Raw genomic sequence first — 108,373 nt, 5'->3', positions numbered from 1 at the left:
AGGATCGGCATGGTACGCTCAAAACCCTCGCCCCGGCAGAGGCCGGAAACCGAGGGATGTTTCACCGGTTGTCGGGAAAAAAGCGGCCACGACCGGCCGGAGGCCGGCCGCGACCAGGACTACATCACATATGAATCAGTCTTTGGCATGACACTTGTTGCACAGGACCCGCTGGAACGGGGCGAAATTGGTGGGAGGTCTTCCATAATACGCCTGCTGCGTTTCGGCAACGGTCCGTCCCTGGGCCTGGGCCGCGTTGGTGACCGGGTCGGGCCATACCGGGTTGCCTGCCGCATCGGCAACGGTCATGAACTCGTTGCCGAGACCGTACCGCATCATGCTGTCGAAGCCGGACGCGTGGGCCCGGTGACAGGAAAGGCACATGACCCGGTCCGTGGAGATGGGGCCGGCAGTGGACGTGGTCTGGGTCTTGAGCGCGTTCAGGTCGTGGGTGTTGTCGCTCTGGAACGGAACCAGCGAGCTGAACGACGCGGCCACGGAGCCCGACAGGTCGCCCGACTTCTTGTACGAGTTGTAGATCTGGGTCACGTAGGGGCCCAGGTTCTGGTCGGCCGGGTGGACCAGGGTGCCGAAGGTGGTGTGCATCTGGCCGTGGCAGTTGGCGCACCAGAGGGACATGCTCCGGCCGTAGGCGACCCGCGTGTCGCTGGTGGCTTCCGAACGGTTGTAGCTGTTGGGGGCCACGGCATAGGGTGCCGCGAACGCGAAGGCATCGCCGCTGGAGAGGGACTTGGGCTTGTACCCGGCCCCGCCCAGGAGACGATAGACGCCAACGGCAGTGGTTGCGTCCGGAACGGCGCCGTAGGAGCCGGAGCTCTTGATCGGCTTGCCGGTCTTGGCCTGAACACCCAGGGAGGTGATCCGGTAGGTGCCGTGGGGGTCATGGCAACTGATGCAACTGAACTGGTTGGCCGGATAGGGGGTGTTCATGCTCCCCGGCGCCGCGGTGATGGTGCTGTCGGCCACGTAATTGTAATCGGCGGCCACGATGTTGTGCCCCTTGCGCTCGCCGTGGCTCCACTCCGTGGCGGCGCCGGCGCGCGGCACCCAACTGTAGGTCTTCTTGAGCCAGCCGAAATCGCCGCCCGGAGTGAGCTGGAGCGGCGGGGAACCGGCGGGCATGTCGGATTCTGCGGTACTGATGTGGTAGCTGCTGGGCCCCGTGTCACCGGCATGCTGGTGACAGTTGAGGCACGACGAGCTCTGGTCCGTTCCCTGGAGCAGATAGGGGCCGGTGGTGAACTGGGCCGTGGCGGCGTTCATCTGCTGGCCGCCCAGGGAGTTGTGCATGGTGTGGCACCCCTCGCACTCTGCCACGCCACCTGAGTGGAAAGCCCATCCCGTGCCGGTTGCGCCGAGAACCAGAAGCGCTGCTGCGGTGACGGGAAGAGTCTTGAAGCGTTTCATACAATACCTCCTGGCGATCTCTGTCGGACTCCGGTTGGCGGTAAGGAGGTGCCGGGGCCCCCTTTCAGGCGGACCCCGGCGGAATCACACAACAACAGATGGTGACAAGATTAGTCCTTGGCGTGGCACTTGTTGCAGAGCGCGCGCTGGTAAGGAGCAAACTTGTCGGCAGTGCGGCCATAGTAGGCAGCAGTCATCTCGTTGACCGTCCGGCCCTGGAGGGACGAAGAAGCGCTCGGGTCGCCCGTGCCGTACACCGAGTTGCCGGAGGCATCGGCGATGGTGGTGAACTCGTAGGCCAGGTTGAAGCGGGTCATGCTGTCGAAGCCCGAAGCGTGAGCGCGGTGGCAGGAGAGGCAGTTCACGTTGCTGGTGGCGTCGGCGCCGGTCAGCACGCTGTCGTTGATCTGAGCGTGGGCCTTGAGCACGGTGTAGTCAGCAGTGCCTTCCTCGAACGGAGCGAGGGACAGGTACGCGGAAGCCTGGGTACCGGTCAGGTCGCCGGACTTCTTGTAGGAGTTGTACAGACCGGCGATGGTGGCGCCGAACTTGGCCCCGTTGCCGGCCGGGTGGCGCAGGTTGGTCGGGTAGCTGCTATTGTGGATGTCGGTGTGGCAGTTGGCGCACCACTCGGACATGCCCTGGCCGTAGGCAACGCGGGTCTGGTTGGTAGCTTCCGTCCGGTTGTAGGTGGACGGAGCAACAGCGGCCGGAACCTGGTTGGCAAAGGCATAGGAGCCGCTCAGGGACTTGGGCTGGTAGCCGGTGCCGCCCAGGATGCGGTATGCGCCAACGGCGCCCCAGGCAGTGGGGTCGGCGCTGCTGTTGTAGGAACCGCTGTTCTTGATGGGGAGGCCGGTGGTGGCAATGCTGCCGTCAACAAAACGGCGGTACTTGCCGTGGGGATCGTGGCAGCTCGAGCAGTGGAGCTGGTTGGCCGGATAGGTGCCGCCCGGGGCCGTGGTCAGGGTGGCGTCGGCAACATAGTTGTAGTCGCCGGCCACGACGTTGTGACCCTTGCGCTCGCCTTCGCTCGTGTTGAGGCCACGAACGTTCCAGGTGTAGGTCTTCTTGAGCCAGCCAAAGTCGCCGCCCGGGGTCATCTGGAGCGGAGCGGTACCGGCGGGCATGTCGCTCTCAGCGGTGGAGATGTGGTAGCTGGAAGGACCCGTGTCACCGGCTTTCTGGTGGCAGTTCAGACAGGACGAGCTCTGGGTGGCGCCCTGGAGCAGCATGGGGCCGGTGGTGAACTGGGCAGTGGCGCCGTTCATCACTTGGCCGCCCAGCGAGTTGTGCATGGTGTGGCACCCTTCGCACTCGGCAACGCCGCCGGAGTGGAACGCGAACGCCGCGGGGGCGCTCATGAGAAGAGCTGCTGCTGCCACGGAAAGACTTACTTTCATCCCCTTTTTCATCATTTCCTCCATTTGGTTGGTTTCTCCGGCAACCCGGCCGTCCCGCTCCTGCGGCACCCGTCGGCTTTGTGTCCCCACCTTGCGATGGGTTTACTCTTTTCGGAGGAAATTTGGTTTCGCCTTTCGGCTCGTGTGTGTTGTGCCTGCAATGCAATACAAAATGGTCTTCAGTGCATCCCCAGCGTTGTGTGGTCCCTCCACCTCCCTTCCAAGGCGGGATGCCGGCCTGAGTTACGACTCCCGTTCAGTCGCGTGTCACCTTGAATACACTTACTCCGCGCTTGCCGAGCTGACCCACGTACAGCTTCCCCTCGGCATCGATTGCCAGGTCGTCGGGGCCCACCAGACTGCCGGGGGCATCGCCGCGACCGCCGAACTCGTAGATGAACTTGAACTGCCGGTCAAACACCAGGATCGCGCACCTGAGCTTGTCGGAGATGTAGTAGTTGCCCAGGCCGTCCGCCGTAATCCCCGTGGGGACACCGAACTTGCCCGGCGCGCTGCCCCGCTTGCCAAAGGAGTCCACTTTGCCGTCCGCCGCGACCCTGAACACCTTGCCGGTGACCGGCGAGGTGAAGAGCACGCTGCCGTCCGAATCAAAAGCCACTGCGCCGATGCCCGTGTTGAGGCGGTCTTCCTCGGTTACGCCCGCTGCTTCGGCCAGGTCCATGTGCTTGACGTAGTTCCCTTCCGGATCGAGCATCACGACCATCATGGAACCCAGGCTCACCAGGCAGATCGTGCCGTCCTTCAGGATGAGCCGGTTCGGCTTGAACGCGGCCAGCTTCTCGGGCAGTCCCTTGAACTCGATGGGCTTGATGGGTTCCGCCCGGTAGTTGCAGAGGGTCAGGCCGGGCGTGCCGTTGTTGTAGGCCAGGACCAGGATCCGCCCCTGCTCGTCGATGGCGGCGTCGTACACGATCCCGGACTCCATGGTGTTGGTGAACCGGTAGACTTCCATGCCGCTGTTGTTGAACACCTTGACCGTTTCGCCCGAGATCACATAGGTCTCGCGGGCCGTTGCGTCCAGGGCGATCTTGGCCAGGCTGTACGGAATCGTGCCCGTGAAGTCCGACAGGTTGTACAGATACGTAACCTTGAATTCACCCGTGCTCGCATTGGTGGGTCCACCCATGAGAACGGCGGCGAGAATGACCAGAAGTGCCACGTGCCGGTTGCCGGTCCGTTTCATTTGGGTTTCAATATGTTTGCATAGATGATTAATCAAGTTTTGCCTCTAGCGACTGCCAGCAAAATGTGTTTGTTTTCTAGTGAGTTAGCACAGCGCATGCCTAAGCGGTTTTTAATTATGGTAACAAAATCGTATCTAGCGATAATTGTTCGTTTTTTAAAAAAATTAAGATATTTTTTTTAAATCAACCGGGCACATCGTGGTCATTTGGCGAAAACGCACTGCGATTTCACCGTAACGCCGGTGCCGGATCGGTTCATGCCGCACAACCCCTTGTTCTGACTGGATTCCGACGGGTCCGCCCCGGTGGCCGGAGGTATCCGTGAAGTCACCGGCAGGGATGGGCCAGGCGTAAAACCGGGCCGGGACACTTACGCATGCAGGGAAGAGAACGCGGGATCGGCCCGCGGCCAGGGATCGGCCCGCAGCCAGGGATCGGGGACCGCCGCAGGGGCGGGCGGCGGGGAAACGGAGTGCGGACGGTGCTTCGGGGGGAGAAGGGTAATCCTGAAAACGGCAATGGGAATAACACAGAGCAGCAGAGCAGCAGATAAATCACTACGTTAACCCGATATCTCGCCTACCCCGCCGGGGTGTTGCCGAATGGATGTAAAATAATGTCCCGCTCAGCTTCGATCTTCCGCCAGAGCACGTTACCCTTTGAAAATGGGGAGTTAGAGGGATTTGCCTTTGAGCTTTCGCGACGAAATCCCCCCTGCCCCCCGTTCTCAACGGGGGGGTGACATCCAAGCGGAAGATCAGCGCTAATCAGGAAGAATCTTCTTCTCAGATGCTACTGCCGTTGCTCCGTTGCCCTGTGTTTCAAGTGCGTTTTCAGGATAAGGGGGGGTTCGTTAGGGAATGTTACACGTTTCAGAGGTGTTTCCGCGGGATGTGATGACAGGGTGCAGGGAGTGCCGCATCCATATATCAGAATATGAATGTTTGGATTTTAATATGTTAGTGCATTCCTGATCATAAATTAAATTTCGCTTATCGCTATTTCACTTATGGCTTTCGACCGACCGGCCGCTGGAAAAGTGTATCATGTAACACAGGTGTTAAGAAACATATGTGTTACATGATACACCCTAAACAGCTACTCGTCGTGAACAATATTTAATTCATTGAGTTTACGGTACAACGTGATGCGGCTGATGCCGAGCAGACGCGCGGCCTTTGCCTTGTTGCCCCCGGACTTTTCCAGGGCTTTCCGGATCGCCTGCAGGGTGGTCTCCCGCTCGGTGGCCGGTTCATGGCCGTGGATCTCATGGTGTTCCATGAAGTCAGAAGGCAGGTGTTCCTGGGTGACCAGGCCGGAGGTGCAGACGATGCACGCGTGTTCGAGCACGTGCTCCAGTTCGCGGACATTGCCCGGCCAGGGATAGGACATGAACACCTTCATGACCTCGTCGGACACCGCGCTGACGTCCTTTTTGAACTTGCCGCGGAACTTGGCCAGGAAGTGTTCCACAAGCAGGGGGATATCCTCGCGCCGTTCCCGCAGCGGCGGGATGTGAATCCGGACGACCTTCAGGCGGTAGAAGAGGTCTTCCCGGAACTGGCCGAGCCGCACCTTTTCCGCCAGATCGACGTTGGTGGCGGCGATGACCCGCACATCCACCTTGAGGGGGGTGGAGTCCCCCACCCGCTCGAATTCCCTCTCCTGCAGGACCCGCAGCAACCGCACCTGCATCCCCGGCGAGATGTCGCCGATCTCGTCCAGGAAGATCGTGCCGCCGTCCGCCTTCTGGAAACGGCCCATCTTGTCCTTGATGGCGCCGGTGAAGGCCCCTTTCACGTGGCCGAACAGCTCGCTCTCCAGCAGCGGTTCCGCCAGGGCGGAACAGTTGACCTTGACAAAGGGCTTGGTGCTCCGGCCCCCCTTGTAGTGCAGGGCCGCCGCCACGAGTTCCTTGCCGGTGCCGCTCTCGCCGGTGACCAGCACGGTGGTGGGGACATCGGCCAGGGACTCGACAAAGGCGTAAATCTCCTTCATGCGGGGGCTGCTCCCCACCAGGTTGTGGAACGTCTCCCGCCCCTCGAAGCTCTTTTCCAGGTCATCCAGGCGCGTTTCGTCGCGCACCACCATGACGGCCCCGGAAAAGGTGCCGGTCCGGTCCACCAGGGGGGAGGTCTTGAGGCTCACCACGCGCTTTTCGCTCCCCCCGACCACGCATTCGGTCCGCTGAGTCTCCACCGGCCGCTTGGTCTTGAGGGTTTCCGTGAGCGCATGGAGGAACGCGCCGTTCCCCTCCCCCGGCACGTAGCGCCTGCCGATGGATTCGGCGGCGAGGCTGAAAAAGTATTTCCCGGCCTCGTTGTAGGCCACCACGTTCATGTCCAGGTCCACGGTGAGGATGGCATCGTCCACGCTCTGGAAAATGGCCTCCAGGTTGGTCCGGTACTTCTCCCGCTCCTCCATGAGATCCTTGTGGTCAAGGGCCATGCGGGCCACCCGCAACAGGGCGTCGCGCTTGACCGGCTTGGGGAGATAGTCGAAGGCCCCGAGCCGGACGGCGTCGGATGCCGTCTCCACGTTGGGATAGCCGGTGATCATCACCACGGGGGTGGCTGGCTGGCGCTCCTTGACCTCGCGCAGGACATCGATGCCGTTATCGTTGCCCAGGATGATGTCGGTGAAGACAAGGTCATAGTCGGCGGATTCGACCTTGCCGATCGCCTCCGCGAAATCGGCCGCCGTATCGACGGCATAGCCCTCGGCCGCGAGAAAGTGCTCGAACGTGAACCGCAGCGTGTCCTCATCCTCTACTATCAGAACCCTTCTGGCCATACTCGTCCTCCCAGGTCATTACGGGCAGATCAATCATTACACGGGTGAACTCTCCCTCGACGCTTTCAACCTTCAGTCGCCCTCCATGGTCCGAGATCAGGCCGTGGCTGATGCTCAGCCCCAGGCCCGTGCCTTCAGCGGCCGGCTTGGTCGTGAAAAAGGGGTCGATGACCCTGCCGATCACGTCGCGCGGGATGCCGATGCCGTTGTCCCTGAATTCGATCCGCACAAAGACGCCGTCATCGCCGATGATTTTTTCCCCTTTGATATCGAGACGTTTGCCCCCGCCTCCGCTCGCGGGGAATTTTTTGTCCAGGGCATAGCGCGCATTGCTGATGAGGTTGAGGAACACCTGCTCGATCTGGTGCGGGTGAACCAGCAGCGCCGGCAGGTCCGGCGGCAGGTTCACGTGGAGCTGAACCCCGTCCCGCTTCAACTGGACCTTGGTCAGTTCAAGGGTATCGCTGAGGATGTCGGGCACATAGGCGGGGACCCGCTCCCTCCCCTCGTAGCGGGCAAAGGAGAGCAGGCTCCGGACGATCACGGCCACCCGTTCCCCCTCCTTGATGATCCGGTTCGCCACCCCCCGTTCCGGCTCGCTGAGGCACGGCTCCGCCGCCAGGATCTGGGCGCAGTTGATGATCCCGTTGATGGGGTTGTTGATTTCGTGGGCCACGCCGGCCGCCACCTCGCCCAGGGATGCCAGGTGCCAGGTCTGCATGGCGTCCTTCTGGATCGTCTCCTTCTCGATCTCCTTGATCCGCAGCCGCTCCAGCAGGCCATTGATCGCCTCCGCGGTTTCGCGGATCTCGTCGTTGGAGTCGACCAGCACCATGGGCAGATCGCCGTTGGACGCTCCCAACTGCCTGATCTGGCGGGTGAGGGAGAGCAGCGGGGAGATGAGGTGGCTCATGGTCATCCACATGAGCAGGGCCGCAAAGACGCCACCGCAGCCCATGATCCACCAGGAGAGCCGAACCAGGCGCTGCACGGGCGCGTAGGCCTCCTCCACCGGATAGGAGGCCGCCAGGACCCAGTCGATGCTGCCCAGCTTCTTCATGGTGGAGAGGGTCCGGCTGCCGTCCCGCAGTTCGAGCTCGCCCTGGACATTGGCGCCGGTTCTCGCCCGGGCGATGCGCTGGCTCATATGCTCGGCCTGTTTGTCCGCGGGGCTGAAGATCCGCTCCCGGACCGGATGCATGATGACCACCCCCTCGTGGTCATAGAGGCTGAAGTACCCCAGAGACCCGATCCGGGAGGTGGAGAGATCGCCCAGGAGGTTCTCCTTGTAGAGATCCGTGCTGCCGGCCAGGATGGCGATCAGCCTGCCCCCGGCGCCGAACACCGGCGCAGTGAACATCACCACGGGATGGTGCAGGGTCCGGGGGACATAGGGGGCGGAAATGACCGGCTTGCCAGTGGAGATGGTGGCCTGGAAATACTCCCGGAACGAATAGTCGCGGCCGATGCGGCTCGGCTTCCAGGCGGTCTCGGCGATCAGGTGCCCCTTGGGGTCCAGCAGGAAGGTGCCGCTGTCGAAATACATCCTGAGGAACGACCGTTCGTAGAGGAAGCGCTCCGCGGCCCGCGGATCGCGGATGACCGGCTCGGGAATGCTCAGGGCCACGGATACCAGCATCCTCTGGGCGGAGGATATCTTGAAATCCAGTTCCGACGCGGTCCGGCTCACCAGGATGATCTGCTGATTCTGAATCGACTCCTGCAACCGGTCCTTGAAATAACCGATGACGAAATAGGAGGTGGCCGGTGCAACGCCGAAAAAGACCAGCAGCACGATCGTGACGATTTTCGTTTTCAGGCTGATTTTGCGCATGGACAAAGCGGGACTCGAAATAACATTACATTTAAATACAATATATGCAAATTATAACAATACAGTTATGTGTGCCACACCCCAATGATGATAATTCACTGACAATCAGTTGCGCCGTGCAGACCCCCGTGGGTGACAAACAATATCCATGCCAGCCAACAACAAATTAACCCCGGCTAACGGCGGAAACCGTCGTTCCGAGCCACCGCTGAAATGGCACTCAACTTGAAAGCCGTGGGCAACTGCCCAGCTCCGCACACACGAGGTCACACCACCATGGACACTTCCCGCTCCCCTGCCGCGGGCGCTCACCCCCTGCTTCCACCCCTCATCCTGGCGGCGGTTGCCCTGGGGGTCTATCTCATTACCCTGGCCAACGGTTTCGTCTGGGACGACGGCTACATCATCGTGGAAAACCCGGCCACCCGCAGTTTCACCAGCCTGCGCGACATCCTCCTGTCGCCCGATATCGTGAAACCCTACTACCGGCCCCTCAACCGGGCCTCCTACCTGCTTGACTTCCAGTTGTTCGGCATGAATCCGGCGGGATTCCACGCAGTTAACATGGTGCTCCATGCGCTGAACGTCCTGCTCGTCTACCTGCTGGGGAGGCGCCTGTTCAGCGCCGGGCCGGCCGCGCTGGTGGCCGCCCTGCTCTTTGCGGTGCACCCCATCAACGTGGAGACGGTTACTTTTATCTCGGCGCGCAACAACCTGTTCGCCCTCTTCTTCGCCCTGTCCTGCTTCCTGGCGTTCCTGCGGGGGCGGGACACCGGCGGCTGGCCGTGGCACCTGGCCGGCGCGCTGCTGCTGTTCCTGGGACTCATGTGCAAGGAAACGGCTCTGATGGTGATCGTTCCCGTCTTCCTCTACGCGATCCGGCCATTTCACGGTACCGGCGACAGGGAAAGCGACCTTTTCCGGCCGGGGCTGTCGCTGCTCCCCTATATTGCCGCCATTGCCATCTACCTTCTGATGCGGTCTGCGGCCCTGGAAGGGGTGCTCGGCACCGGCATGGCAGCGGCGGAGCTTCCCCAGCGCCTGGTCCGCAATCTCTATGTCATTCCGCGCTACCTGGCCCTGTTCCTTTTCCCGGCCGGGCTCACCATCTTTCATGCGGTGCCGCCGGACTGGGCGTCGGCCCCCTGGCTCGTGCCGGCATGGCTCGCCATCGCGGCCGGCCTGTGGCTGCTCCTGCGCCGGGGCGGCCCGGCCGCCCGCTTCGGACTGCTCTGGCTGGGGGTCAACTTCCTGCCGGTCGCCAACATCGTCCCCATCCCCAGCTACCCCATGGCCGAGCGGTTCATGTATCTGCCCGCCGCCGGGTTCTGCCTGGTTGCGGGGGCCGTGCTGGGGGGGCCGCTGTTCGACCGGTGGGGGGCCCGGGCGGGCTGGGGTGTGGTGGGAAGCATCACGGTTCTCCTGGCCCTGGCGACCCTCGAGCGGAACCGCGACTGGCGCGACGACGTCAGCCTGTTCGCCAGCGTGGTCAAGACCGACCCCCGTTCTGCCGAGGGGTATTTCAATCTGGGCTCGGCCCTGATCGAACGGGGGGACACGGCAGGCGCCCGCGCGGCATGGGAGCGCGCCGTCGGGATCGACCCGCGCCACTCCGGCGCCCTGGCCCAGTTGGGGACCCTGGCGGCGCGGCAGGGGGACCTGGCCGGCGCCACGGTCCGCTACCTGGCCGCGGTCGAGGCCAATCCCGCCAATGTCATGGCCCGCTACAACCTGGGCCGGATCTATGAAATCCAGGGAAAGCCGACCCGGGCCGCGGAACAGTACGAGCTCTTCCTGCGTTACGTGCCGGTGGAGTACGGCGAGTACGTGCCCGAGGTGCAAGCGCGGCTCGCGAAGCTCCGCGCCACGGCCCCCGCCGGGGCTACGGCGGGGGCTGCCCCTGCCCCCTGACCGGAACGCCGCATTCCCCGACACCCCAACCTTCCGTCTCCGGCCGTTGCCGGCGCGGAAGCGGCACGACCGGCCATTTCGCTGCCGGCGGCCCCGACCCGGTGCCTACATGCTCAATTCACGCAGGATAGTTGTCGTGCTTCCGGCCTACAACGCCGAGAAGACGCTGGAAATGACCTACGCCGAGATTCCCTTCGAGCACGTTGACCACGTGCTGCTGGTGGACGACGCCAGCCGCGACCGGACCGCCCAGGTGGCCGAGCGGCTCGGGATCAGGACCATCGTCCACGACCGGAACAAGGGATACGGCGCCAACCAGAAGACCTGTTACCGGGCCGCCCTGGATCTGGGCGCGGACATCGTGATCATGGTCCACCCGGATTACCAGTACACCCCGAAGCTGATCACCGCCATGGCCGCCATGATCGCCTACGGCGAATTCGACGCGGTCCTCGGCTCGAGAATCCTGGGCATCGGCGCCCTGAAGGGGGGCATGCCCCTCTACAAGTACGTGGCCAACCGGGTGCTGACCCTGGTGGAGAACCTGCTGCTGAGCCACAAGCTGTCCGAGTACCATACCGGCTACCGGGCCTTTTCCCGCCAGGTGCTGGAGCAGCTCCCCCTGGACGCCAACGGCGACGATTTCGTCTTTGACAACCAGATGCTGGCCCAGATCATCTGGCACGGCTACCGGATCGGCGAGCTGAGCTGTCCGACCAAGTACTTCGAGGATGCCTCGTCCATCAATTTCCGGCGGAGCGTCATCTACGGCCTCGGGGTCCTGGGCACGGCCCTGGAGTTCAGGCTGGCGCGGATGGGCCTGATCAGGTCCGAGCGATTCACCCCCCGCAACGATCAGGCGGCGGCGCAATGACCCGCCTTTCTGCGTGCCGGGCCTGCGGCGGGCCGCTGGCCCCCTGGCTGGACAAGGTTGCCGACCCCCAGACCGGCGAACGGTTTCACCTCACCAGGTGCGGCCGGTGCGGCCTGGGGCATACGGAGCCGCAACCCGCCGACATGGCACCCTACTACGGGGCAGCCTATCACGGGGGCCGGCACGGCGTGACCGCCGCCTGGTGCGCCCGACGCCGCATCCGGTGGGTGACCGTTGCCTGCGGGGGCGATGGCGCGGGCAGGCGCCTTCTGGACGTGGGGTGCGGGGACGGGACGTTTCTCCTGGAGGCGAGACAGCGGGGCTGGCGGACGGTGGGGACCGAGCTGAACCCGGCCGCGGCCCGGGAGGCGGGGCTCGATGTGCGCCACAGCGTGGATGCCGCCGACGACGGCATCCCCTACGACTGCATCACCCTCTGGCACAGCCTGGAGCACATGACTGACCCTCGGAGGCTCCTGGCGCGGCTCGCCGCCATGCTCGGCCCCGGCGGGGTGCTGGTGGTGGCCGTGCCGGATGCCGGCGGGCTTCAATGCTGGCTTTTCGGCCGACACTGGCTGCACCTGGACGTGCCGAGACACCTCTACCACTTCAACCGCGCGGCCCTGGGGCGGCTCCTGGCCGCTGACGGATGTGCGGTTGTCCGCACCATGCACCACGAGTTCGAGTACGACCTGATGGGGTGGCTCCAGAGCGCCCTCAACGCGCTGCTGCCGGTGCCCAACATCCTCTTTGCCGCCCTGACCGGCCGGCGGCGCGGCGGGCACGACGCTCTCACCCTGATCAGCCTCCTGCTGGCGGTGCTCTTCGCGCCGGCAGCGACGCTGCTGGTGATCGGGGAAACGCTCCTGGGACGGGGCGGTACCCTGGTGATGGTTGCACAAAAAACGCCGCGCACGTGAGGGTGCGCGGCGCGGTGTCCGATCATCGCAGCGGGCGGGAGCAGCAACACCCTGGATCTCCTCGCCCGGCTCATCCCCCGGCACGTGCCGTGGGACGGCCCTTGACAACCCTCCTCTTGACAGGCAATCGGTCCTCACTATACTTCATGAGATGTATTTTATCAAACGGAGGTACGCCATGATTCCAAAAACTATCAGTGCCCAGCGCCGCCGCCTGCAACGGGCCACCGTCCTCGTGGCAGTGATGTCCGCCCTTGCCGCAACCGGCTGTTCGAAGCAGGAGGCACCCCAGGCTCCCGCACCGTCCGCCGGTGGTCCGGCCGCCATGCCCGAGGGGATGAACGACCAGCAACAGACCGCCATGGGACGGGCCATCTTCAACAAGCGGTGCGCCAGTTGCCACGGCACGGACGGCAACGGCACGGGGACCAGCAGCGGACCGGCCCTCGACCAGGCCCAGTTCAAGTACGGCAGGACCCCCGAGGCTATCAAGGAAAGCATTGTCAAGGGGCGTCCCAACGGCATGCCCGCCTTCGGGTCAGCCTTCCAGGAAATCGAAATCGACACCCTGGTCGGCTTCGTGCAGAGCCTCCACAAACAGTAGCCCCGCCACCGAAAAGGGCCACCGACTCCGGTGGCCCTTTTTCCGCCCAATCCTTCCGTTCCGCATCCGGTTACCGTGCCGTCGGCAGCCCCGCCTCCTTCCACTCGACGAACAGCGACTGGAATATTGAGGGATAGGCGAGGCCGATCAGCTTCTTGTAGGCCATGTAGCTGCGGCTGCCCGTATTGCAGTAAACGATGATCTTCTTTTCCTTGGGCAGTTGGTCGGACCGGGCCGCAAGCTGCTCGGCCGGGATATTGATGGCCGTGGGGATGTGCCCCTCCTCGAACTCCATCTCGTCCCTCACGTCGATCAGGATATAGTCCTGGCTGCCGGAGCGGATCATCCGGTCCAGCTCGGCGGCCGGAACCTTGGTCGTATCGATCTTCCTGCCGTAGCCCGCCCCCGTGACGATGGGGAGGCCCCGCTCTTCCCAGACCGGCATCCCTTCGTTATAGACGGCAATGGCGGTGTACCCCAGGGGTTCCACCTTTTTGGCCACCCGCTTGCTTTTGCCGCACTTGACGCCGTTGCAGTAGAGAACGATGAGCTTCGCCTTGTCGGCGGGGAGTTGCGCCGAAGCGCTGTCGAAGGCCTTCTCCGGCACGTTGACCGCTCCGACGATGTGCGCTTCCGCGTACTCCTCGGGGGTCCTGGCATCGATCAGCAGGAAATCCTGCTTCTCGTCGATCATGGCCTTCAGGTGGTCCGTGGTCACAACCGGGTAATCCCCGGCGGCCCGGACGGGACTGCCGGCCAGGACGCCCAGGGCCACGGCAGCGCATACCAGTGCAAACAGCGCGATTCGCCTCATCTACCTTCCTCCTTTGGGTAACCGGCCCGGATCAGCGGGCGCGGGCATCATGCCCCGCATTGGGGCTCACATACAGTTCGGTCCGTTCGCCGGGAGGCAGCCGGAAAAACGGCGTCGCTCAACGATGCAGCCGTTTCCACTCCTCCATCCCGCCCTCGTAATTGCGGGCCGGGCCCAGGCCGGCCAGTTCGTGCACCATCAGGGCGTACGCCGACCGGATTCCCCCGGCGCAGTAGTAGACAACGGGCCGGTCCGCATCGACCCCGTTCCTGGCCAGGAGCCTGCGCACCTCGGCCGGTGCCAGGGGCCGGCGTTCCTTGCCCGTGAAGAACTTGTCCCAGGGGATGTGCACCGAGCCGGGGATGCGGCCGGCGAGCCGCTCGAAAAAAGAGCGGGTATCGATGATAGCGACCGTGCCGAGCGAACGCTCCAGCTCGGCGGTGGTAATATCTTCCTCGGGCCGGACGGCAGAGCGGTACGTCAGGGTGCCACCGCTGTACCGTTCATGGCCCCGCGTGAGGGGAAGCCCCGCGGCGGTCCAGGCCTGGATGCCGCCGTCGAGCATCCGCACGGGGCCCTTGTGCCCAAGCCAGGCCAGGACCCAGGCGGCCCAGCCCTCCCCTCCCCAGCTTTTGTCCGCATCCCCGTAAACCACCACGGGAGTCCGCTCGTCGATCCCCATGGCTCCCAGGGCCCGGGCGAGGTCGCGGGGCGGCCAGAGCTTGTAGGGGACCCCCCTGTCGTCTGTCCTGGTGTAGTTCTCCCACGAAAAGGACCGGGCGCCGGGGATGTGACCCGCCTGCCAGTCGGAGCGCGGCCGGCCGTCGAGCACCACCCAGGTTCCGGCGGCGCGCGCCAGGGACTGGGGCTCCATCAGCCCGAAATCGCGGGCTGATGCGCCGGAAGCGGCAAGCACCACCACAACGGCTGCGACCAGAACGGTCAACAGAACGAAACGCCCGCGGCATCTTTCCATCAGGGAAATCCTCCTCATTTCGACATCATCCCGTGCGCTCCGCGTCGAACCCGGCCTGACCGCGCCCGGACCGGCGCAGCACACCGGCCTTCCCTGCGATCATCTGAAAACGCTCCCCCCCGGCATGCCGCTGCCAAGGATGAACAGTGCGACGGCGCAGGCGACCGCCAGCACCAGGAGGACGAGCGCGGCGCGGCTCCTGCCGGCGGGTCTGCGGGTGCCATCGGCATCGCCGCGAAAGGTCCGCTCCCGCGACGAGGCAACCGGGAGGGTGCGGCGCAACCGCCTCTTAAGCAGGAGACGGTTCAGGTAGGTCAGGGGCCCGCTGGCCACCTTGACCCTGCCCGCCAGGGCGGCCTCCGGCTCGAAGAGGAGATCCGCCACGTGGCTGGTGGGCGTGTGCGGGCCGAGAAACGAGGCGCAGCCGGCACAGTAGGTGATCGTCGTGCTGCCGCCGGCCTCTGCCGCGCGCAGGGAGGTCCACGCGCCGGCCAGGCGGGGCGCGGTGCAGCGGACCGCTCCCCCCTCGCCGCAACAGAGGGTCCGGGCGCCGTGGTGGGGCATTTCCCGAACCCTGAGCCCGGCTGCGCCCAGCAGTGTTCTCACGGCCGCGTGCACCCCGGCGTTATCGCGCGAGACGCAGGGATCGTGCACGGTCACCTCTCCGCCGGCGGCACGGGCGACGCCGATGTCCGCCCGGGCCAGCACCTCGTAAACGGTGACCACCTCCAGTTCAGGAGCATAGCGGGAGAACACCCCGTGGCAGTTGGGGCAGGCCACCAGGACGGTTTTCACCCCCTGCGCCAGGAGGTAGGCCTTCATTTCGCCGAACATGGCCGCAAAGTGCCCGGACCGCCCCAGGTCGTGGGACGGCTTGGTGCAACAGTCGAGAACCATGCCGAGGGAAGGGTCGTTGCCGCGCAGCAGGTCGAAGAGCTTCAGCGTTGTCCGGGGGCGGGTCCCCGGCAGCGCGCAGCCGGGAAAGAAGATCGTGCGGCACCCGTCGGGAAGCCCGTACCAGGTGAAAAGTCTCGATGTCCCGGCCCGTTCGTAGGACAGGAGCCCCCGGTAGGGAGACAGTTGCAGCGTGCCGGCATCGGCGGTGGCGCGCCGCATGGCAAGGAACAGGGCGGCAGGATCGACCCCTTCGGGGCAGACCGCGCGGCAGAGGCCGCACAGGCTGCACCCGAAGGGGAGATGGGACTGGTCCTGTCGCCGGGGATCAAAGGACGCTGCCAGCGCCTGTGGCGTGCCGTGCTCCCGCAGGAAGGCGCATTCGGCTACGCAGATGCCGCAGGCGGTGCAACGCGTTGCCACGTCACCGGCGGACCAGGGGGGACGGCTCATGAGCCCGATTCGCAGAGCTGGGGATGGGGCCACCCCTCCATTCCCTTTTCAAGGATGAAGAGCCGCTTCTCGTCCACACCGCGGGACTTCAGGTAGTCATAGCTGTTCTTTGCCCCGCCGCCGCCCCGGGGGCAGACGATCACCACCTCGTCGGCGGTGGCGTTGATCCGTTCGAGGGTCGCGTCGAGCCGTTTCTTGTCCTCGTCGCTCTTGACGGGATAGGCGTTGGTTTCGAGGGAGCCCTTGAAATGCCGCTTCTGGAACGACTCGGGGGTCTGGATGTCGACGATGACCATGGACTTGCCCCCTTCGACCCACTGCTTGAACGTGTCCTGATTCACGTACCGGTAATCGGCCGCCAGCGCCGCCACCGCCAAGGCCACCACCATCATTGCTGCCAGGACTACTACTCTTCTCATGCGATTCTCCTTTTTTCCGGGACCGCCCTAGGCGGTCCTCTTCATTGAACGGTGGACGATTTCGAGGAATGCCTCGACCCGGACCTTCAGCTGGCCCGTGTCCGACTCCGAATAGTCGGTTTCGATCTGGAGGAACGGCAGACCGGTCCGCTGCTGCAGATGCTTCTTCAGGACCGATGATTCAACGGCATAGGTATGGCACCCGAGCCAGGTCAGGTCCACGACTCCGTCCGCGCGGAATTCGCGCGTCAGGCGCTCCACCAGCTCCAATCGGCCGGCATTGGGCGACATGCATGAGCAGGGTACCTTCAGGTACCGTTCGGCGATGGCCCGAAGCGGGTCGCCGTCTTCCCGCACCTGCTCCACCTTCTTGTAAGCCCCGCAGCTCTCCAGGCAGACCACCGAGGCGCCGCTCTCCTCGATGATCCGGATCAGCTTTTCCGAACCGATCCCCACGGGCACGCCGGTGATCAGAATCCGCGGCGTGGATTCGGTGAAGGGCGAGATGCCCGCTGCGGCCATCTGCCGCAACTCGGCCGCGAATCGATCCACCAGCCCGATGGCTGCCCGCCGGTCCACGGAAAAGCCGCGGTTGTGAAGGACGGTCAGCAGGTCGAGCCCGCTGATGGGGGACGGGATGGCCTTGCAGACGTCCTGGAGCGCCTGGAGGGACCGGCGCTCTTCGTTCATGAGCCGGATGGCTTCGGTCAGGGCCTTGCCGGTGATCTGCACGCCAAACTCGTTCTCAAGTCGCTCCTTGAGCCGTCGGACCTCAAGGAGCCAGTATTCCAGGGCAGCCTCGTCCTGGATCTGGGGAAGCTGCATTACATGGACCGGCTTGAGCTCCCCCAGAAGCTCATACATCTTTTTCTTGCCGTCGCAGGTGGTCTCTGCCAGGAGGAAGTCGGCAAAGTGAAAATAGGGGCAGGTGTCCGTGACGGCAAACCCGTAGCTCGACTTGATGAGCGGGCAGAGATTGCGGGGCAGCACCTTCTCGGCCGCGGGGATCGGCTTCTGGCTCGTCCCGCAGAGCGACACGGGAATGGCGCCGGCCGCCAGGATCAGTTCCGTCGGCGAAAAGAGACAGTAGGTGCCCACCGCATGCCGGCCGGCTTCCCTGGCCTCCTTGAGGGCAATGAGATTGCGCTCCTTGAGGGTGGCTATCTCGACAAAGGTTTCTGAATGTATCATGGCGACAGGATGGCCTCTTTCCGGACCGGGATACTACGCATTGCAGCCGATGAGGGCGGCGCCGAGGGCGCCCACGGTCTGGGGGTCTTCCGGCACGTGCAGGGACAGCCCCAGCCGCCGGGCGATGACGCCGCTGATGGAGCCGTTGGTGGCGAGCCCCCCGGTGAAGGTAATCCCCTCGTGGGCCTCCAGCCGCCCCACCAGCCCTTCCATCCGGCGGGCGATGGCGTCGATGATGCCGGCCGCAATGGCGCCCTTGGGGGTTCCCTGGGCGAGGAGGCCGATGATTTCCGATTCGGCGAAGACCGTGCACATGCTGGTGAGCGGCACCGGTTCGCTGGACGCGGCCAGGGAGCCGAGCTCGTCGAGGGTGAGGTCGAGGATGCCCGCCATGACCTGGAGAAAACGGCCGGTGCCCGCGGCGCACTTGTCGTTCATGATGAAGTCGGACACCGATCCGTCATCGCTTACCAGGATGACCTTGCTGTCCTGGCCGCCGATATCGATGACCGCGCGGGTGTCGGGATTCAGGTACCAGGCCCCGCGCGCGTGACAGGAAATCTCCGTGACCCGTTGATCGCTGAACGGCAGGGACACCCGGCCGTAACCGGTGCCCACCACGCGGGAGACGCTCTCTTCCCGGAGCCCGGCGGACGAAAGAGCTTCGCGAAAGGCCCGAAGGCCCGCCTCGCGCGGCTCCCAGCCGGTTGGTACCACTGCCCGGCCGCGAACCATGCCGTCGAACACGACGGCCTTGGTGGCGGTGGAGCCGATGTCGATCCCGACACTCACCATATCTGCCTCCCGCCGCAGCCGCGCCGCGGCATCACACAATCAGCACCCATTACAGGCGAATGACGGAACCGGCCGTGAGCATCGCCTCGGCCGTGGTGAACATATTGGTTACCGTTCCGGCCGCGAGCTTCTCCTTGCAGTGGAAGAAGTCGAGGCAGACGCCGCAGGAAAGGACCTCCACCCCCCGGTTGCCCAGGTGCTCCAGCGCCTGAAGCACCTCCGACCCTTCGGTGGTGAGGAGCACGCCCGAGTTGAGGAACATCATCCGGTCCGGGAGACTCTCCTGGTCCAGGAGCGTGATGATGAAGTTCTTCATCAGGAGCCGGCCCAGTTCCTCGGGGCCGTCGCCCAGGCGGTCCGAGGTGATGAGCATGACCGTCCGGCCCTGCCGCGCGGGGTTCTCCGCCGGGGCTGAAGGGGCGCCCTCCCCGCTGCCGATGGTGATGGCAAAGCCGCCGTCCGCCTCCTCGACGGCCACCCGGAACCCCCGGTTGGCGGCGAAGCGGGCCACGTTCTCGCGGGGCGCCCCCCCATCGACGAGCACCCGCACGGTCTCTCCGCCCGCCTCCTCCAGCGCCCGCTTGGTGGACACCACCGGCGCCGGGCACGCCATGTTCCTGCAATCGATCGTTTTCATAGAAGCTGTAACCTTCCTACATCCAGAGGACCCAGGAGTCCTGGATGTTCTTCATGAGCCAGTCGCCGGCAGCCTTTTCCACGAAATCGAACTTGTCGCCCCCCACGGCGCCGGCATATTCGGCACACGGCGGGCAGGCGCCGAACCAGGCCCCCTTGTCCTTGAGCTTTTTCATGATGCTCTCGGCATTGCCGAACTTCTTGAAGATGGGGGATTCGATCCGCCCGGCCTTGTTGCTGTTGGCCAGATCGGCTCCTTCCAGGGTCATCCAGACGTGGACCTTGCCCCAGCCCTTGTCGGCAACCACCTGGGCCATGAGCAGGGCAAAGATGGCGCGGTTCGGATCATTGCCGCCATGGGTGATGACGATGACGTATTTGCCTTTCCCCTCCGGGTCACCCGCAAAGGCCTGGCCACCCATGAGCCCGGCAAGGCCTGCCGCGCCGAGCCCCATGCCGATGGTCCTGAGGAAGTCGCCCCTGCTAACCGCATCCGCTGCCGAAGACTCCGGGCACTCCGTTTCTTCCCTTTTCATGAGAATCCCTCCGTGATACATTCATAGGATAAAACCGTGCAAATTATCGACTAATTGACAGAATCAGGTCAAATTGATATTTTTCATATATGAAATAACTTCAATCGGGAAAGACGATATCACGCCATGAACCTCAAGCAGCTCGAAGTATTTCTGGCAGTCGCCGAGAGCGGCAGTTTCTCCCGCGGCGCGGAAGCCACCTTCCTTACCCAATCCACCGTGAGCCAGCACATTGCCGCCCTAGAGAGCGAGGTGGGCGTGCGGCTCCTGGACCGGACGAGCCGAGGGGCGCTCCTCACCGAGGGGGGGAAAATCCTGCTGGAGCACGCCCGGAAAGTTGTGGCCGGCAGCCGCGAAATCAGCAAAGTCATGCGGCGGTTCCGGGGACTTGAGGAGGCGGAGCTGCGCATCGGCGGCAGCACCATCCCGGCCGATTACCTGATTCCCGCCATGCTCGCCTCGTTCCTGGGGCGGCACCCCGGCGTCCAGGTGACGCTGCTCCAGGGGGACAGCCGCGACATCCTGGACCGGATCGAGCGGGAGGACGCGGAGGTGGGCATCATCGGCAGCCGTTTCGACGAGGAGGGGTTCACCTTCACCCCCCTCGGCCGGGACGAGATACGGCTCATCGCCGCCCCGGGCCACCCCCTGGCGGGCACCGGAGCCGTTCCCCTCGCCGAACTGGCGAACCACGGCTTCGTCTTCCGGGAGCGGGGGTCGGGCACGGCCAAGAGCGTTGCCGAGGCACTGGCGGAGGCGGGCCTGCCCGCCGAGAGGCTCCACGTCCGCGCCTGCCTGGGCAGCAACGAGGCGGTCAAGCAGGCAGTGGCAACCGGTCTGGGGCTGTCGTTCGTGTCGGAGCTGTCGGTGCGCAAGGAGCTCGCCCGGGGCGAGCTGGTCGAACTGCCGGTGGAGGGGCTGACCATCGCCCGGACCTTTTATCTCGTCGCCCGCACCGGCCGGGAACTCTCCCCACCGGCCCTCGCCTTCATCGGCGAGCTGACCGGGACCCGGCTCGGCACCCGGTCCGCCTGACCCGCAGCTCGACGCTCCCCCGTCATTACACACCATGGAAAAGATTCTCATCATAGACGACGAGGCGTTCATCCGCGAAAACGTGGAGCGGATCCTCACCGAAGACGGCTACCAGGCCCTCTGCGCCGCCTCCGGCACCGAGGCGCGCGAGATCGTTGCCGACGAGGACGTGGACCTGGTCCTGCTGGACCTGAACCTGGGCACCGAGGACGGCATCGAGGTGCTCAAGGAGCTGAAGATCCTGGACCCGGAGCTCCTCGTCATCATCATCACCGGCTTCGGCTCGGTGGAAAGCGCCGTGGACGCCCTGAAGCTGGGCGCCTTCCACTACATGAAAAAGCCCTTCAAGGCGGACGCCCTGCGGGTCATCGTGAAGCTGGCGCTCCAGACCCAGACCCTGCGGCGCGAGGTCCGCAATCTCCGCAAAGGGGACCTGACCCTGTTCGAAAACGTCCCCCTGGTGGGGGCCGGCGAGGGGTTGAAGGAGATCATCCGCCAGGTCAAGGAGGTGGCCCGCTTCCCCCTCTCAACGGTCCTCATCACCGGCGAGTCGGGCACCGGCAAGGAACTGGTGGCGCGCACCATCCACCACCTCTCGGACCGGCGCGAGGCCCCCTTCGTCGCCATCAACTGCGCGTCCATGCCGGTTTCACTGCTGGAAAGCGAGCTCTTCGGCCACGAGAAGGGGGCGTTCACCGATGCCAGCCAGCGCAAGCCCGGCCTCTTCGAGGAAGCCCAGAAGGGGACCATCTTTCTGGACGAGATCGGCGAGATGGACGTCTCCATCCAGGCCAAGCTGCTGCGGGTGCTGGAGGACCGGAAAATAAGGCGGGTCGGCGGGACGCGGAACATCGACATCGACGTGCGGGTGATCGCGGCCACCAACCGCAACCTGCGCGACGCCATCCGCGAGGGGAACTTCAGGGAAGACCTCTACTACCGTCTCAACGTTTTTCCCATCCACATCCCGCCGCTGCGGGAGCGGAAAGAGGATATCCCGGTCCTGGCGAAATTCTACCTGGACCGCTACGGCCGCACCTTCAACCGCAGTTTCCAGACCATCTCGGCCAAGGCTCTGCGGCTGCTGGAAACGCACCCCTGGCCCGGCAACATCCGCGAGATGAAAAACGTCATCGAGCGGATCTGCATCATGCATGACGGCCCGGAACTGACCCCGAACCACCTGCCGCCCGAGATCAAGCAGACCGAGGGGGCCGCTGCCCCGCCGGCCACGGATGTGACCGCGGACCTGGCCCTGGGGCTCGAAGCGGCCACCGACCGCTACGAGAAGCAGCTCATCGCTGCGGCCCTGGACATGACCGGCAACAACGTGCTGCAGGCGGCCCAGATTCTCAAGATTCCACGGGGAACGCTGCGCTACAAGATGGCGCGGCATGGATTGCACGGGGGCGGAAGCGACGGGGGATAGGAAACGGCAGGTACCGCGGGGTCAGAATTCCGCGACGATCAGTTCTGACAGGGGCTTGCGGTCCGAGTGGTGGGGAACCCCGGACGGCCGTCCCACGGCGATCACCGCCATGAGCTCCAGGTTCGGCGGGAGCCCCAGCAGGTCGCGCACCTGGCCGGCGCTCTTCAGGATCTCGCCCAGCCACACGGCCCCGAGCCCCAGGGCGTGGGCCGCCAGCAGCATGTTCTGGAGGCAGGCCCCCATGGCCTGATGGTCCTTGGTCTCGTGGTACATGGCGTCCCGGTCGCAGAACACCGCAATGCTGACCGGCGCCCCTTCCACGATGTGGCGGTAGCGGGTGAGCCCCGCCAGGTCCCGGAGCTTTTCCCGGTCGCGGACAACGGCGAACCGCCACGGCTGGTTGTTGAGTCCGGACGGTGCCCATGCCCCGGCCCGGATGATCTCCTTCACCTCCGCGGGGTTCACCGGCTCATCGGTGAACTGCCGCACGCTGCGGCGCGAAAAAATCCCTTCGAGCAGTTCCATCAGCGCATCAACCGCCACAGGTAGATGAACGATCCCCCCACCGTCATGGCCGAGACGAGGCTCATGGCCTGGTGGACCGACATGGAGAAGGCTATCCGGCCCGGAAAGTCGGCCGCATTGGAAGCCCCGCCCAGGAACTCGATCAGGTCAACCCACTCCGGGTCCCACTGGTAGACCTGGAGGTAGAGGGCCGACCCCTTCCAGAGGAACAGGCAGACAAAGGCAACGCCGAAGGCGATGAATCCGCCGGAGATGGGGGAGTCCTTGATCTGGCGGTAAATCTTCAGAATCATGTCGAAGTTGACGATGGAAAGAAAGACCCAGTTGGCGTTGTCGATCATCCTGATCTGGCGCAGGACGTAATCGGACGGCGGCGGGTTGGTGTAAATGAACAGAGCCGACAGTGCGATGGCTCCCACGGTCAGGGTGGCGACGGTGCGCTTGCTGCCGGTTATTTCGAGGGTCCGGGTGAAGAGGTAGTACTCCCGGAACCCGAATGTCAGGACAATGATGGCGATGGTGCTGATCACGTAGTGGACCGCCGCCAGATGGTGGTACATGGAAAAGGGGTTGAGCGCGTACGCCTGGCTGAAGAAAATGAGGCAGAAGCCGATGGCGATGCTAGTCCAGAGGCGGGCATTGCCGATGCTGAAATAGATGCTGATGATGGCGGCGATCAGCCAGAAGAAGACCTCAACGATAGTCACTATGGTGACATTATGGAGAAACTCCACGTCAACCTCCCGTCAATTGGCTTACACCGGCACCAGGGCCCTCTCCGCGAAACGGAAGTTTCTCCGGAGAGTTGCGGCCATTGCAGATCCTTCGCACTACCCCGTCCTGTATAATACAACTCGTTAGGTAATGCAAATTTACAATTAACATGCCAACCCGTCCCTCCGGCACGTGGCAGCGGTCAGCGTTCGAGACGCACGGCCGCCACGAGCTCTTCCAGTTCGAGCCCGCTCCCGACCAGGACACCCAGGCTGCCGTCATCTTCGCGGCGATAGAGGTCGAAGAGGGGGCGGCGTTGTCCGTCCTCTCCCTTGACGCTCTTGGCGGTGACGATCCCCACCCGGGCAAGCTGGGGCTGGGAGCAGGAGTTGGGGCAGCCGGATATGGACCACCGGAGCGCCGCGGCGTCGTCGTTCATGGCGCCGATGACGGCCCGGGCCACGTCCCTGGTCGGCGCGAGCCCCATGGCGCATTCGTGGCTGCCGGGGCAGATGCGGAAGGCTACCCGCTGTTCGGGGCGGTCCGCAGCGAACCCGGCGGCGGCCATGGCGTCGAGGGCGTCCTGACGGCGCGCGGCCTCGGGCAGGAGGAAGCGCACGTTCTGATCGCCGGTGAGCACCATGAAGCCGCCGGCAACGTCACGGGCCACGGCGGCCAAGGACCGCAGGCCGCCCGTTGTCAGTTCGCCGGCAAAGACCGGTGCCTCCACGCAGACGTTGCCGGCGGCGACGGACGGGAACAGCTCGCCGCTGAAGAAGTCGGCCAGGGGCAGGGGCTGGTCTCCCCGGCGCTCCGCCACCAGGGCGAGGAATTCCTCGCGGCCCAGGTCGCGGACCAGATGCTTGAGACGCTTTCCCTTGGGCGCACGCTCCTTGTAGACCCGGACAATGGCCTCCACCAGGGGGATGATCCGATCCTCGGCCACCGCCTCCTCCACCAGGAATGCCGGCAAGGGTTCCCGGCCGAGGCCGCCGGCCGCCCAGACGTCGTAGCGCGGAGCATCGGCCTCGTTCTCCCGGTGCACGAGCGACAGATCCTGGATCAGGTGGCGCCCTTCGTTGTCGCCGGTGAACACGCCGATCTTGAATTTTTTAGGCAGTGCCTCGAAATGGGGATTGCGGGTAAAGTGCAGATGGAGCTTGTGGGCCAGCGACTGGACCAGGGGCCAGGCCGCGGCGGTGACCGAGCCGCAGACCACCCCGCGTACCGCCCCGCCGCAGGCGCCGCGGGTGGTGAGGCCCACGGCGGCAAGGCCGCGCCAGACCGATGGGAGGTGATCCTCGGTGAGGCCGTGCAGCTCGATGCTTCCCCTGGTGGTAAGATGGAGCAGGCCGCCGGCGAACCGGTCCGCGATGCCGGCCACCGCCTCGGCCTGCTCCGCTGAAAGAATGCCCGCCGGCACCTTTATCCGGAGCATGAAGGTTCCGGGGTGCCGCTGGGCATACACGCCGTCAATTCTGAGCTGTTGCGGATCGAATCGCATTGTTTACCTCTTTGGTAAATAATTTTACCAAAGAGTACCACACAAATATCGTACTTAAAACAATAAAATATCCCCAGTAATATACCGTACTATTCTCGATCATTTTTGTCGTACTTTTTTCGACCCTTTCCCTGCCCCTCGTCTCGTCGCTCACGGGCCGGACGCTGGAGTTCGGGCTCGCGGGCCTGTTCCGGGTGGGGCGCGGGACGCTCCGAGATTTCCCGTCCCTGGCTGCCGGCACTGCCGGGGGACGCCGGCATTACCTGCGGTGCCTGCTTCCCAGGGGCGGGGGCCTGCTTTTTCCTCTCCGGCACCTGCTTCATCGTGTCGGGGGCAGGCGTCTTCACCTGGGGCGACCGTTGCTGGACGCGGGGCTGGCGCGCCGCGTCATCCGGGCGTGGCCGGGGGGACGGCTCCTTACCGGGAACGGCGCGCGGGGGCGGGGGCGGGGACGCGTTGCGTCCCTTCCCTTCTGGTAACCGTTCGCGACCGGTGGGGAGCCCGGCACCTTTTCCGCCCTGCCGATTGCCGGACAGTGCCGGCGCCGTCTCCTGGCGGCGCGGCGTTTCGCGGTGCTTCACCCGCATTTCGCCGGCCTGGCGGCCGGGGCCGAAGACCGATCCCGCATCGCCGGGAACCGGGCGGCGGTCGCGCCGTACCTCCTCCGGCTTCAGCTTCCTGATGCGCTCCGGCGGCTGCCGTTCGGGGGCTATCCGCTTGTCGATGGGGCGCCGGGTTTCCCGGGCGGGCCTGATGGCCGGGGGACCCACCTCGACCCTGGCGGAGATGAACGGGTTCTCCCGCGCAATCGAACGCCCTCTCCTCCCCGTGATGAAGGTGTCCCGGTCGATGATGGTGACGGCGTTGCGGACGTGGATGTGGCGGTATGTGCGGACCACTACCGGATTCACCGCCACGTTCGTGATATCGACGCTGAAGGGGCCGTAAAAGCCGATGCCGTAGTAGACCTCGCCCGGCGCCAGCGGGACCCAGGCCACGGTGTCCGAGCTGTACACCCACCCCACGTACCCCGGCCCCCAGTAGGCGGCGCCGCGGGAGGGAGGCACCCAGCACCAGCCGACCCGGGACACGAATACCCACCGCCCGTAGTGGTAGGGCGCCCACCCCCAGGGCTCATAGGATATCCAGACGTAGGAGCCGCGCACCCACGTCCACCGCCCCAGCCGATAGGGGGCCCAATCCACGACGGCTGAGACCCGGGGCGACCAGACGTAGCCGTACTCCCCCGCGTAGAGCCACCGGCCGTTGGCGTCCAGGTCGGCCGCGTAGTCGTCCAGCTCGTCGGGCACGTAGCGGAGGCTTTCGGCCGCATCGGCCAGCACCCGGTTCCGCTTCCGGTTCCAGGTTTCCCACTCGTCGGGCGAGCCGATCGGGGCGATCTCCGCCTGCTCGTCGACCGTCAGCCGCAGCTCGCTGCCGGCGGAGACGCGCGTCGTGCCCTGGCGGGTCTCCACCACGGCATAGCCCTTGATCACGGCCACGACCGCGGCGCCTCCGCTCGTGGCGTCAACCATGACGATGGAGTTGTCGTAGATGCCGGTCGAGGCGTAGGGGGTGTCGACCCGGATGCGGTCGACCCCGCCCTTGCGATTGGTGAGATAGGCCCGTCCTTCGGCCAGGCTGAGCTGGAACGATTCCCGGCCCAGGTCGACGATGTCGAGGGCGGTCCGGGCATCGACCCGCACCTGGACTCCTCCCCGCACCTGGATCTCCGCCCGGCTCCCCTCCGGCGACCAGAGCCGGTCTCCTTCGGCCAGCGGCGTGTTGACCGCCGCCGCTACCCACTCATTGGTGTCCTCGGTGAGCATCTGCACGTCTCCCGCCACCAGCGAAAGCCGGGCCGTGCCCAACTGGGCCGCGGCGGCAGCCGACGCGGCCCAGAGGATCACAACGGCGCACAACGCTGCTGCGCGACTCGCGATTCCCATGATCAACCTCCCCTCCGGCGTCCCGCGCGGGACACCGGGCTGTTTCACAATTGTAGCGGCGGATGAACGGGCCGCAACGCACCCTCCATCCGTCTGGCAAAGACCGCTCCTTTTCGCTATACTGTCGGACAATTCGCGTCCCGGAGGTCCCATGGCCCGCCCCCCCCTCGACCAGGTCCGCACCATCGGCATCATCTCCCACATTGACGCCGGCAAGACCACGGTGTCCGAACGCATCCTCTTCTACACCGGCGAAACCCACAAGATGGGCGAAGTCCACGACGGCGACGCGGTCATGGACTGGATGCCCCAGGAGCAGGAGCGGGGGATCACCATCACCTCCACCGCCACCGTCTGCACCTGGCGCAACCACCGACTCAACCTGGTGGACACGCCGGGGCACATCGATTTCACCATCGAAGTGGAGCGGAGCCTCAGGGCCCTCGACGGCGCAGTGGCCATATTCAGCGCCGTGGAGGGGGTCCAGCCCCAGAGCGAATCGGTCTGGCGCCAGGCCGACCGCTACCGGGTCCCCCGCATCTGCTTCATCAACAAGATGGACCGGGTCGGCGCCGACCTGCGGGGCACCCTGCGCCAGATGGAGGAGAAGCTCAAGGCCCGGCCGGTGCTCCTCCAACTCCCCGTGGGCGAGGAAACCGGCTTCCGCGGGGTGATCGACCTCCTTGCCGCGGAGCTGGTTGCCTTTGCCGAGGGGGACCAGGGGCGGACCGTCAGCCGGGGTCCCGTGCCGGCGGACCTGCTGGACGCGGCGCGCGAGGCCCGGGATGCCGTTGCCGAGGCGGCCGCCGATTTCGACGACGCCATCCTCGCCGATCTCCTGGAGGACAAGGATATCTCCGCCGACCGGCTGCGGGGCGCGCTCAGGCGCGGGGTCCTGGCCTGCCGCATCTTCCCGGTGCTCCTGGGCTCGGCCCTCCGGAACAAGGGGATCCAGCCGCTGCTGGATGCCGTGGTCGACTTTCTCCCCTCTCCCCTTGACGTCCCCCCTGCCAAAGGCCAACGCCCCGGCAGCGAAACCGTTGACGAACTCCCCTGCGACCCGCGCGGCCCCTTCTGCGCCCTGGCCTTCAAGGTACAGTCGGAAGAGGGGCGCAAGCTCACCTACCTCCGGGTCTATTCGGGCACCATCAAGGCGGGCGGCGCGGTCTGGAACAGCTCCCGGGGGTGCTTCGAGAAGCTCGCCCGGCTCTTCCGGATGCATGCCCACAAGCGGGAACAGATCGAGGAGGCGGCCGCCGGCGACATCGTGGCGGCGGCAGGGCTCAAGGAGGTGCTGACCGGCGACACCCTCTGCGACCCGGCCCACCGGATCGTGCTGGAGGGACTGGCCGTGCCGGAGCCGGTGGTGTCGCTGGCGGTGGAGGCCCGCGGGGTGGACGACCGGGACAAGCTCCTGCCGGCCCTGGAGAAGCTCCAGTGGGAAGACCCCACCTTCCGGGTCCACGAGGACGAGGAAACGGGCCAGACCATTCTCACCGGCATGGGTGAGCTCCACCTGGAAGTGGTTGTGGACCGGTTGCAGAGGGAATTCGGCGTGGGGGTGAAGACCGGGCGGCCCCAGGTGGTCTATCGGGAAACCATCACCCGGCCGGTGGAGCGGCGGGAGGTCTTCCGGGCCGAGCACGAGGGGAAGGTCCAGGGGGGAGAGGTCCTGCTGCAGCTTTCGCCCCTGCCGCGGGGGGCCGGGGTGCGGGTGAGCGTGCCGGACGCCGCGGAACCGGGCATCGGCAAGGAGTTGCGGGACGCGGCAGCCGACAGCATCGGCCGGGCCTGCTCTGCCGGGTCCCGCACCGGCTATCCCCTCACTGATCTGGAGGTGCGGGTGGCGGCGGTTCCGGTGGAGCCGGGAGTGACCACCGAGGCGGGAGTGCGTGCGGCGGCAGGCAGGGGGCTCATGCTGGCGGCCCGGGACGCGGGGCTCACGCTCCTGGAGCCGGTCATGAACCTGGAGATCGTCATCCCGGCCGACTATGCCGGCAAGGTCCTCGGTTCGGTCCAGCAGAAGCGGGGACGGATCGAGGGGATCAGCAGCCAGGGCGACACGGAAACCATCCGGGCCCTGGTCCCCCTGGCGGAACTGTTCGGCTACATGACCGAACTGCGCAGCGCCACCAAGGGGCGCGGCACCTATACCATGGAATTCTCCCACCACGACCGGGCACCGGCCGAGGTGCTGCGGCGCTTCGGCCTGGAGGCGTGAACCGGACGGCTACTTCTTTTCCTTTGTGCGCAGCACCGTCCGCAGCCCCTTGGCCATGCGGCGCTCCCCCTTTTTGCGCTCCCGCCGCCCCTCGGCATCGGCCAGGGTAGCCATGGTTTCTTCTTCCAGCCGAAGCTTAAGATAGCTGCCGTAGCGGCCCGGATCCAGCCCGCCGCCGGCCAGGGCGGTGCGGACGGCGCAACCGGGCTCGTGCCGGTGGGAACAGTCGTGGAAACGGCAGCCGGCAGCCAGCTTCGCGATCTCGGGAAACGCCGCGTCGATCCCCTCGTCCACCTGCCAGAGGCCGAACTCCCGCATCCCCGGCGTGTCGATGACGATCCCCCCGCCCGGCAGGAGGATGAGCTGGCGATGGGTGGTGGTATGGCGCCCCTTGGCGTCCCGCTCGCGCACGGCTCCGGTGGCCATGACCGGATCCCCTGCCAGGCGGTTGACCAGGCTCGACTTGCCCACGCCGGACGGCCCGATGAAGCAGGCGGTCACGCCGGGGGCGAGAAGGGCCCCGACTTCGTCGACCCCGGCGCCGTCCAGGGAGCTGACGGTCATGACCCGGATGCCGGGAGCGACCGTTGCGGCCTCCTCCGCCGGTGCGGCCGGATCGCCGGACAGATCGCTCTTGGTGAGCAGCACCACCGGTTCGGCGCCGCTCTCGCGGGCCGCGGCCAGGAACCGCTCGAGCCGGCGGAGGTTGAGGGCGCCGTCCAGTCCGGCCACGATGAAGACGATGTCCACGTTGGCGGCCACCGGCTGGACCTCGGCCGCACGGCCCGACTCGCGGCGGGCCAGGATGGTGCGGCGGGGCAGAACGGCCCGCACCAGGACGGTGCTGTCGCCGGCAACGGGCTCCACGATCACCCAGTCGCCCACCACCGGCCGTTCGAGCCGGTCGCCGGCCGTCTCCCGCATGGCCCGCCCGGTAAGGATGGCCGCCACCTCGCCGTCTGCCGTGCGCACCCGGTATTCGCCGCGCTGCTCGGCAACGACCCGCCCCGGCCGGCCGGCGTCGGAGGACGCCCCGGCATGGGCGGCGAACCAGTCATCCCATCCCATTTTTTCAAGCAGTTCCATCTGGCTCCCTCGTGGGTGGCTTCATGCGCGGACATTCCGTTGAGGGTCCTGCGTCTACTGTGTCACATTTTCTCTGAACGTCCCGCAAGGGGGCCGGGGGCTCTCCCGGAGAAAAAAGTCCCGCAAAACAGCAGGATGCCGGTGCGACAGGAAATCGGCTCCATGGCTGGCAAGGCGAATCGGGGGACAAGGGCGTCGCTTGGAGTTTTTTCGGAGGGAGAGGTCCAGGCCGGTGTTCCCTGACCTCTCCCGGGGCGAAGCGGTGGGGCTGCCGGCTGCCGCTGCGGGCGGCCGGAAAGGGGCAGACGGGGCCCCGTCACTCCCCCAGGTAGGTGTACCCCAGGAGCGTCCGGTCCAGCAGTTCCAGGAAATGGCTGCTCTCCTCGATGGTAACCTTGCGCAGGGCCACGTCCTTCTCCAGGGTGTCGCGGACGTGCTTCAGGATCTCCGGCCCCTTGTACTGGACGTACTTGAGGCTCTCCCAGGTGGCGTCGCCATGGATGACCGTGTCGATCTTGTAGCCGGTCTTCTTGTTGAAGGTGACGTGCACGGCATTGGTGTCGCCGAACAGGTTGTGCATGTCCCCCAGGATCTCCTGATAGGCGCCGATCAGGAAAAAGCCCACGAAATAGGCCTCATCCTTGCGCATCTTGTGGAGCGGCAGAAACTTGGTCCGGCCGTTCTCTCCCACGAAGCTGGTGATCTCCCCGTCCGAATCGCAGGTGATGTCGGCGATGGTGGCCATCACGTCGGGCTTCTGGTTGAGCCGCTGGATCGGCACGATGGGGAAGAGCTGGTCAATGGCCCAGGAGTCGGGAATCGACTGGAACAGCGAGAAGTTGGCGAAATGGGTCTGCCGCAGGCTCAGTTGGAAATTCTGGAGTTCCTCGGGGATCGGCTTGATCTTTTCCACGATGCTGTTGATCTTGCGCAGGATCTTGCCGTGGAGCCACTCGGCCATGGCCCGCTCGTTGAGGGTCAGGTAGCCCAGGTTGAAGAGGCTCACCGCCTCCTGGATGAGCTGGACCGTGTCATGGTAGTCCTCCCGCAGCGAGTAGCGGTCGATGCTCTTGTAGATGTCCACCAGCTTCTTGACCGTGGGAGCCAGTTTCTCCGCCCCCTTGAGGGTTTCCTCGAAGTCGGGCATGGCATTGGACGTGTTGGTGTTGAGGAGGTTGGTCACGAGCACCGAGTAGTGGGCCGCCGTGGCCCGCCCCGATTCGGAGATGATGTTGGGGCATTCGACGCCGGCATCTTCGCAGATGTTCTTGATCTGGTAGATGACGTCGTTGGCGTACTCCTCGATGGAGTAGTTGACGCTGGAGAAGTAGCTGGACTTGGACCCGTCGTAGTCGACCCCCAGGCCGCCGCCGATGTCCACGTAGCGGATGCCGACCCCCAGCTTGCGCATCTCGGCGTAGATGCGGGTCCCCTCGATCAGGGCGCTCTTGATCTTGTCGATCTTGGTGATCTGGCTGCCGATGTGGAAGTGGAGGAGATTCACCCGGTCCAGGAGGTCGTTCTGCTCCAAAAGCCCGATGGCGGCGATGATCTCGGACATCCGGAGGCCGAACTTGGCGTCCTCCCCGCCGGAGGTGGCCCACTTGCCGGTCCCCTTGGAGGAAAGCTTCACCCGGATACCGAGCTTGGGCTTGATGCCGGTCTTTTTGGACAGGGCAATGATCTTCTCCAGCTCGAACATCTTCTCCACCACGATGGTGATGTCGTAGCCGATCTTGGTGGCGTAGAGGACCGTCTCGATATACTCGGTGTCCTTGTAGCCGTTGCAGATGATGGGGATGCCGTTGCCGGTGGCAAAGGAGATGCCGATCACCAGCTCCGGCTTGGAGCCCACCTCAAGGCCGATGTTGTAGCGCTTGCCGAACTTGGCGATGGCCTCCACCACCTGCCGCTGCTGGTTCACCTTGATGGGGTAGAAGGTCTGGTAGGTGGCCGGGTAGTCGTTCTCGTCGATGGCGTTCTTGAACACCCGGTTGATGGATGCGATCCGCCCCTGGAGCACGTCCATGAACCGGAGCAGGATAGGGGGCTTGATCTTGCGCTTGATCAGATCGTCCACCAGGGCACGCAGGTCGATGGAATGCTTGGACGTGGGTGACGGGTGCACGCAGACGTTCCCCTTCTTGTTGATGGAGAAGAGGTCGGCGCCCCAGTTGGGGAGGTTGTAGATCTTCGCAGATTCGTTAATCGACCAACGTTCCATATGCTCTCCTGGCGACGCCATATTCGCGCACTAACGCCGCTGTTAGGTAATCGTTTTCAGTTTACGGTTTTCCCAAGGGGCGAGAGATTTCGGCCAGATCGGTGCCGGCCCGCAGAAACCGTGCCGAGGCGTAGCAGCGCTACGTTGAGGCAGGGTTTCGAGGACGCGGCGTCGAGATGGTCGGAAGATATCGCCCCTCCTTAAGACAATCTGCTCTTGAAATCCTCGTATCCGAACGTCCTCACCACCCGCAACTCCCCGGTCTCCGGCTCGAAGGTGCAGATGGCCGGATGCTGGATGCCGTTGAACGTGGTGGTCTTCACCATGGTGTAGTGGGACATGTCCTCGAAAGAGAGCCGGTCGCCCGGCTTCAGGGGCTTTTCAAAGGACCAGTCGCCGATGACGTCCCCGGCCAGGCACGACGGCCCGCCGAGGCGGTAGGTGTGGGCCTTCTCGCCGGGGTCGAAGCCGCCGGTAATGCCGGGACGGTAGGGCATCTCCAGCACGTCGGGCATGTGGCAGGTGGCGGAGACGTCGAGGATGGCGATGTCCATCTCGTTGTGCACCACGTCCAGCACCTCCCCCACCAGGATGCCGGTGCCGATGGCAATGGCCTCCCCCGGCTCCAGGTAGACCTCCACGCCGTACTTTCCCTTGAAGTACGTGATGAGCTCCACCAGGGCGTCGATGTCGTACCCCTCACGGGTGATGTGGTGGCCGCCCCCCAGATTCAGCCACTTCATGCCGTGGAGAAACGGGCCGAACTTTTCCTCGAATACCGTGGCGGTCCGCGCCAGGGGCTCGAAGAGCTGCTCGCAGAGGGTATGGAAGTGGAGCCCCTCCACCCCCTGGAGGGATCTGCCGTCGAACTCCCGCCGGGGAATGCCGAGCCGCGACGCGGGCGCGCACGGATCGTAGATGGGGGTATGCCCCTCGGAATGCTCCGGGTTCACCCGCAGCCCCACCGAGACCCGTCCCCGCTCCTTCTCCCACAGGGGCCGGAACCGCTCCAACTGGTTGAAGGAGTTGAAAACCAGGTGGTTGGAGGTGGCAAGCAGCTCCACCACGTCGCTCTCCTTGAAGGCGGCCGCGAAGCTGTGGACCTCCCGGCCGAACTCCTCGCGCCCCAGCCGGGCCTCCCACGGCGAACTGGCGCAGACCCCGTGGAGCGTCTCCCGGATGATCGGGAAGACGCTCCACATGGCGAAGGCCTTCAACGCCATGAGTATCTTGGCGCCGCTGCGCCGCTGCACCTGGTCCAGGATGGCCAGGTTGTGGCGCAGCCGCCCCAGGTCCACCACGTAGGCGGGAGACGGGGCAAGCTTCAGGATTTTTTCGATGTCGATACCAGTCAAAGTCCAGAACCTTATTTACCGCGGACGGCGCTGCAGAGAGACAGTGATCAAACGTCTTAACCGCCGGAGCGCAAGATTTCGGCCAGATCCTCGCACCCGCAGGGATGCCGGCGGAGGCGTAGCAGCGCTACGCCGCACAACGGGCATTCCGAGAACGGCGGGGAGATGGTCGGAAGAGTGCGCTCCTCCTACAGCTCCGGCCATTCGCCGCCGTCCACCACCACCGTCGGCAGCCCCATGGGCCCAAGCTCCGCCAGGAACGGCTCGGGATCGAACTGCTCCATGTTCCAGACGCCCGGGGCGTGCCATTTACCGGTCAGCATCATGATCCCGCCCACCACCGCCGGTACGCCGGTGGTGTAGCTGATGGCCTGGGAGCCGACCTCTTTGTAGCAGGCCTCGTGGTCGCAGATGTTGTAGATGTAGACCTGTTTCCGCTTGCCGTCCTTGAGGCCGCGGGCGATGACGCCGATGCAGGTCTTCCCCTTGGTGAGGGGGCCGAGGGAACCGGGGTCAGGGAGGAGCGCCTTCAGGAACTGGATCGGCACGATCTTCTGCCCCTGGAACTCCACCTCGTCGATGCGCGTCATGCCCACGTTCTGGAGCACCTCCAGGTGCTTCAGGTAGTTGTCGGAGAAGGTCATCCAGAACTGGGCCTTCTTGATGGTCGGGATATGCTTGACAATGGACTCCATCTCCTCGTGATAGAGGCGATAGATGTTCATGGGGCCGATACCCTCGGGAAAGTCGAAGACCCGCTTGGTGGAGAGGGGGGGCGTCTCGACGAACTCGCCGTTCTCCCAGTGGCGGCACGGGGCGGTCACCTCGCGGATGTTGATCTCGGGGTTGAAGTTGGTGGCAAAGGGCTGGCCGTGGCTCCCGGCGTTGGCATCGATGATGTCGATCTCCTGCACCTCGTCCAGGTACTTCTTGGCGGCCAGGGCGGTGTAGACGTTGGTCACGCCGGGGTCGAAGCCGGAACCGAGCAGCGCCATGATCCCCGCGCTCTTGAAGCGGTCCTGGTAGGCCCACTGCCAGGAGTACTCGAACTTGGCGGTGTCCAGGGGCTCGTAGTTGGCGGTGTCGAGATAGTCGACCCCGGTCTCCAGGCAGGCGTCCATGATGGTCAGGTCCTGGTACGGCAGGGCCACGTTGATGACGAGCTTCGGCTGCTCTTTCCTGATGAGCGCCACCAACTCGGGGACATTGTCCGCGTCCACTTGGGCAGTGGCGATGCTGTTGTTCAACTGGGCGGCGATGGCGTCGCACTTGGCCTTGGTCCGGGAGGCCAGGGTGATCCCGCTGAAGATGTCCCTGCGCTGGGCGCACTTGTGGGCAACGACCTGGCCGACGCCGCCGGCTCCGATTATCAGTACCTTGCTCATGATTCCTCCTGGGCGCCGCCATATTCGCGCGCTAACGACGTCTGCTCGTCGACGTAGCGCTGCTACGCCTGCGGGCCCCTCTCCTCTCATCCGCCGTTATCATCACGAATCTGACGCCGCTTGAACTAATGATATGGGCTGAAATCCGTGTAACAATTCTTGAGAACGCGATATTTCGGAAAGAGCGCGTTCGTTAATAATCAAAGGTCGGCGGGGTCACGACCCAGAGTATCTTCGCCGGCCCCTTGCCGATGTTCTTCACCGTATGCCGCTTGTCCGAGGTGAAGTAGAAGCACTCGTCCTTTTTCACCGTGTAGATCTTGTCGTCCAGCCGGAGCTGGATCCGGCCCAGAAGGACGAAGCCGAACTCCTCCCCCTCGTGGAAGTTCTGCTCGTCCATCTCCTCGCCCGGGGACAGGGTCACCAGGGCCGGGTCCATCTCCCGGTTCTGGGCGCCGGGGACGAGGAGTTCCACCGTCACGGCCGCATCGTCGGCCGAGGTCTGAACCCGGGCATCCTTGCCGTAGACCACGTCCTCGCCGATGGGGTCGCTGAAGAACTCCTGCATGCTGACGCCGAAGACGTCGAGGATGTCCTTCAGGGTGGCGATGGACGGGGAGGTGGCGTCGTTCTCAAGCTGGGAGATGTATCCCTTGGTCAGGTCGGCCCGATTGGCCAGTTCCTCCTGGGTGAGGGAGTTGATCATCCTGAGCCGCTTCAACCGCTCGCCGATCTTCACGTGGTTTCTCCTGGTTCAGAAATACTAAACTCTTTGTTTACACACGCTGTTTAGCATTTCTAAACTTTCTGTCAAGCAGCCGGTTTAGCATTTCTAAACTTTTCGTTTAAACCAATCGACACGAGGGGAGGTATATAATACAAAGAAAACAGGGTGTCAACGATTTTTTGACCCGGCCAAACATATTCAGAACCCCGCACCATTCCGTCACGTTCGGCCGATCACCGGCTTGACATTTTTCAACGTATGCCGTAGGAGAAAGTATACTATTTTCGAGGAGGAACGAAGATGCTGAAGGGAAGCACTCTCGGCTTCATCGGCGGCGGGAACATGGCTGAGGCGATCATCAAAGGGCTGCTGGCCGGCGGGGTCGCGGCGGCGGACGTGATGGTGGCTGAACCGGTGGCCGCGCGGCGGGAATACCTGCACGGCACCTACGGCATCGACGTCTGCGCCGACAACGGCCGGGTGGTTGCCGCTGCCGGCGCCCTGGTCATGGCCGTGAAGCCCCAGGTGTTCCGGGGCATGGCTGCGGCCCTGGGGCCGGCAGGGCTCGACGGCAAGCTGCTCATCTCCATCATGGCGGGGATCACCACCGCGGACATGGAAGAGGTCTGCGGCAGCGCGGCCCGGGTGATCCGGGTGATGCCGAACACCCCGGCCCTGGTGCTGGAAGGGGCATCCGCCCTCTGCCGCGGCAGGAATGCCACTGATGACGATCTGTTCTTTGCCGCGGGAATCTTCGACCTGGTGGGGACCACCTGCGTGGTGGAGGAAAAGCTCATGGACGCCGTCACCGGCGTCTCCGGCTGCGGCCCGGCCTACGTCTTCCTCTTCATGGAGGCCCTGTCCGACGCGGGCGTGAAAAACGGCCTGCCCCGGGACGTGGCCACCCGGCTGGCGGCCCAGACGGTGCTGGGAGCCGCGAGGCTCCTTCTGGAGACCGGCGATCACCCGGGCATCCTCAAGGAAAAGGTCACCTCCCCCGGCGGCAGCACCATCGCCGGCATCGCCTCCCTGGAGCGGGATGCCTTCCGCGGCGCGGTCATGGCCGCCGTGGACGCCGCAACCGCCCGCTCGGCGGAGCTGGGGAAAAAATAACGCTTCTTCGCCGCAGAGGAGAACTCTCAACGTGCAACGGCGGCTGCCACGAATCCCGTATCGATCAGGGTGGAGACGGCGGAAATCCGGTGCTACTCTGTGTCCTCTGTGGCCGCAGCCTTTCGGTTCATCTTCTCAAAGAGCTCGATCTGCTCCGCCAGGGAGAGCTTTTTGCCCTTTGCGCACCCCCGCAGGCAGAGGGAACAGCGGTCATCACCGCACCACTGGCAGAACCGGCAGTCGGGGCAGGGATGCTTTTTCGGCGGATCAGTAGACGACATTTCTCTTGGGGCCGCTCCCGGCCAGGATCTGGGCGAAAACCTTCCCCTGGTCGGCGTTGATCATGAGATAACGGGGCAGCTTCATGACGCTCTCGGCCGGGGTCACGTGGCGGCGGTCGATGGTGAAGGTGGCCCGGTACCCCAGCACCCCGGCCCGGCGGATCAGGTCGTCGTCATAGATGCCGAAGGGCCAGGCGAGCATGTCCACCGTCACCCCCAGCTCCTTCTCGATCTTTTCCCTCGATTTTTTCAACTGCGACTCCACCAGCCGGTCGAACTCCGCCGGGGGGAGCTTCTTCCGCTCCTTCTTGAAGTTGGGATGCCAGTAGGTATGGGACTGGAAATCGAAGAGCCCCGTTTTTTTCAGCTCCCGGAGCTGGTCCCAGGTCATGGCATACTTCGCGTTCGAGACGGCCGAGGGGTAGATGAAGACCGTCACCGGCACCCGGTACTTCTTCACCAGCGGCAGCATGTCGGTGTAGACCGACTTGTGGGCGTCGTCCTCCACGATCACCACCGACTTGGGGGGCGGCGCCGGTCCCTTTTTCAGATAGAAGTCCACCACCTGCCGCAGGGGGATCACCCGGTAGCCGTTGTCCCTCAGGTACTTCAGGTGCTCCTCGAAGACCGGGGTCTTGATGGTCATGCCGTCGGCAACGGTGGGGCCGAAGCGGTGGTAGAGGAGGATGGGGACCGAGAAATCCGCGGCCGAAACCGGCCGGGGCACGGCCCGGGCGGTGGACGGGAAGGACGCCAGGAACATAACCGCGACAATCAGGCGGAACAGCATGGGCGCTACAACCTCCACAAAGGGAATGACTACGGGAATTGCGGCCCAAAGGCCGCCACGGGGATAGTGACGGGAGAGCTGGTCAGGGGCGGTACACCCGCTCGCCGAACAGGGCCGTTCCGATGCGGACCAGCGTGGCTCCCTCCTCCACGGCGGCTTCGTAGTCGCCGGACATCCCCATGGAGAGTTCCGCCATGGACACGCCGGGGATCTTCTCGGCAGCCACTGCGTCGGCCAGGCGCCTGAGCTCCCGGAAGTAGGGACGGGCCTCCTCGGGGTCGTCGAAGAAGGGAGGCATGGTCATGAGACCCCGGACCCGCACGTGGGGCAGGGTCGCCATGGCCGCCACCAGGTCCGTGAGTTCGGCCGCGGAGGTGCCGCTCTTGGTCTCCTCGCCGGCTATGTTCACCTGCACGAGGATGTCGCAGACCGCGTCGAGCTTTGCCCACTGGCGGTCGATCTCCTCGGCCAGGGACAGGCGGTCAACCGAGTGGATGCAGGTCACGAGCCCGGCCAGGTACTTGACCTTGTTGGACTGGAGATGGCCGATGAAATGCCACTCCACCGGCTCGCGCACCTCACGGGCCTTGGCCGTGAATTCCTGCACGTAGTTCTCGCCGAAGAGCCGCTGCCCTGCCCGGGCCGCTTCCTCAACCGCCTCGGCCGGCATGGTCTTGGAGACCGCCACGAGGCGCACCGGCGCCGGATCACGCCCGGCCCGCCGGGCCGCGTCCGCGATCTTTGCCAGGATATGGGTCAGATTGTCGGCGATTGCCATGGCCGGAACTCACAGGGCGCCGATGCGGCGCAGATCCTCCACCACTTCGCAGAGCGGCAGGCCAACCACATTGGTATAGGAGCCGTCGATCCGCTCAACCATATAGGCAGCGCCCCCCTGGATGGCATAGGCTCCGGCCTTGTCCATGGGGCAGCCGGTGGCCACGTAGGCGCTGATTTCCTCGTCCCGCAAGGGCTTGAACACGACCCTGGTCACCACCGCCTTGCAGAGCAGACCGTCGCGCTCCCGGTCGTAAACGGCATAGCCGGTGATCACCTCGTGGGAAACGCCGGACAGTTTCCTGAGCATCCGCACGGCATCGGCCTCATCCACGGGCTTGCCCATGATCTCGCCGGCGCAGACCACGATGGTGTCGGCACCCACGAACCAGCGCCCCTCGGTCCGGGCCGCCGTGGCCACGGCCTTGTCCCGGGCCAGGCGCACGGCGAAATCCGCCGGGGCCTCGCCGGGGATGGGCTCCTCGGGGATATCGCTCGCGAAGACGTCGAACTCCACCCCGGCCGATGCCAGCAGCTCCAGCCGACGGGGCGAGGCGGACGCCAGGACGATCCTACCCTTTTCCATCCTTTTCTCCCTCGTTCCGCGCCTTGATCCGTTCCTCGTGGCGGCGTTTCTCGATCTCCAGCTCCTCCCAGTGCTTCTTCCAGTCCTTTTTCCTGACAAAGGAAAGGACCACGGCCCCCACCAGGATCACCACGCCCCAGAAGATGTTCATGACCTGGGACCGCGCAATGCCGTAGCCCAGGGAGACGATCCCCATGAGGATCAGGAGCGCCTCCAGGGAGAGGAGCCTGCCGATGAGGGATATTTCCTGTTTTTCCTTGTCGTCCATAGATACCCCGTAGGAGCGATCCTTGCGATCGTCCGCTTCTGGTGTCACGCGACGTCAAGGGCGAACGCGAGGTTCGCCCCTACACTGTTGCGAGCCAATGATCCAGTTCCGCCAGGGCCCGTTCCGCAAGCCTTCCCCGGCGCTCCTTCTTCTTCACTTTCCCCTCGAGGGGCGGGAACAGCCCGTAGTTTACGTTCATGGGCTGAAAGTGCCTGGCCGGCGCCGTGGTGATATGGGCCACCAGCGCGCCCAGGGCGGTGGTCGGTGGCGGGACTGCCGGTTCCTCGCCCCGCACGAGCCGGGCACTGTTGATGCCGGCCAGGAAACCGCTGCCCGCCGATTCCACGTATCCCTCCACCCCGGTGATCTGGCCGGCGAAGAAGGTGCGGGGATCGCCCTTGAGCCGGAAGGTGGGCTCCAGCAGGGTCGGCGCATTGATGAACGTGTTGCGGTGCATGGAGCCGAGCCGGACGAACTCGGCGTTCTCCAGTCCGGGGATCATCCGGAAGACCCGCCGCTGCTCGGGCCAGGTGAGCTTGGTCTGGAAGCCCACCAGGTTGAACAGGGTCCCCTCCCGGTTCTCGGCCCGCAACTGCACCACCGCGTGGGGCTCCCGGCCGGTGTGCGGGTCCGTGAGCCCCACCGGCTTCAGGGGGCCGAAGCGGAGGGTTTCCCGCCCCCGTTCCGCCATCTCTTCGATGGGCATGCACCCCTCAAAGTGTACCACCTTTTCAAAGTCCCTGGCCGGCACCTTTTCCGCGGCAAGAACGGCATCAACGAACCGCTCGTACTCCTCTTCGGACAGGGGGCAGTTCAGGTAGTCGTCGCCGTCCCCCTTGCCGTAGCGGGAGGCCCGGAAAACCTTGCCCGCATCGAGGGAATCGGCCGCAACGATGGGAGCGATGGCATCGTAGAAGTAGAGGCTGTCGCCGGTGATCTGCTTCAGCCGCTCGGCCAGGGCGTCGCTGGTCAGGGGGCCCGAGGCGATCACCAGGATCCCCTCGGCGGGAAGCTCCGTCACCTCCTCCCGCACCAGCTCGATCAGGGGATGCCCTTCGATCCGCTCGGTCACGTAGGAGGAAAACAGCTCCCGGTCCACGGCCAGGGCGCCGCCTGCCGGCACCCGGGTGGCGTCGGCAGCGGCCATGACGAGGGAGCCGGCCCGCCGCAACTCTTCCTTGAGGAGCCCCACGGCGTTCTCCAGGGACTCCCCCCGGAGCGAGTTTGAGCAGACCAGCTCCGCCAGCCCGGACAGGTGGTGGGCCGGCGAGTAGCGCTGGGGCTTCATCTCCCGCAGGACGACCCGCACGCCGCGCCCGGCGATCTGCCAGGCGGCCTCGCATCCCGCCAGGCCGCCGCCGATGATGGTGACGGCACCGGTCACGGGGACGGGTCCCCGCCGGCGGGAATCTCGAACTTCTGGAGGGGGTGGCCGGCCAGGAGCCGGGCCTTTCCCTTCTCCTCGTCCCAGAGGGTCAGATACCCCTTCCAGCCGCTGTCGAGCAACTGGCGGATGTGGGCCACAACCTCCCGGGAGGGTGGCACGTGAAAGGCGTTGTACCCCGAGAAGCCGCCGGGCGGAATGAGCCGGTAGGCGCCGCATCCCCGCACGACGCTCCGCTTGACGATGGTGGGCAGGGCGAAGGTCCAGATCTGCTCCTCGTACTTGGTCCAGCCGCAGATGGGGCACATGACCCGCCGGGAGCTCGCCTCGCCCCAGCACTCGGTATCGATCCGGGCATAGGCGAAGCGGCACTGTTCACAGGCTTCATGCATATCGGCAAGCATCATGGGATCCCCTTATCGACCACGTTCCGTGCGAGAAAAAGGCGGGGATCGCTCCCCGCCCGGTCGGCCACGTGATTACTTTTTCCCTTCGGTCCGGTAGTCGCATCCTTCCTTGGGACACTTGAGGAACTCCCCTTCCCGCTTGTAGACCTTCTTCACCAGCAGCGGGAAGCCGCACGTGGGGCACGGCCCCGGCTGGGGCGGATCCCAGAGGGCGAACTTGCACTGGGGGTAGCGGTTGCAGGAGTAGAACATCTTGCCGTAGCGGGACTTTTTCTCGGTCAGCTCCCCTTCCTTGCACTCGGGGCAGGTAAGGCCGGTCCCCTTGGGCTTTACCAGGGGCTGGATGTTCTTGCAGGCGGGATAGGCCGAGCAGGCCAGGTACTTGCCGAAGCGCCCGTCCTTGATGAGCATGGGGCTGCCGCACTTGTCGCACGTTTCCTCGGACAGGACCGGCTCAGCCTTCTCCTTCCCTTCCCCCTGGTCGATGTTGCGGGTATAGGTGCACCCCTCCTTGTAGCCGGAGCAGGCGATGAACTTGCCGCGCTTGCCGAGCTTCACCACCAGAGGTTTTCCACAATCGGGGCATGCCTCGTCCGTGGCCTCGGTGGTGAGGTCCGCCTTGCTGACCTCGCCCTCCTTCTGCCTGAGCAGCCCCTGGAAGGGCTCCCAGAACTCGCGCAGCAGCGGCTTCCACTGTTTTTCCCCCCGGGAGACCTGGTCGAGCTCTTCCTCAAGAGTGGCGGTGAAGTTGTAGTCCACGTACGTGGTGAAATGGTTGGTCAGAAGATCATTAACCACCATCCCCACATCCTCGGGGATGAAGCGCTTGCTGTCGAGGCGGGCGTACTTGCGCTCCAGGAGCGTGTTCATGATGGAGGCGTAGGTGGAGGGGCGCCCGATGCCGTATTCCTCCAGCGTCTTCACCAGGCTCGCCTCGGTGTACCGGGGGGGCGGCTGGGTGAAGTGCTGCTCCGGCAGGAGCTTCAGGAGCTTAAGGAGCTCCCCCTCCGTGAGGGGAGGCAGGGTTCCCTCCTTCTCTTCGGCCTGGTCGTCCACCCCTTCGATGTAGAGCTTCATGAAGCCGGGAAAGCGGATCACCGTGCCGGCGGCCCGGAAGCGGTAGCCCGTGCCCGCGCCGATGTCGACGGAGGTCTGGTCCAGGAGCGCCTCGGCCATCTGGCAGGCCACGGTCCGCTTCCAGATCAGGTCATAGAGCTTGAACTGGTCCGAGGAGAGGTACTTCTTCAGCTCCGCGGGAGTACGGGCGATGGAGGTGGGACGGACCGCCTCGTGGGCCTCCTGGGCGTTCTTCGCCTTGTTCTTGTAGAAGCGGGGCTTGGCCAGGGCGTATTCGGGACCATACAGGGAGGTGATGACCTGGTGGGCCTCCTGCAGGGCCTGGTTCGACAGCACCACGCTGTCGGTACGCATGTAGGTGATGAGACCCACGAGCCCCTCGTCGATGGCGACCCCTTCGTAGAGCTTCTGGGCCGTGGACATGGTCTTCTTGGCCGAGAACCCCAGCTTGCGGGCCGCCTCCTGCTGGAGGGTGGAGGTGGTGAACGGCGGCGCCGGCGTCCGCTTGCGCTCGCTCTTGGTCACCTTGTCCACGGTGTAGGTGGCGTTCTCCAGGGCCGTCACGAGCCGGTCGGCGGCTGCCTGGTCGGGGATGTCGAACTTGTCGAGCTTCTTCCCCTCGGCTTCGACCAGGTTGGCGGTGCACTTCTGCCCCTTTTCCTTGGCCAGCTCCGCGCCGATGGTCCAGTATTCCCGGGACTGGAACGCCTGGATCTCCTTCTCCCGCTCGCAGATGAGCCGCAGGGCCACCGACTGGACCCGGCCGGCGGAAAGGCCGTAGCGGATCTTCTTCCAGAGGAAGGGGGAGAGGTTGAAGCCCACGAGATAGTCGAGGATGGAGCGGGCCTGCTGGGCGTCCACCAGATCCTGGGAGATGGTGCGGGGATTCTCCACGGCGTGGACGATGGCGTCCTTGGTGATCTCGTGGAACACCACCCGCCTGACCGGCACCGGCGGCTTCTCGGGCTTCACGCCCAGGGCCGCCAGCAGGTGCCAGGAGATGGCCTCCCCTTCCCGGTCGGGGTCAGTGGCCAGCAGGAGCGAATCGCTCGCCTTCAACTCCTTCTTGATGGCGTCGATGTGCCGCTTGCTCTCGGGCAGGACGGCGTAGCGGGGCTCGAAATCGTGTTCCACGTCCACGGAGCCCTGCTTGCTGGGCAGGGCGCGCACGTGGCCGTAGGATGCGAGCACCTTGTAATCCGGGCCGAGGAACTTCTCTATGGTCTTAGCCTTGGCAGGAGATTCTACTATGACGAGATGTTGGGACATAGACGGTACCGTTGTCAGTTAGCGTGAAAAAACTTGCCGGGAAGCTGAGTTACGACTCCCTTCAGTTCCAGGCGCAGTAACATAGCCGAAACCTCCCCCACTGTCAACGCGCTTTTGGCAATGATCTCGTCAATGTGGAGGGGATCGGCGCCGAACATCGCCATCAGGGCAGCCTCGCCGGCGGGAAGCGGCGGCAAGAACGGCGCAGCCGCGACCGCGGCCGCAGCGCGGGGGGCAAGCTCTTCCAGGATATCCCCGACCCCGGCCACGAGCTTGGCACCTTCCCGGATGAGCCGGTTGGTGCCGCTGCTGCCGCTGCTCGTGATGTTCCCCGGAATGGCGAAGACGTCCCGCCCCTGGTCCAGGGCCATCTGCGCCGTGATGAGCGAACCGCTCCGCTCGGCCGCCTCCACCACCAGGACACCGCGGCACATGCCGCTGATGATCCGGTTGCGACGGGGGAAATTCTCGGCCAGGGGGCCCGTGCCCAGGGGGAACTCGGACACCAGGGCTCCCCGGTCGGCCACCCGGGCGAAGAGTTCCCGGTTCTCGGGGGGATACACCACGTCGATGCCGCACCCCAGCACGCCGACGGTCTTCCCCTCCCCGGCCAGGGCGCCCTGGTGTGCCGCGGTATCGATGCCCCGGGCCATGCCCGAAACCACCGCCACCCCGCGGCGGGCAAGGTCCTCGGCCAGCCGGGCCGTGACGGTCCGACCGTAGACGGTGGCCCGGCGCGACCCCACCACGGCCACGGCGGGCTCCAGCCCCGTCGGGTCGCCCTTCACGTAGAGATAGGGGGGCGGGTCGGCAATCTGGAGGAGAAGCGGCGGATAGTCCGGGTCCCGGATGGTGACGATGCGGACGCCGGCGCGCCTGACCCGCTCGCACTCCGACTCGGCAAAGGAGCGGGGATCATGCCCCCGGATGGAGGCCGCGACCGCTGGGCTCACGCCGCGCACGGACGCAAGCTCCGCGTCGGAGGCCCTGAAAACCGCCTCGGGAGAGCCGAACCGCTCCAGCAGCCGTCGATAGAGGACATTCCCCACCAGGGGGACCGATCTGAGTGCGAACCAGTGATACATGGGAGTGGGAAGGCGGCAGGCCCTTTCATGCCGGAGACGGGGGATGCGAAACGGGGACCGGCCGTGCCGGTCCCCGCAATGCTGCCTACCTGGCGGCCCGGACCTCGACCCGGTCGCCCCGGTAAATGGTATCGATGCTCTTCACCACCAGGGCCGTCGACGTGGTCTCGCCGCTGGCCACCACCACCAGGGCGCCGATCACCTCGGGCGGCAGCTTTTTCACGGAGATGTCGGCATACTGCTGGTCGGGCACCACGTCGCGCAGCACGTAGAACAGGTATCCCGGCTGGGCGCCCTGGCTTTTCCCCAGGTCTATGAAGACGAGATCGCCTTCGCTGATGGCCTTGTTGCCCCCCTGGGAGTCCACGATGAAGCCGTCCATATCCTGCTGGGCCGCCTTCAGGGGAATCAGGCGCCGCTTGTCCCGCCAGGGGAGGATGAGGGAGCCCGGCCCGATCTCCTGGTAGGACTTGGTCACGATTGCCTTGGAGGCCTTTCCTTCCACCTCGGTGAGCTGGAGGGTGCCGAGGGGGATCATCTTCTCACCCAGGATCACGTTCGTGACCGGGTGGCTCACGGCATCGAGCTTCTTGTAGACGGAAAACCGGTCCCCCACCCTGGCGCCCTGATCCGCGCCGATGTCCACGTAGACGATGTCGTCCTCGCCCACGATCACGCGGTTCTGGCTGGTGGTGATGATCCTGCCGGCGGGCTTGAACCCTTTTTCCACCAGATAGCCTTCGCTGCCGCTCACCAGGAAGCTCCGCTCCGCCACCGGCTCCTCGGAGGGGCGGGGCGACGGCGCCGCCTCGGGCGTGGCGGGCATGCGCGGCTCGATCTCGATCCGGTCGGGATAGACCCGGACCCGCTGGCCCGGATAGATGAAGTGGGGGTTGCCGATGGCAGGGTTCCTGGCCCAGAGGTTCGGCCAGTAGTAGGGGTCCTTGAGAAAGCGCTCGGACAGTCCCCAGAGGGTGTCACCCTTCTGGATGACGTAGACCGTCGGCTCCTCGGCGGCAGCCAGCACCCCAAGGGGAGCGACAAGAGATAGGGCGAGAAGCAGGGAAGCAGCCAGCATCCGTTTCATGGTCACCTCGCGGCCCCGTCCGTGAAGGGGCACCTGATGCGCCGGCAGGGCGAACGCCGGCATGGGTACGGAATCACTGTTTTTTCGAAGCCGCAGCAGCAAGCCGTTCGCGGGCCTTGGCCGCGGCGGGGCTCCGGGGATACCTGGCGGCGAGCGATTCGAGGATCTCCCGGGCCCGTTCCGGCTCCTTCAGGGCATAGAGCGTGTAACCGCTCTTGAGGAGGGCGTCGGGAACCTTGTTGCTCGCGGGGTAGCGTTCGGCCACCAATCTGAAGGCATCCAGCGCTTGGGGCAGATCGGAGCGCGAATAGTGGCATTCGCCGATCCAGTAGAGGGCATTGCCCGCGTACTCGCTGTCGGGATGTTCCGCGAGGAATGCCCGAAACGCCTCCACGGCGGCGGTGAAATTGTTGGCGCTGTAGAGGCCGAAGGCCTTCAGGTAGGCTTCGGGGGGGCCGTCCTTTTCACGGGGCGCGCCGTCGCGGCTCACCACCTCGATGCGGGATGGGGTACCGGCCGCGGGGGCGACCTGGACGAGGCGCTCGCTGATGTTCGCCTGCAGTTCCCGCTGTCCGGCCCTGAGCTGCTCGAGCTCGGCGCCCTGGGCGGCTAGGCGCTCGCGGAGCGCGGTCACCTCGGCCGAAAGTTCGGCGAGGCGCACGCCGGAGGTGGTGCTGGCCTGATGCAGGTGCTCCAGGCGCGTCTCCATCTCCGACTGTTTCCGCACCATCACATCCTGGCCGGCGCAACCGGCGGCCGTCACAAGACAGAATCCGGCAACAGCGTGTCTGAGCAGGTTCATGGACCCTCTCCCCGGTGAACTCTCCGGAGAGTTAATGACATTTCCCCTTGTTTGTCAAGGTCAAAGCCGTGACCGGACGCATGCGTTACCTATGGATATATTCACGTAATTTTGTTGATTACGTTCGCGTTGAATGTGCTATAACCATCGATCAGCGAGACAGCATCCGGCAGAGTGAGCGCCCACAGGACCGCACATGAAGATTTCCTTTGTCATTCCGGTGCATAACGAGCAGGACAATCTCCTCCCCCTTTTCGACGAGATCACCCGGATGGCAGATGCCGAACGGTACGAATACGAGGTCATCTTCGTCGACGACGGCAGCCGCGACGGCAGTCTCGGGGTACTCAAGGCCCTGGCGCGGGAGTACCCGGCCGCCCGCTACCTATCGCTGGCAGCCAACCGGGGCCAGTCCGCGGCCCTGGGGGTGGGCTTCGCCCATGCCGCCGGGGATGTCATCATCACCATGGACGCCGACGGGCAGAACGACCCGGCCGATGTGCCGGCCATGATGGCCCGTTACGGCGAAGGCTGCGACATGGTGACCGGCTGGCGCCGCAACAGGCGCGATACCCTGTCCAAACGGCTGGGGAGCAGGATCGGCAACGGCATCCGCAATCGCCTCACCGGGGAGAGCATTCACGACACCGGTTGCTCCCTGAAGGTCATGCGGGCGGACATGGTGAAGCGGATCAAGATGTTCAAGGGGATGCACCGCTTCCTGCCGACCCTCATGAGGCTGGAGGGGGCCCGCGTCGTTGAGATGGAGGTGAACCACCGCCCCCGGCGCCACGGCACGTCCAACTACACCAACTGGCGGCGGGCCAGGGAGGGGTTCTTCGACCTGCTGGCGGTGCGCTGGATGCAACGGCGGTATCAACCGGCAACCATAGGAGAAAGACATGTCTAAGGCGGCGATGCTTACCATGGGAATCGGTTTCGCCGGACAGGCCCTGTTCTTCATGCGCTTTTTCGTCCAGTGGATCCATACCGAACGCCGGAAGGAAAGCGTCATTCCCGAGGCGTTCTGGTACTTCAGCATCATCGGCGGGTTGTTCCTGCTGGTCTACGCCGTCATAAAACAGGACCCGGTCTTCATCGTGGGACAATCCACCGGCACGGTCATCTACCTGCGCAACCTCTACTTCATCCGCAAGAACAAGAGGAAGGACGTGATCGATGCGCTTGAGTCGTAGGGCGCTCCCCTTCCTGGCCATCTACTTCCTGATCCTCCTCTACCCCGGGTCGGCCCTCCACCTGAGAGAGTCCACCGAGGCCCGCTACGGCGAAATCGCCCGGGAGATGGTAGTGACCGGGAACTGGCTCGAGCCGCACCTGAACGGCATCAAGCACTTCCACAAGCCCCCCCTGTCCATGTGGGGAATGGCCGCCGGCATGGAGATCTTCGGCATCAACGGCTTCGGGGTCCGCTTCTTCGGCATCGTTGCCGCAACGGCGGCCCTGGCCGCCCTGCTCGGGACGGCCCGCATCTTCCTCGGCAACGGGGACGAGGCGATCAATGCCATGCTCATCTGCGGCACATCGCTCCTCTTTCTCTCCTCGTCGCGGGTGGTTTCCACCGACATCTACCTGGCCTGCTTCACGGCCCTGGCCCAACTCATGCTCTTCCGCCAGCTGTACGGCGAGCGCAGCTTCTGGAACGCCCCCCTGTACGGGCTGTTCCTGGGCCTCGGGTTCCTCACCAAGGGGCCGATCATCCTGCTCTTCACCCTGCTCCCCTTTCTGGTGGCCAAGACCTTTGACCGCGATCACCGCAACGTTTTCACCTGGCGCGAGGTGGCCGGGGCAGCCGGCGCCTTTGCAGCGGTAGCGCTCCCCTGGTATCTGGCGGTGAGCATCAGCAATCCGGAGCTTCCCGACTACTTCCTCAAAGTCCAGACCGTGGACCGGGTGGCCACCAACCGCTTCGGCCGGGACAAGCCGTTCTGGTACTTTTTCGTCATCTTCAGCGCCACCTTTTTCCCCTACACGCTGTTCCTGGCCCGGGGCGTCGCCGGATGGAAGCAGCTCGACGGACGGATCAGGACGCTCTTCGTCTATATCGTGGCGCCGCTGGTGGTGTTCTCCCTGGCCAAGAGCAAGCTGTCCGCCTACATCCTCCCCTTTTACGGCACGGCCTCGATCATAACGGCGTACGCGCTGGCCCGGTTCGAGACGGCCCGGCTGCGCGCCGCCACCCTGGTCATCCTCACTCTGGCCGCCATTGCGGCCGGCGGGACCGGCTTTTTCTACAAGCCGGCCGCCCCCCTGAAGCTCCAGCTCCTCCTGTACGGCGCAGCGCTCCTCGTCCTGTGCGCCTACCTCTGGAAGAGCCGCCTCTCGCCCCAGTTCGTCAGGAACACGGCCCTCTATACCCTCTGCCTGTCGGTGACGGTCTACAGCGCCATGACGCATCTGGGCCCACACCTTAAGGGATACGGCGACATGGTCGCCGCCATCGACCGCATCGACCCGGAGCACAAGCGCGACATCCTGATGTACGGCACGTTCATCCCCTCGCTCTCCTTCTACCGGAACCGGATCGCCGCCATGGGGCTCGTGACCGACCGGGATCTCCGCTTCGAGGAGGACGGCTCCCGCCGGGACATCTACCTTCCCACCGATGCCGACGTGGAGCGGTTTCTGGCCGCACGGGGCGAAATCTTCGTGGTGACCGACCAGGGCCAGATGGATCAGTTCCGGCTGAAGCACGCCTGCTCCGTCACGCCGGTCTTTGTCCAGCGCAAGCACACGGCCTATCTCTGCCGAAGGGAGCCTCCCCCGCCACCGGTGCCCTGATCCGCCCTCTTTGTTCTCGTTCTTCCATCAAAGTGTTCTGCCGGGGACGATGACTGTGATATCATCCCGGCCACACGAACCTTCAGCGCGGAGCAGTCATGCAGATCCCCGAACTCCTGGCCCCGGCCGGGAACCTCGAAAAACTCAAGGTGGCCATCCACTACGGCGCCGACGCCGTCTACCTGGGCGGTGCCCGCTTCGGCCTGCGGAGCCAGGCCGACAACTTCACTCCCGCCACCATGGCCGAGGCCGTGGCCTATGCCCACGACCGGGGGGTGAAGGTCTACCTCACGGTCAACAGCTATCCCGACACCGACGAACTGGAGGAGCTGGACAGCTACCTGGAAGAGGTGGCGCCGATCCCCTTCGACGCCTTCATCGCCGCCGATCCCGGGGTCATCGCCACCATCCGCCGCATCGTCCCGGAATGCACCATCCATCTCTCGACCCAGGCCAATACCACCACCTGGCGCAGCGCTCTCTTCTGGCAGCAGCAGGGCATCAGCCGCATCAACCTGGCCCGGGAGATGTCCCTGGAGGCGATCCGCGAAACCCGCCGCCACGTGTCGGCCGAACTGGAGGTCTTTGCCCACGGCGCCCTCTGCGTGGCCTATTCGGGACGCTGCCTCCTCTCCGCCGTCATGACCGGCCGCCATGCCAACCGGGGGGAGTGCACCCATCCCTGCCGCTGGAGCTACGCCCTGGTGGAGGAACGCCGACCCGGCGAGTATTACCCGGTCACGGAGGATGAAAACGGCACCTTCATCTTCAACTCCCGGGACCTCTGCCTCATCCGCCACATTCCCGAGCTGGTGGAGGCGGGAGCCGACTCCCTCAAGATCGAGGGGAGGATGAAGGGAATTCACTACGTGGCGTCGGTGGTGCGGGTCTACCGGGAGGCGCTGGACCGCTATGCCGCCGACCCCGCCGGGTACGCGTTCCGCCCCGAGTGGCTGGAGGAGCTGTCCAAGGTGAGCCACCGGGGATACACCACCGGCTTCCTCCTGGGCCGCCCCGAGGCGGCGGACCTGGAGTACGACTCCCGCTACCTGCGCAGCCATGACTTTCTCGCCGTGGTGGACGAGATCCTTACCGACGGCACCGCCGTCCTCGCCGTCCGCAACCGCATCCGGCCCGGCTGGACCATGGAGCTGATGGGGCCGGGCATGCGCTCGGACACCTTCACGCTCGACACCTTCACCGACCAGAACGGGGCTCCCCTGGCCGAAGCCCACCCGAACCAGCGGATCCGGGCGACACTCCCCGGTGCGGCCGCCCCCTGGGATCTGCTGCGGCGGGAACGGGACGACTGAGGTCGCCATGGAACGGCCCACCATCGCCATCAAGGTCGATGCCGACACCTTCGTGGGGACCCGGGACGGCATCCCGCGCATCCTCGACATCCTCGGCCGCTTCGGGGTCAAGGCGACATTCTACTTTTCCCTGGGTCCCGACAACACCGGCAAGGCGGTGCGCCGCATCATCACACGGCGGGGATTCCTCCGGACCAGCCTCCGGCTCAACGCACCGGCCCTGCTGGGGCCGCGGACCCTTCTCTCGGGACTGCTGATCCCGCCCCCCATCATCGGCAACCGGCTCGCCGACACCATCCGGCTCACTGCCCGCCTCGGCCATGAGGTGGGCATCCACGGCTGGGACCATGTGAAGTGGCACGACCTTCTTCCCTGGATCCCGAAAAAGATGATCGCCCTGGAACTGGGCCGCGCCTGCGCCCTCTTCGAGGAGGTGATGGGACGGCGGGCCCGGACCGCCGCGGCGCCCGGCTGGACCGTGAGCGCCGACTCCCTTGAAATCCAGGACTCCATGCTCCTGTCCTTCTGCAGCGATTGCCGGGGACGGACCCCCTTCTACCCGGTTGTTGACGGACGGCGGTTCGGCACCCTCCAGGTGCCCACCACCCTGCCGACCCTTGACGAACTGCTGGGCGGGGGGATCGTTGCGGAGCGGGAGGCCGTGGACCGGCTCATGGGCCTGGTGGGGCCGGGGCTCAACGTCCACACGGTGCAGGCCGAAATCGAAGGGAAGCGCTATGCGCCGCACCTGGCGGCGCTGCTGGACCGGCTCACGGGAACCGGCGCCCGCTTCGTCACCCTGGGCGAAGCCGCGGACGAGGCCAAGCGGGCAACCGTGCCCGTCTGCCGGCTCACCATGGAGGAGATCCCGGGCCGTCCCGGGCGGGTGGCGGTTCAGGGCGAGGAATGGAGCGAACCGGGGCCGGCGGCCGGAGAACCGTGATTTCCGGCGTTGATCACCAGAGGAGCATTGGGGAGGGAGCCATGACGTCATTCACCGCCTTCGCCCTGCCGGGCGAACTGGACCTGAACCGGCTGGCCGCCGGCCTGGGCTTCCCCCGGCGCTACCGGTGGGAAGAGCCCATGGTGCTCGACCAGGCGAGCCTCAAGCCCCTGTCGGGGGACCAGGGCACGACCAAGAGGGTTTACCTCTATTTCTTCGGCGGGGTGGTCTTCGTCAACTGCACGGAGGAGGAGGCAAGGGCCTTTTTCTGGAGTATGGCGCACTACGCGGAGCCGTTCAAGAGCGTGCCGGACGAGAAGTACCGGGACGACTACGCCCTGGCCCTGGGGGAGAGCAGCGGACCTGCCGTGACCAACGACCTGGCGACCATGCCCGTGTATGACCCGGCCTACGTGGACACCATCTGCTTCGTCATCGCCAAGTCTGTGGCCCTGGAGCGGATCGAGGAGCGGGTCGACCAGGTCCTGGATGAAATGGAAACCGTCATCGGCATGCTCGACCGGGGCAAGCTGGGAATCTCGGACCGGCGCCTGGCAAAGCTGGCGGCCAACGTCCTGACCTACAAGTACCAGTCCATCGCCCACGTCATGGTCCTGGAAAAGCCGGAATTCACCTGGGAGAACCCCGAGGCGGACCGCCTCTACCTGACCATGGCCAACGTCTTCGAGCTGAACCAGCGCTACAACGAGATCAAGCACAAGGGAGAAACGCTCCTGGACATCACCGGGGTCTTCACGAGCCTCGCCCACGCCCGCCGCGCCTCCCGCCTCGAATGGACCATCATCATCCTGATCTTCATCGAGATCGTCATCTACCTCTTCGAGCTGGCCCGCTAAAAGCCGCCCGACAGGGCATGCCGCTCCGGCGGGCACCCGGCCGCGGCCGGCAGGGAAAACGGCTTGTGGCATGCACCGCAGGTGACGGTGCCCGTCGTGAATTTCTGCTGGAGCGTCTGGTTCCTGGTGTCGCACCAGTCGCAGTACCAGGCGTAGTAATCGCCGAGTGGAATAATGTTCATCGTTGAACCTCCTGACGTGTCATGATCCCACTATAGACGTTCAACACTGCGATTTCGTTACGATGCGCACACAATTACGAAAATACGGAGGGGAGAGGGTCAGGCGAGGGCGCTTTCGGCCACCAGCAGGAGGCGCTTCCTGAAGGCCTCCTCGAAGAGGTCTCCCTTGATCTTGCCGCCGAAGAGCTCCACGGAGATTTCCTCGCGGCTGGCAAGGGTAAGGATGAAGGTGCCGTCGGAAAGGGAACAGGTAAGGCCGGAGACCAGGCTGTTGCGGCGACGGTCGAGGCCGTCGGCGAGCCGCAGGATGCCGCCCAGGCGCGCCACCAGGAGCCGGTCCGGTTCCGCCAGGCGCATGTACGACTCGTGCTTCTTCTTGGGAAGGGCCTTGCGGTGGTAGCGGGCCGCTGAGGCGATCAGTTCCCGCTCCCGGGGGGTGAAGCCGAAGAGGTCCGCGTGGCGGATCAAATGGTATGAATGCTTGTGGTGGCTTGAGTAGTTGATGAAGTAGCCCACGTCGTGGAGGATGGCCGCCGCTTCCAGGATCCGGCGGGCCCCCTCGCCCATGCCGTAGACCGGCTCCAGGGAATCGAATATCTCCAGGGAAAGCCGCGCCACCTGGAGGGCATGCTCTTCGTCCGTGTGGCAGGAGCGGGCGAACTCCAGCACCGACTCGCGCCAGGTGAGGGGAGTTTCCATGCCGGGAATCAGGCCATGGGTCCGCAGGGCCCTGATGATGAGCCCCTCCCGGATTCCCCGCTCGTTCACCCGCAAGAGGTTCACGTCGAAGAACCTCATGAGCTCGTCCACCACCGTGACGCCGGCAGTGATGATGTCGGCCCGGTCAGGGTTGAGCCCCGGCACCTCCCGGCGGGCCTTGAGGTCCTTGCGGGAGAGCATGGCCAGCAGGTGCACCACCTCCGACCGGAGCACCTCGTAACGGTGGACCGATCCGTAGCCCTCCCCCCGCATGGCCATGACCATGGCGGCGATGGACGTGATGGTGCCGCCGGAGCCCACCAGGCTCTGGAGGTGTCCCCGCTCGGCGCCCAACGACTCCTTCAGCGCCGCGCGCACGTGTTTGCGCAGCCTGTCCAGGTCAGCCTGGCGCAGGGGATCGCTCCGGACGAAGCGCTCGGTCAGGACCACGGCCCCCAGCTCCAGGGAGTGGATATCCTCGATGTGGGTACCCAGGGCGGTGACGATTTCCAGGCTGCCGCCGCCAATGTCCACCATGGCGTAGCGGACCCCTTCCATATCGAAATGGTTCCGCACCGAGAGGGCGGCCAGTTCCGCCTCCTCCTCGCCGCTGATCACCGCCACCCTGACCCCGACCGCCTCCCCCACGGTCCGGATGAACTCCTCGCCGTTGGCGGCACGGCGCACGGCGCTGGTGGCAACCGCCTCCACCACCTTGACCCCGTAGCCGTCCACGATCTTCTTCATCCGGCCGAGCGCCGTCACGGCACGCTCCCAGGCAGCCGGCGAGATGGTGCCGCTGGCGGCCATCCCCTCGCCCAGGCGCACGGTGGCTTTCTCGTCGTCCAGAACGCGGAATTTTCCGTTCCTGGTCACCTCCACCACGATGCAGCGGATGGAGTTGGTCCCGATATCGATGGCGGCCAGCCGGTTGTGGGTCACAGCGCTCTCCTCACCTGTTCGCCGATGGCTTCGAAGGGGGTCTCGGCCAGGAGCCCGGCAAACAGCGCGAACTGCCGGTGCCGTTCCCCCGCGATATGGGTCAGGATGACACACTCATCCGCCGATGGCAATCCCTCGTGCCGGACGATGCCGGCAAAGACGTCCAGGTCGTGCATGGTGCCGAGAACGTCCTGGTAGGCCTTGATCGCGGCATGGAGGGCGGCGAAAGCGTCTCCCGGCAAAAAGGAGAGGATTTCCAGGCGGTAGCGGTAGTGCTTCACCGCAATCCTCAAGCGGTGCTGGGCCTCCACGTCAGCCTCGCGGCAGGCATCGGGCACCAGGGCAAGCACGTGGTCCAGGCGCTCCCGAAGGCGATCGGCGGCAAAAGCGGCAATGGTCGTGAAGGGGTCGATGCCCGAAGGGGGCGGCGAGAAGAGGGCCGGGCTCGCAACAATACGGGCCAGAGCCTCGCGGGTGCGGCGGGGGTCCAACTCCCGGAGTCCCCGCCGGAGCTGCCGCCGTTGCTCCCGGCGCAGATCCTCGTGCCGCGCGATGATCCGCGCCAGGTGGCGACCGGCGCTCCCGGCGGCCGTCTCCGCCATGCGCCGGAAAAAAACGAGGGCCTCGTCGGTGTTGCGCAGGGCGCCCAGGAGCCGGGTAACCTTCCTGACGCCCCGGGCCGCGCGCCGGACGGATTCGGGGCGGTAGGCGGCGGCGAACAGGAGGAATCCCTCCCGGAGCCGCCGCGAGGAGACCCGAAGGTCATGGATGTCCTCCGGGTCGAACGTTTCCGCCGCCCTGCGCCACCGGTCGAAGAAATCGTCAACCCGGCCGGCCAGAAGGGCCCGAGCCGCTATCCAGAGTGGAGTGTGACCGCTGATCCGCATGAGACCGCTCACCTTCGGGCGCCCTGACGGCGCGGCAACGCCGTCAGGCAAGCACCCGCTTGAGGGCCTTGCGCGTCCGCCGCAGCCCCCGCTCGACCCCTTTGAGCCCCGTATCGGCCAGGCCGGCCAGGCGTTTTTCGGCCTTGGCGAGCCCCTTGCCGGCCCGCTTCACCCGGCGGCCGATCTTCCCTTCCACTTTTTCCAGGGTCGTCACCACCTTGAGGAACTCCTTTTCCACCCGGCGGGCCGTCTTCTTTTCCAGTTCATCGGCAAAGCGCTCCCGCACCGAGCGGGCGATTCCCTCCACCTGATCCCGCAGGGTCAGGGCCGCAGCCTTCAGCTCTTCCACGCGCCGGTCCCGGTCCTCCGCCCTTCCCTTGGCCAGTTCGGCGGCCTGGGCAACAATGGCGGCGACCGACCGGGGATTCATCCCCTTGATGGCCCTGAGCCCCTCCTCGCCGGCCGCGGCGATCTTCTCGAAGGTGTCATGCCCCGCCTCGGCCAACCGCTTGGCCAGCACCTCGCCGATGCCGCGAATTTTCTGCAGTTCCTTCTGGATGTCCGTCATTCCTCTCTCCTTCCTCAAGACATGCTGTCAGGGCAGCGTGCGCGTCTTCTCTCCCTTGTGGACTACCCAGCGCAATCGCGCAGTCCCCGTGGCCGGATCCAGTTCCAGGGCCACGACCATACCCTTGCGCAGCGGCACCGCCTCGGGCTGTCCCAGCAAATCGGCCACCACCCGGCCCATGTCGGGCTCGTGCCCCACAATGGCCACATGGCGGGCTCCGGGCCGGTCGGCCAGCAGCCGGGCAAGCCCCTCCCGGTCGAAACCGGGGGCGAGCTCCCGGGAAACCGCCAGTTCCCCGCCGTAGTCCAGGCCGGCGGCGAGTAGTTCCGCCGTCTGCACGGCACGGACCAGGGGACTGGTGACGATCAGGTCGGGAGACGTGCGCCGCCGGGCAATGACCCGGACGCTGGCGGCAAAGGAAGCCCGGCCCCGCGGCGTGAGCCAGCGGTCCTCCTCGGCGATCGCCGGAGCGCGTTCCACGGCCTCGGCATGGCGCACCACGAGCAGTTTCATATCACCTCCGGCACAGCGAGCAGTCCGGCTCCGCAAAAGAGTAAAGCACAGCATGCAGCGTTTTCAATGAGAACTTCCGCACAAAGCAACGAACAGGCAAAAATTTTACGCGCTTGTAACAATCGGGGGCAACGGACCGGCAGCCTTGGTCATTGACACACTCCGCGCCGATAGGTATCCTCATGCCATGGAAAATCGCGACGAATCCAGCAATGGGTGGGAATCCCTCTGTGCGCGGTGCGGTCTCTGCTGCTTCGAAAAAATCGAGGATGAGAACGGCACCGTCTTCTTCACCGCAACCCCTTGCCGCTATCTGGACGTGACCACCCGCCAGTGCGTCATCTACGACAAACGGTTCGACATCAATCCCGAGTGCGTCAAGCTGACCGAGGAGCTGGTGAGGACGCTCCCCTGGCTCCATGACGGCTGCGCCTACCGCAAGGCGCTGGGGGTGCGGCTGTCAAAGGTCAGAATGAACGGACGGAACAAGGGGAACAGGGGCTGAGCCGGAGGCGCGCCCGCACAACGCACGTTGGAACGAACAGGGAAGGGAGTTTTCAAGCAATGGGACGTGACGGCAGCAAGGTAGTTAGTCTGGAGGATGAGCGCACCCGCCGCGCCATGGCCGGGAAAGCGACGGGCCCCGATGCGGTGGCAACGCCTGGAGTCCCCGGCGGTGCCACCGCCTGGAAGCAGATGAACGCCCTCCTCGCCGACCCCCGCGCCCGGGAGGTGGTGCGCGCGTTGCCTGAGCAGCAGTTTTACCGGATACTGACCGAGGTGGGGATGACCGACGCCGTGGAGTTCTGGGAACTGGCGTCGCCGCAGCAGCGGATGTTCATCCTGGACATGGAGCTCTGGGACTCGTGGAATTTTTCCGAGGAGAAATCGCACCAGTGGCTCAACCACCTGCTGGAAGCGGGCGAAGAGGCCGTGCTGGAGCAACTGCCCCACATGGACACGGAACTCCTCATTCTCATGTTCAAGAAGGAGATCATCGTCGGCGGCGGCATCGGCGACCTGGTGTCCGACGAAGAACGGGTGGCCGACTGGGACCACAGCTTCGACAACGTCTACTTCATAACCTTCCGCAACGCCGAACGGGCCCGCGCCGTGGGAAGCTTCATCGACATCGTCTTCCGCAACGACCGGGAGCTCTACCTGGGGCTCATGGAGGGGATCAAGGGGGAGCTGGAGAGTGAGCTGGAAGAGCTCGCCTACCGCTTCCGCTCGGGCCGGCTCGCCGACCTGGGGTTCCCCGAGCTGGAGGATGCCCTTACCATCTATGCCCGGCTCTCTCCCGACAATTTCATCCCCTCTGCCGAAAAGCGGCTGGACCTGGCCCCGGGCATAACCGGCCTTCCCATGCCGGCGGGATACGAGGAGTCGTTCCTCAACCGCGCCCTGGCCCTGGTGGAGAGTCCGGTGGACCAGGAGCTCACCGCCCTCGTCAACAGCGCCCTGGTGGCCGACGGCACCGCCCTCCGCTCCCGCGAGGGAATGGAGGCGATCTTCCGGCGGGTTCACGGCTACCTCTCCATCGCCCTGGAATACCTGTCAGAGGGCGACGTGGAGCGGGCCGCCGCGATCATTGGCCGGGAATACCTCTCCCGCCTCTTCCGGCTCGGCTTCGGCATGGTCATGGAGCTGCGCAAGCGCCACGAGTCGCTGGCGGTCGGCGATTACGCCACCGGCAGGGTGCTGGAGGGGCTCCGGTCCACGCCGCCCCGCTTCTACCGGGCCCTGGACCCGGACGGCATCGACGGCTTCCGGGAATTCCGGGGAGTCGACGACATCCGCCGGATCGACGAACTGCTGGCCCGCCATGGGGACCCGGCATGAGCGGTCCGAGCCACACCGGCGAAGAGGACCTGCGCTGCCGCGTGCAGGAACTGGAGCACCGGGTTGCCGAGCTCACCGAGGCCCTTGACGCGTCAAACCGCGAACTGCAGACCTTCAGCTACTCGGTCTCCCACGATCTGCGCGCCCCCCTGACCATCATCGACGGCTTTGCCCGGGCACTCATGGAGGACTGCGCCGAACAACTCGATTCCCAAGGGCAGGACTATCTCAGGCGGATCCGGATCGCCAGCCAGCGGATGGGCAACCTCATCAACGGGCTGCTGAACCTTTCCCGCATCGCCCGCGAACCGCTCTGCCCCGATACCGCCAACCTGAGCGAGATGGTGCGGACCATCGAGATGGAACTCAGGTACCTGTACCCCGAGCGCAACGTTCTGTTCACCATCGAGGACGGGGTTACGGCGCAGGGAGACCGCCGGATGCTCCGGGCGGTGATGGACAACCTGCTGCGCAATGCCTGGAAATTCTCGGTCGCCCGCGATCCCGCCCACATCACCTTCGGTGCCTGCGCCCAGGAGGGGAAAACGGTATATTTCGTGAAAGACGATGGTGCCGGCTTCGACATGGCCTTTGCCGACCGCCTGTTCATCCCCTTCCAGCGGATGCACCAGGGCAAAGAATTCGAAGGGACGGGCATCGGCCTTGCCACGGCCCACCAGATCATCCGGCGCCACGGCGGCAGAATATGGGCCGAGGCGGCACCCGGCGCGGGAGCGACGTTTTACTTCACACTGAATTAGGGATTCCGGCAACTCATCAGGACACATCGGCGAGAGGCAGCCCCCATGACCCTTCCCTTCTTCACCATCAGGATCAAGCTCATCTTCATCATTGGGTTCTTCCTGGTGCCGATGGCCGTCCTCTCCATCTACAACCACTACGAAATCCTCGAGCGGGAAATCGATGACCTGAAAGGCCGCAACTTCTCGGCTGCCACGCACGTGGCCGTGGAAGTGGACCGGCTGATCACCGAAACCACCGGCGTCCTGCGGGTCCTTTCACGCCACCCCGTGGTCGCCGCCCACGAGCCGGCGGCCATGGACCGGCTCTTCGCTGAACTGCTCCCCTCCTATCCCATGAGGCTCAACATCCTGGCCGCAGACATGGCCGGCAACAACGTGGGCTCGGCTGTCTTCTCCCCCACCGTGCACGCCCTGAGCTACAACGACAAGGAATGGTACCGGCGGGCGCGCGAGGGAGCGTACATCGTCGGCGACCTCCACACGTCCAAGCTCTTCAAGCGGCCGACAGTGATGATAGCCGGTCCCGTCTTTGACGATCGCTCCCGCCAGGTGGGGGTCGTGGGCATCCCCATCGACCTGAACGCCATTTCGACCTACCTGGGCACTTCGACCCGCCGCCTTGCCGACAACAGCGACATCCTGGTGCTGGACCGCAGGGGGGGCATCCTGATAGACACCCGCTCACCGGAGCGGATCGGACGCAACATCGCCGAAACCGCCCTCAAGTGCCCCGAGGAGGCGCTCACCTCCGGCTTCACCACGGTCTGCCGGGGCAGCGACGGAATCGAGCGGATCATCAGCGTGGCCAACGTGGGAAGCCACGGCTGGCACGCCCTGGTTTCCATGCCTCTTTCCGAGGCCCGCAGCTTCGCGCTCCTGGTGAGCCGCAAGGCCCTGTCCGCAGCCCTGATCGCGGGAATCATCGCCATGTTTCCGGCCGTCAGGCTCGTCAGGTCCATCCTCGGCAGCCTGCGGGAGCTGGTCGCCGCCATGGGCGAGGTCGAACGGGGCAACCTGACCTACAAACTCCATTTTTCAGCCCGGGACGAACTGGAAACCATCGCCTCATCGTTCAACGCCATGGCCCGGCGGCTGAGGGCCAGCGAAGAGACCCTCACGGCCCTCAACGCCGACCTGGAAGAGCGGGTTCACCAGCGCACCGCCGACCTGGAGGTCATGAACCGGGAACTGGAATCGTTCAGCTATTCGGTTTCCCATGACCTGCGGGCCCCCCTGCGCCATCTGGCGGGATTCAGCGAAGCCCTGCTCGAAGACTACGCGGACCGGCTCGACGGGAACGGCCGGCACTGCCTGGAGCGGATCAACGGGGCCAGCCGGCGCCTCTCGCAGATGATCGACGCCATGCTGGAACTCTCGCGCCTCAGCAGGGGCCAGGTACAGCGGGAGCGGATCGACCTGGGCGCCATGGCCCGCGACATCCTGGACGAGTTGCGCGGTGCCGAGCCGCAGCGGCGGGTGACGGTGAAGATTCACGACGCGATGAAGGCTGAGGGGGATGCGCGGCTGGTGCGGGTGGTGATGGAGAATCTGGTGGGCAACGCCTGGAAGTACAGCCGCACGCGGCGGGATGAGGCCCTGATCGAGGTCGGCACCCGGCGGGAGGAGGAAGGGCCCGTCCACTACGTGCGCGACAATGGCGTCGGGTTCGACATGACTTACGCGGACCGGCTTTTCGCCCCCTTCCAGCGGTTGCACCGGGAAGAGGAATTCGAGGGGACCGGCGTGGGGCTCGCCACGGTCCAGCGGATCGTCCACCGGCACGGCGGGAGGGTGTGGGCCGAGGCAACCCCCGGCGAAGGGGCAACCTTCTTCTTTACCTTGGGGACCTGACCGTAACTGATGTTTCAGCAGATCGGGAGTTATGGCGAGGGTAGCGCCGGGCTCCGTGGAGAACGGTACGATTGAAGACCGGCAAACACGGCGTGAAGGCGGGATGCGAAACCGGAACGATCAGTTACGGGCAGGTTCTGGGATGACTCCCCGCACCCCGTCGGCCTCCACGCCGGTCACCCGCACCATGACCTCGCCCGCAGGGGGGGGCGTCGCCGTCTCGATCCGCACCGTGATGTAGTTGCGCGACAGCCCCGTCACCTCTTTCCCCCGGCCGTTCAGCACCAGCACCGGCAGGTCCCGCCCCATGAAGCACCGGTGAAAGGCCTCCCGCTTCCGGTCGGACAGCGCCCGCAGGACCTCGGCACGCTCCCGCACAATTTTGCCGTCCACCTGGCCGGGCATGCGGGCCGCGGGTGTTCCCTGGCGCCGCGAAAAGGGAAAGACGTGGAGATGGGCGATGGGGAGCCCCTCCAGCAGGGCCAGGGTGGCGGCGAACTCCTCGTCCGTCTCGCCGGGGAAGCCGGCAATCACGTCGCAGCCAATGCAGATGTCCGGCACCGCCGCAGCCAGCCGTTCCACCCGCTCCCGGAAAAACGCGGCCGTGTAGCGGCGGTTCATCCGCTCCAGCACGCTGTCAGAGCCGCTCTGGAGCGGGATGTGCAGATGGGGGCAGATGACGGGCGACCGGGCCATGAGGCCGATGAGACCGTCGGAGATCTCGTGGGGTTCCACCGACCCGACGCGCAGACGCGGCACCAGCGCCTCGGCGTCGGCGGCAGCCAGCAGGTCGAGAAGGCTCGCGGGGGGCTCCAGGTCGGCGCCGTATGCCCCCAGGTGGATGCCGGTCAGCACCACCTCCCGGAATCCCTGGCCGGCAAAGGTGCCGATCCCCTCCAGCACGTCCCGGAAGGGGACGCTGCGGCTCCGCCCCCGGGCATGGGGCACGATGCAGTAGGAGCAGAAGGCGTCGCAGCCGTTCTGCACCTGGAGGAACGCCCGGGTATGCTCCGCAAAGCTCTCCAGCCCCAGGGCCTCAGCGGTCCGCTGCCGGGAGATGTCCGACACCAGGATCTTTTCCGCCGGCACCGCATCCCGCAGCAGCCCGGCGATCCCCTTCTTCTCGCTGTTCCCCACCACCAGCGACACGCCGGGCAGCTCACCCACCGCGTCGGGCGCCACCTGGGCATAGCAGCCGGTCACCACCACCCGGGCAGCCGGGTTCCTGCGCATGGCCCGGCGGATGAGCCGCCGCGACTCCGCGTCGGTCCGGGCCGTGACCGTGCAGGTGTTGATGACGTAGATGTCCGCCTCGTCCTCGAAGGGAACCAGTTGAAACCCCTCCCGATCGAGGCTTTCGGTCATGGCAGCCGATTCGAACTGGTTGATCTTGCAACCGAGGGTGGTGATGGCAACCCGCTGCATCACAGCCGCCCCTCGATCCAGCCGCCGCCCAGGACCTCGTCGTCGAGGTAAAAGACCACCGCCTGTCCCGGGGTCACCGACTTCTCGGGCTGCCGGAACCGGACGTCGGCACTGCCGTCGGCACGCACGGCAACCGTGCACGGCACCGGCTGGTGGCGGTAGCGGATCTTGCACGAGGCCTCCACGGTCTGACCTTGGGGGGGCACGACCCAGGTCACCCCGGTTGCCGTGAGCCCCGTGGCCAGAAGCTCTTCGGCCGGGCCGACGATCACCTGCCGCCGCTCCGCATCGACCCCCACCACGTAGAGGGGAGTCGGGTGGGCGATGCCCAGCCCCCGGCGCTGCCCCACCGTGTAGCGGTAGGTTCCCCCGTGGCGGCCCAGGACATTCCCGTCGCGGTCCACGATCTCGCCGGCCATGAGCCCCGCTCCCCGCTCATCCTCCAGGAACCGGACGTAGTCGTCGTCCGGGACGAAGCAGATCTCCTGGCTCTCCCCCTTCTCGGCCACCCGCAGCCCCCGCTCCGCCGCCAGGCGCCGTACCTGCTCCTTGGTCATCTCCCCCAGGGGGAACAGGGTCCGGGCAAGCTGGTCCTGGGTCAGGGTAAAGAGGAAATAGCTCTGGTCCTTGGCCGGGTCCACTCCCCGCAACAGGTGGTAGAGGCCGTCCTCTCCCCGGACCCGGCGGGCGTAGTGGCCCGTGGCCAGGAAGTCGGCGTCCAGTTCCCGGGCCTTGTGGAGCAGGAGCTCGAACTTGACCCGCTGGTTGCACCGGACGCAGGGGTTCGGCGTCCGCCCCCGGAAATACTCGTCCACGAAATCGTCGATCACCAGCCGCCGGAACTCCTCCTCGAAATTCACCACATAGAAGGGGATGCCGATCTGCTCCGCCACCCGGCGGGCGTCGTGGATGTCGTCCAGGGAGCAGCAGGTGTCGAACTTCTCCCCCTCGGCGGCGGTGAAATTCGCATAGTCCCAGACCTGCATGGAGATGCCGATGACCTCGTGCCCCTCTTCCTTCAGAAGCGCCGCCGCCACCGACGAGTCGACCCCGCCGCTCATGGCGATGACGATGCGCTGCCTATGCTTCTCTGCCATCTCCACCCCGCTTCACCCGTTCGACGATCTCCGGCAGCACCGCCAGCACCCGGTCGATCTCCTGGTCCGTATTTCCCTGCCCCAATGAAAAGCGCACGGCCCCGCCGGCCTCCTGCGGAGACAGCCCCATGGCGGCCAGCACCGGCGAATGCCGCAGGGTGCCGGAACTGCACGCGGCCCCTGACGACACGGCGATCCCGGCCAGGTCCAGGGCCATGAGCAGCGTGTCCGCGGTCACACCTTCAAAGGTGATGTTGCTGGTATTGGGCAGCCGGAACTGTCGATGGCCGTTCACCCGCGCGCCGGGCACCCGGCCGAGGATTCCCTCCTCCAGCCGGTCCCGCAGGCGGCGGACCCGCACGGTCCCGTCGGCCAGGGATTTCCGCGCCAGCCGGCACGCGTGGCCAAAGCCCACGATGCCGGCCACGTTCTCGGTGCCGGCGCGGCGATTGCGCTCCTGGGAGCCGCCGTGCACCAGCGGATGGCAGGTTGTGCCGCGCCGGATCACCAGCGCCCCCACCCCCTTGGGGCCGTAAACCTTGTGGGCCGAGAGCGCCATGAGCGACGCGCCCGTGGTGCGGAACTCCAGGGGAACCTTGCCCGCGGCCTGGACCGCGTCGCAGTGGAAGGGAATCCGGTGCCGCCGGGCGATCTCGCCGATTTCCGCCACCGGCAGCAGTACGCCGGTCTCGTTGTTGGCGTACATGGCCGTGACGAGAATGGTCCGCTCCGTGATGGCCTCCTCCACCCGCGCCGGGTCCAGGAGGCCGTCCCGGTCCACGTCGAGCCAGGTCACCTCGTATCCGTCGTGCTCCAGGTAGCGGCAGGAATTGGCCACGGCCGGATGCTCCACCCGGGTGGCGATGATGTGGTTGCCCCGCTTCCGGAGGGACGAGGCCACCCCTTTCACGGCCATGTTGTCGGCCTCGGAGCCCGACCCGGTGAAAACCACCTCACCCGGCTCGCAGCCCGCCAGCTCGGCCACCGCCTCCCGGGCCTCTTCCACGGCCCCCTTCACGGCCCGGCCGGCCCAGTGGATGCTGGACGGATTGCCGAACCGCTCCCCCAGAAACGGCAACAACGCCTCAACCACCAAGGGGTGCGTCGGCGTCGTGGCGTTGTGGTCCAGATAGATCAGCGGGACGCTGCCCGCAGGGGCTTCACTCATTGATCCCCACTCTCGCCGGATCGCCGGCGGGCGTCGCGCACCAGGTCCTCCAGGGTGATGGAGTCCAGGAACGTCCTGATCCGCTCGCCGAGCATCTCCCAGACCGAATGGGTGGTGCATGCCGCAGTGCGGGTACAGCGCCCCTTCCCCTTGTCCATGCAGGAGACCGGCGTCAGCGGCTCTTCCACCGTGGCCACGATTTCGCCCACCAGGATGGCCGAGCTCTCGCGGGCCAGCAGGTAGCCCCCGCCGGGCCCGCGCACGCTCTCCACGATGCTGCCGCGGCGCAGGCGGTTGAAGAGTTGCTCCAGATAGTTGAGCGGAATGTCCTCCCGCTGGGCGATATCCCGCAGGGCCACGGGCTTCCCCTCCGAGTGGAGCGACAGATCGACCATGGCCCGCACCGCGTACTGGGCGCGCGTCGACAGTCTCATGGACTAATTCCCCCCATCCAGGCGACGCTTCAGCGCCTCGTGCTCGGCGGCCAGCTCGCCGTACTTGCGCTCCAGTTCCCGGATCTGTTCGAAAAGACAGGAAATGGCCTTGGCTTCCGGGTCGGGCAGCTTGCCGTGCTCGAAATCGGACTTGTCCTTCGGCTTCTCCGCGGCCATGACCACCCGGCCGGGGATGCCCACCACGGTGGCATTGGCCGGGACCTCCTTCACCACCACCGAATTGGAGCCGATCTTGGCCCCCTCGCCCACGGTGAACGGACCCAGGACCTTGGCGCCGGAACCGATGACCGCGTTGCTCTCCACGGTGGGGTGCCGCTTCTTCTTTTCCAGGCTGACCCCGCCGAGGGTCACCCCGTGATAGATGGTCACGTCGTCGCCGATCTCGGCTGTCTCGCCGATCACCACCCCCATGCCGTGGTCGATGAAGAGGCGCCGGCCGATGGTCGCTCCCGGATGAATCTCGATGCCGGTGAGAAACCGTCCCAGGTGGGAAATGAGGCGTCCCAGGAAATGAAAATCGCTCCGCCAGAGCCAGTTCGCCAGCCGGTGGAACCAGATGGCGTGCAGCCCCGCATAGCAACAGAGCACTTCCAGCGTGCTGCGGGCGGCAGGGTCGCGGTCGAGCACCGATTGAATATCCTCGCGCAGTCGTGCAAACATCGGCAGTTCCTTCCGGGGATCATGGTCCCCACGCGGATTGGAAAAAAAGGATGCCCGACACGGCGCAACAGGCATCCTTACATTACGGATATTTGACCAGTAACATACCCTACAATTTTTGTCAACTTCTAGCGAATTCCTCCTCCCCATCACGAAAGGGTCAACTCTCCCCTTTCCCAGCGCTCAATGGCCACGGACGCCCTGAAACCCAGGAGCCCCGGCTCCCGGGCCAGCCGCCGCAGGATCGCCAGGGAGCGGGGTGCATCGTGGGAGAGCGAATAGACCGCGGCCATGCCCGCCGCGGCACCGGTGCCGCGCTCTGCGGCGTCCAGCAGCCCGGCGCGCCCCGCCGCGCCGAAGGCGGCAATCTCCCGGTAGAGACGGGCCAGCATCGCCGCGTGGCGGTCCGTCCGCGCCGCGTCCATGGCCTCCAGGGCCTCCCCGTGGGCGGTGGCCGCCGCGGTAAAACGGCGGATCAGTAGTGACAGGCGCTGCTCTTCCATTCTCATCCTTTCCCGCTCAGAGCGCGTCATGCCAGGGACAGCACCTGCTCCAGGGCCGTCTTTTCCTCCACGGGCCGGTCCATGAGCGAGGTCCGGATCGCGGCAAAGGCCTCCACGTTGGCCAGGAAGACGTCCAGCAGACGGGGGTCGAAAAACGACGCCCGCCCGTCCCCCATGACAGAGAGGACCTCGTCGAAGGGCAGTGCCGGCTTGTAGGGGCGCTCCGAGCAGAGGGCGTCGAACACATCGACGATCATGACGATGCGGCCGAAGATGTGGATATCTTCCCCGGCCAGGCCGCTGGGGTAGCCGGTGCCGTCCCACTTTTCGTGGTGCTGGAGGGCCACGGTCCGTCCCATCTCCAGGGATGAGTACCGCTCGGCGTTGGCAAGGATCTTGCCGCCTATGACCGTGTGGAGGCGCATGATCTCCATCTCCTCGTCCGTGAGCCGGCCGGGCTTGAGGAGGATCCGGTCCGGGATGCCGAGCTTGCCCACGTCGTGGAGGGGGGCAGCGTAGCGGAGCACCTCGCACTGGTCAGCGGGCAACCCGCTCAAGCGGCCGAGTTCCCGGGCCATCTCGCTGATCCGGCGCGTGTGCATGCCGGTTTCCACGTCGCGGAATTCGGCGGCCCGGCCGAGGCGCAGCGTTATCTCGTACTCTGCCTCCCGGGCCATTGCCAGGGCGTTCCTGACCTCGGCGGTCTTGCGGGCCACCTCCCGCTCCAGGATGCCGTTCACGTCCTGGGACAGGTCCACCAGCTTCTTGGTGCGGACGTGGTTCATCACCCGCAGGCGCAACTCCTCCATGTCGTAGGGCTTGGCGAGAAAATCGTTGGCCCCCAGCCGCAGGGTCCGGGTCACTTCGTCCTTGCTGGCCGTGAGCACGATGACGGGGATGTCGCACCACAGAGGGTGCTTCTTGAGGGTGGCGAGCGTCGCGAACCCGTTCAGCTCGGGCATTTCCAGATCGAGCAGAATGAGGTCGATGGCGGAGTTCGCCTCCAGCACCCGGAGAGCTTCCAGGCCGTTCCGCGCCGGGACGGACGTTGCCAGCCCGTCGAGCATGACCGAAAGCATCTCCCGGTTTATCTCTTCATCATCTACCACAAGGACCGAGATTGAATCCAGCATGATCTATATCTCCGCTTCGCGTACAAACGCGTCGTATTCGACGGCAAGGGGCTGAAGCAGGGCAACCGCCTCGTCCAGCCGTCCGTTGATGGCAGCGTCCTCAATGAGCCGGGCCAGGGCGAGCACGCGCTGCGCGCCGATATTGCCGGCAGCTCCGACAATGGCGTGGGCACCCAGCCGGACCCCCGCGGCATCCCGTTTCTCCACGGCATCCCGCAGCTTGCCGAGATTCTTTTCCGTCCCCTCCCGGAACATCCCCACGAATTTCGGGACCAGCTCGCCCTTGCCCCGGAGCCGCGCCAGCAAACCCTGCCGGTCGAACACCGGCGTGGCATCCTCCCCGGATTTCTCTGGAGCGGGGCTCTGCCCTTCGCCCGCGGTCTCGAACGCGCCCTCGACCCCGCAGCAGGAGTGAACCGCCCGGACCAGTTCTTCGGCCGTGAAGGGCTTTGTCACATAGCCGTCCATGCCGGCGGACAGGCACTGCTCCCGGTCCTGTTGCCCGGCATAGGCGGTCAGCGCCAGGATGGGGGTCCGTCGGCCGGTGTCCCGCTCCCGGCCCCGAATCCGGCGAACGGTTTCGAACCCGTCCATGACCGGCATCTGCACGTCCATCAGCACGAGGTCGAACTGGGAGGCGTCAAGGGCCCTCAGGGCCTCCTCGCCGTCGGCGGCCTGCGTCACCCGGTGCCCCATCCGGCCGAGAATGGCGCTGACGAGCATCCGGTTGACCTCCACGTCGTCGGCCACCAGGATGCTGAGGCCGGGGCCGCTGCCGGGCTGCGCCGGCGGGTCGTGCGCCTCGGACGGTTCCTGCCCGGCCAGTGCCGAGACGACCGCCTCCCCGACGTCGCCGTGCACGAGCGGCTTGAGCAGGCATCTCGCCCTCCCCGGCCAGAGGCGGCTCTCCTTCTCGATCATGTCGCCCACCTCGGTCATCAGAATCAGCCTCAACTCCGTGCCGACGCCTTCGGTCAGGCGACCGACCGCCTCCTGCCAGCCGGCGCCCAGGGACTTCTTGTCCACCAGGGCCACCAGGGGCTCACCGGCAGCGGCCGGCATGCCGGCGGCGATCTCCCGGGCCTCGTCCACGGTGGCCGCCACCCGGGGCTCCATGCCCCAGCCGGTCAGGTAGGAGAGGAGTACCCGGCGGCTGCGCGTGGGCGCCTCGACCACCAGCACGGGCCGCCCGGCAAGCCCCTGATCGGCAAGGCGATCCGGTTCGGGCGGCCGGAGTTGGAACCGGCAGGTGAAGAAAAACGTGCTCCCCTGCCCCGGGGCGCTCTCGACCCGGACATCTCCCCCCATGAGCTGTACGATCCTGCGGGAGATGGCCAGGCCGAGGCCGGTGCCGCCGAAGCGCTTGGCAGTGGATGAATCGGCCTGCTCGAACACGTTGAAGATCCGGTCCAGCGCCTCCGGCGCGATCCCGCACCCCTGGTCCGAAACCGAAAACCGGAGGAGCACTTCGTCCCCCTCGGCTGCCGCCGTTTCCACCGCCACCACGACCTCGCCGCCATCGGAGAACTTGATGGCGTTGCCCACCAGGTTCACCAGGACCTGGCGCAGCTTCCCGCAATCGCCGATGAGGGGGTCAATCACATCTTCCCGGGGGTCGCAGACGAGTTCCACCCCCTTCTCGGCCGCCCGGGCGGACAGGGACCGCACCGCCTGGCCCATGACGGTGCGCAGGTAAAAGGGCGCCGGGTCCAGTTCCACCTTCCCCGCCTCTATCTTGGAGAAATCGAGGATATCCCCGATGACCCCCATGAGGCAGTCGGCGGACCCCTTGATCGCGCCGAGGTACTGGTGCTGCTGCGAGGGACTCAGCCCGCCGCCGAGCAGGAGGTCGGTCATCCCCATGATGCCGTTCAGGGGGGTCCTGATCTCGTGGCTCATGTTGGCGAGAAAATCGCTCTTGGCACGGCTGGCGCCTTCCGCCTGCTCCCGGGCCGCGGCCAGGTCGCGGGTCCGCTCCTGCACCCGCTGCTCCAGCGAGGCCAGGGTGTCCCGCACCATGGAATACAGCTCCGTGCTCTCCAGGGAGTGGGCGCAGGTGTGCATGATGACCGACACGGCGTTGAGGGTTGCCGCATCGGGCGAATGGGAACTGCCCGGGAGAATGCCTGCGAACATGCCGCGGATCCGGGAGCGGGTGGCGACCACGTGCAGCAGCAGGGACCGGTCGTCGGCCAGGGGGACGAGGATGGCCTGGTTCCGGTTCAGGGCCCAGGCAAAGGTGCCGTCCACGATCTTGGCGTCGATGATGCGCTGGATTTCGTCACGCCCCCCGTCCGGCTCCCAGGAGGCAAGCTCGAAGCTGCCGTCGTCGCCCGAGATGAGAAATCCGGTCATGCGGCAGTCGAGGACCCGGCGGAGCTGGGTCAGGGTGGCCCGGAAGATTTCCTGGGAGTCCCTTGCGCGGCCCAGGTCGCTGTGGAACATGCTGCTGGAGGCCAGCATGTCGAGGATCGACAAGTAGCGATGGTTGGCTTCTTCCAGGTAATTGACGCGCTCCAGCAGGAAGGCGCGGGATGGGGCGGCGGCCTTCGATCTCATTTATCCCTCCACGAGGATGGCGAACGTTTCCTCTACCTGGGGCTCGGACTGCTTCACGATTGTCGGCAGGATCGACACCGGCACGCCGAGGCGGTCCCAGGCCGAAGGATCCAGGAGAGGCACCCCCCCCTCGCCGCTGGCCCCGTACCCGAGGGCCTGGCAGATGATGTCGGCCAGGTGGATGATCGACACCTCCAGCGAGAAGTGCTCCGCCTTGCGGGGCTCGTGGTGATAGGAAACCGGCTCGTTGATGGTGGCCGGAATCTTCCACGCGCGCAGCAGCGCACCGCCCAGGGCGGCGTGGTCGAAGCCGAGCGCGTCCCGTTCGGTGGCATCCAGGAACCGGGACTCGGACCGGTTCCGGGCCAGCACGTCACTGACCGTCCCGGGGATGGCGGTGCACATGACCAACTGGCCCACGTCGTGGAGGATGCCCGCCACGAAGAACCGCTCCACGTTGCTTTCGCGGAGGTAGATCGCCAGGTTGCGGGCCACGATGCCGCAGGCGATGCTGTGCCGCCAGAACAGCACCATGTCCATCAGCTCCCGGGGGATATCCTTGAAGACGTCCATCACCGAGGCCGCCAGGGCCAGGTCCCGCAGTTGCTGGGTGCCGATGATCGTCACCGCCTTCGAGATGGAGTCGACCTTGGAGAAAAAGCCGAACATGGGACTGTTGGCGAGTTTCAGGATGCGCGCGGTCAGCCCCTGATCGTCGATGATGATCCGGGCCACATCGTCGATGGAGCTGCGGGGGTGGCTGATCGTCTCGTTGAGCCGCTCGTAGAAATAGGGGAGCGAGTAGACCGTCCGCGTCCGGTCCACCAGCCGCTCCACGGTTATGTCGCGGTCATGGGTTGCCATGGATGACCTTTCTCAGGGCGGCAAGGCGCAGCAGCTCGCGCATCACCGGATGCTCCATGTCGTTTTCCCCGAACAGGGGCCTGAGCTCTGCCTCGGCGGCCTCCATCAGAGCCGGCGGGAACTCGGATGGCAGGGTGGAGCTCAAGCTGTCGCTTTCCCCCCCCAGGATGTCGGCTTCGGTCACGCCCCAGGTCATCAGGATGACGATACGCTTGCGGTCCAGCTCCACCCCCGCCCCCAGCAGCAGCCTCCCGGTGCGGTCGTGGACGTCCGCGGCTAGGACCATTCCCTCTTCCAGGTTGTCAGTCGGCACTATTCCCACGGTTCAGGCTCCCCGGCACCGGCATCCCCTCTCCGGCGCCCGCGAATTGATGCGTTCCGTCCGTAGCATACCACGGCTTGGCCTGATCAGCACAGGCGGGAAGTGTCGCCGAGCTGCCCCAGCTCGCGGGGCGTCAGCATCTTCTCCGGGTCCAGCATCACCAGCAGTTTCTCCCCCTGGTCGATTACGCCGACGATGTACTCCTGCTCGCCGCCTGAGCTGAGCAACGCGGGCGACGGCTGAATCCGGCTGCCGGCGATCCGGATCACTTCCGACACGGCATCCACCCGGAATCCCAGCAGGGCATCCCCCACTCCCATGACCACGATCCGGGTCCGGTTGTCGCTCTCCGCATCCGCCAGGCCGAACTTGTCGCGCAGGGAGATGATCGGGATCACCCGCCCCCGCAGGTTGATGATCCCGTCCACGTAAGGCGGGGCCTCGGGCACCTGGGTTATGCTGCTCATCCGGATGATCTCGCGGACCTTGAGGACGTCCACTCCATACTCCTCGCGATCGACCGTGAAGCTGACCAACTGGATCAGTTCATCTCTCGAGCCGGTCGAGATATTCGTTGCCAGTGCGTGTGCCATGATTTCCTCCGTGCGTTTCGCGGCGGGAACGCTCAGGCCAGCCTGAAGCGTCCCATAAGGGTTTGCAGGTCCTGGGCCTGCCGGGCCAGTTGTGCGGCGGCATCGGCCGTCTCTTCGGCCCCCTGGGCGGTCTGGTGCACCACCTCGGTGATCTGCTGGATATTGCCGGTCACCTCGCCGGTGGTTGCGGTCTGCTCCTCGGCGGCCGTGGCGATCTGCCCCACCTGCATGCTCACCTCGTTCACCTGGTCCAGTATCTGCCGGAGCGCCGTTTCCAATCGGGCCGCCTCCAGGGCGCCCTGTTCCGTACCGCGCACCCCCTCCTCCATGGAGACGATGGCCGTCTTGGTTTCCTGCTGGATGGCCCGGATCATCTCGCCGATCTCCTTGGTGGCCCGGGTGGTCCGCTCGGCCAGGGCCCTCACCTCGTCGGCCACCACGGCGAAGCCGCGGCCCTGTTCGCCGGCCCGGGCCGCCTCGATGGCGGCGTTCAGGGCCAGCAGGTTGGTCTGGTCGGCAATGTCCTCGATGGTGCCCACGATGTCGCCGATCTGTTCGGAGCGCTCTCCCAGCGATGCCACGAGCTGCGCGTTCTGGCGCGTGCCTTCCCCGCGGGAGCGAATCCCTTCCACGGTGTGCCTGACCACGTCGAACCCCTGGCGGGTGGTGGCGGCCACCTGCTCGGCGCTGCCGGCGGCGGCATGGCAGTTGGTCGCGATGTCCTGGCTGGTGGCCGACATCTCCTCGCTGGCGGTGGCCACGGTGCCTGCCTGGGAGGCCACTTCCTCGGTGCCGGTGGCGATCTGCTCGGAGGTGGCGTGGAGCTGGGACGAGGCGGACGCGATGCCGGCGGAGATGGTTGCGGTCTGGGTCACCATCTCCCGCAGGCTCTGCACCATGTGCTGCATGGCCGTCAGCAGCCGGCCCGTCTCGTCCGTGGAGGTGGCGCCAACGTCAACCGTCAGGTCGCCGTCCGCCAGGCGGTTGGCCACGTCCACCGCCCGGCTCAGCGGAGTGGTGATCATCCGGGAAATGAGCAGGCCGAGCCCGATGGCCAGAATCACACCCACCGCCGACAGCACCGCCATCACCGTAAAGGCGGTCGCGGCAACGTGCTCGTTGCTCTCGGCGGTCAGCTTTGCCTGCGCCTGCTTGGCGTCGACCAGCTTGCTGAGCAGTTCCTGGTAATGCAGTGCCGCTTTCCTGGCGTCACCGTGGAGCAGCGCCTTTGCCTCGGTCATCTTCTTCGCGCTGTTCAGTTCCATGATGTTGTCGATGTACCCCCCATAGACCTTGCGGGCCTCCTTGTAGTCGTTGAACAGTTTGCGCCCGTCTTCGGTCAGGATGGTTTTCTCGAAACCGTCCTGATGCACTGAGATGGCCTCCCGCAATTTCCTGATCGTTTCCAGATAATCGGCCCGCGCTGCCGGGTCGGTTGCCTCGACCGCGTCGCGCAGGTTGATCCTGACCCGCTGGAAGGCCACCGACATCTCCGTCAGATCGTGCATGGGCATGGTGATCATTTCATACAGTTTCCGGTCGTCGTTCTGGATTTTGCGGATTTCCACGGAGCCGATGAAACCGACTACGGCGGCAATCGCGGCAACGGCGCCGAACGCGGTTACGAGTTTGGTTCCTACCCTCATATTTGCCAACCATTTCATAACAATGTCTCCTTTTTGTGTTCTGGCGCTTGATACTGATTACTGGTTCGATCCAGAACCGGAACTGTCCGGCTCGGCGGGGGAAAAGCGCTTGATGCTCCTGTCGAGTTGCCCCGCCAGTTGTTCGAGCAGATCAAAGTAATCCTGGCTCACGGCCCGGAGTTCTTCGCTGCTGAGCCGATATCCTTCTTCCCGGCAGGCATCGGCCAGCGAAACCATTGCCCGCTGCCGGAACCCGTCGTCGGTCAACAGACGACCAAGGAATTTTTCAACTGCCTCTTGCGTCACGGGCACCCTCCTCGTACTGTCCCTCACGGGGACAGTGGAACAATTGTTACCCGTTATTCAGCAGACAGGATGCCAATTCAGACAATCATGCAATTTCAACATGTTATACTGAGCAACACCAGAAGAAGCGTCCCCCTGGGGGACAGAGTGGGGCAAAATGGAACAGTGGGGGATGAGGGGGTGCTGCAGGGGGAGCGCTGCGCGGGATCAGCCCCGGTAGAATGCCTTGCGGTCGATCCTGAGGAGCTGGGCCGCCCTGGACTTGTTGCCGCCGCAGCGCTCCAGGGTGATGGCCATGATCCGCTCGGTGAGGGCATGGAGCGACAACTGGTCAACGGGCAGCGCCAGGGCGTACTGCACCGTGTCGGGCGCCGGGCCGGCAGATGCTTCCCGGGCAGGGGCTCCGGCCGTGCCGAACCCCAGGTGTTCGGGCCGGATCAGCTCGCCGTCGGTCAGGATCGCGGCGCGCTCCAGGCAGTTGCGCAACTCCCGCACATTGCCCGGCCAGCCGTGGGCCAGCATGGCGTCCATGGCCTTCTGGGAGATGCCGGGCAGCGGCTTGCCCAGGTGCTGCCGCAACTGGTCGAGGACATGCTCGCACAGGAGCGGGATGTCGTCCGTGCGCTCCCGCAGCGGCGGGATGACCAGGGGAAACACGTTGATCCGGTGGTAGAGGTCTTCGCGGAAGCGGCCGGCCGCCACCATGTCGGCCAGGTTACGGTTGGTGGCCACGATGACCCGGCAATCCGTTGTGATTGAGGTATTGCTGCCGATCTTTTCGAACACCCGCTCCTGGAGGACCCTCAGCAGCTTGGCCTGGAGCGGCAGGGGCATGTCGCCGATCTCGTCCAGCAGGAGCGTGCCGCCGCGGGCCAGGCTGAACTTCCCCTCCCGGTCCCGGTCGGCGCCGGTGAAGGCCCCCCGCACGTGGCCGAACAGCTCGCTCTCCAGCAGGTGCTCGGGCACGGCCGCGCAGTTGACCGCCACGAACCCGGCGGGCAGCCCCTTGCCGGCAAAGTGGATGGCCCGCGCCAGCACCTCCTTGCCCGAGCCGCTTTCGCCGTAGACGGCCACCGTGGTCTGCCGCGCCGCCGCCACCCTGGCGGCCAGCTCCAGCAGCTTCTTCATGGCCGGATTCACCGTAACGATGCTCTGGAAGGTGAACCGCTCGCGGAGCAGCCCCGTGATCTGCTCGTTCTCGCGGACCACGTGGTGATAGTCCAGGGCCCGCTGGAGCGTGATCCGCAGCACCTCGGGATTGAAGGGCTTTGCCAGGTAGTCGTAGGCGCCCCGTCGCATGGCCTCCACGGCGCTCTCCACGCTCCCCCGGGCCGTGACCACGATGACCGGCACCTTCGGGTAGCGTTCCTTCACCCGGGCCAGCAGCTCCAGCCCGTCCATCCCCTCCATGATCAGGTCGGAGATGATCAGGTCCACATGCTCCCGCTCCAGCAGCGCCAGCGCCTGCGCGCCGCTGGCCGCGGTCAGGGGGGCGAATCCCCCATCGGCCAGCAGGTTCTCCAGCATCAGGAGAGAAAGCCCGTCATCGTCGACGGCAAGAATGTTCGGAGCGGTCATGGGCTGGTGATCCTCATTCCGGCAAAATGGACATACCATAGAGCATATCGGACAATTCACCCCGGGACTTGAGGTGATAACAGCGCAAGTATCAGCCCCTATGCACACCGGCAACCCGGCAAAAACATTTTGACAACATTTTTTAACCGACTCTTATTTACAGGCCCCAACCCGGTGATACACTGTGAGCTAACAGGCCGATATACCGACGTTCACAATTCAATCGGGGGAATCAGGGTACAGGTGTGACGGATGGACCTCCGGCATGCGCCCGGGGGTCGCCAGCCATGGATGGAGACGGAAATGGCACCTCTTCTCGATGATCCTTGGACCGGGATCGAATCGTTTTTCGACTACCTGACGCGGCGCGGCGTCAGCCGGCGCGAATTCCTCGGGTTCTGCGGCAGGCTTGCAGTCCTCGTGGGGGCCGGGCTGGCGGCAACCGGTCCTCCCGCAGCGGCCGCGCGGGAGATCGCCCGCAGGCTCGGCAGCGCACAACGCCCGAACGTGGTGTGGCTGCAGCTCCAGGAGTGCACCGGCTGCCTGGAGAGCGCGCTCCGCTCCGGCAGCACCCCCGTCGACGAACTCCTGCTCGAGCTCATCTCCCTGGATTACAACGAACTCCTGATGACCGCCTCCGGCAGCGAGGCGAACTCCCTCCTGGCCGAGGCGGCGCAGAAGCCCCACCTCCTCATCGTCAACGGCTCGGTGCCCCTCAAGAGCCACGGCGCCTACTGCACCATCGGCGGCGAATCAGCGGAAGCGGTCCTGAAGCGGGCGGCGCAGAACGCCACGGCCATCATCGCGGTGGGGGCCTGCGCCACCTACGGCTCGATCCAGGCCGCCTCCCCCAACCCCACCGGCGCCGTGGGAGTTGACGACGTCATCTCCGGCCGGCCGGTCGTCAACATCGGCGGCTGCCCCCCCATCGCCGAGGTAATCACCGCCACCATCGGCTACTACCTGGCCTACGGCCACACCCCGCGCCTCGACGACGAGGGCCGGCCGCTCTTCGCCTATGGCCAGCGGATCCACGACAAGTGCCCCCGCCGGGCAAACTTCGACGCGGGCCAGTTCGCCGAGCGCTTCGACGACGAGGGAGCCCGCAAGGGATACTGCCTCTACCAGCTCGGGTGCAAGGGACCGGCTACCTTCGCGCCCTGCCCCACCCTGGAATGGAACCTGGGCCAGAGCTTCCCCATCAAGGCGGGCCACCCCTGCCTCGGCTGCACCGAAGAGCAGTTCTTCGACAGGATGACCCCCTTCTACCAGCGGGTGCCGGACATCCCCCTGCCGGGAATCGGCGTTGAGAGCTCGGCCAACGTCCTTGGCGCCGCCGCCGTTGCCGCCTCGACGGGCGGGGTTGCGATCCACGCCGCGGCCACGGTGATTGCCAGGCAGCGCAAACGGAGGAGCACGCCCGAATCCCTGCCCCTGGCGGTGCTCGGCGAAACCGGGGCCGAGCGCCCCACGGAGAAGCGGGACAAGAGCGGATAAGCGGTGCGGCCGCCCTGAGTGAAGCGGCGGACCGGCCACCGGACCGCCGGAGATGAGGAGCGATCATGGCTACCCAGCGAGTCGTCATTGACCCCATCACCAGGATCGAAGGACACCTGCGCATAGAACTGGAAACGAGCGGCGGCAGGATCACCGACGCCTGGGCCAGCGCGACCCAGTTCCGGGGGATCGAGACCATCCTCAAGGGCCGCGACCCCCGGGACGCCTGGGCTCTGGCCCAGCGGATCTGCGGCGTCTGCACGGGCATCCATGCCATCGCCTCCGTCCGGGCGGTGGAGGATGCCCTGGACTACCCCATCCCCAGGCAGGCGGAGCTGATCCGCAGCCTCGTCACGGCCATGGGGATCGTGCAGGACCATGTCATGCACTTCTACCACCTTCACGCCCTCGACTGGGTCGACGTGAAGAGCGCCCTGGCCGCCGATCCCCAGGCCGCGGCCCGCCTGGCCGCCTCGGTCTCCCCCTGGCCCAGCAACTCGGCCGCCTGGTTCCGGGAGGTGCAGCAACGGGTGGGCGCGTCCGTGTCGGGCGGCCAGCTCGGCATCTTCGCCGGCAGCTACTGGGGGCACCCCGCCTACCGCCTGCCGCCGGAAGCCAACCTCCTCGCCCTGGCCCACTATCTGGAGGCGCTCCAGTGGCAACGGGAGATCATCCGCCTCCACACCATCTTCGGCGGCAAGAACCCGCACCCCAACTTCCTGGTGGGGGGAATGGCCTGCTCCATCAACCTGGACAACCAGCTCGGCATCAACGCCGTGCGGCTCGACGAACTGACCGGGCTCATCGGCCGGGCCCGCCGCTTCGTGGAAGAGGTCTACTACCCGGATGTCCTGGCCATTGCCGGCTTCTACCGGGAGTATGCGGCCATCGGCATCTCCAGCCCCACCCTCATGGCCGTGGGCGAGAGCGCCTTTTCCTGCGCGGGCACCCCGGTGGCTGGAGAGGTGCGGGCCGGCGTCCTGGCGGACGGCAACTACGAGGAGCTCCGCCCCTTCGAACCGGCCAAGATCGCCGAGTTCGTCACCTCTTCCTGGTACGCCTATCCCGAGGGGGACAAGGCGGGGCGGCATCCCTGGCGCGGAGAGACCGTGCCCCGCTACACCGGGCCACGCCCCCCCTACGGGCAGATCTCCGACAACGTCAAGTACACCTGGGTCAAGGCGCCCCGCTACGATGGCCGGGCAGTGCAGGTGGGCCCCAATGCCAGGATGCTCGTGGCCTGCGCCCAGGGGCACAAGGACGCAACACGGCTGGTGGACGACGCCCTGGCCGGGCTGGGAGCCGGCCGGGAGGCCCTCAATTCGACCCTCGGCCGCACCCTCTGCCGGGCCGTCGAGTCGGTGCTCCTCTGCAACCGCATGGATGAATGGTTCCGGCAGTTCCAGGAGAGAATCCATGCCGGCGACACCGCCACCTTCAACCCCGACAAGTGGGACCCGGCCACCTGGCCGAAGAGCGCCCAGGGGGTCGGCTTCACCGAGGCGGCCCGGGGTACCCTGTCCCACTGGGTGGAGATCGAGAACGGCAGGATCACCCGCTACCAGTGCGTGGTGCCAAGCACCTGGAACAGCTCGGGCCGCGACGCGAGCGGCCAGCCCGGCCCCTTCGAGCACGCCCTGGCCCACCGGGGGCACCATCCCCTCCTGGAACCCGGCCGTCCCCTGGAGGTGCTGAGAACGATCCACTCCTTCGATCCCTGCCAGTCCTGCGCGGTCCACCTGCTCGACCCGGCAGGCGGGACCATCGGCACGGTGAGCGTGTCATGAGCGAACACGAGACGCCCGAAGGCGACATCCGCATAGAGCTGGGAGACCCGGCACCCTTTGCCGGGGAGAAGAAGCGCGAGCTCCTGGTGGCCGCGGCCCTGGGAGCCCCCTTCGGGACCACGGACCCGGCCGACCTGGCCCTGCTCGGCGCCGCCTCACGCAAGGAGGACCTGCGGCACTACGAGCAGACGGGGTATGCCCCCCTGGACCCGGGGCTGAACTACAGCATCGCCCGGGTCCGCCGTGCCGGCACCGCCCGGGAGGAGCTGATCGCCCGGGGCGGACTGAACTCGATCCTCTACCTCTGCCGGGCCGACGAGTCGACCCGCTACCGGGCCGAGATGGAGGCGGGCGAGCGGATGGTCCACGGCTTCCGGCCCCTGGCCGTGGCCCATGGCGAGCCGCTGCCCGAGGGAGGTGAGAAGTGGACCTTCCTGGGGTTCGTGCCGCTGCGGGCCACCCGCGAGCAAAGCCGGCGGGCCGAGGAGCCCGGCGCCTTCCGCTACGTGCCGGTCTGGGACTGGCAGCTCCGCTCCCTCCACTGGCTGGCGGTGCTCCTGATCGCCGTGCTCAGCGTCACCGGCATCCTCATGGGAAGCGGCCGCCCCGCCTACGCCGGAGCCCGGGAGAGCTCCTTCCTGTTCGGCTACCTGCGGTTCATCCACTTCGCGGCCGGGTGGCTCCTCCTCGCCACGGCCCTCATCCGCATTGCCGGCCTCTTCCTCGCCTCGAACCGCTATCAGCGCTGGGACGCCCTCTTCCCGGTGAAGCCGCGGGACCTGCGCAACCTCCTGACCGTGGTCCGGAACTACCTCTTCTGCCGCTTCGACCGGGGGCCCCACTATATCGGCCACAACCCGCTCCAGCAGGTGGCATACACCGCCATCTACGGGGTGGGCATGCTCGCGCTCCTGACCGGCTTCGCCCTCTATGCCCTCTACGCGCCGGACCACTGGCTCTTCCGCCATCTGGTCCGGCTCGACACCCTGGTGGGGGTCCAGTACGTGAGGCTGGCCCACCTGCTGGTGATGTGGATCTTCCTGGCCTTCATCCCCATCCACGTCTATCTGGCCATCAGGGCGGACACGGTGGAGCGCGAGGGGGCCATTTCGTCCATCATCAGCGGCGGGCGCTGGTGCCGCAGGGGGACCAGCTTCGAGGATGGTTGATACCGAATCGCGGAGCCGGGGAACCGGGCGGAGCGGGTGCGCCCTCTCCCGACGCCGCTTCCGGCCGCACGGCGCCGGGACGTGCCTTCCCCCGCGGATTCGGGTTGATGTCCGGCACAGGGTACGGATGACCGTCTCCAACCCGGGGAGCATCTGTCATGACGCGTGTCGATCTGATCCTTCTTCATCCGCCGAGCATTTTCAACTTCCGCGAGCTGCCGATCTTCTACGGCCCCATCAGCGATGTCATACCCTCATCCTCCCTGTTCGAGAACTATCCCATCGGCTTCATCACCCTGTCCGAGCACCTGAACCGCAACGGCATTTCGGTCAGGGTGGTCAATCTCGCCCTGAAGATGCTCAGGGACCGATCCTTCGATCCGGAGGCATTCGTCGCCAGGCTCGACCCCGTCGCCTTCGGCATCGACCTCCACTGGCTCCCCCACGTGGACGGCAGCCTCACCCTGGCGGAACTGGTCAAGAAGCACCATCCCGGCACGCCGGTCATCTTCGGCGGCCTGTCCGCCACCTACTACCACCGGGAGATCATGGCCGACTATCCCTTCGTGGACTTCATCCTGTGCGGGGATTCCACCGAGGAGCCGCTGCGCCTGCTCATGGAGGCCATCAAAAACGGCGGCGACTTCGCCACCGTCCCCAACCTGGTCTGGCGCGACGGCCGGGGCGGCGTGGTCGACAACGGCATCTCCTACCGCCCCCCGAACCTGGACCATGTCCACTTCGACTACTCCCACCCCCTGAAGATGACCGTCAAATATCACGACCCATCCGGTTACCTCCCCTTCCGCAACTGGCTGTCGAACCCGGTCATGGCGGTCTTTTCCTGCCGTGGCTGCCTCCACGACTGCGTCTCCTGCGGCGGCTCGGCATCGGCGTTCCACAGGCTGTGCGGCCGGGACCGCCCCGCGTTCAGGTCCCCGGAGCTGCTGGCAAAGGATATCCGGGCCATAGCCGCCTGCACCGGGGCACCCGTGATGGTGGTGGGCGACCTGCTCCAGGCCGGGCGCGACTATGCCGAACGCTTCCTGCGGGCCATGAAGCGGTACCGGATCGAAAACGAAATCGCCATCGAGTTCTTCCACCCGCCCCCTGCCGAATTCGTCCGGCTGGTTTCCGACTCCCTGATCAACTTCAACGTGGAGATCTCACCCGAATCCCACGACCCGCGGGTCAGGAGGGCCTTTGGCAAGAACTACGGCAACGCCGAACTGGAGGCGTCCGTCGCGGCCCTGATCGACAGCACCTGCCGCCGTCTCGACCTGTTCTTCATGGTGGGGCTGCCGTACCAGGACTACCGCTCGGTCATGGACACGGTGGAGTACGGCGGCGAACTGCTCCGCCGGTTTGGGGAAAACGGCACGCTGCTCCCCATGATCGCTCCCCTGGCCCCCTTCGTCGATCCCGGCTGCCGGCTGTTCGAGGAGGCCGAGCGCTTCGGCTACCGGCTGTTCGCCCGAACCCTCCGGGAGCACCGGCAAGCCATGCTCATGCCCACCTGGAAACAACGGTTGAACTACGAGACCTCCTGGATGAGCCGGGACGAGATCGTCCGGGCCACCTACGACGGCGCCCTGCGCCTCATCGAGCTGAAGGCGGCCCACGGGCTGCTGGACGGGGAGGAAGCGGACGAAATCAGGGCGCACATCCGGATGGCCGTGGCGCTCGAATGGCGCATCGAAAACGCGGACGTCATCGACGGGTCACTCCGGGAGGATATCTTCCGGTTGAACCGGATGGACCTGCTGTGCCAGAAGCATGAGCTCCAATGGCCCGTCAAGGGGCTGAAACTGAAACTGCCGAACATCCTGAAACTGCTGTTCGGCAGGTAAGGGGCAACGACCGCCATGGAACAGGACCTTCTCGCCACCATCATCGACGCCGAAACGGAGATCCGGGAACGGATCGCCGGGGAGGAGCGGCGGGCCGCCCAGATGCTGGCAGAGCTGCGGCGCGAGCTTGACGACGAGGCGGCGCGGGAAGAGGAGCGTCTGGCGGCGGAGGTTGGCCGGGCCGTGGCGGCAGCCGGGGATGATGCGCGGGTGCGGGCCGCAGCGCTGGTGCACCGCGCCGCCGCCCGGGCGGAGCGGCTGAGCAATCTCGACCAGGCAACCCTGGAGCGGCGCGTCCTCGCCGGCCTTGGCCGGATCGTGCCGGAGCCGGAACCATGATCGCCAGGATGGTCAAGATCGAGATCGTGGGTCCCTCGGAACTGCTCCTGGAGGTCCTGTCCCTGCTGCGCGACCTGGAGCTGTTCCAGATCGAGCAGGACATCACCGGCTTCGTGGCGGCGGAAGACCGGGACAAGGTGCGTCCGCTCCTGTTGGACGAGAAGACCATGGCCGAACGGATCTACTGCGAGGACCTGCGGGCGCGGATCGACGAACTGTTTGCCTGCCTGCCGCGGGAGGAAATGCGCCAGAGCTACCTGGACCCCGGCGACGTGCTCGAATCGGTGAACGAAACCCTCCAGCGGCACAGCGCGCTCTGCCGCGAGTGGTGCCGGAAGCGGGAGGAGCTCCGGACCGAACTGGCGGAACTGGGCGGCTACAGCGTCTTTCTCGGCGCCCTGGAGCCCCACGTGACAACCATCGCGCCGGACAGCGGCCTCGACTTCATCGGCGTGACCATTCGGGAGCCTGCGGCCGTGGCAGAACTGATGCGGACCCTGGCCCGGCTGACCGGCGGCCGGTTCCAACTGCTCACGGTCAAAGCCGAGGACGGCACCCTGATCGGCCTGATCACCCTGGAAAAGGACCTGGCCGCCAAGGTGCGCGGCATCCTCGGGGAGCAGCACGTGCCGGAGATGACCTTTCCGCCGGAGCTGGCCCGGATGCCGTTCCCGGAGAAGATCCGCCATCTGCGCACCCGGACGGCCGAAGTCACCGCCGGTATCGCGGCCATCGACGAAGAGCTGGCCCGGTTCGCCCGGCGCTGGGGGGCCATCTACGCGCGGGTGAGGAGCTGGCTCGACGAGCGGCTGGCGCTGCTGGGGAACACGGCCCACCTTCACCGGACCGGCATGTGCTTCTTCATCCACGGCTGGACCCCGGCAGCCGATGTGCCGCGCCTCACCGGCGAGATCCGGACGAAATTCGGCGGCGCAGTGCTCGTTGAGGAGAAACAGATCCTTGAGCAGGACCTGGACCTGGTACCGGTCACCCTGCGCAATCCTCCCCTGTTCCGCCCCTTCGAGCTCTTTGCCCGGCTCCTCCCTCTGCCCCGCTACGCCTCCTTCGACCCGACCCCCTTCATCGCCGTCTGCTTTCCCCTCTTCTTCGGCATGATCCTGGGCGATGCCGGCTACGGCCTCGTGCTCCTGATCCTGGCGCTGATCCTGGGGCGAGTCTTCAGGCAACGGGAAACGGCGCGGGACGCCGCCCGAATTCTCCTGTTCTCCTCCTGCTACACCATCCTGTTCGGCATCCTGTACGGCGAATTCTTCGGCGAGGTGGGGGCCGGACTCCTGGGGATGAAGGAAGGGTTCATCGTGGAGCGACGGCAGGCCATCGTGCCGATGCTCTGCTTCGCCCTGTCCGTGGGGCTGGCGCACATCCTGCTCGGCCTGCTGCTGGGGTTCATCACCGCCCTCAGGCGCAAAACCGGCCGCGAGGCCATGTTCAAGCTGGTGAACATCCTCGCCATCCTCTGCCTCGTGGTGCTGGTCCTCAGCCGGATGGAGATCGTCCCCCGGCTCCTGACCAGGCCCCTGGCCCTGATCCTGATCTTTCTCATCCCGTTCCTGTTCTTCTCGGGGGGGGTCCTGGCCCCCCTGGAACTGCTGAAGAGCATCGGCAATATCGTGTCCTACGCCAGGATCATGGCCATCGGGCTCGCCTCCCTGCTCCTGGCCCGGGTGGCGAACCGTTTTGCCGGCATGACCGGCAACGTGGTGACCGGAGTGCTGCTGGCGGTCATCTTTCATGCCGTCAACATCGTGCTCGGCGTCTTCTCGCCCACCATCCACGCCCTCCGCCTGCACTACGTGGAGTTCTACAGCAAGTTCATGGTGCCGGGGGGAAGGAAGTTCGAACCGCTGCGCAAGGGGTAGGGAGGCGCGGCACCCGCCCCTGCCCGGCAGCCCGGTGCCAAGGAGGATGCAATGGAAAAGGTCTATCTGGCTCTTGCCGCGGCCCTGGCGGTGGGGCTCTCCGCCCTGGCCACGGCCTGGGCCCAGTCCAAGATCGGCAGCGCCGGCGCCGGCACGCTCGCCGAGAAGCCCGAACTGAGCGGCACGGTCATCATCCTGGTGGCCATCCCCGAAACCATGGTGATCCTCGGGTTCGTGGTGGCCATCACGATCCTGACCATGTGACGGAGACGGCGGTGGGTACGGCGGAACTGCTGGCAGCCCTGCGCAGCGAAGGGAAGCGGAAGGAGGAGGCGATCCGGCGCCGGGCCGGGGAAGAGGCGGCCCGGCTCAGGGAGGAGGCCGCCCTGGGGCTGGCCCGCCTGCGCGAAATGCACCTGCAGGAGCAGGAACGTCTCATTGCGGCGCAGGAACGGGCCATCCTGGCCGAGGCGGAGCGGGCGGCACGGCGGGTGCGGCTGGTCGCGGAAGAAGAGATGGCGAGCCGGTTCCATGACTTGGCGCGGCGCCTTCTGCCCCGGCTCAGGGACGGGGACTATCCTGCCGCCTTTGCCCGCCTGGCCGCGGAGCTTCCCCCCCTGGCGTGGGAGACGGTGCGGGTCAACCCGGCCGACGGGGAGCGGGCCGTCGTCCTCTTTCCCGGCGCGCGCATCGAGACCGACCCCGCCATCAGCGGTGGCATGGAGGCGATCACGGAGGGGGGACGGATGCGGGTCGTCAACACCCTGGAAAAGCGGCTGGCTCGGGGCTGGCCAGACATCCTCCCCCACCTCCTGGCGGAGGCGGCGACCGATGCCTGACCTGACCGCACTACTTGCCCGGCCTGTCGGAGAAGGGTACCCCACCGAGTACCTGACGGCGCGGGTCAGGGGACGCCGCGCGTGCCTCGCCGCCGGGGCTCTTCGCACCGGGACGGAGACGGCCATGCCGGCGGACCGGGCCCGGCGGAGGATGCGGCAGGAGTTTCGCTGGGCCTATGGCCAGATGAACCGGGAGATGCGGGCGGTCTTTGCCCCCCTCTTCCTCTGGTTCGAACTGGGGACCATCCTCACCTGCCTCCGCTTCCGCCGGGGGGGCGACCGGGACGGGGCCAACGCCACCCTTTCCGCCAGCCTCCTGGCCCCGGCAGTGCGGCAGGCCCTGACCGGAGGGGAGGGTCCACCGGAAGCGGCGGCTGCCCTGGGCGCGCTCCTGACGGACCTCGACGCCCGGCTCCGCGATCTGGGCACCCTCTACCGGGACCAGGGGGGACGGATGCTCGAACAACGGCTGGCCACCCTCTTTCTGGAGCGGATGGGGGAGCTTCCCCTGCACCCCCTGGTGGCGGCGTTTTTCCGCGCCCTGACCGACGTGCAGAACTTGGTCACCCTTGCCAAGCAGATCCGCTGGGACCTGCGGGAGCCCCGGTCCTTCATCCGCGGGGGAACCATCGCGCCGGAGCGCCTTGAGCGGGCGCGCGACAAGGGAACCGGCGCCGGGCTCACCGCCCTGCTGGCCTCCCTGCCGGGCATGGGCCCCCTGCCGGCGGACACGGCCACTCCCGGCCCGCTCCTGCTCCGCTGGCTCACCGGGAGAATACGGGCCCTGGGAAGAGACCCCCTGGGGCCGGGCCCCATCCTCGACTATCTCTGGCGCTGCGCCGTTGAGGCGCGCAACCTGGGGCTCATCTGCCGCTTCGGGGAGGCGGAGGACGAACTCCGCGGGGAGCTGATCCGGTGAAGAGGATCGTTTTCATTACCCCGGCCGATGCCCGGCACGGCTTCAGCCTTGCCGGCGCGACCCAGCTCACGGCAGCGCCGGCCGAGGCCGAGGCCGCGGTCCGGCAGGCCATGGCCGATCCGGAGTGCGGTCTGGTCGTCATCGACGAGCGGCTCCTGCCCGGCATCGGCGAGGAGCGCTTCCAGGAGATGGAGCGGCGGTGGTTCGGCGTGCTCATCGTCCTCCCCGCCCCGGAAGCGGCGGGAAAAGAGGAGGAAGATTACGCGGCCCGCCTCATTCGCCGGGTGATCGGCTACCATGTGAGGCTCATGCCATGACCGGACGCATCCTGGGCATAGCGGGACCGACGGTGACGGTGGACATCTCCGGGCTCAGGCTCTACGACATGGTCCGAGTGGGGACCGCCGGGCTCATCGGCGAAGTGGTGCGCCTGGAGCGGGGGCGCGCCGTGGTGCAGGTCTACGAGGACACCCGGGGGCTGGCCGTGAACGAGCCCGCGGCCGGCATGGACGCCCCCCTCTCGGTCCAACTGGCGCCGGGGCTCCTGGGCGGGATGTTCGACGGCCTCCAGCGTCCCCTCCGGCGACTGGAGGAACTGGCCGGCCCCTTTGTCGCGGCCGGGCGGGAGGTCTTCCCCCTGGACCGGGAGCGGACCTGGGTCTTCACCCCGGCCGGGAACGCGGGGGACGAGGTAGCCGCCGGCGACCTCCTGGGCCACGTGGCCGAAGGAACATTCCGGCACCCCGTCACGGCACCACGGGGGGGACGGATCGAACGTCTGCACGCGGGGAAATTCCGCTTGGCCGACCCCATCGGCCGGATGGCCGACGGCCGGGACATCTTCGCGATCGCCCCCTGGCCCGTGCGCCGGCCGCGCCCCTACCGCAGGAAGCTCTCCCCCTCCCTGCCGCTGGTGACCGGCCAGCGCACCATCGACTTCCTCTTCCCCGTGGCCCGGGGCGGCACGGCCATCTTCCCCGGCGGCTTCGGCACCGGCAAGACCATCCTGGAGCAGTCCATCGCCAAGTTCGCCGACGTGGACATCGTGGTCTACGCGGGGTGCGGCGAGCGGGGGAACGAGATGGCGGAACTGCTGGAGGAATTCGTCACCCTGGCGGACCCCTGGAGCGGCCGCCCCCTGATGGAGCGGACCATCGTGGTGGTCAACACCTCCAACATGCCGGTGGCGGCCCGCGAGGCATCCATCTACACCGCCGTGAGCATGGCCGAGTACTACCGGGACATGGGCTGCCACGTGCTCCTCCTGGCGGACAGCATCTCCCGCTGGGCCGAGGCGCTGCGGGAGATTTCCTCCTCCCTGGAGGAGATGCCCGGCGAAGAGGGCTACCCCACCTACCTCTCGTCCCGGCTGGCCGCCTTCTTCGAGCGGGCCGGGGTAGTGGAGACCCTGGGCGGGACGGTCGGCTCCCTCTCCATGATCCTCTCCGTTTCCCCGCCCGGGGGCGATTTCACCGAGCCGGTCACCCAGGCGTGCCTGCGCACGGCAGGGGTCTTCTTCATGCTCGACACCGCCCTCGCCCACCGCCGCCACTTCCCGGCCATCAACTGGTTCCAGAGCTACTCCCTCTATGAGCCGGAGATGGTGGCCCACTTCGACGGCCAGGTCTCGCCCCGCTGGAGCGAGGTCAGGCGGCGCTGCCGGGAAATCCTCCAGCGGGAGGAGGCCCTGCGCGAGGTGGCAGAGATCGTCGGCATCGAAGGGCTCCAGGATGCCGACCGTCTGCTGATGAAGGTGGCGGAGCGGATCAGGCACGAGTTCCTCTCCCAGAACGCCTACACGGACGACGCCTTTTCCGCCCCGGACCGGACCCTGGCACGGATCGCGGAGATCGTGGCGTTCCACGACCGGGCCGGGGAGCAGCTGAAGCAGGGGGTGCTCCCGGACGAGCTCCCCAGGGGATAGAACCGGCACCGGCCCGGAACGGCAGCCAGGAGGCGCCATGCGACTGTCCGAGCATCGTTACCGCACCATTTCCTCCATCAGGGGGCCGCTCCTGTTCGTGGAACAGGTCTTCGCGGCCCGCATGGGCGAGGTGGTGCGCATCGCCTGCCCCGGCGGCGAAACGGCCGAAGGGGAGATCCTGAAGATCGACGGGGACACCGCGCTGATCCAGGTTTTCGGCGAAACCCGCGGCCTGGGCCTGGACGCAGACGTTGCCTTCACCGACGCGATCCGGCAGGCCCCCCTGTCCGCGGACGTGATCGGCAGAGTCTTCAACGGCTCCTTCATCCCCATCGACGGCGCCCCCATGTTCGTGCCCGAGCAGTGGGCTCCCATCACCGGCGCCCCCATCAACCCCACGGCCCGGGCGCGGCCCGAGGAGTTCATCGAGACCGGCCTGACCGCCATTGACGCCCTCAACACCCTGGTCAAGGGGCAGAAGCTGCCCATCTTCTCCAGCGCCGGCCTGCCGGCCAAGGAGATGACCGCCGCCATCGTGCGCAACGCGCGCCTCGCCGGGGGAGGCGCCTTTGTGGTGGTCTTCGTGGCCCTGGGGCTCCCCCACCACGAGTACGCCTTCTACATGCAGGTCCTCGCCGGCATGGAAGGGGACTTCACGGCCTTCATCAACCGGGCCGGCGAGCCGGTCATGGAGCGCCTCCTGGCGCCCCGCTTCGGCCTCGCCGTGGCCGAACACCTGGCCTTTGCCCGCGGCATGGACGTGCTGGTGGTCATCACCGACATGACCAACTACTGCGACGCCCTGCGCGAAGTCTCCACGGCGCGGGAGGAGCTTCCCGGCCGGCGCGGCTATCCCGGCTACATGTACTCGGACCTGGCCTCGCTCTACGAACGGGCCGGACGAATCAGGGGGATGCCCGGCTCGGTCACCATGCTGCCGGTGGTGACCATGCCCGAAGACGACATCACCCACCCGATCCCGGACCTGACCGGCTACATCACCGAAGGGCAGATCGTCCTCTCCCGGGAGCTGCACCAGAAGGGGGTCTTCCCCCCGGTGGACGTCCTCCCCAGCCTGTCACGCCTCATGCAGCGGGGCATCGGCAGCGGCCGCACCCGGCAGGACCACCGCCGCATCGCCGATCTCCTCTACAAGCAGTACGCCAAGGGGCGCGACCTGCGCCGCCTAGAGGCCATCGTGGGCCGCGAGGGGATGATGGGCAGCGACCGGCTCATGCTCGACTTTGCCGACGCCTTCGAGCGGGAGCTGATCCACCAGGGCGCGGCGCGGCGGGACATCAACGCCAGCCTGGACGGGGGGATCGCCCTTCTCGGGCGCTTTCCGGCGGAGGCCCCATGATCCACCCGACCCGCACCAACCTGCTCCTGCTCAAGGACAAGGGGCGCGCCGTCAGCGGCAGCATCGGCATCCTCAAGGCGCGGCGCCTGGCGCTCATCCGGGAGTTCCTGGCCGCCACCCTCCCGTTCATGCGCTCCCGGGACGAAGTCAGGGCGGCCTATGCCCGGGCGCTGCGGAAACTGCACCTGAGCCTCGGCATCGAAGGGGACGAATTCGCGGAATCCCTCGAACGGATCGCCCCCCGGGACCTGGGGGTGGAGATCGTGGACCGGAGCGTCATGGGGCTTCACTACCGGGACGTGGGATTCCGGGGCGAGGCGGTCCGGTCGCCCTCGGAGCGGGGCTATGACTACCGGCTCACCACCCCCCACCTGGAGGAGGCGTTGCACCTGTTCGAGACCATCCTGGGGGAAATGCTGGAGATCGCCGCCTACGAGAGCAGGCTGAAGCGGCTCGGCAACGAGATCGTCCGCACTACGCGGCGGATCAGGGTGCTTGAGGAGCGAATCCTCCCCGGCCTGCGCCGGGAGATCCGGGAAATCGGCCACTACATCGGCGAGCGCGAGCGCGAATCACACTACCGGCTCAAGCGGTTCAAGGAGCTGCTCACCGGCGGAGGCGGGGGACGCCGGGCAGCTCCGTGAACGGCGTGAAGCGCGCGGGGGACGGAGAGATGGTCACCGACCCATTCCTCATCGGCTCCGGGCTCAGGAGCCTGCGCAGGCGACGGTGCCTGCTCTGGGCAGTCATCCTCCTCTACGTGCCGGAGATATGGGTCACCCTCGCCTGGACCCATTCCGGCAGGGCCGCGCTCATCACCTTCTACGTCTGGTTCCTGTTCCTCTGGAACACGGTGATCCTGGTGGCGTTCACCAGGTGCCCCCGTTGCCGGAACTACTACCACATCAAGTTTGCATTTCCCCTCTACTTCAGGCACTGCAGGCACTGCGGGCTGGCGATCGACGCGGACAAGCGGGGGGCATTGTGACGCGGTCCGGCCGGCTCACAACGCACACAGCGGGAGGAGCCCATGCCCCTCCCGCTGTCGTGTTACTGCACCCTGCCGTTCAGGCCGCTCTCAGTACTTCGGATAGAAGCGGAGCACGAACTGGTTCGGGGTCGGCCAGGAGGCGTTCAGCTTGTTGACCGTGATGTAGTAGTTGACGCCCAGGTTGGCCAGGTCTTCGATGGGGCCGGTCAGGTACAGCCGGTTGGACTGCCAGGACGCCAGCACGTCGGCCGGAACCGGCTTCTTGATGCCGTCCGAGGGATAGGGGAGGCCGTTGGCGTCCAGACCGGCCTGGCTGCGGTAGGTCACCCAGGTCCCTTCGCAGTAGCCCGTTTCCGCGACCGGATCGGTCACCACGAAGTTGCCGTCGCAGTTGGCCATGAGCAGGTTGTCGGTGTTGATGTTGTCGTCATTGTCATAGTAGTAGGCCCAGGGCACGCCGGACAGGTTGTTCCAGTCGCCGAACAGCGCATAGTAGTTGGAGGAGATCAGGCCGGTGTCGAGCCCGTCTTCCGTGGCATTGAGCAGGTAGCTGAAGCGGTAGTTCGGATCAAAGTAGCCGGTGGTCGGGTGGTTCTTGTCGGCGGGGCCGGCAAGCCCCTGGGCAAAGAGGGCCGACAGTACTTCGGCGGACTGAACGGCGGACGAGGTGGTGGTGAAGAATCTCCCTTTCTTGTCAGTGAAGCCGAGGCCGTCACCGGACTTGGACTTGGTGAACACGCCGTTCACCATGAAGCCCAGCTCGGCCCGGAAGCCTTTCCACTTCTTCACGTCGCCGTCGGTCAGCTTCTGCATGGAGTTGTAGATGCTGGTATTGGTGTCGGTCGCCACGTTGAAATACACATCGATGGGCTGGCCGTTGGTCCCCTTCACCTTCCAGCGCTTGCTGGACTGGAGCGGGTCCGAGCACATCTTGTCGGAGAAGTCGTAGGGGTTGTAGCCGGTGGTCATGATGCACTTGAGCCCGGTCACGTCATCCTTGTTGACGACCTTCATGCCGGGCGCCTTGACGTCGGTTTCCTTCCAGGTGATCACGCCGTTGGTGCCGGTCTTGGCCGGGCTGGTGAAGAGGGTGCTGGTGTAGGTCACATACTCGGTATAAGGGGGAGGCGCCACCGTCACGTTGCTCATGTCCCACCCGGTGATGGTGCCGGCCCAGGCGGCCGAAGCGGCAACAGACAACGATACTCCCAGCAGTGCGGACAGCTTCTTTGCGGTTTTGCTTCTCGACATGATGTTCTCCTTTTCTTCGTGTGGTTGAGGTTGCTTCTCTTGCATCTCCTTTGCCCCGGGGAAGCGGACATCGTGCCCCCCTGCTGCTTCCGGGAACATCCCTTTCCACCATCCTCCTTTCCGGTGTGCGACCCATTTCTCCAGTTCTGGCAGGCGCCGGGCCGGGGCGCGGCTCACGATGCCCGGCGGCTGTAATCAGTGATCATGCGTTCCCTGTTCAGCAATGGGCATACCAACGGGACAGCATCTCGCAACATATCGGTATTATTGTATTTTTTTGATAAATATGGTTTTTTTGAGTCGTAAGCCAGGCAACCCTGGTTGCCATGACTTCAGGCTGTTCTGCCGTAGTTACCGGAAAGAAACCGGCGGGAGCGGCTGTAACGCCTGGAGGAAACACGTGGGGACAATGCGGATAACATGCTGTTGTTGCAGAGTAAAACAGGAGAGATGCCACCTGAGCCATCCGGCGCGCACATGACATGAAGAGGAACGCAACGGATCCCCGCAACCAGGGTTGCAGGGTGCAACCAGGGTTGCGGGGGTTTGTGCGGGGGGGGCGGGAAATCCTGGGCCGACCGGGTCAGGACCGCTGGCGGCCCGCCAACAGTGGCTCAGATCATCCGGTAGTGGCCGGCAATGGCCTGGTAGCTGCGGTAGGCCTCCAGATAGCCGGCATCCTCCCGGTAGGTGGCCGGATAGATGGGGGGCACCGGGCGGTGGTTCAACTCGCGGTCCACGTTGACAAAGGTGAAGAGGCACGAGTTGGAGAGGGCCTTGACGGTCCGGTCGCGGCTGATCCGCTCGATGTTTGCCTCCACGCAGACAAAGCTCTCGTTGGTGAAGACCACCCGGCTGGTGAAGTGGAGCTTGTCCCCGATCCTTACCGGGTGGAAGAAGTTGATCCGGTTCACGGCCGCGATGATGGAGCGGTCCGGCGCCACCAGCTCGGAGCAGATGCCCGACAGCTCGTAGGCGCGGCGGATCAGGTAACCGCCGAAGATCCGCTGGGGCACGTACTCCTGCTCGGGATACATCCGCTCCCAGGCATCCGCCACCAGACTGCCGGCCCGGTGGCCGCCAAAGCCGGGCTCCTCCTGGGCCCGGTGGAGCCGGTCCAGCATCTCGTACTCATCCCGGCTGGGGGGCTCTTTCAGCGACGCCTGCTGCCGGCGGTACTCCTCCCGGCCGGCAACGGCCTTGTCCGCCCGCTGCTGCTCCAGCTCGTCGCGGTACTCCAGGGGGGGCAGGGCAATGCTCTCGCCCGCCTCTTCCCCGCCACGGGCAACCATGGTGAAGTAGCAGGAGGCGATGTGCGTAGCCGGGTCGCCCGCGTGCTCCAGGCGGATCCCCACCACCATGGAGGAGCGCCCCACGTGGTTGATCCGCGCGCACATGACGATGTCGCGGTTCACGTCCACCACGTGGCGCAGCAGGATATTGTCGATGGCTGCCGTCACGACCCGGCCCTCCGGATGGAAGCGCCGGACATAGGCCAGGGCCGTCTGTTCGGCAAAGATATCCAGTTCTTCCAGCAGGAGGCCGAAGCGGAAGTTGCCGGGGATATCCTCGTCAACCACCATGAAGCGCCGCCGCTGCTTCAGGTCGCTGCCCAGCGGCAATTTCCGGTTGAGCGAGGTTTCGGTGGGGGTGGTCATGGCATGCCTCCAGGGTTCGATGGGATCGGTCGGCGCCGGCCGTGCGAGCGAGAACGGCGCGTCCGGAGAGGAGTGTACCAGAACGGGGCCGAAAGACACGGCAAAAGGGGCTGGATCGCCTCTTTGTCAGCTCCCCCCGCCCGATGCCGGTCCGCAAACCTCGTCCACCAGCGCCGGGTCGATGGCCACGGGGCGCGGCTGCCAGGAGGGATCGAGCCGCTGCATGCCGCCGACGAATTCGGCCGAGCCCATCAGCAGGTACCCGGCCGCGGCGCGGAGCAGGTCCACGGTCTTGGCCGGCAGCGCGAACGACGTGGGCAGCGCCTGCAGGCAGAGGCGCAGGCGCGGGTCGGGGATATCGTCGAAGGTCAACTCGGCAAAGGTGAAATCGGTCACGATCGGGTTCGGGATCGACAGGGCCGACGGGCACTCCTGCCCCAGCCGCCGGTTGCAGGAATCCACTGTCCGGGCCAACTGGCGCATCTGCTGAAAATGGCCGTCGACCATCTCTACGCTGTCAAAGGAAACGTCGTCCATGGGGCCGCTCAGGGCCACATCGAGGACGGCGCCGATCCCCGGCGGCGCGCTCTCGGCGTCCCAGCTCCGCTGCTTGGTCGTCTTGGCGTTGGCCGCGATCACCATGAGTCGCCCCAGCCGGTTCAGGTTGGCGTAGCGGAGGATGCTCCACGCGCTGTCCGTGGTGGTGACCGCCTGGAACGGCCCCCTGAGCCCCAGGTTGTCCGACAGACCGCCGTCCAGGAGGTGGGCGTAGAGCCGGTCGGGCTCGCGGTACGACCGGGCGGCCATGGCGTCGGCCACGCGGCGCTTCGGGTTGCTCTCCCGGTCCAGGCCCAGCCCGATCCATTCGGGGAGTGGGCCGCACGGCTCCTTGTGGATGGTAAGGGTGAGCGGGGCAAAGGCCACCGGGAAATTGGACGAGGCGGCCACGGCCCGGGCGACTGAGACCCCGGCCAGGTCCGAGCAGAGCAGGTCGAACTGGTCCTGGGTGAACTCGAACCGGTGGACGATGCTGATGTCCGTGGCGTTCAGTACCAGGAAGGGCGCCCTCTTCCCGGGCGCGGCGGCCAAGTCGGCGAAGGTCTTGCCCCCGAAGACCGTGTCGTTGTAATACTCCTCCGCCATGTCGATCCGGCTGAAATCCGGCGAGGCCAGGCGCCACCAGTTGTAGGGGTTGAACAGGCGCCGCACGAGCCCGCCCTGAATGTCGCGGTAGAGGAATCTACCCGGAAAATCGTCGAAGAACCGGTCCGGGTAGAGCGCGTAGTAGGCCGAGGTAAAACTCCCGCCGGAAACCGACGAGATGATCTCCACGTCGTCCAGGAGCCGGTGCCCGGCCCCGTCCCGGCCGGCGTACTCGACCCTGTTCAACTCCTCCATCAGGCCAAAGGAAAAGGCCGCCGCGCGGGTGCCGCCGCCCGAGAACGCCAGCAGGACAAAGGGCTTGTCCGCCGTGGGCTGGGGCCTGACCACGCTGTAGCGGTAGCCCGCTGCCGGTGAAACGGTCGTCAGCCGGGGATTCTCCGGATAATGGGCGCAGCCCCCCGCCACGAGCGCCGCGCCGGCCAGGAACAGCCTCAGTCCTCTGCCCGTCACACGCATTGGAACGCCACCTCCAGGGGCGCCACCGGGTCGGTGTTTCTGATCACCACGGTCACCTTGGGCGGGGCACAGGTCTTGCCCGCAGGGCACCGGAGCGTCACGGTGTGGCGGCCCGGGTTGCACTGCTTGGCCTGCAGCACCCCCGCGTCGTCCTTGTTGGGGCCCTGGTCTACGCCGTCGAGGATCACGGTGCCGGTTTCCGGGCAGGGGCAGACGAAGAACTCCATGGGCATCTCCTTTCGTGGCGGGTGTGCGAAGGAGGTGGCGGATCATGCGGACAGGGGGGTGCACGAATTCGTCAAGCGTTAGAATAATATCATACGGTTAACGACTCGGGGAGCGACGCGGGCAATTTTTCGCCCCGGGACAAGACGGCAGCCGGTTGCCGTCAGCCCGGCCGGCATGGTCAAGGTCAGTTCAGGTCAGGAGGTAAGAACCGGTGCCGGGGGGTATCGACTGGCCAGCGTCGTTTTTCAACTCCATCTGTACCGAGGCGATACGCCCGACTGTCGTGCGGGCACCGAAGCTGCGACCGATCCCCTGACGCAGGTAATCCACCCGCAAATCGATGGTGTCAAAGCGACCGAACCGCGTCACGATCTGCCCCACCGTCTCATGGGGATGTTTTTCGGCAATCGCCGCCGGCACAAAACCGGCGACCGTATCCGCGCCGTGGCAATCACCCCGCCATGAAGACGGCCATGGCGATAACTGCCGATCAGTTCCGAACGCATATCGAATGACAAACTGGTCGGTTCATCCGCATGAGCACCCGACATCTGCAGTCCTTTCGAGGCACGGAATCGATGATCGATCGGTGCCAGACACACGTAAATAATGGGGATAGGCGGTTCGCTATCCCCATTATTTCGTCAGGAAGGCCTAAAGGTTTACATAGCTTGACATTACCGTTCCAGTACTGTACCGTACGGTACAGTTTATAATCAAAATCGCGGGAGAGCTTATTGAATGATCCTTGAGTCACTACCTTCCACATCGCTACCCAAACGGCTGGTTATCACAATCGCTTTGTTCGCGGCAACCGGTCTTGGCGGCTGCGCCATGCTTCCGGAAACCGGCCGGCTCGGCAGCATGAAATCTTCTTCCGACTATGAGACCACAGCATCATTTTCAGCACCCGCCGGCACTTGGCCGGCAGAACGCTGGTGGCAGTCGTATGGCGATTCTCAGCTTGTCACATTGATTGACGAGGCACTGCGCGATTCGCCGGACATGGCCGCAGCAGCGGCACGCATGCGCCGGGCCGAAGCATACGTCACGGTATCCAGATCCGCCCTGATCCCGCAGGTAAGCGCCAATGCGTCGGTGACTGAACAGAAGATCAGCTACAACCACCTGATTCCCCGATCCGCAGCATCCGACGGCTGGCAGGATTACGGGCTAGGCACGATCGACCTGAAATGGGAGATCGACTTCTGGGGCAAGAACCGTGCGGGGTTGGCGGCGGCTACATCGCAACTGGAGGCGAGCCACGCCGAGACAGCCCTGGTGCGGCTGAACATCGCGGCGGCCATTGCCATGAATTACTCCGAACTGGCGGGGCTCTATGCGTTACGGGATACCGCCGTCCGTACGGTGGAGATTCGCAAAAAAACGGTTGAACTTTTCTCGGAGAGATTCACCAACGGCATGGAAACCCGGGGGAGCGTCAGTGAGGCCAAAGCCCGGCTGGCCGGAGCAGAGGGTGATCTGCTCTCCATTGACGAGCAGATCGGCCTGACCTGTAACCGCCTGGCTGCCCTGGCAGGTGCCGGTCCGGACCGGGCACGTTCCATACACCCGCCAACGGTCAATCTCAACAGCAGTTTCGGACTACCGGCAGAACTTGCGGCAAACCTCGTGGGACGCCGCCCTGACGTGACCATGGCGCGTCTTGTGACCGAAGCGCAGATGCATCGTATCGATCAGAAGAAAGCCGAGTTCTATCCCAACGTCAACCTGGTTGCCTTTATCGGTGTGCAGTCGTTGGGGCTGGACATGCTGACCAGGGCAGGATCGGATATCGGCGGGATCGGCCCTGCCGTATCCCTGCCGATTTTCACTGCCGGCCGCCTGCAGGGTGAACTTCGCGAACGATCTGCGATCTATGACGAGATGGTTGCCAATTACAACGCAACGGTGACCCACGCCCTGGAGGACGTTGCCAATGCCGCCCTCAGCATCAGGGCGCTGGCCGGGCAGTTGGAAAAAGGCGACGAAGCTGTGGCGGAAGCGGCCGAGGCACATCGGGTGGCTCGCAATCGCTACGAAGGAGGACTCGCCAACGTTATCGAAGTCCTGTACGCGGAAGATGTCCTGCTGAACAGCCAACGGATCCTCGCCGGACTCAAATCCAGGGCACTGGCCCTTGATGTCGCCTTGCAGCGCGCCCTTGGCGGCGGATACCAGCACTCTAAAATCTAACACTGCGAAGGATGCCGACATGTCTGCAACTGCCGAATCGATTCCCACCGATGTATCCACAACAAATCGCCGCAAGAAACTGCTCATCGCCCTAGCCGCGGTTGTCGTCATCTCGGCGGCAAGTGCCACGGCGTACGCGCTTTTGTACGGCTCGCACTTCGTCTCTACCGACAACGCCTACACGGCGGTCGAGGTTGCCCAGGTGACTCCGTCGGTCGGCGGGACCATCAGCGAGGTGCTGGTGACCGACACCCAGACGGTCAGGAAAGGTGACATTCTGGTCAGAATCGACCAGACCGACGCCAGGCTCGCCCTTGCCCAGGCAGAAGCCGACCTGGGGCGAGCGATTCGCCGCGTCAAGGGATTTATGGCCAATGACGGCAGCCTGCATGCCCAGATCACGGCCCGGGGGGCCGATGAGGAACGGGCTGCGGCCCAACTCCGTTCGGCTGAAGCGGATTTTGAACGGGCACAGATTGACCTGAAACGCCGCGCGACACTATCGACATCGGGCTCGGTATCCGGAGATGAACTCACCCGTGCCCAAAATGCCTTTGCCGCTGCCAAGGCCAATCTGGACGCCATTCGGGCCGCCATTGCGCAGGCCAGGGCAAACCGCAGCACCGCCATCAGCGCTCGCGAAGCCAACGCCGTACTCATTGACGGCACGACCGTGGACACCAACCCCGAAGTGGCACTGGCCCGTGCCCGCCGCGACCAGGCGGCAGTCGATCTGGAGCGGACCGTGATACGGGCCCCGCTGGGCGGCATCATCGCCAAGCGGCAGGTACAGGTCGGCCAACGTGTCCAGGCCGGCACCCCCTTGCTCTCCGTGGTGCCCGTGCAGGAAATGCATGTCGACGCCAACTTCAAGGAAGTGCAGCTCAAAAAGGTCCGTATCGGCCAACCGGTCACACTCCATGCCGACATTTACGGCAAGTCGGTGGCCTACCACGGCACCGTCGAAGGCTTTTCGGGCGGCTCAGGCTCTGCCTTCTCCGCCATTCCGGCCCAGAACGCCACCGGCAACTGGATCAAGGTTGTCCAGCGCCTGCCGGTACGCATCAAGCTCGATCCGGCAGAACTGCTGAAGAACCCGCTCAAGGTCGGCCTGTCCATGACTGCCGAAATCGATACCCGCGGCAGGAACTAAGTGGAGAACGCCAGCATGAGTCAAGCCTCACCATCTACCACTGCCGCTGAAAATGATGCCCCGCTTTCCGGGGGCATGCTCTGGCTTGCGGCAATCATCCTCGCGGCAGCAAACTTCATCGCTGTTCTCAACATGACGATCGCCAACGTTGCGGTGCCGAACATCGCCGGCAGCCTGGGGGCGACCGTCAGCCAGGGCACCTGGGTCATTACCTCATACGCCGTAGGCGAGGCCATTACCGTCCCGCTGACCGGCTGGTTGTCGGCACGTTACGGGGCGGTACGGGTCTTCGTCTGGGCGATGGTCTTCTTCGGCATTTTCTCCCTGGTATCAGGTCTGGCCAACTCGCTGGGGTTGCTGGTGGTCGCCCGCATCTTTCAAGGCTTTTCCGGCGGACCGCTGATGCCGTTGTCACAAACCCTGCTGATGCGGATCTTCCCCAAGGAAAAAGCAGCCGCTGCCCTGGGGTTATGGTCGATGACGACCCTCGTGGCACCGGTGCTCGGCCCTATTCTGGGCGGTTATTTCTGCGATGAATACAGTTGGTCATGGATTTTCTACATCAACCTGCCGATTGCTTTTCTTGGAGGATTCTTCGCCTGGCAATTGCTGAAGCGCTACAGCGAACCCCTGATCCGCAACCCCATCGACCGGGTGGGCCTGGTCCTGCTCGTCATCTGGGTCGCGGCACTGCAGCTCATACTTGATGAAGGGAAAAACCTCGACTGGTTTGCCTCAGGCAAGATCGTTGCCCTGGCCATTATTGCGGCCATCGCCTTTGCCGCCTTCATTATCTGGGAGCTTTATGAGGAGCATCCCGTCGTCGACCTCAAGGTATTCCGCCATCGCGGGTTCACCGCCTCTGTGCTGACCATCAGCCTGGCGTTTGCCGCCTTCTTCGGGGTCAGCGTACTTACGCCGCTCTGGCTGCAGAATTTCATGGGGTACACCGCCACGCAGGCCGGCCTGGCCACCGCCGGCACCGGGCTTGCCGCATTTTTCGTTGCTCCGCTGGTGGCCCAGTTGACGACTCGGATCGATGCCCGAAAACTGGTGTTCGGCGGCGTCATCTGGCTGGGTATCGACACCCTGTGGCGCACCGTGGCCACTACCGACATGACCTTCTGGAATATTGCCGTCCCTCTGGTGTTTCTGGGATTCGGCCTCCCGTTCTTTTTCATCCCGACGACCGGATTGGCCCTGGCGAGCGTTGAAGAGCGCGAAATGGATTCCGCCGCAGGGCTCATGAACTTCCTGCGTACCCTGTCCGGTGCCTTTGCCACCTCCATCGTGACCACGACCTGGGCCAACCAGATTACGCGCAACCATGCCGAACTGGTGGGGCTCGCCGACAGTGACCGAAGCGTGAGAACCATGCTCGAAAACTCGGGCGCTCCCGGCGATGCGGTGAATCAGGTTATCGACTACATCATAACCGGCCAAAGCGTCATGCTGGCCACCAACCAATTGATGTGGGCCATCGGCATCGCCTTCTTTATCGCAGCTTCAGTTATCTGGATCGCACCAAAGCCGAGCCGGGTGGTTGACCCGTCAGCCGGCGGGCATTAAGGAGGATCGCCATGTTCAAGCACATCCTTGTTCCAACCGATGGTTCGCCGCTCTCCCAGGAGGCAGTCAACCGCGCCGTCTCATTCGCCAGGGAAATCGGATCGCGCATAACCTTTTTCTGTGCCGTACAACCGGCTCCCAAGATGTACTACGGTACGGGCGCCATCTTCGATACGCATACCTTCGCCACGTTTCGCGAAAAGATGCTCGGCACCGCCAATGACATTCTGGATGCAGCCGGAAAGATCGCCGAGGAGGCGGGAGTTGAGTACGGCAAGGTGACACTGGTTAGTGAAGAACCCTACAACGCCATCATCGAAGCGGCCAGTCGGAACCAATGTGATCTGATTTTCATGGCGTCACACGGGCGCCGCGGCGTCAGCGGATTTTTGCTCGGCAGCGAGACGCAAAAGGTGCTTGCGTACTCGACAATTCCAGTTCTGGTGCACAGGTCAGACAGGTCACTCTAGGGAGCGGGCGGAACGATGGCAAGAAAGCGGGAACCGGAAAAACAGCCTAGCCACGAACGCTGGCTCGTGTCCTACGGAGACCTGTTAACCCTTTTGTTTGCAGTCTTTGTTGTTTTGTATGCCATGTCGCAAGCCGACAAAAAGAAAACAGAAGAAGTGATGCAATCAATACAAAGTGCCTTCGGCATGTCAGTTGCCGGATCTCCGGGCTCTAAACTCAATGTGATTCCATCAGATCAGATCAATCCCATCCCAAGCATAAAGCCATCACTTTCATCGACCTCAGAACAGAAAAAAGGCGCCGGCAATCATGCCGGCATTAAAATTACGGCCTCAGAAAACGAGTTTAAGCAAATCAAGTCATCCATTGAGGCACATCTCATCAAAGAAGGGAAATCAGACAAGGTAATCGTAGACATTACGAGACGCGGCTTGGTAATAAGCTTGAAAGAGGCCGGTTTCTTTGATTCAGGTAGTGACAAAGTAAAACAACCGTCAATAAGTGTCATTGCAACCATAGCTCGATCGCTTGCCATCTATGCAAATGAATTAACGATAGAAGGACATACCGACAATGTTCCCATTAGAAATTCACTGTTTCGCTCTAACTGGGAGCTTTCGAGCGCTCGGGCAAACAACATAATGCACCTTATGACAGAATCGTACGGTTTGCAACCCGAGAGAATATCTACTGTAGGCAACAGCGAATACCGTCCCATTGACACAAACGACACAGCAGAAGGCCGAGCCAAAAACAGACGGGTTGATATTGTAGTCTTAAACTCTGAGGCAGAGAAATTGGAGGCTAAATCGGCTGCACAATGACTGATCATAAAAGCCGGCCAATCTAATGCCATTGAACGGCTTTGCTCCATAGAAATATTAATTGATACGGCCAGTGCCCTGTGATTCGGCATTCGTCAGTCTTGAGGTGCTGATATGGAAACTTCCAGATTATTGTTGTACAGCGTGATTGCCCTTGTCGCCCTGCTCGTCTTTTACTTCATTCTTGTTGCCGAACCATCTCACGATTTCCCGACGAATATCATCCATCTGCTGTTCCGGCATTGACTTATCATATGGTATCAATAATCCTGTTGAAAATTGTCGTATTCGGAACGATGATTTGCTGGGCCATAATTGCGGCGATTTGTTTTCTGCACCGCAGAAAATGAACTTTTGATGCGGAGTTATGGGAACTGGTGTCGCTCACCCCAAAACGCAAGGAGAAACCACACGAGCATGGCAAAAAAATCAGACACAAAACGACAGCATATTCTCTCGGTGGCGGCACAGGTTTTCCAGGAGTATGGGTTCGAGCGGACCTCGATGTCAGAAATCTGCGCCCGGGTGGGCGGTTCGAAGGCGACGCTTTACAATTATTTTCCGTCCAAGGATGAATTGTTTTTTGAAGTAATGACGCTCTCCAACAACACCGAATTCGAGGCCGTCTTCCGGTCGACAGACCCTGCCGCGGATGATATTGCCGCATCGCTGCGTGATTTCGGCAGGCGTTGGCTGACGTTTCTTTACTCGCCAAACGTTAAGGCAAATCGGCACTTGGCCATCTCCGTGTCCGGCCGGAGCGATCTTGGGCGGCTCATGTATGAGCGCGGAGTACTGCGCGGGCAGGACCTTGCTGCAGACCTCATCAGAACGGCAATCGGGCTTGGCAGGCTCCGGCAGGCTGATCCGGTTGTCGCGTCACGCCATCTGCTCAGCCTGCTTGAGTCTGAACTGATGGAGCGTTTTCTGTTTCAGCTCCTGGGAGAAGTCAGTGAGGAGGAAATCAAACAGGTTACCGATCGTGCCATAGACGTTTTCATGGCAGCCTACGGTGTCCCCTGCATCAAGCGATAAATCCCAGAACAATCCTGCCTGCGGCCTCCTGAGAGTCGGAGCAAGCTAACTAGCTTGAATCCCAGTCAAGTGCTCACTTATGGCCCTAAAAATGTGCTTCTAGGGGTAAAAAACCTCCTAAATTGAGGTGATATTGTTGAAATATCGGCAGGCTGGGTTGGTCCGACCCGATTCATGCCCGATTAAGCAGATGGTCTTCCCACTGGATCGGGAAAGGCCGATTGAAGGTTCCGGTTGTGAAGGCATGGAAACAGCATCTGTACCCCTTTATAGCGGGTTACATTGTTCAGCCGCATTTTTTGTTCCAGTTGTCAATACTGCGCCAATAGTTGACGGGCGGCAGTCTGTAGCGGGTCCCATACTGGCGAAAACGGCGGTGCATAGCTGAGATCCAGATCTACAATCTGTTGTACCGTCATGTGAGCGGTAAGAGCTGTGGCTAGCACATCGATCCTTTTGGCCGCTCCTTCAAGACCGATGATCTGCCCTCCCAGTAACCGCCCGCTGACTTTTTCCGCTGCCAATTTAACGGTTATCCAGCCAGCACCGGGGTAATAGCCAGCCCTGGTCCTGCTTTTGATTGTCGCAGTCACATAGCAAAGTCCCAACGTATCCGATTCCCGTTCCGTAAGCCCGGTGCGGGCAACTTCGTATTTACATATCTTGCTGACTGCCGTTCCCACAACTCCCGGAAACGTGGCATATCCCCCCGAGAGATTAATGCCCGCCACAGTTCCCGTCTTGTTTGCCACTGTCCCCAGAGCAATATGAATCGGCTTGCAGCCGACCAGATGGAACGTCTCGGCGCAGTCGCCGGCAGCCCATACTCCAGGCGCAGAAGTTTGCATGCGGGGATTAACGCTGATAGCGCCCTTGACCCCAAGCGCGATGCCGGCTGATGCTGCCAGGGAGGTGCTTGGACGAGTCCCCAGACCGACAATCACCAAGTCGGCAGGCAGTGTGCGCTGGTCGGTCACCACCGCGGTCACCTTTCCACTTGCAGCCTCGTAACCGATCAGGGACTCTCGTAGATAGAGGGTAACACCGATATCTCGCAAGGCATCGGACACCATTGCTCCCATATCCGGATCAAGCGTCCCCATTACCTGCTCGCCACGTTCGACCAGGGAAACCTGAAGCCCATTTCTGATCAGGGCTTCTGCCATTTCGAGTCCAATATACCCTCCCCCCACCACAACCGCCTTGCGAGGGTTGTTACGTTCCATAAAATGCTGTACCTGAAGACCACTCGCAAGTGTAGACAGAGCAAATATGCCGTTGGCATCACTGGCGGGCAGTTGCGGAAAGACGGGATCTGCTCCGGTGGCGATCAGAAGTTGATCATAGTATGCCCGGAACGTCTTCTTTTTATTCAGGTCTTCCACCAGGACACTCTGACCGGGCACGTCGATTTCCAGAACATTATGGCTGGTCAGAGCTTCGATATTGTATTTTTCGCGAAACGTCTCCGGCGTTCGGGCAATCAGTTTATCGTGGTGATCTATCAGTCCCCCGAGAAGATACGGCATGCCGCAGGCAGCATAGGACGTATGGGGGCTGCGTTCGAACACCGTAATGCTTCGCTGCGGATCAGTTCGGCGTACCTTTGCAGCGGCACTCATACCTGCGGCATCACCGCCGATTACGACCAGGCGCTCAACTGGCATGATAAATCCTCCGTTCGGCATTAGCAGATGTTTTTCTTGGTTTGATCATTTCGCAAGGGTCTACCTCGGAACGGTTAGGGGGACGTAGTTGATTAGTTGACTAATGCCTGCGCTAATCAACAAATCAACTACGTCCCCTTAAGGTCCCCCGGCCGTTCCGGCGAACCCTTGTCTTTGTTTGGTATCGGGAGGATGGGGAAGATACCGGCCGGTTCGTTGCAGCCGGCATCATCACGGAGAACTCGTTGTTCTCCCCTCTGCACTCAACTCACGGCGCCTATTTGATTGCAAGTCTCTCCACGACCAGTGCGCCGCTCAGAATTGAAAGTTTCCCCTGCAGGGTTGTCCAGGCGTCCAGGGGCAGATACCAGGCGTCGCGGCCGCCGAGGAGCGTAACCGTCTTGTTGCCGCCCAGGGTGAAGTCCTCCGCAAAGGTCACGGCTCTGCCGTATATGGTGTCTATCGGGCCGGCCGCGGCGTACGCCTCGGCCAGCGAGTCGCATCGGTAACCGCTGGAATTCACCTTTGCCATGGGAGAATAGGGGAACGTGACCGTGAGGTTCCGGTCGCTGCTCATTACCACCTGGCAGCTCTGGTTTGTGCCGCAGCCGGCCGCAGTCCATGTCGCCCATGTGGAGTCGGAGTCGGGGGTCTGGTAGAGGGTGACGGTGGTCCCTGAGGAGAAATCCGCCTGACAGGCACCGCTCATTCCGGAGGGGTTCGATCCCTGGCCGGCGCAGGCTATGCCGCTGTCGCCGTGGACGGAGCCGCCGCCCTTGTCCGGCGTGTCGCTCACCACCGTCACGCTGAGATGGTAGACAGACGGCGTGGCAATCCCCATGCTGCTCACATAGTAGGTTACCCCGTCGACCGAGGTGGAATTATTGTAATAGGCCGCACTTCGTTCCGGATCGATATCGAGTCCGGTGGCGGAATCCATGGCCGAAAACTGGGTCAGGTAGCCGTCGTTGTCGAACCAGAGCTTGGGAAAGTAAAGGCTTGCCGGCTGCTGGGTGGCCGTAAAGGTGTAGGGACTCGTGGCAGTCCGGGTCATGGGGACATCAAAAACATTTATGGCCGTAGCCTGCAACGCCCCTGCCGGCACCCACCACCAGAGATACTGCCCATAGGGTGCCCACTGGTCGGGCGGGTACCCGGCTGCCTGTGACATGGCTATGTGCCGCAGCATGGGGACGCTGCCGAAAAAACAGAAGTTCTCATTGGGCGGCAGAGCAGACCCCTTGTTCCCGCTGTAAGACATGGAGACCCACATCTGCACGGTCGAACCGTATCGCGACTCCACCGAGGACTGGAAGAAGAGATATCCGCTCCTGGTATCGGGCCAGGGCATCATCTGCTGCTCCAGAACCGACGACTTGAACCCGGTATGGGGCCCGTTGTCCTCGGCAAAGGCTTGCTGCGTGGCAAAATCGTAGTTGATCTCGCTCAGGAGGAAGAACACCGTCACCAGCCCGTTGGACGTTTCATAGAGCAGCATCAGGCCGGTATCGGCGTCAAAGTAGGCAATGCCGGTACTGTACTGATTGATGTAATAGACGATCTTAACCACGTCCCGTTGGGCTTTGAGATCGAATAGCGTCTTTATCGGGAGAAGGAGGTACGGAAAAGAGAACTGCGCCTTGAAGGTAGCGTAGGTATGGGATTCCCGCAGCACGGTGGCGATCACCTGGCCTTTCCAGGTATCGCCGCTCTGCAGGGTCTGGAGCCTCTGGGGGTGGATCCAGCACGGCCCCATGTCTAGGGCGGAATAGGTGCCGATGTCTACCGGATTGGTGGTCCCCCAATGATTCAGCCCCGAATGTTTGGTTACCTGCACATCAACGCCGTCGACGTTGCTGAGCAGATACGCTTCTTCGGCATCCGACGCCGTTGTGCTGCCAACAGCCCCGAAATACCAGACACGCACCCCTTTCTGCATCCATCCGACATCAATGGCCCACACGCCGGCCCCATCCACACCCAACAACAGGACCAGCACCAGACAGGAAATCGCTATCTTTTTCATATCTCATACCTCCTTCTGCGGGAGGGATGGAGAGAGGAAGGTAACGGAAGGGGAGGGAAAGGGATTCAGAGGGACGGGAATTTACGTTTCCTATGCATGAACTTTATCACCTGAAACTTGGTCGTCAATGGAATTACAGGGATTATTGGTGGTTGTGATGGGGGATTGAAACCCTGCCGGGGATCCAGCACGAGGTAGTAATCGTGCGGCCATGGAATATTCAACAACGCCCACTGTGACACCCCCAATTCTTCTGGGCTAATGCACTAAAGCAAGAACGTCCCCGGCCCCACTGACACTGCGTGTTCTCCCCTGTCGCCGGGTCGGGTGCGCTCCGGAACATTCGCGCCACATGGAAAAGAGCGCCCCTCAGCGTTGTGTGAGCCATGAGGCGGGTGAATCCCCTCGGCACACCGTGCCTGCAACCAATTCGTCTCGTATCCGTTTGACAATGGATAGCCAACTATGTTTAAGTATAGCCGGCTATCTAAAGAGGACATCACCAGGAGGCCCGGAATGAATGATGACCTGTGCTACAAGCTGAACTACCTGGCCCGGCTGATTCTGTCCAAAGTAAATGAAAAAATCAAACCGCACGGAGTAACGCAGGGGCAACTTCCGGTTCTTTGCTGCCTGCATGACGCGGAAGGACAGACTCAAGCCGAACTGTGCAAGAATATTCAGGTTGAGCAACCAACCATGGCCAATACGTTACGACGCATGGAGCGGGACGGTCTGATCTTCCGGATCGCCAGCGACACGGACAAACGGCAGTCACGGGTGTATATAACCGAACGGACCCGCCCGACAGTCGAAGCCTTACAGGAGAAACGGGACGAGGTTGTCGCCGCGATGGTGCGGCACATGTCGCCTGAGGACCTGGCAACGTTCACCCGACTGCTCGATGTCGCTACAAAGGCCTTGGAGAACCCGGAAACAGAGTAATCAACAGGAGAATCCGAATGCAAACGTTTGATGTTGTTGTTATCGGCGGCGGTCCCGGAGGCATGACCGCAGGGATGATGCTGAAGCAGGCGGGCAAATCGGTCGCGATCATCCAGGAAAATCACGACAGTTTCGGCGGGGTCTGCCTCAACCGTGGCTGCATGCCGACCAAATCCATGCTAAAAGCGGCCAAGGTCTATCGCGATGCCCAAAACAGCGAGAAATACGGCCTGGACCTATCCGTGAACCCTGTCGATTTAACACGCCTGCGCGCCGTTGCCGACGCAGATCTGAACATGCTGCGTCATATGGTCCAGGGAAAACTGACCGATGCGCGCATTGCCGTTTTCCGCGGCAAAGGCTCTTTCCGGTCCGAACATGAGATAGAAATCTGCCAAGCAGATGGCAGTTCCGAACAAATCCGCGGCGAAAAAATCATCATTGCGACCGGTTCGGTCCCCGCCGAACTTCCCTGTGCCCCCTTTGATGGGCACTCCATCCTCTCCAGTGACCAGATTCTGAAAAACACGGAGCTCCCGCACAAGCTGCTGATTATCGGAGGCGGGGCGATAGGCTGCGAGTTTGCAACCCTGTACAACACCTTCGGCAGCAGAGTTACCTTGGATACTATGTAAGGCCCCCCTTGGGCATACGGAATTTTGCCGTATGCTGGACTTTGCGAGAACCCATTCTCCAAAGGAGGCCTTACACATGAGATTTTACACAAAAAATCACAAGCACTACTGCGGAATCGACCTTCACGCGAAGAAGATGTTTCTCTGCATGCTGAATGCGGAGGGAGAGGTGCTTATGCACCGCAACATTACCAGCTCTCCGGAAGCCTTTCTCAAAGCAGTGGCGCCTTTTCGTGACGACCTGGTGGTCGGCGTGGAATGCATGTTCGCCTGGTACTGGCTCGCTGATCTCTGCCGCAAAGAAAAGATCGAATTCATTCTCGGCCATGCCCTGTACATGAAAGCTGTCCACGGCGGGAAAGCAAAGAATGACAAGATCGACTCCCACAAGATTGCAGTGCTGCTGCGTGGTGGTTCATTTCCTGTCGCTTACGTTTATCCGCCGGAGATGCGAGCCACTCGTGATCTGCTGCGTCGTCGAACCCATCTGGTGCGCAAGAGGGCTGAGCTCTTTGCCCACATCCACAACACGGCCACCCAATACAATTTGCCGGAAATCGGCGTTCATCTTAGTGTCGAAAGCAATAGACAAGGCGTGGACAAGCATTTTCCCGATCTACAGGTGCGCAAGATCGTGCAAATCGATCTGGCAATGATCGATGCCTATGACGACGTGCTCAAAGCTCTGGAATGGGACATTGAGAAGACGGCCCACCGCCATAACTGGCACTCGCTTTTGCTGCTGCGCTCGATCCGTGGTGTCGGCGACATCCTGGCGCTGGTGATGCTTTACGAGATCCATGACATCAATCGGTTCGAGTCGGTCCAGGACTTCGCTTCCTACTGCCGCCTGGTAAAGTGCAGCCACGAATCGGCTGGCAAGAAAAAAGGGACCGGCGGCGCCAAGATCGGCAATGCTCATCTGAAGTGGGCATTCTCCGAGGCAGCCATACACTTCATCCAGTACAACCCGCCAGCCAAGAAACTGAAAGATAATCTGGCCATTGTGCACGGGAAGGGAAAAGCTATTGGCATCATCGCCCATAAGCTGGCGCGAGCGATCTACTACATGCTGAAAAACAACGTGCCGTTCAACCTGGAAAAATTTATGGCAACGGCATAGAGCTGGAGGGGACGGAAGCAGCCACAACGTTCAACTGGAGCCATATGGGGCGAGCATGAACACGACCGTGATACATGATAGGTGCGTCTTCGAACGCGTACCGGTCGATATGCCAGTGCCCCGGCATCCCTGTCGCTTGGATTAGAGCTCCGTCCCGCTCCTTACATACATGGATCGATTTC

The 108,373-nt window shown here is 64.7% G+C and carries 100 protein-coding genes and 1 riboswitch; of the genes, 41 read left to right on the top strand and 59 right to left on the bottom strand.

Features of this window, described 5'->3' with window-relative positions:
* Positions 1-135: 135 nt before the first annotated feature.
* From AC6CDK_RS00500 to AC6CDK_RS00480, 5 genes are all read right to left on the bottom strand, one after another.
* The gene (locus AC6CDK_RS00500) at positions 136-1,428 is read right to left on the bottom strand and encodes a hypothetical protein (RefSeq protein ID WP_039643444.1); all 1,293 of its coding nucleotides are present in this window, start codon (positions 1,426-1,428) and stop codon (positions 136-138) included.
* A gap of 110 nt (positions 1,429-1,538) precedes the next feature.
* A complete protein-coding gene (gene omcS / locus AC6CDK_RS00495; protein WP_039648128.1) occupies positions 1,539-2,843 on the bottom strand; it encodes a c-type cytochrome OmcS in 1,305 nt (434 codons plus the stop codon).
* Positions 2,844-2,867: 24 nt separating this feature from the next.
* Positions 2,868-2,948, bottom strand: a riboswitch (cyclic di-GMP riboswitch).
* A gap of 139 nt (positions 2,949-3,087) precedes the next feature.
* A complete protein-coding gene (locus AC6CDK_RS00490) occupies positions 3,088-4,035 on the bottom strand; it encodes an NHL repeat-containing protein (RefSeq protein WP_039643442.1) in 948 nt (315 codons plus the stop codon).
* Between the two features lie 1,099 nt (positions 4,036-5,134).
* Positions 5,135-6,829: a sigma-54 dependent transcriptional regulator gene (locus AC6CDK_RS00485; RefSeq protein ID WP_039643440.1), complete on the bottom strand. Its 1,695-nt coding sequence runs from the start codon at positions 6,827-6,829 to the stop codon at positions 5,135-5,137.
* A complete protein-coding gene (locus AC6CDK_RS00480; RefSeq protein WP_039643438.1) occupies positions 6,798-8,663 on the bottom strand; it encodes an ATP-binding protein in 1,866 nt (621 codons plus the stop codon). Before AC6CDK_RS00480 ends, AC6CDK_RS00485 begins: the two co-directional genes overlap by 32 nt.
* A 276-nt stretch (positions 8,664-8,939) precedes the next feature.
* Here AC6CDK_RS00480 and AC6CDK_RS00475 point away from each other — a divergent pair, with 276 nt between their 5' ends.
* From AC6CDK_RS00475 to AC6CDK_RS00460, 4 genes are all read left to right on the top strand, one after another.
* Positions 8,940-10,574 carry a tetratricopeptide repeat protein gene (locus tag AC6CDK_RS00475; RefSeq protein WP_192905278.1) on the top strand — a complete coding sequence of 545 codons (1,635 nt, stop codon included), beginning with the start codon at positions 8,940-8,942 and terminating at the stop codon, positions 10,572-10,574.
* A 109-nt stretch (positions 10,575-10,683) separates the two neighbouring features.
* A complete protein-coding gene (locus tag AC6CDK_RS00470; protein ID WP_039643434.1) occupies positions 10,684-11,448 on the top strand; it encodes a glycosyltransferase family 2 protein in 765 nt (254 codons plus the stop codon).
* On the top strand, positions 11,445-12,368 hold the full coding sequence (locus AC6CDK_RS00465) for a class I SAM-dependent methyltransferase (protein ID WP_192905279.1): 924 nt from the start codon (positions 11,445-11,447) through the stop codon (positions 12,366-12,368). The genes AC6CDK_RS00470 and AC6CDK_RS00465 overlap by 4 nt, the downstream gene beginning before the upstream one ends.
* Positions 12,369-12,546: 178 nt before the next feature.
* Positions 12,547-12,972 carry a c-type cytochrome gene (locus tag AC6CDK_RS00460; RefSeq protein ID WP_039643432.1) on the top strand — a complete coding sequence of 142 codons (426 nt, stop codon included), beginning with the start codon at positions 12,547-12,549 and terminating at the stop codon, positions 12,970-12,972.
* A gap of 70 nt (positions 12,973-13,042) precedes the next feature.
* Here AC6CDK_RS00460 and AC6CDK_RS00455 read toward each other — a convergent pair whose 3' ends face one another.
* The 8 genes from AC6CDK_RS00455 to AC6CDK_RS00420 form a co-directional block, all read right to left on the bottom strand.
* Complete coding sequence (locus AC6CDK_RS00455) at positions 13,043-13,786, bottom strand: rhodanese-like domain-containing protein (protein WP_192905280.1); 744 nt, start codon at positions 13,784-13,786, stop codon at positions 13,043-13,045.
* A 118-nt stretch (positions 13,787-13,904) separates the two neighbouring features.
* Positions 13,905-14,762 (bottom strand): sulfurtransferase, encoded by an 858-nt coding sequence (locus AC6CDK_RS00450; protein ID WP_226048272.1) that lies wholly within the window; start codon positions 14,760-14,762, stop codon positions 13,905-13,907.
* A gap of 99 nt (positions 14,763-14,861) precedes the next feature.
* Positions 14,862-16,142 (bottom strand): (Fe-S)-binding protein, encoded by a 1,281-nt coding sequence (locus tag AC6CDK_RS00445; RefSeq protein ID WP_318258651.1) that lies wholly within the window; start codon positions 16,140-16,142, stop codon positions 14,862-14,864.
* Positions 16,106-16,528 carry a rhodanese-like domain-containing protein gene (locus AC6CDK_RS00440; RefSeq protein WP_039643428.1) on the bottom strand — a complete coding sequence of 141 codons (423 nt, stop codon included), beginning with the start codon at positions 16,526-16,528 and terminating at the stop codon, positions 16,106-16,108. The genes AC6CDK_RS00445 and AC6CDK_RS00440 overlap by 37 nt, the downstream gene beginning before the upstream one ends.
* Before the next feature lie 27 nt (positions 16,529-16,555).
* A complete protein-coding gene (locus AC6CDK_RS00435; protein WP_192905281.1) occupies positions 16,556-17,719 on the bottom strand; it encodes a double-cubane-cluster-containing anaerobic reductase in 1,164 nt (387 codons plus the stop codon).
* A 33-nt stretch (positions 17,720-17,752) separates the two neighbouring features.
* Positions 17,753-18,514 (bottom strand): acyl-CoA dehydratase activase, encoded by a 762-nt coding sequence (locus AC6CDK_RS00430; RefSeq protein WP_039643424.1) that lies wholly within the window; start codon positions 18,512-18,514, stop codon positions 17,753-17,755.
* A gap of 49 nt (positions 18,515-18,563) precedes the next feature.
* Positions 18,564-19,151: a sulfurtransferase-like selenium metabolism protein YedF gene (gene yedF / locus AC6CDK_RS00425; protein WP_039643422.1), complete on the bottom strand. Its 588-nt coding sequence runs from the start codon at positions 19,149-19,151 to the stop codon at positions 18,564-18,566.
* Between the two features lie 16 nt (positions 19,152-19,167).
* A complete protein-coding gene (locus AC6CDK_RS00420) occupies positions 19,168-19,686 on the bottom strand; it encodes a DsrE family protein (protein ID WP_039643420.1) in 519 nt (172 codons plus the stop codon).
* Between the two features lie 126 nt (positions 19,687-19,812).
* On the opposite strand from AC6CDK_RS00420, the gene AC6CDK_RS00415 reads away from it, so the two are divergent.
* Both AC6CDK_RS00415 and AC6CDK_RS00410 read left to right on the top strand, forming a co-directional pair.
* Complete coding sequence (locus tag AC6CDK_RS00415; RefSeq protein WP_039643418.1) at positions 19,813-20,721, top strand: selenium metabolism-associated LysR family transcriptional regulator; 909 nt, start codon at positions 19,813-19,815, stop codon at positions 20,719-20,721.
* 34 nt (positions 20,722-20,755) lie between these two features.
* Complete coding sequence (locus tag AC6CDK_RS00410; protein WP_039643416.1) at positions 20,756-22,150, top strand: sigma-54-dependent transcriptional regulator; 1,395 nt, start codon at positions 20,756-20,758, stop codon at positions 22,148-22,150.
* A 21-nt stretch (positions 22,151-22,171) separates the two neighbouring features.
* Here AC6CDK_RS00410 and AC6CDK_RS00405 read toward each other — a convergent pair whose 3' ends face one another.
* The 4 genes from AC6CDK_RS00405 to AC6CDK_RS00390 all read right to left on the bottom strand — a co-directional run bounded on the left by AC6CDK_RS00405 (position 22,172) and on the right by AC6CDK_RS00390 (position 26,842).
* Positions 22,172-22,675, bottom strand: coding sequence for a nitroreductase (locus tag AC6CDK_RS00405; protein ID WP_039648120.1), 504 nt, complete (start codon positions 22,673-22,675; stop codon positions 22,172-22,174).
* A complete protein-coding gene (locus AC6CDK_RS00400; protein WP_039643414.1) occupies positions 22,675-23,409 on the bottom strand; it encodes a hypothetical protein in 735 nt (244 codons plus the stop codon). Before AC6CDK_RS00400 ends, AC6CDK_RS00405 begins: the two co-directional genes overlap by 1 nt.
* Before the next feature lie 182 nt (positions 23,410-23,591).
* A complete protein-coding gene (locus AC6CDK_RS00395) occupies positions 23,592-24,893 on the bottom strand; it encodes a nitrite/sulfite reductase (protein WP_039643413.1) in 1,302 nt (433 codons plus the stop codon).
* 89 nt (positions 24,894-24,982) lie between these two features.
* Positions 24,983-26,842 (bottom strand): DUF6600 domain-containing protein, encoded by a 1,860-nt coding sequence (locus AC6CDK_RS00390; protein WP_192905282.1) that lies wholly within the window; start codon positions 26,840-26,842, stop codon positions 24,983-24,985.
* 151 nt (positions 26,843-26,993) lie between these two features.
* On the opposite strand from AC6CDK_RS00390, the gene fusA reads away from it, so the two are divergent.
* The gene (gene fusA / locus AC6CDK_RS00385) at positions 26,994-29,063 is read left to right on the top strand and encodes an elongation factor G (RefSeq protein WP_039643411.1); all 2,070 of its coding nucleotides are present in this window, start codon (positions 26,994-26,996) and stop codon (positions 29,061-29,063) included.
* A 9-nt stretch (positions 29,064-29,072) separates the two neighbouring features.
* Here the strand turns inward: fusA and rsgA are convergent, their stop codons facing one another.
* The 5 genes from rsgA to AC6CDK_RS00360 form a co-directional block, all read right to left on the bottom strand.
* On the bottom strand, positions 29,073-30,149 hold the full coding sequence (gene rsgA, locus AC6CDK_RS00380) for a ribosome small subunit-dependent GTPase A (protein WP_039643409.1): 1,077 nt from the start codon (positions 30,147-30,149) through the stop codon (positions 29,073-29,075).
* 316 nt (positions 30,150-30,465) lie between these two features.
* Entirely contained in the window at positions 30,466-32,373 is a 1,908-nt protein-coding gene (gene speA / locus AC6CDK_RS00375) for an arginine decarboxylase (protein ID WP_039643407.1), read from the bottom strand.
* Positions 32,374-32,573: 200 nt separating this feature from the next.
* Positions 32,574-33,728 carry a carboxynorspermidine decarboxylase gene (gene nspC, locus AC6CDK_RS00370; RefSeq protein ID WP_039643405.1) on the bottom strand — a complete coding sequence of 385 codons (1,155 nt, stop codon included), beginning with the start codon at positions 33,726-33,728 and terminating at the stop codon, positions 32,574-32,576.
* Between the two features lie 188 nt (positions 33,729-33,916).
* A complete protein-coding gene (locus AC6CDK_RS00365) occupies positions 33,917-35,113 on the bottom strand; it encodes a saccharopine dehydrogenase family protein (protein ID WP_039643403.1) in 1,197 nt (398 codons plus the stop codon).
* A gap of 193 nt (positions 35,114-35,306) precedes the next feature.
* Positions 35,307-35,852 (bottom strand): helix-turn-helix domain-containing protein, encoded by a 546-nt coding sequence (locus tag AC6CDK_RS00360; RefSeq protein ID WP_039643401.1) that lies wholly within the window; start codon positions 35,850-35,852, stop codon positions 35,307-35,309.
* Between the two features lie 288 nt (positions 35,853-36,140).
* Between AC6CDK_RS00360 and proC the strand changes: the two genes are divergently transcribed.
* Entirely contained in the window at positions 36,141-36,953 is an 813-nt protein-coding gene (proC, locus tag AC6CDK_RS00355) for a pyrroline-5-carboxylate reductase (RefSeq protein WP_039643399.1), read from the top strand.
* A 92-nt stretch (positions 36,954-37,045) separates the two neighbouring features.
* On the opposite strand, the gene AC6CDK_RS00350 is transcribed toward proC, so the two are convergent.
* The 11 genes from AC6CDK_RS00350 to ybgF all read right to left on the bottom strand — a co-directional run bounded on the left by AC6CDK_RS00350 (position 37,046) and on the right by ybgF (position 46,766).
* Entirely contained in the window at positions 37,046-37,234 is a 189-nt protein-coding gene (locus AC6CDK_RS00350; RefSeq protein ID WP_192905283.1) for a hypothetical protein, read from the bottom strand.
* Complete coding sequence (locus tag AC6CDK_RS00345) at positions 37,221-38,024, bottom strand: polysaccharide deacetylase family protein (protein ID WP_039643394.1); 804 nt, start codon at positions 38,022-38,024, stop codon at positions 37,221-37,223. Before AC6CDK_RS00345 ends, AC6CDK_RS00350 begins: the two co-directional genes overlap by 14 nt.
* An 82-nt stretch (positions 38,025-38,106) precedes the next feature.
* Positions 38,107-38,802, bottom strand: a complete 696-nt coding sequence (locus AC6CDK_RS00340; protein WP_039643392.1) for a YggS family pyridoxal phosphate-dependent enzyme — start codon at positions 38,800-38,802, stop codon at positions 38,107-38,109.
* A 9-nt stretch (positions 38,803-38,811) separates the two neighbouring features.
* Positions 38,812-39,387, bottom strand: coding sequence for a Maf family nucleotide pyrophosphatase (locus tag AC6CDK_RS00335; protein WP_039643391.1), 576 nt, complete (start codon positions 39,385-39,387; stop codon positions 38,812-38,814).
* Positions 39,374-39,703, bottom strand: coding sequence for a hypothetical protein (locus AC6CDK_RS00330; RefSeq protein ID WP_237560684.1), 330 nt, complete (start codon positions 39,701-39,703; stop codon positions 39,374-39,376). The genes AC6CDK_RS00335 and AC6CDK_RS00330 overlap by 14 nt, the downstream gene beginning before the upstream one ends.
* Positions 39,704-39,734: 31 nt before the next feature.
* Positions 39,735-41,039 carry a methylenetetrahydrofolate--tRNA-(uracil(54)-C(5))-methyltransferase (FADH(2)-oxidizing) TrmFO gene (gene trmFO, locus AC6CDK_RS00325; RefSeq protein WP_192905284.1) on the bottom strand — a complete coding sequence of 435 codons (1,305 nt, stop codon included), beginning with the start codon at positions 41,037-41,039 and terminating at the stop codon, positions 39,735-39,737.
* Entirely contained in the window at positions 41,036-41,446 is a 411-nt protein-coding gene (locus AC6CDK_RS00320) for a hypothetical protein (protein ID WP_039643388.1), read from the bottom strand. Before AC6CDK_RS00320 ends, trmFO begins: the two co-directional genes overlap by 4 nt.
* 72 nt (positions 41,447-41,518) lie before the next feature.
* Entirely contained in the window at positions 41,519-43,792 is a 2,274-nt protein-coding gene (gene topA / locus AC6CDK_RS00315; protein ID WP_039643387.1) for a type I DNA topoisomerase, read from the bottom strand.
* A 14-nt stretch (positions 43,793-43,806) separates the two neighbouring features.
* Complete coding sequence (gene dprA, locus AC6CDK_RS00310) at positions 43,807-44,877, bottom strand: DNA-processing protein DprA (protein WP_039643386.1); 1,071 nt, start codon at positions 44,875-44,877, stop codon at positions 43,807-43,809.
* Between the two features lie 85 nt (positions 44,878-44,962).
* A complete protein-coding gene (locus AC6CDK_RS00305) occupies positions 44,963-45,964 on the bottom strand; it encodes a LysM peptidoglycan-binding domain-containing protein (RefSeq protein WP_192905285.1) in 1,002 nt (333 codons plus the stop codon).
* 73 nt (positions 45,965-46,037) lie between these two features.
* Positions 46,038-46,766, bottom strand: a complete 729-nt coding sequence (gene ybgF, locus AC6CDK_RS00300; RefSeq protein WP_192905286.1) for a tol-pal system protein YbgF — start codon at positions 46,764-46,766, stop codon at positions 46,038-46,040.
* 196 nt (positions 46,767-46,962) lie between these two features.
* Between ybgF and AC6CDK_RS00295 the strand changes: the two genes are divergently transcribed.
* The 6 genes from AC6CDK_RS00295 (at position 46,963) to AC6CDK_RS00270 (ending at position 52,678) form a co-directional block, all read left to right on the top strand.
* Positions 46,963-47,676 (top strand): glycosyltransferase family 2 protein, encoded by a 714-nt coding sequence (locus AC6CDK_RS00295; protein ID WP_039643384.1) that lies wholly within the window; start codon positions 46,963-46,965, stop codon positions 47,674-47,676.
* Positions 47,669-47,962: a lipid-A-disaccharide synthase N-terminal domain-containing protein gene (locus tag AC6CDK_RS00290; RefSeq protein WP_039643383.1), complete on the top strand. Its 294-nt coding sequence runs from the start codon at positions 47,669-47,671 to the stop codon at positions 47,960-47,962. The genes AC6CDK_RS00295 and AC6CDK_RS00290 overlap by 8 nt, the downstream gene beginning before the upstream one ends.
* Positions 47,946-49,565: an ArnT family glycosyltransferase gene (locus AC6CDK_RS00285; RefSeq protein WP_039643382.1), complete on the top strand. Its 1,620-nt coding sequence runs from the start codon at positions 47,946-47,948 to the stop codon at positions 49,563-49,565. Before AC6CDK_RS00290 ends, AC6CDK_RS00285 begins: the two co-directional genes overlap by 17 nt.
* 98 nt (positions 49,566-49,663) lie before the next feature.
* Positions 49,664-50,878: a peptidase U32 family protein gene (locus AC6CDK_RS00280; protein ID WP_039643381.1), complete on the top strand. Its 1,215-nt coding sequence runs from the start codon at positions 49,664-49,666 to the stop codon at positions 50,876-50,878.
* 7 nt (positions 50,879-50,885) lie between these two features.
* Positions 50,886-51,821, top strand: a complete 936-nt coding sequence (locus tag AC6CDK_RS00275; RefSeq protein WP_192905287.1) for a 4-deoxy-4-formamido-L-arabinose-phosphoundecaprenol deformylase — start codon at positions 50,886-50,888, stop codon at positions 51,819-51,821.
* Positions 51,822-51,862: 41 nt separating this feature from the next.
* A complete protein-coding gene (locus AC6CDK_RS00270) occupies positions 51,863-52,678 on the top strand; it encodes an RMD1 family protein (RefSeq protein WP_039648116.1) in 816 nt (271 codons plus the stop codon).
* Here AC6CDK_RS00270 and AC6CDK_RS00265 read toward each other — a convergent pair.
* The 5 genes from AC6CDK_RS00265 to AC6CDK_RS00245 form a co-directional block, all read right to left on the bottom strand.
* On the bottom strand, positions 52,675-52,860 hold the full coding sequence (locus AC6CDK_RS00265) for a hypothetical protein (protein WP_039643379.1): 186 nt from the start codon (positions 52,858-52,860) through the stop codon (positions 52,675-52,677). The two genes, AC6CDK_RS00270 and AC6CDK_RS00265, sit on opposite strands and share 4 nt — an antisense overlap.
* Before the next feature lie 99 nt (positions 52,861-52,959).
* A complete protein-coding gene (locus AC6CDK_RS00260) occupies positions 52,960-54,501 on the bottom strand; it encodes a Ppx/GppA phosphatase family protein (protein WP_192905288.1) in 1,542 nt (513 codons plus the stop codon).
* The gene (locus tag AC6CDK_RS00255) at positions 54,498-55,400 is read right to left on the bottom strand and encodes a CHAD domain-containing protein (RefSeq protein WP_237560683.1); all 903 of its coding nucleotides are present in this window, start codon (positions 55,398-55,400) and stop codon (positions 54,498-54,500) included. Before AC6CDK_RS00255 ends, AC6CDK_RS00260 begins: the two co-directional genes overlap by 4 nt.
* Before the next feature lie 31 nt (positions 55,401-55,431).
* Positions 55,432-55,956, bottom strand: coding sequence for a helix-hairpin-helix domain-containing protein (locus tag AC6CDK_RS00250; protein WP_039643376.1), 525 nt, complete (start codon positions 55,954-55,956; stop codon positions 55,432-55,434).
* Between the two features lie 27 nt (positions 55,957-55,983).
* On the bottom strand, positions 55,984-56,469 hold the full coding sequence (locus AC6CDK_RS00245; protein WP_192905289.1) for a SixA phosphatase family protein: 486 nt from the start codon (positions 56,467-56,469) through the stop codon (positions 55,984-55,986).
* Between the two features lie 187 nt (positions 56,470-56,656).
* Between AC6CDK_RS00245 and AC6CDK_RS00240 the strand changes: the two genes are divergently transcribed.
* Genes AC6CDK_RS00240 through AC6CDK_RS00225 form a run of 4 tightly spaced genes read left to right on the top strand, consistent with a single transcriptional unit; the run spans position 56,657 to position 60,926 of the window.
* On the top strand, positions 56,657-56,974 hold the full coding sequence (locus AC6CDK_RS00240; RefSeq protein ID WP_039643374.1) for a YcgN family cysteine cluster protein: 318 nt from the start codon (positions 56,657-56,659) through the stop codon (positions 56,972-56,974).
* A gap of 59 nt (positions 56,975-57,033) precedes the next feature.
* Positions 57,034-58,311, top strand: coding sequence for a DUF6178 family protein (locus tag AC6CDK_RS00235; RefSeq protein WP_039643373.1), 1,278 nt, complete (start codon positions 57,034-57,036; stop codon positions 58,309-58,311).
* Positions 58,308-59,072 carry a sensor histidine kinase gene (locus AC6CDK_RS00230; RefSeq protein ID WP_039643372.1) on the top strand — a complete coding sequence of 255 codons (765 nt, stop codon included), beginning with the start codon at positions 58,308-58,310 and terminating at the stop codon, positions 59,070-59,072. Before AC6CDK_RS00235 ends, AC6CDK_RS00230 begins: the two co-directional genes overlap by 4 nt.
* Positions 59,073-59,117: 45 nt before the next feature.
* Positions 59,118-60,926 carry a sensor histidine kinase gene (locus AC6CDK_RS00225; RefSeq protein ID WP_039643371.1) on the top strand — a complete coding sequence of 603 codons (1,809 nt, stop codon included), beginning with the start codon at positions 59,118-59,120 and terminating at the stop codon, positions 60,924-60,926.
* Between the two features lie 120 nt (positions 60,927-61,046).
* Here AC6CDK_RS00225 and mtaB read toward each other — a convergent pair whose 3' ends face one another.
* The 14 genes from mtaB to AC6CDK_RS00155 form a co-directional block, all read right to left on the bottom strand.
* Positions 61,047-62,351, bottom strand: a complete 1,305-nt coding sequence (gene mtaB / locus AC6CDK_RS00220) for a tRNA (N(6)-L-threonylcarbamoyladenosine(37)-C(2))-methylthiotransferase MtaB (RefSeq protein WP_066357135.1) — start codon at positions 62,349-62,351, stop codon at positions 61,047-61,049.
* On the bottom strand, positions 62,351-63,448 hold the full coding sequence (gene mnmA / locus AC6CDK_RS00215; RefSeq protein ID WP_039643369.1) for a tRNA 2-thiouridine(34) synthase MnmA: 1,098 nt from the start codon (positions 63,446-63,448) through the stop codon (positions 62,351-62,353). The genes mtaB and mnmA overlap by 1 nt, the downstream gene beginning before the upstream one ends.
* On the bottom strand, positions 63,432-64,616 hold the full coding sequence (locus AC6CDK_RS00210; protein WP_192905290.1) for a cysteine desulfurase family protein: 1,185 nt from the start codon (positions 64,614-64,616) through the stop codon (positions 63,432-63,434). The genes mnmA and AC6CDK_RS00210 overlap by 17 nt, the downstream gene beginning before the upstream one ends.
* Positions 64,613-65,050, bottom strand: coding sequence for an Rrf2 family transcriptional regulator (locus AC6CDK_RS00205; RefSeq protein WP_039643367.1), 438 nt, complete (start codon positions 65,048-65,050; stop codon positions 64,613-64,615). Before AC6CDK_RS00205 ends, AC6CDK_RS00210 begins: the two co-directional genes overlap by 4 nt.
* A 3-nt stretch (positions 65,051-65,053) precedes the next feature.
* Positions 65,054-65,731: a serine O-acetyltransferase gene (cysE, locus tag AC6CDK_RS00200; RefSeq protein ID WP_039643366.1), complete on the bottom strand. Its 678-nt coding sequence runs from the start codon at positions 65,729-65,731 to the stop codon at positions 65,054-65,056.
* A 149-nt stretch (positions 65,732-65,880) separates the two neighbouring features.
* Positions 65,881-66,234, bottom strand: a complete 354-nt coding sequence (locus AC6CDK_RS00195; RefSeq protein WP_039643365.1) for a hypothetical protein — start codon at positions 66,232-66,234, stop codon at positions 65,881-65,883.
* A 26-nt stretch (positions 66,235-66,260) separates the two neighbouring features.
* Positions 66,261-67,367, bottom strand: a complete 1,107-nt coding sequence (locus AC6CDK_RS00190; RefSeq protein WP_039643364.1) for a response regulator — start codon at positions 67,365-67,367, stop codon at positions 66,261-66,263.
* A 3-nt stretch (positions 67,368-67,370) separates the two neighbouring features.
* The gene (locus AC6CDK_RS00185) at positions 67,371-69,926 is read right to left on the bottom strand and encodes a hybrid sensor histidine kinase/response regulator (RefSeq protein ID WP_192905291.1); all 2,556 of its coding nucleotides are present in this window, start codon (positions 69,924-69,926) and stop codon (positions 67,371-67,373) included.
* The gene (locus AC6CDK_RS00180; RefSeq protein ID WP_039643362.1) at positions 69,927-70,790 is read right to left on the bottom strand and encodes an HDOD domain-containing protein; all 864 of its coding nucleotides are present in this window, start codon (positions 70,788-70,790) and stop codon (positions 69,927-69,929) included.
* Complete coding sequence (locus AC6CDK_RS00175) at positions 70,777-71,112, bottom strand: hypothetical protein (RefSeq protein ID WP_066357133.1); 336 nt, start codon at positions 71,110-71,112, stop codon at positions 70,777-70,779. Before AC6CDK_RS00175 ends, AC6CDK_RS00180 begins: the two co-directional genes overlap by 14 nt.
* A gap of 86 nt (positions 71,113-71,198) precedes the next feature.
* Positions 71,199-71,705, bottom strand: a complete 507-nt coding sequence (locus tag AC6CDK_RS00170) for a chemotaxis protein CheW (protein WP_039643360.1) — start codon at positions 71,703-71,705, stop codon at positions 71,199-71,201.
* A 32-nt stretch (positions 71,706-71,737) separates the two neighbouring features.
* The gene (locus AC6CDK_RS00165) at positions 71,738-73,369 is read right to left on the bottom strand and encodes a methyl-accepting chemotaxis protein (RefSeq protein WP_192905292.1); all 1,632 of its coding nucleotides are present in this window, start codon (positions 73,367-73,369) and stop codon (positions 71,738-71,740) included.
* A 39-nt stretch (positions 73,370-73,408) separates the two neighbouring features.
* Positions 73,409-73,657 carry a Franean1_4349 family RiPP gene (locus AC6CDK_RS00160; RefSeq protein ID WP_039643359.1) on the bottom strand — a complete coding sequence of 83 codons (249 nt, stop codon included), beginning with the start codon at positions 73,655-73,657 and terminating at the stop codon, positions 73,409-73,411.
* A 207-nt stretch (positions 73,658-73,864) separates the two neighbouring features.
* Positions 73,865-75,235 carry a sigma-54-dependent transcriptional regulator gene (locus tag AC6CDK_RS00155; RefSeq protein ID WP_192905293.1) on the bottom strand — a complete coding sequence of 457 codons (1,371 nt, stop codon included), beginning with the start codon at positions 75,233-75,235 and terminating at the stop codon, positions 73,865-73,867.
* A 303-nt stretch (positions 75,236-75,538) separates the two neighbouring features.
* Between AC6CDK_RS00155 and AC6CDK_RS00150 the strand changes: the two genes are divergently transcribed.
* The 14 genes from AC6CDK_RS00150 to AC6CDK_RS00085 all read left to right on the top strand — a co-directional run bounded on the left by AC6CDK_RS00150 (position 75,539) and on the right by AC6CDK_RS00085 (position 89,787).
* Positions 75,539-76,732, top strand: coding sequence for a hydrogenase small subunit (locus tag AC6CDK_RS00150; RefSeq protein ID WP_192905294.1), 1,194 nt, complete (start codon positions 75,539-75,541; stop codon positions 76,730-76,732).
* A 65-nt stretch (positions 76,733-76,797) separates the two neighbouring features.
* Positions 76,798-78,519 carry a nickel-dependent hydrogenase large subunit gene (locus AC6CDK_RS00145; RefSeq protein ID WP_192905295.1) on the top strand — a complete coding sequence of 574 codons (1,722 nt, stop codon included), beginning with the start codon at positions 76,798-76,800 and terminating at the stop codon, positions 78,517-78,519.
* The gene (gene cybH / locus AC6CDK_RS00140; RefSeq protein ID WP_192905296.1) at positions 78,516-79,688 is read left to right on the top strand and encodes a Ni/Fe-hydrogenase, b-type cytochrome subunit; all 1,173 of its coding nucleotides are present in this window, start codon (positions 78,516-78,518) and stop codon (positions 79,686-79,688) included. Before AC6CDK_RS00145 ends, cybH begins: the two co-directional genes overlap by 4 nt.
* A gap of 158 nt (positions 79,689-79,846) precedes the next feature.
* The gene (locus AC6CDK_RS00135) at positions 79,847-81,538 is read left to right on the top strand and encodes a TIGR04190 family B12-binding domain/radical SAM domain protein (protein WP_192905297.1); all 1,692 of its coding nucleotides are present in this window, start codon (positions 79,847-79,849) and stop codon (positions 81,536-81,538) included.
* 15 nt (positions 81,539-81,553) lie between these two features.
* A complete protein-coding gene (locus AC6CDK_RS00130; RefSeq protein ID WP_192905298.1) occupies positions 81,554-81,877 on the top strand; it encodes a hypothetical protein in 324 nt (107 codons plus the stop codon).
* Positions 81,874-83,757 carry a V-type ATP synthase subunit I gene (locus AC6CDK_RS00125; protein ID WP_192905299.1) on the top strand — a complete coding sequence of 628 codons (1,884 nt, stop codon included), beginning with the start codon at positions 81,874-81,876 and terminating at the stop codon, positions 83,755-83,757. Before AC6CDK_RS00130 ends, AC6CDK_RS00125 begins: the two co-directional genes overlap by 4 nt.
* A 51-nt stretch (positions 83,758-83,808) precedes the next feature.
* On the top strand, positions 83,809-84,021 hold the full coding sequence (locus AC6CDK_RS00120; protein WP_039643351.1) for an ATP synthase subunit C-like protein: 213 nt from the start codon (positions 83,809-83,811) through the stop codon (positions 84,019-84,021).
* Between the two features lie 11 nt (positions 84,022-84,032).
* Positions 84,033-84,596 (top strand): V-type ATP synthase subunit E family protein, encoded by a 564-nt coding sequence (locus AC6CDK_RS00115; protein WP_039643350.1) that lies wholly within the window; start codon positions 84,033-84,035, stop codon positions 84,594-84,596.
* Positions 84,589-85,515, top strand: a complete 927-nt coding sequence (locus AC6CDK_RS00110; protein ID WP_145915376.1) for a V-type ATPase subunit — start codon at positions 84,589-84,591, stop codon at positions 85,513-85,515. Before AC6CDK_RS00115 ends, AC6CDK_RS00110 begins: the two co-directional genes overlap by 8 nt.
* Entirely contained in the window at positions 85,512-85,832 is a 321-nt protein-coding gene (locus AC6CDK_RS00105) for a V-type ATP synthase subunit F (protein WP_192905974.1), read from the top strand. The genes AC6CDK_RS00110 and AC6CDK_RS00105 overlap by 4 nt, the downstream gene beginning before the upstream one ends.
* On the top strand, positions 85,829-87,439 hold the full coding sequence (locus AC6CDK_RS00100; protein WP_192905975.1) for a V-type ATP synthase subunit A: 1,611 nt from the start codon (positions 85,829-85,831) through the stop codon (positions 87,437-87,439). The genes AC6CDK_RS00105 and AC6CDK_RS00100 overlap by 4 nt, the downstream gene beginning before the upstream one ends.
* A 37-nt stretch (positions 87,440-87,476) precedes the next feature.
* Positions 87,477-88,799, top strand: a complete 1,323-nt coding sequence (locus tag AC6CDK_RS00095; RefSeq protein WP_192905976.1) for a V-type ATP synthase subunit B — start codon at positions 87,477-87,479, stop codon at positions 88,797-88,799.
* Positions 88,796-89,443: a V-type ATP synthase subunit D gene (locus AC6CDK_RS00090; RefSeq protein ID WP_192905977.1), complete on the top strand. Its 648-nt coding sequence runs from the start codon at positions 88,796-88,798 to the stop codon at positions 89,441-89,443. Before AC6CDK_RS00095 ends, AC6CDK_RS00090 begins: the two co-directional genes overlap by 4 nt.
* Positions 89,440-89,787: a hypothetical protein gene (locus tag AC6CDK_RS00085; protein ID WP_052269380.1), complete on the top strand. Its 348-nt coding sequence runs from the start codon at positions 89,440-89,442 to the stop codon at positions 89,785-89,787. The genes AC6CDK_RS00090 and AC6CDK_RS00085 overlap by 4 nt, the downstream gene beginning before the upstream one ends.
* Before the next feature lie 90 nt (positions 89,788-89,877).
* Here AC6CDK_RS00085 and AC6CDK_RS00080 read toward each other — a convergent pair whose 3' ends face one another.
* From AC6CDK_RS00080 to AC6CDK_RS00060, 5 genes are all read right to left on the bottom strand, one after another.
* Positions 89,878-91,041, bottom strand: a complete 1,164-nt coding sequence (locus AC6CDK_RS00080) for a choice-of-anchor F family protein (RefSeq protein WP_066358284.1) — start codon at positions 91,039-91,041, stop codon at positions 89,878-89,880.
* A 614-nt stretch (positions 91,042-91,655) separates the two neighbouring features.
* Positions 91,656-92,699, bottom strand: coding sequence for an acyl-CoA thioesterase (locus AC6CDK_RS00075; RefSeq protein WP_039643344.1), 1,044 nt, complete (start codon positions 92,697-92,699; stop codon positions 91,656-91,658).
* A 126-nt stretch (positions 92,700-92,825) separates the two neighbouring features.
* Positions 92,826-94,319, bottom strand: a complete 1,494-nt coding sequence (locus AC6CDK_RS00070) for a patatin-like phospholipase family protein (RefSeq protein WP_039643343.1) — start codon at positions 94,317-94,319, stop codon at positions 92,826-92,828.
* Positions 94,310-94,546 (bottom strand): hypothetical protein, encoded by a 237-nt coding sequence (locus AC6CDK_RS00065; RefSeq protein ID WP_039643342.1) that lies wholly within the window; start codon positions 94,544-94,546, stop codon positions 94,310-94,312. Before AC6CDK_RS00065 ends, AC6CDK_RS00070 begins: the two co-directional genes overlap by 10 nt.
* Before the next feature lie 190 nt (positions 94,547-94,736).
* A complete protein-coding gene (locus AC6CDK_RS00060) occupies positions 94,737-94,967 on the bottom strand; it encodes a hotdog family protein (protein WP_066357114.1) in 231 nt (76 codons plus the stop codon).
* A 321-nt stretch (positions 94,968-95,288) separates the two neighbouring features.
* On the opposite strand from AC6CDK_RS00060, the gene AC6CDK_RS00055 reads away from it, so the two are divergent.
* The 6 genes from AC6CDK_RS00055 to AC6CDK_RS00030 all read left to right on the top strand — a co-directional run bounded on the left by AC6CDK_RS00055 (position 95,289) and on the right by AC6CDK_RS00030 (position 101,795).
* Entirely contained in the window at positions 95,289-96,743 is a 1,455-nt protein-coding gene (locus AC6CDK_RS00055; RefSeq protein WP_192905978.1) for an efflux transporter outer membrane subunit, read from the top strand.
* A gap of 19 nt (positions 96,744-96,762) precedes the next feature.
* Positions 96,763-97,896 carry an HlyD family secretion protein gene (locus AC6CDK_RS00050; protein ID WP_192905979.1) on the top strand — a complete coding sequence of 378 codons (1,134 nt, stop codon included), beginning with the start codon at positions 96,763-96,765 and terminating at the stop codon, positions 97,894-97,896.
* A 15-nt stretch (positions 97,897-97,911) separates the two neighbouring features.
* Complete coding sequence (locus AC6CDK_RS00045) at positions 97,912-99,465, top strand: DHA2 family efflux MFS transporter permease subunit (protein ID WP_039648107.1); 1,554 nt, start codon at positions 97,912-97,914, stop codon at positions 99,463-99,465.
* Between the two features lie 11 nt (positions 99,466-99,476).
* Entirely contained in the window at positions 99,477-99,935 is a 459-nt protein-coding gene (locus AC6CDK_RS00040; protein WP_066357112.1) for a universal stress protein, read from the top strand.
* Positions 99,936-99,950: 15 nt separating this feature from the next.
* Complete coding sequence (locus AC6CDK_RS00035) at positions 99,951-100,760, top strand: flagellar motor protein MotB (RefSeq protein WP_192905980.1); 810 nt, start codon at positions 99,951-99,953, stop codon at positions 100,758-100,760.
* 417 nt (positions 100,761-101,177) lie between these two features.
* Positions 101,178-101,795: a TetR/AcrR family transcriptional regulator gene (locus AC6CDK_RS00030; protein ID WP_192905981.1), complete on the top strand. Its 618-nt coding sequence runs from the start codon at positions 101,178-101,180 to the stop codon at positions 101,793-101,795.
* Between the two features lie 311 nt (positions 101,796-102,106).
* On the opposite strand, the gene AC6CDK_RS00025 is transcribed toward AC6CDK_RS00030, so the two are convergent.
* Both AC6CDK_RS00025 and AC6CDK_RS00020 read right to left on the bottom strand, forming a co-directional pair.
* Positions 102,107-103,462 (bottom strand): FAD-dependent oxidoreductase, encoded by a 1,356-nt coding sequence (locus AC6CDK_RS00025; protein ID WP_066357109.1) that lies wholly within the window; start codon positions 103,460-103,462, stop codon positions 102,107-102,109.
* A 277-nt stretch (positions 103,463-103,739) separates the two neighbouring features.
* Positions 103,740-105,488, bottom strand: coding sequence for a hypothetical protein (locus AC6CDK_RS00020; protein WP_192905982.1), 1,749 nt, complete (start codon positions 105,486-105,488; stop codon positions 103,740-103,742).
* A gap of 516 nt (positions 105,489-106,004) precedes the next feature.
* Between AC6CDK_RS00020 and AC6CDK_RS00015 the strand changes: the two genes are divergently transcribed.
* The 3 genes from AC6CDK_RS00015 to AC6CDK_RS00005 all read left to right on the top strand — a co-directional run bounded on the left by AC6CDK_RS00015 (position 106,005) and on the right by AC6CDK_RS00005 (position 108,191).
* Positions 106,005-106,433 (top strand): MarR family winged helix-turn-helix transcriptional regulator, encoded by a 429-nt coding sequence (locus tag AC6CDK_RS00015; protein ID WP_039643334.1) that lies wholly within the window; start codon positions 106,005-106,007, stop codon positions 106,431-106,433.
* A 17-nt stretch (positions 106,434-106,450) separates the two neighbouring features.
* Positions 106,451-107,068: an FAD-dependent oxidoreductase gene (locus AC6CDK_RS00010; RefSeq protein ID WP_226048561.1), complete on the top strand. Its 618-nt coding sequence runs from the start codon at positions 106,451-106,453 to the stop codon at positions 107,066-107,068.
* A gap of 76 nt (positions 107,069-107,144) precedes the next feature.
* Positions 107,145-108,191, top strand: a complete 1,047-nt coding sequence (locus AC6CDK_RS00005; protein ID WP_119331786.1) for an IS110 family RNA-guided transposase — start codon at positions 107,145-107,147, stop codon at positions 108,189-108,191.
* The last annotated feature ends 182 nt before the right edge of the window (positions 108,192-108,373 follow it).

It is taken from the genome of Geobacter sp. PheSNFMC, assembly GCF_059620965.1.
Note: the sequence above shows the minus strand (reverse complement) of the source record. Positions and strands in the feature narration are given on the sequence as shown.

Bases quoted from the DNA above. Each gene is read 5' to 3' on its own strand.
- topA (WP_039643387.1), bottom strand. From the start codon at position 43,792: ATGTCCCAACATCTCGTCATAGTAGAATCTCCTGCCAAGGCTAAGACC.
- AC6CDK_RS00195 (WP_039643365.1), bottom strand. From the start codon at position 66,234: ATGGAAGAGCAGCGCCTGTCACTACTGATCCGCCGTTTTACCGCGGCG.
- AC6CDK_RS00350 (WP_192905283.1), bottom strand. From the start codon at position 37,234: ATGTCGTCTACTGATCCGCCGAAAAAGCATCCCTGCCCCGACTGCCGG.
- cybH (WP_192905296.1), top strand. From the start codon at position 78,516: ATGAGCGAACACGAGACGCCCGAAGGCGACATCCGCATAGAGCTGGGA.
- AC6CDK_RS00090 (WP_192905977.1), top strand. From the start codon at position 88,796: ATGATCCACCCGACCCGCACCAACCTGCTCCTGCTCAAGGACAAGGGG.
- AC6CDK_RS00155 (WP_192905293.1), bottom strand. From the start codon at position 75,235: ATGACCGCTCCGAACATTCTTGCCGTCGACGATGACGGGCTTTCTCTC.
- AC6CDK_RS00435 (WP_192905281.1), bottom strand. From the start codon at position 17,719: ATGATACATTCAGAAACCTTTGTCGAGATAGCCACCCTCAAGGAGCGC.
- AC6CDK_RS00145 (WP_192905295.1), top strand. From the start codon at position 76,798: ATGGCTACCCAGCGAGTCGTCATTGACCCCATCACCAGGATCGAAGGA.
- AC6CDK_RS00500 (WP_039643444.1), bottom strand. From the start codon at position 1,428: ATGAAACGCTTCAAGACTCTTCCCGTCACCGCAGCAGCGCTTCTGGTT.
- AC6CDK_RS00025 (WP_066357109.1), bottom strand. From the start codon at position 103,462: ATGCCAGTTGAGCGCCTGGTCGTAATCGGCGGTGATGCCGCAGGTATG.
- AC6CDK_RS00480 (WP_039643438.1), bottom strand. From the start codon at position 8,663: ATGCGCAAAATCAGCCTGAAAACGAAAATCGTCACGATCGTGCTGCTG.
- AC6CDK_RS00020 (WP_192905982.1), bottom strand. From the start codon at position 105,488: ATGAAAAAGATAGCGATTTCCTGTCTGGTGCTGGTCCTGTTGTTGGGT.
- AC6CDK_RS00420 (WP_039643420.1), bottom strand. From the start codon at position 19,686: ATGAAAAGGGAAGAAACGGAGTGCCCGGAGTCTTCGGCAGCGGATGCG.
- AC6CDK_RS00055 (WP_192905978.1), top strand. From the start codon at position 95,289: ATGATCCTTGAGTCACTACCTTCCACATCGCTACCCAAACGGCTGGTT.
- AC6CDK_RS00080 (WP_066358284.1), bottom strand. From the start codon at position 91,041: ATGTCGAGAAGCAAAACCGCAAAGAAGCTGTCCGCACTGCTGGGAGTA.
- AC6CDK_RS00205 (WP_039643367.1), bottom strand. From the start codon at position 65,050: ATGAGACTGTCGACGCGCGCCCAGTACGCGGTGCGGGCCATGGTCGAT.
- AC6CDK_RS00295 (WP_039643384.1), top strand. From the start codon at position 46,963: ATGAAGATTTCCTTTGTCATTCCGGTGCATAACGAGCAGGACAATCTC.
- AC6CDK_RS00485 (WP_039643440.1), bottom strand. From the start codon at position 6,829: ATGGCCAGAAGGGTTCTGATAGTAGAGGATGAGGACACGCTGCGGTTC.
- AC6CDK_RS00210 (WP_192905290.1), bottom strand. From the start codon at position 64,616: ATGAGTGAAGCCCCTGCGGGCAGCGTCCCGCTGATCTATCTGGACCAC.
- AC6CDK_RS00320 (WP_039643388.1), bottom strand. From the start codon at position 41,446: ATGATGCTTGCCGATATGCATGAAGCCTGTGAACAGTGCCGCTTCGCC.
- AC6CDK_RS00390 (WP_192905282.1), bottom strand. From the start codon at position 26,842: ATGGGAATCGCGAGTCGCGCAGCAGCGTTGTGCGCCGTTGTGATCCTC.
- AC6CDK_RS00230 (WP_039643372.1), top strand. From the start codon at position 58,308: ATGAGCGGTCCGAGCCACACCGGCGAAGAGGACCTGCGCTGCCGCGTG.
- yedF (WP_039643422.1), bottom strand. From the start codon at position 19,151: ATGAAAACGATCGATTGCAGGAACATGGCGTGCCCGGCGCCGGTGGTG.
- AC6CDK_RS00450 (WP_226048272.1), bottom strand. From the start codon at position 14,762: ATGGAAAGATGCCGCGGGCGTTTCGTTCTGTTGACCGTTCTGGTCGCA.
- AC6CDK_RS00460 (WP_039643432.1), top strand. From the start codon at position 12,547: ATGATTCCAAAAACTATCAGTGCCCAGCGCCGCCGCCTGCAACGGGCC.
- AC6CDK_RS00065 (WP_039643342.1), bottom strand. From the start codon at position 94,546: ATGGAGTTCTTCGTCTGCCCCTGCCCGGAAACCGGCACCGTGATCCTC.
- AC6CDK_RS00280 (WP_039643381.1), top strand. From the start codon at position 49,664: ATGCAGATCCCCGAACTCCTGGCCCCGGCCGGGAACCTCGAAAAACTC.
- mnmA (WP_039643369.1), bottom strand. From the start codon at position 63,448: ATGGCAGAGAAGCATAGGCAGCGCATCGTCATCGCCATGAGCGGCGGG.
- AC6CDK_RS00245 (WP_192905289.1), bottom strand. From the start codon at position 56,469: ATGAAACTGCTCGTGGTGCGCCATGCCGAGGCCGTGGAACGCGCTCCG.
- AC6CDK_RS00035 (WP_192905980.1), top strand. From the start codon at position 99,951: ATGGCAAGAAAGCGGGAACCGGAAAAACAGCCTAGCCACGAACGCTGG.
- AC6CDK_RS00305 (WP_192905285.1), bottom strand. From the start codon at position 45,964: ATGAAACGGATGCTGGCTGCTTCCCTGCTTCTCGCCCTATCTCTTGTC.
- AC6CDK_RS00095 (WP_192905976.1), top strand. From the start codon at position 87,477: ATGCGACTGTCCGAGCATCGTTACCGCACCATTTCCTCCATCAGGGGG.
- ybgF (WP_192905286.1), bottom strand. From the start codon at position 46,766: ATGAACCTGCTCAGACACGCTGTTGCCGGATTCTGTCTTGTGACGGCC.
- AC6CDK_RS00440 (WP_039643428.1), bottom strand. From the start codon at position 16,528: ATGAGAAGAGTAGTAGTCCTGGCAGCAATGATGGTGGTGGCCTTGGCG.
- AC6CDK_RS00490 (WP_039643442.1), bottom strand. From the start codon at position 4,035: ATGAAACGGACCGGCAACCGGCACGTGGCACTTCTGGTCATTCTCGCC.
- AC6CDK_RS00225 (WP_039643371.1), top strand. From the start codon at position 59,118: ATGACCCTTCCCTTCTTCACCATCAGGATCAAGCTCATCTTCATCATT.
- AC6CDK_RS00075 (WP_039643344.1), bottom strand. From the start codon at position 92,699: ATGACCACCCCCACCGAAACCTCGCTCAACCGGAAATTGCCGCTGGGC.
- AC6CDK_RS00410 (WP_039643416.1), top strand. From the start codon at position 20,756: ATGGAAAAGATTCTCATCATAGACGACGAGGCGTTCATCCGCGAAAAC.
- AC6CDK_RS00455 (WP_192905280.1), bottom strand. From the start codon at position 13,786: ATGAGGCGAATCGCGCTGTTTGCACTGGTATGCGCTGCCGTGGCCCTG.
- AC6CDK_RS00005 (WP_119331786.1), top strand. From the start codon at position 107,145: ATGAGATTTTACACAAAAAATCACAAGCACTACTGCGGAATCGACCTT.
- AC6CDK_RS00185 (WP_192905291.1), bottom strand. From the start codon at position 69,926: ATGAGATCGAAGGCCGCCGCCCCATCCCGCGCCTTCCTGCTGGAGCGC.
- AC6CDK_RS00240 (WP_039643374.1), top strand. From the start codon at position 56,657: ATGGAAAATCGCGACGAATCCAGCAATGGGTGGGAATCCCTCTGTGCG.
- AC6CDK_RS00135 (WP_192905297.1), top strand. From the start codon at position 79,847: ATGACGCGTGTCGATCTGATCCTTCTTCATCCGCCGAGCATTTTCAAC.
- mtaB (WP_066357135.1), bottom strand. From the start codon at position 62,351: ATGCAGCGGGTTGCCATCACCACCCTCGGTTGCAAGATCAACCAGTTC.
- AC6CDK_RS00340 (WP_039643392.1), bottom strand. From the start codon at position 38,802: ATGGCAATCGCCGACAATCTGACCCATATCCTGGCAAAGATCGCGGAC.
- cysE (WP_039643366.1), bottom strand. From the start codon at position 65,731: ATGTTTGCACGACTGCGCGAGGATATTCAATCGGTGCTCGACCGCGAC.
- AC6CDK_RS00015 (WP_039643334.1), top strand. From the start codon at position 106,005: ATGAATGATGACCTGTGCTACAAGCTGAACTACCTGGCCCGGCTGATT.
- speA (WP_039643407.1), bottom strand. From the start codon at position 32,373: ATGGAACGTTGGTCGATTAACGAATCTGCGAAGATCTACAACCTCCCC.
- AC6CDK_RS00430 (WP_039643424.1), bottom strand. From the start codon at position 18,514: ATGGTGAGTGTCGGGATCGACATCGGCTCCACCGCCACCAAGGCCGTC.
- AC6CDK_RS00120 (WP_039643351.1), top strand. From the start codon at position 83,809: ATGGAAAAGGTCTATCTGGCTCTTGCCGCGGCCCTGGCGGTGGGGCTC.
- AC6CDK_RS00335 (WP_039643391.1), bottom strand. From the start codon at position 39,387: ATGGAAAAGGGTAGGATCGTCCTGGCGTCCGCCTCGCCCCGTCGGCTG.
- AC6CDK_RS00165 (WP_192905292.1), bottom strand. From the start codon at position 73,369: ATGAAATGGTTGGCAAATATGAGGGTAGGAACCAAACTCGTAACCGCG.
- AC6CDK_RS00465 (WP_192905279.1), top strand. From the start codon at position 11,445: ATGACCCGCCTTTCTGCGTGCCGGGCCTGCGGCGGGCCGCTGGCCCCC.
- fusA (WP_039643411.1), top strand. From the start codon at position 26,994: ATGGCCCGCCCCCCCCTCGACCAGGTCCGCACCATCGGCATCATCTCC.
- AC6CDK_RS00010 (WP_226048561.1), top strand. From the start codon at position 106,451: ATGCAAACGTTTGATGTTGTTGTTATCGGCGGCGGTCCCGGAGGCATG.
- AC6CDK_RS00130 (WP_192905298.1), top strand. From the start codon at position 81,554: ATGGAACAGGACCTTCTCGCCACCATCATCGACGCCGAAACGGAGATC.
- AC6CDK_RS00030 (WP_192905981.1), top strand. From the start codon at position 101,178: ATGGCAAAAAAATCAGACACAAAACGACAGCATATTCTCTCGGTGGCG.
- AC6CDK_RS00170 (WP_039643360.1), bottom strand. From the start codon at position 71,705: ATGGCACACGCACTGGCAACGAATATCTCGACCGGCTCGAGAGATGAA.
- AC6CDK_RS00345 (WP_039643394.1), bottom strand. From the start codon at position 38,024: ATGCTGTTCCGCCTGATTGTCGCGGTTATGTTCCTGGCGTCCTTCCCG.
- AC6CDK_RS00285 (WP_039643382.1), top strand. From the start codon at position 47,946: ATGCGCTTGAGTCGTAGGGCGCTCCCCTTCCTGGCCATCTACTTCCTG.
- AC6CDK_RS00070 (WP_039643343.1), bottom strand. From the start codon at position 94,319: ATGCGTGTGACGGGCAGAGGACTGAGGCTGTTCCTGGCCGGCGCGGCG.
- rsgA (WP_039643409.1), bottom strand. From the start codon at position 30,149: ATGGAACTGCTTGAAAAAATGGGATGGGATGACTGGTTCGCCGCCCAT.
- AC6CDK_RS00190 (WP_039643364.1), bottom strand. From the start codon at position 67,367: ATGCTGGATTCAATCTCGGTCCTTGTGGTAGATGATGAAGAGATAAAC.
- AC6CDK_RS00150 (WP_192905294.1), top strand. From the start codon at position 75,539: ATGGCACCTCTTCTCGATGATCCTTGGACCGGGATCGAATCGTTTTTC.
- AC6CDK_RS00040 (WP_066357112.1), top strand. From the start codon at position 99,477: ATGTTCAAGCACATCCTTGTTCCAACCGATGGTTCGCCGCTCTCCCAG.
- AC6CDK_RS00290 (WP_039643383.1), top strand. From the start codon at position 47,669: ATGTCTAAGGCGGCGATGCTTACCATGGGAATCGGTTTCGCCGGACAG.
- AC6CDK_RS00275 (WP_192905287.1), top strand. From the start codon at position 50,886: ATGGAACGGCCCACCATCGCCATCAAGGTCGATGCCGACACCTTCGTG.
- AC6CDK_RS00250 (WP_039643376.1), bottom strand. From the start codon at position 55,956: ATGACGGACATCCAGAAGGAACTGCAGAAAATTCGCGGCATCGGCGAG.
- proC (WP_039643399.1), top strand. From the start codon at position 36,141: ATGCTGAAGGGAAGCACTCTCGGCTTCATCGGCGGCGGGAACATGGCT.
- AC6CDK_RS00475 (WP_192905278.1), top strand. From the start codon at position 8,940: ATGGACACTTCCCGCTCCCCTGCCGCGGGCGCTCACCCCCTGCTTCCA.
- AC6CDK_RS00045 (WP_039648107.1), top strand. From the start codon at position 97,912: ATGAGTCAAGCCTCACCATCTACCACTGCCGCTGAAAATGATGCCCCG.
- dprA (WP_039643386.1), bottom strand. From the start codon at position 44,877: ATGTATCACTGGTTCGCACTCAGATCGGTCCCCCTGGTGGGGAATGTC.
- AC6CDK_RS00415 (WP_039643418.1), top strand. From the start codon at position 19,813: ATGAACCTCAAGCAGCTCGAAGTATTTCTGGCAGTCGCCGAGAGCGGC.
- AC6CDK_RS00265 (WP_039643379.1), bottom strand. From the start codon at position 52,860: ATGAACATTATTCCACTCGGCGATTACTACGCCTGGTACTGCGACTGG.
- AC6CDK_RS00470 (WP_039643434.1), top strand. From the start codon at position 10,684: ATGCTCAATTCACGCAGGATAGTTGTCGTGCTTCCGGCCTACAACGCC.
- AC6CDK_RS00405 (WP_039648120.1), bottom strand. From the start codon at position 22,675: ATGGAACTGCTCGAAGGGATTTTTTCGCGCCGCAGCGTGCGGCAGTTC.
- AC6CDK_RS00235 (WP_039643373.1), top strand. From the start codon at position 57,034: ATGGGACGTGACGGCAGCAAGGTAGTTAGTCTGGAGGATGAGCGCACC.
- AC6CDK_RS00180 (WP_039643362.1), bottom strand. From the start codon at position 70,790: ATGGCAACCCATGACCGCGACATAACCGTGGAGCGGCTGGTGGACCGG.
- AC6CDK_RS00395 (WP_039643413.1), bottom strand. From the start codon at position 24,893: ATGCGATTCGATCCGCAACAGCTCAGAATTGACGGCGTGTATGCCCAG.
- AC6CDK_RS00100 (WP_192905975.1), top strand. From the start codon at position 85,829: ATGACCGGACGCATCCTGGGCATAGCGGGACCGACGGTGACGGTGGAC.
- AC6CDK_RS00110 (WP_145915376.1), top strand. From the start codon at position 84,589: ATGCCTGACCTGACCGCACTACTTGCCCGGCCTGTCGGAGAAGGGTAC.
- AC6CDK_RS00125 (WP_192905299.1), top strand. From the start codon at position 81,874: ATGATCGCCAGGATGGTCAAGATCGAGATCGTGGGTCCCTCGGAACTG.
- omcS (WP_039648128.1), bottom strand. From the start codon at position 2,843: ATGAAAAAGGGGATGAAAGTAAGTCTTTCCGTGGCAGCAGCAGCTCTT.
- AC6CDK_RS00365 (WP_039643403.1), bottom strand. From the start codon at position 35,113: ATGAGCAAGGTACTGATAATCGGAGCCGGCGGCGTCGGCCAGGTCGTT.
- AC6CDK_RS00270 (WP_039648116.1), top strand. From the start codon at position 51,863: ATGACGTCATTCACCGCCTTCGCCCTGCCGGGCGAACTGGACCTGAAC.
- AC6CDK_RS00050 (WP_192905979.1), top strand. From the start codon at position 96,763: ATGTCTGCAACTGCCGAATCGATTCCCACCGATGTATCCACAACAAAT.